Source organism: Abiotrophia defectiva ATCC 49176 (genome assembly GCF_000160075.2).
GTDB lineage: Bacteria > Bacillota > Bacilli > Lactobacillales > Aerococcaceae > Abiotrophia > Abiotrophia defectiva.
On record NZ_KI535340.1, the window covers coordinates 230,686 to 339,119 of the forward strand.

Consider the following 108,434-nt stretch of genomic DNA (forward strand, 5'->3'; position numbering starts at 1 on the left):
TGCTTGAACTTGGCCTAGGTAAGTGAAGTCTGCTAGCTCCCGCGTACTTTCAATGACTAAGGAAGCCACATCAAAGTTGAGCGCATTGGCAGACTCAATCTCAAAGCCCAAACCAGCTCCTAAGGCCATCTTTACCAGCGAAGCTATCAGACTGCCCTCTTCTTGGACATAAGCAGAGACGACACTTCCCTCTTGAATGAGGGCGTGAACTTTCTCATAGTTTGCCATCGTGGCTACCAGGTCTGGATAACCCTGGTCATCGCGAAGGACTTGCACATGATAAAGTTTGTTACCCACTGCCTTGAGTTCTGGCGTGATAACGTCGGCAATTTTGACCGGCGCACAGGCAAAGGAAATCAAGGTTTCCACAACATTCAAGTCATGGAAGGTCCCCGACATGGAGTCCTTACCCCCAATACTTGGGCGTCCGATCGCTTCTTGGGCTACTAGAGAACCTAGCAAGGCTTGCGTCACCTTGCCCCACTTAGCCGGATCTTGGCCTAATTTTTCAAAGTATTCCTGGAAGGAGAAGTAGAGAGATTCCTTGGTCCCGCCAACGGCATAGACCTTGGCAACTGATTCTAGTACAGCATAGATAGCCGATAAGAATGGGGAGTAATGAGAGATTTTAGGAATGAACCCATAGGTCAGGATGGTGGCTGTGTCACTAGTTGAATGTAGAGTTGGCAATGCTTGGACACTGGCTTGAACAGGCGTTAGCTGGTGCTTACCCGCAAATGGCATCAAAACGGTGCTATTACCAATTGAAGCATCAAATTGTTGGGCTAGCCCCTTTTGGCAAGTCACATTCAAACTAGCTAATTCAGCTAAGACCGCTTCCTTGCTTACTTTTTTAGCTAGGAAAGGATTGGCGCCCGCATTATCGACTAGGCGTGCCTTGGCATGTTGGCGAACCCCAGCCGTTGCTAGGAAGTCAGCTCCCATGTCTACGACCTTCTCTTGACCATAGAACATTTCCAGGCGGCGACGGTCTGTAATGGTAGCAACATGGGCATACTCAATATTTTCGGCCCGGCACATGTCAACAAAGGCTTGATAGTCCGCTGGATCAATGGCTACTGCCATACGTTCTTGGGACTCGCTAATGGCTAGTTCAGTTGGATTCAATCCTTGATACTTAGTCAGAACCTTATCCAAATGAATTTCAATACCTTCGGCTAATTCACCAATGGCTACACAGACCCCACCAGCACCAAAGTCGTTACATTTCTTAATTAATCGAGTTAACTCTGGACGTCGGAAGAGGCGTTGTAACTTACGTTCTTCAGGGGCATTCCCTTTTTGAACTTGGCTAGCTGCGGTCTCTAGGGAATCACTGGTATGTTCGACAGAAGAGCCGCTGGCCCCTTGGATGCCGTCACGTCCTGTACGGCCCCCAATCATGACCACAATATCGCCAGGAACTAGGCTTTGGCGTTGGTAATTACCCACCTTAACCGCCCCGACAACAGCCCCTACTTCCATATGTTTAGCTACATAAGAATCATCATAGAGCTCGCGGACAAAGGTAGTAGCTAGGCCGATTTGGTTACCATAAGAGGAATTACCATGGGCAGTCCCGGTCGAAATGGTCACCTGAGGCAGCTTACCTTCTAGAGTCTCTTCCCGTTTTTGCAAGATATTGCCGCTACCGGAGACCCGCATGGCTTGATAGACATAGGAACGCCCAGATAGTGGATCGCGGATAGCGCCCCCAATACAGGTTGAAGCACCCCCGAAAGGCTCAATTTCAGACGGATGGTTGTGAGTTTCGTTCTTAAATTGAACTAGCCATTCTTCTTCCTGCCCTTTATTATTGACGGTTACGAAGAAGGAGCAGGCATTGATTTCTTCACTGACTTCAATGGCTTGGTCTTTAAGAACCCGAACATGGTACTTGCCCATGATGCTAGCCATATCCATTAAGGTCATGGGCTTAGTAATCCCTAACTCGCCGCGAATTTTTACATAGTAGTCAAAGGCTTCCTGCATTTGTACTTGGAACTTATCGGAATTAATGATGACTTGATCTAAGACTGTCTCAAAGGTGGTATGACGGCAGTGGTCGCTCCAGTAGCAGTCCAAGACATAAATTTCCGTCTCAGTTGGATCTCGCTTTTCGCTGACAAAATAGCCCTGAATGAAACGTAAATCCTCCAGGTTCATGGCCAAAGACAAGTCAGCCTTAAGTGCCAGTAATTTTTGGTCGCCAAAGTTGCCAAAGCCGCTTAAATCTTTAAGTGGCTTTGGTTCAGAGTCCAGCGAGAATTCCAATACTGATAAATCCTTGACGCGGGCTTCAATTGGGTTCACCAAGTATTTCTCTACTTGGGCTAAGGCTTGAGTGCTCAAGGCCTTGTCAAAGGTAACCAGTTTACCGCTACGAACCAAGACTTTGGCTTCTTGATTGAGGAGGGCAATCGCCTGCATGGCAGAGTCTGCCCGTTGATCATATTGGGCTGGCAGGACTTCATAAGCTAGGTAGTGGCCAGACACTAAGTCCAAATCTTCATAGACTTGGTCAATCATGACTTCGGAGAAGACGGAAGACTTGGCTTGCTCATAAGTGGCGGAGTCGATGCCGTAAATATCATAGATAACATAGACATGTAAGTCCTCTAAGCCCAAGCCGTACTCACTATTCAGCTTATCCATGAGTTGGCTAGCTTCCTGTCTATACTGCTCACGCTTTTCAACAAAAATTCGCTTATCCAATGAAGGGTTCCTCCAATCTAATATGTCCTGGGAAATTAATATGGCCAATCTTACGGTCCTGACGTGGCTCTTTCTCATAGAGATGTAGGTGGACTGGTCGCTCTTGAATCAGCTTGAGGAAGTAGCTCAAGTCCTGACCTAGGATGTTATAGAGGGTAGTTGCTTGATTGTGAATGGGCCCAACTTCTAGTCCACAAATAGCTTCAATATGGGCTCTAAACTGGGACTTATTGGCAGACTGCATGGTGATGTGGCCCGAATTATGGACCCGTGGCGCCATTTCATTAAAGATAACGCGACCTTGGGAAATGAAGAATTCAACTGTTAAGACGCCATAATAATCAGCCGCTTCTAGAATACGACGAGTGTAATCAATGGCTTGTGCTTCCTGTTCTGGACTTGCTGTCGTCGGGACGATGGACCGGTAGAGAATGTTATTTCGGTGCTCATTTTCAACGACTGCCACGATACCAATACCCGTCCGGTCCTTGTAGGCCACCACAGAGATTTCCTTATCCAGTGGCACCAGACGTTCTAGCAAGGTGTAGGGTTGAACCTGACTGGCCTCTGTAATCCGACTTTGTCCCTTGCCATCGTAGCCAAAACGCACTGTCTTCATGAGATAGGTGCCGTCTACTTGGACGCCAGTCGTGTCTTCATCTACATACTGGTAATCAACCGTCTCAATACCTAGTGAACGGGCAAATTCCTTTTCTAGCAAGCGGTGTTGCGCGGTCTTGAGTAGGCTCGCGCTCTGCACAATATGGTAGTCTTTTTCTAGTTCAGCCAGGAGGTCACTGTCAATATTCTCAAACTCAAAAGTCACGACATCCGAGATATGGCAGAGGCGCTCTAATCCATTACGGTTATCAAAATCCGCATGGATGAAGGTGTCAGCAAAGTGACGGGCACAAGCATCTTTGCTTGGGTCCAGGATGGCGATCTTATAGCCCATTTCCTTGGCGCTCATAGCCAACATGCGCCCAAGCTGACCGCCTCCAATAATGCCAATGGTTTGACCAGGTAAAATTATCTTCATAGTGTCATCTCTTCCAATACTAGGCGTTCTTGTTCTAACTTAAAATCTTGATAAACTTGGGCATAGCTTGGATCCGTCATGCCTAACATAGCCAAGGCACTGACGGCCGCATTTTTTGCCCCGGCCACTCCAATGGCCATGGTGTTGACGGGCACGCCATAGGGCATTTGGACGATGGAATAGAGGGAATCAAGGCCGCTTAGAGTCGAAGATTTAATGGGCACACCAATAACCGGCAAAGTTGTCATAGACGCAACCATCCCCGGTAAATGGGCAGCCCCTCCTGCTGCAGCGATAATCAATGAATAGCCAGCTTGTCTTGCTCCTTTAGCAAAGCTAACCAGCAAATCTGGCGTCCGATGGGCACTTACGACCTTCTTATCATAAGGAATCCCGAATTGATCCAATAGTTGACAGGTTTCGACCATGGTGGCGTAATCTGACTTGGACCCCATAATGACTGCTACTTTTACCACACTAACACCCTTTCTCTAGGCAAAGCTTCTTAAGTCCTATCTACCCTTATTATAGGATTCCTGGCTAGCAAATAAAAGGGATATTCGAACTTTGTTATCACTTGTCAACTTAACGTTCGTGTTTGCTTGTGACAAAGTCATAAGCATACAAAAAAGGCTAGGAAAATCTTCCTAGCCTGAGTGATGATAGTGAATTAGTCTTTAGGTAAGAGGACCTTACGAGACAAGTTGATTCGACCTTGGTTGTCGATTTCAATGACTTTGACCTCTACAACATCGCCAATCTTGAGCACGTCTTCGACTTGTGCCACACGGCGGTGTTCCAATTCAGAAATATGAACCAAACCGTCTTTACCTGGCAAGACTTCTACGAAGGCACCGAATTTCTCAATACGCTTAACTTTACCAGTGTAGACTTGGCCTACTTCAACTTCACGAACTAAGTCTTCAATCATTTGACGAGCCTTGTTAATCATATCTTGGTCGCTAGACGCAATGGAGACATTACCCGTTTGGTCGATATCAATCTTAACGCCAGTTGCGTCAATAATACCGTTAATGGTTTCCCCACCACGACCGATGACCACCTTAATCTTATCTGGGTTAATTTGGATGATATCAATCTTAGGTGCATATGGGCTCAATTCCTTACGAGCTTCAGGTAAGGTAGATACCAATTCATCCAAGATTTCTAAACGGGCCTTCTTAGCTTGCGTCAGAGCTTCGGTTAAGATGGCTTCGGTAATCCCTTGAATCTTGATATCCATTTGCAAGGCCGTAATCCCGGCAGCTGTCCCGGCAACCTTGAAGTCCATATCGCCTAGGTGGTCTTCCAGACCTTGAATATCGGTTAAGACGGTGTAGTCTTCCCCTTCCATGACCAAGCCCATGGCAATCCCTGCAACTGGCGCCTTAATTGGCACACCTGCATCCATGAGGGCCAAAGTACCGGCACAGATACTTGCTTGCGAAGAAGAACCGTTAGATTCCAAGACTTCAGATACCAACCGAATAGTGTATGGGAAATCTTCTGGCGCAGGAATCACTTGTTTGAGGGCGCGTTCACCTAAGGCACCGTGACCAATTTCACGACGACCTGGGCTACCCACACGACCTGTTTCGCCGACAGAGAAGTTAGGGAAGTTGTAGTGGTGGATGAAACGTTTGCCTTCTTCTATGCCTAAACCATCGATTACTTGGTGCTCACCGAGCGGTGCCAAGGTAGCAGCAGTTAAGACTTGGGTTTGTCCCCGAGTAAAGAGACCAGAACCATGAACGCGTGGCAAGAGGGCCACAGAAGAGCTCAATGGACGGATTTCATCGATGCGACGACCGTCTGGACGAACACGTTCCTTAGTGATGAGACGACGAACTTCGTCCTTCTCTAAGTCGTGTAAGGCAGTGGATACGTCCTTCATAAGTTGATCGTAGTCATCACGGTCAGCGTAAACTGCTGCAAAGAATTCAGTTGCTTCTTCCATAACAGCGTCAACAGCTGCTTCACGCGCTTTCTTCTCTTGGGTTTGGATGGCTTGAATCATGCGAGACTTGTAGCGTTCCCCTACTTGAGCCGCCACTTCTGGCGCCACTTCTGCCAAGGTAAACTCGAATTTCTCTTTACCGATTTGAGCGACGATTTCATTTTGGAAGGCTACCAATTCCTTGATGGCTGCATGACCTTTGAGTAAGGCTTCTAACATATCGGCTTCTGACACTTCTTTAGCAGAAGATTCCACCATGTTAATGGCAGTCGCCGTACCGGCAACCGTTAATTCGATATCAGATAATTCTGCTTGGGCAACCGTTGGGTTGATAACAATCTCCCCATTGACGCGCCCTACGTTAACACCGGCAACAGGCCCGTCAAATGGAATGTCTGACACAGCCAAGGCCAGAGATGCCCCTAACATAGCAGCCATTTCTGGGGTGCAGTCTTGGTCAACTGATAAAACGGTGTTGGTAATTTGAATTTCATTACGAACGCCTTCTGGGAACATTGGACGTAAGGGACGGTCGATCAAACGGCTAGTTAAGGTGGCCGCTTCAGATGGACGGCCTTCACGCTTGATGAAGCCCCCTGGGACTTTACCGACTGCATACATCTTCTCGATGTAGTGAACAGTTAAGGGGAAGAAGTCGCCGGTCCCGGCTTTCTTAGAAGCAACGGCTGCAGATAAAACTACGGTGTCGCCGTAGCGAACCAAGACAGCGCCGTTAGCTTGTTTGGCTAATTCGCCAATTTCCACAGATAGCGGACGGCCCGCTAAAGTTGTAGAAAATACATGTTTGTTTGACATGGAATGTCCTCCTTATAAATTGGGATTAGCTCCCTTGATAATGGAACATGACTAATCAAATAAGAACTGGCCAAGCCGCCCTGGTCGGCTCTTATTTGGTTAGCACATATTCCATGGTAAAGCTCTAAAAAAAGAAGGCGGCCGTAGCCGCCCTGCTACCAAAATTAACGACGTAAACCTAAACGTTGGATTAATTCACGGTAACGTTGAATATCTTTCTCACGCAGGTAAGAAAGCAAGTGGCGACGACGCCCAACTTTCTTCATCAAACCGCGGTAGGAATGATAGTCTTTCTTATGAGTACGGATGTGGTCAGTTAAGATATTGATATCTTCAGTTAAAACCGCAACTTGTACTTCTGGAGAACCAGTGTCCCCTTCGTGAGTAGCATAAGCTTTAATGATTTCATTTTTACGCTCTTTTGATAATGCCATCTCAGTTTCACCTCTTTCCGATATAGTATCCCACAAGCTAAGTAAAACGTTGGTGATTCGTTAAACTGAGCCGGGGTGTTATAAGTAGCCGAACATCGATAAAGCAACAAACGACCACGTCTCTAAATATACGATAAAAGCTAGGAAAAATCAAGCCCTAAGCCAGGAAAATAGACTAAATTTTAAGCCCTTGACTAAGCTAGCTTGAGAACTTTGCTATTTCATATATTACAGCTTTGTCCCGCCTAGTCGCCATGTGAAAAAAGAGATTACAAGGAGCCTATGATTGGATTAAGTCCAGATAAAACAGACCACTTTTGTCCATTTCTATGCTATGATGGTCTCATCAACAAGCAAAGGAAGCGTGATTATGAAATTAACACTTAAAAGAACACTGCTCTTAACGTCAGCAGCGGCTTTACTCGCACTCCCCTTGACTCCAGCTCAAGCCCAAGAAGCCTCCCAATGGACGCCTCGGACGGTCAGCCAAATTAAAGAAGATATTTCCAAGCAAGCTGACAAGCTAAGCTATACAGTTCAATATGGTGACACCCTCTCAGCCATCGCAGAAGCCCTTGAAGTCGACCTTCAAGTTTTAGTTTCTATTAATGAAATTGCAGACGCCGATTTAATTTTCCCAGGTACTGTTTTAACGGCTACCTTAGATAGTAACCACAAAGTGACTAGTCTGGAAATTCAAACCCCAGACCAAAATCAAGAAAGTCCTAGTGTTCGGGCTGACTTGACGCAAAATACGGTCACTATTGATGGCCAAACTAGCCAGGTAGACTTTAATCAAAACCAGGCGACTGCCCCAACTAACCCGCAAGCTCAAGCACTTGTCGAGGAAAGCCCTGCCCAAAATCAGGAAGCTGCTAGCCAAGACTTGTCTCCGGTCACCCAAATTCCTGGCCAGCCAGAGGCTGTGACACCTGCTCAACCGACAGCTACTAGCCCTCAAACGCCAAATAACCAAGTCAAGCCAACCAATCTTGACAAACCAGCGACACCTCAAACACCTGCTAAGCCAGAAAAACCAGCCCAAAGTCCAAATCAAACCAATGCTGATCAAGCCCCTGTCATCGGCGACGATGTCAAGGAATCTGGTTTACCAACCGTACAAGAAGAAACTCGTGCTGAGGCGCCTACTCAGGCTAAGCAGCTAGAAAAAGATGCAAGTGACGCTGCGCCTGCCAATCCTACAGGAGTAAATCAAACCAATACGCCAACAGATGGCCAAGAAAGCCAACAAAGTCCTAGTCAGCAAGCTGAGGCCAACCCAACGGCTCAAGAGCAAACGAGTCAGGAGCAAGCAACACAACCAGTTCAAGACCAAGCGACTCAAGAGCAGCCAGCTCAGACCCAGCCTGCTCAAGACCAAACGGCTCAAGATCAGCCAGCTTCAACTGACTATGCTGCCCGGGCGGCTGCCAACCCAGCCAACCAAGGCTTGCAGCCAAAAGTAGCTGAGTACAAGGAAGAAGTCGCGGATAAGTTTGGCGTCACCAACTTCAGCCTCTACCGTCCAGGCTCTAACGATGACCATGGCAAGGGCTTGGCAGTTGACTTCGTAGTCAACGACAATACCGAGCTAGGTGACCAGATTGCCAACTATGCCACTTCCGATATGGAAAGCAATGACATCAACTATGTCATCTGGAAACAACGTTTCTACGCTAACTACGATAGTTACTATGGGCCAGCGAATACCTGGAACCTAATGCCAGACCGTGGTGGAGACACAGCCAACCACTACGACCATGTCCATGTTTCCTTCAACCCTTAAGCCTCTAACGCTTTCGTCCTCCTCCAACCACCTAGCTAAGTAGAGCTAGGTGGTTTTTCTAAGCAGAAAAAAATTCCCATTATATCATATATGATATAATGGGAATTTTTATTATGGGTAAATACGGTTGAGCAAGCGTGGGAATGGTGAGGTTTCACGGATATGTTCAATCCCTGATAACCAAGCCACTGCCCGCTCCAAGCCAAGACCAAAACCAGAGTGTGGCACAGCGCCATACTTACGGAGGTCAAGGTACCAAGCATAAGCCGATGGATCTAAGTTGTAGGCCTTAATATTTTCATCTAAGGTCTCAAAGTCCACAATACGTTCAGAGCCCCCAATGACTTCACCGTAACCTTCTGGTGCAATCATATCCGCACATAGAACAGTGCGTGGGTCTTCTTCATTAATGCGCATATAGAATGGCTTAATAGCCTTAGGATAGTTGACGATGAAGATTGGACGGTCGTATTGGCTAGCAATGAAGGTTTCATGTGGTGAACCAAAGTCATCGCCCCATTGGATATCATCAAAGCCATTGTCGTTCAAGAGCTTGATGGCATCCGTATAGCTAATACGTGGATAAGGCAATTTGGTGTATTGTTCCAAGACTGCCACATCACGGTTCAAGGTCTTAAGAGCTAGACCACAGTGGTCAATCACATTGCGAACCAGGTGAGCCACATAACGTTCTTGGAATTGTAGGTTTTCTTCGTGTTCAACGAAGGCTAATTCTACTTCCATCATCCAGAATTCAATCAAGTGACGACGAGTCTTAGATTTTTCAGCCCGGAAGGTTGGCCCGAAAGAGAAGACCTTACCGAAAGCCATAGCTGCTGCTTCTAGATAGAGCTGACCAGACTGAGAAAGGAAGGCATCTTCATCAAAGTACTTGGTGTGGAAGAGCTCAGTAGTCCCTTCTGGCGCAGAACCCGTCAAAATTGGTGGGTCTACCTTAATCAAGCCTTCTTGGTTCATGAACTCGTAGGTTGCCCGGATAATTTCGTTACGAATTTGCATAATAGCATGTTGCTTAGATGAACGAAGCCAGAGGTGGCGGTGATCCATCAAGAAGTCAGTCCCGTGTTCTTTTGGTGTGATTGGGTAGTCATGACTCTCACCAATCACTTCAATGTCTTGAACCAAGAGCTCATAGCCTAAAGCTGAACGAGTGTCTGCTTGAATCTTACCGACTACCTTCACACTGGTTTCTTGGTTAAGGCCCTTAGCCAAAGCAAAGGTTTCTTCGCTGACATCGGCCTTAACCACAATGGCTTGGAAATAAGCGGAGCCATCACGCAATTGTAAGAAGGCAATCTTCCCACTGCTCCGTTTGTTGGTCACCCATGCCTTGATGATGACCGTTTGATCAATATAATCTGCTGCTTGACGCATGGTAATTGTCTGCATTCTGCCTGCCTCCATAGTCTTGTCTTAAATATTTTCGATTTTTTGTAACCAGGACCCATCCTGCGCATTGAGGTAGTAATAGGTCAAGGTATTATTATCATTCTTGATGGTGATTTCCCAGACGGGCGTGTCTTTAATCATGCCCAAACGCGCCTGCATAATCTTATAATTCTCATTGTCTGCTAAAGCAATGGCCTTGGCATCCTCTTCTGAGATAATTTGACTTGGCGTGTAGTAATTAACGGTCCCACCCTCACGTTTCACAATCGCATAACGTTCTTGGCCACTGTCATCCACAAAATCCAAGGCAAAGTAAGCCTCAGAAATGGTCGTCCAGTAGAATTTTTTGACGTCTTTGACAGTGTAGTCCGTCTCAATCAATCGCACGGCTTCTTGTTGAGCTTGATGCGATTTAGCTTGGCTTGAATAGAAGACCCAAGCAAAGATGAGAAAGATGATGAGGAAAAAGAGCGTCAGTCCTGAGACCACTTTACGGTTTAACATACTTGACTCCTCCTGTCGCCACTTATCTGTACTATCATACCATAATTTCTCCAAAATTGCATGAATTTTTGGCTAGCTGACTAGGCAGGATTAGTGACTGGGCAAGATGGGAACCAGGTCAATGGCGGGCGCCAAGTATTCCTCAACCTTAGGGCTATAATAACGAGTCCAAACACGTTCATCCAGGAGATAGTAGTCCGCCTTGCAACGAGAGCTAGCGACCTGAGCTAGCAATTTCTTAAGACGGAAAATCATCTGCGGTAGGGTCAGTTGATCAAAAGCCTGGTTATCTGATATGCCAAGCACCTGACTTTGGCCTAGGGTCCGCTCATTAGTCAAGGAATCAAACGGCAGACGGTCCAAGACTACTAAGAGCTGATCGACTGACAAGGTAAAAGACTCCTCTAGGAAGAGACGTCTGGGCACAATAACAATGGCCTTGTCATCGGCTTCGGCGCGGCGCTTAATTTTCTTAAGGCTACCATTTTGTCCCTGGCTATAAATCAGATAGCCCTCTTCCAGTAGGGAACTTTCCCATAGGAGACGGTAGTATGTCTGGGCTTGGGCCTTGTTATTAGCTAGGATTAAGACGTGGCTGGTCCCCTTATCCGCTAGCTGGTCCTTGATAAAGGCCAACAATTGCTCGGCCTCTTCATAGCCCTGGCCTGACTGGGCATAAGCCAATGGCACCTGGAGGGTCAGACTGCTGGCCTGCCCCTGCTCAGGTAAGCTTAAGTAAGTGGCCTCCACTTGCCAGAAACGCGACAAGCCATAGCCTAAAGGCTGGTCATACTGACCGTCTGACAAGAAAGCTAGCTGTCGGTATTGGCTTAGCTGAGGCAAGTGCTTGTTTCTCATGATTAAAGGCACCCGGCTAAGGGCCAATTGGTAGATTTGGCCATTGCTGACCTGGCCTTGAAGTCGAACATAGCTCCCCTCTGACTGCTTGGCTAGTAGTCGACAGGTCGTTGCCAGATGGCGGTAGGTCCGTTTTTGTTTGGCTGCTAGTTTGACGGTTTTTAACCAGTCCTGTAGCTGCTGGCCTAAAGTCGCCACTTGAGCCATGACCGTCAAATAGCGGGGGCTGCCCTTGACTAGGCAGGCTGTCCACCAATCATTGCTAGCATTACCTAAATCACTGGCTTCAAACTCTGCCCGCATACTTTCTAGCAGGTCATAGCTAGTGGCTAGACAGGACTCGAGCTGGGCCTCCTCCTGACCTTGATCTAGTAAGGCCTTCAGCTCTACAAAGAGCTGGCTGGCATCCAGGCTAATGCTTTCTTGGTCCACCAGGCCTTGGTAACTGGCCTCTAAATCTAGGACCAGGACCCGAGCCTGACCCAGAAAGGCCAGCGGGCTGTCAGCGACTTGCTTTAAAGACAGCCAGTCTTTTTGGCTCATTAAAACTAAGTCTTTGGCTTTAAGCCCCTCCAGGTAACGGTGATAGCCCACCTTCTTACCCGTCTTCGCCACAAAATCATAGCGCCGCATGATCTGACTAATATCCAGTTCAGAGTTCAATTCATCCAAACAGCCGTACTGGCTGTTCGTCAACCAAACCAAAGCAGCCGCTAGAACGGTAAGCTCTTGTTGGTTGGCCCGGCTTAAATCAAATTCATGGCAGAATTGGTAAACCGAAGCCATATCGATAAACTGATAGGCTGGTCGATAGAGCCCCGCTTGCTGACCCGTAACTTCTTGCCACAAGGTCTGCCAATGACTAATTTGGCCCTCATTTTCTAGAACTAGCAGGGCCTTGTCCCCTTCTTGACGCCAAGCATGGAGTAGAGCCAGTGCCAAGCCTTGGTGATCCTGACGAGCATGCGCTTCTAGGACTAAGGGCGATTTATCCTGACCGGCTTCTTGCCAATAGGCTACCGCGGTTCTTTGCTTGGCGCTAATTAGGCTAGAATGACTAGCTTGAGTTTGACTGATGCCCTGCCCTTCCGGCCAATTTACTTGGCAATAAAAGCTGCTAGCTTGGTTAAGAAACTGACTGGCTTGATAGGGCAAAGCCTTAAAAATCGGCTGCAGGGCCAGCTTAGTCCCATAGTCCAAATCAGCTGCCTGGTGAGCTAAGACATCCAACAAATGGGCCGTCATCCGGGCATCCCCCAGGGCATCATGGGCGTCTTGGAAGTTCAAACCAAAGAACTGGCTCAAATCCTGCAAGTTAAAACCCGGCGCCTGAGGCAGGAAGATTTTCGCCAATTGGACAGTGTCCAAGGCAGGTGGCTGAAAGTCTAAGCCTTGTTCAGCAAACTTGGCCTGCAAAAAAGTCAAGTCAAAACCTAGATTGTGGGCCACAAAGAAGCAGTCTTTAAGTCGCTCATACCAGAGACCTGCCACCTGGCTAAAGGTCGGCGCATCCTGAACCTGGTCTGATTGAATGCCTGTAATGGCCGTAATATGAGTCGGAATGTTACGCTCAGGATTGAGTAACATACTATGTTGAGCTAGGACTTGTCCATCTTCAATTAGGACAGCCCCAATTTGGATAATTTGATCACCCTGATCTAGGTGAGAGCCCGTTGTCTCTAAATCGACAACCGCAATTCTTATTCCTTTAGCTTTCAAGATAATCAGCTCCTAACGCTTGAGCTTGGGCCAAGAGAACGGCTGGCTCATTAGGCAAATCCCCCATGACAACCTGGCGCTCCAGCTCCAAAAGTAGGCGCCCAAGTCCGGCATTACCTCGGCTTAAGCCTAAGGCCTCCATGACCTTTTGCCCATTAATGGCCAAATCTGACCGACTGGCAAGCGGCAATTGGGCCTTAGCCTGGCTCAATTGATTCGATTGGCTCAACCAGCCTTGATGGAAGGCATAGGTCTCATAAATAGCCAAAACATGGGTTGGCATCTGATAAAGTTGCCAAGCATCCAGTGGGCCTGAAGCAAAGGCTTGATCCAGCTCCAGTAAGTCACTGACATCCTTAATAAAGGGATTGCTGTGCTTCCAGTCGCGCAGGAAGGCGCGGGCCTGAGTTGAATCCAAGCCCAAGGCCTTAACTAAAGCCCACCAAACCAAACGTTCATCGCGCGCTAGCCCAGCAGCAATTTGAGCAGCTAGTGTCTCATAAACCTGCTGCCAGACAGATAAGGCATCTACTTGCTCCATGCCCAATAAATAAGCGCAAAGACCAGATTCAGTCAAGGCTTTATAGCTTGTCCCTAGATAGTCACCTTGCATGAGCTTACTGAGTTCAATCCGAATGCGCTCAATGGACACATAGGATAAATTAGGGGCTAGCTGGCCAATGGCTTCAAAGGTCTGGGACTCAATCTCAAACCCTAACTGACTGGCAAAGCGCAGGGCTCGCATCATACGCAGGGCATCTTCATCGAAACGTTCCATGGCAGTCCCGACAGCACGGATAATGCCGGCTTGTAGATCCTGCTCGCCGCCGTGGTAGTCATAGACCCTGCCTAAGCGGTCCAAAGCCAAGGCATTAATGGTGAAGTCCCGTCTCAGCGTATCCTCGCGTAAATTGCGAACAAAGTTCACCTGGTCAGGCCGGCGCCGATCACTATAGGTCCCCTCCGTTCGGAAGGTGGTAATTTCATAGTTTTCTTTCTTGTAGACCACTACAATGGTCCCGTGCTTCTTGCCCACATCAAAAGTGACCGGAAAAATCCCCTGGATTTCATCCGGTGTCGCACTGGTTGCAATGTCAATATCATGAATTTCCTTGCCTAAAAGGGCATCACGCACACACCCACCAACAAAATAAGCCTCATAACCATGAGACTCAATGGCTTCTAGGAGGGGCATGGCCGTCTGAAACAAGGGATTATTGAGATTAATAGTCTTGGTCATGCCCTTCTAGTTCCTCCAGTTGATTTAATAGTTGATTGACGATATCAAAAGCTCCCTGATCTAAAGCTAGGTCGACCTGCTCCTTCAATTGCTTGCGTCTGACTTGGCGGGTAACCTGAGTCAGTCCCATTTCCAATTGATCCAAAAAGGCACTATCTTCAGGTAAATAATCCGGCTGAGTAAAGAGATCATAACGATAGAGGGTCGCAATATAGTCAGGAATATTAAGTTCTATATAAAAAGTGACGGGTTGAGCCCCTTGAGCATTGAGTCTCAGGTCATGGAAAGCCTGCTCACAAGAACTGTAGGATTTGCCTTCCTTATAGTAACGGAAAGGCACTGCCGTCTGCTCCACATAGGAGATATAGACACCGTGACTGGCATACTCGACTTGATCCGAGAACTCAACATATTGAATATAATCAGGCTGAACCATTAAAAACTCTAAAAAATAATTAACCGTTGGGTTGGCATGCCGGTAATGCTGTAAGAGCCAAGCAATAAACTGACGTTTACGTTGATGCTTATTAATCACAGTGTTTCCTCCTTTCTGAGACTTATCTTTACTCTTCTATATCCTGAGATTCATGGTCTGCTTCCGCCAAAATTCGGTCTAAAGTGGCAACTTCTTGGTCTAATCCCCAAGACTCAAAATACTGACGGGCTTGTAACCAAAAATCCTGGTCTCCCGCCATCAGGTCCAAGGCCTCTTGATAGGCTGCTTGAGCCTGCTTCCGCAGGCCTAGGTCCGCATAGAGCGGTGCATAGAGACAAGACAGATACTCCGGATCTGGGAAGTCAGGCGCCAGAGTATCTAAGACCTCTAAGGCTGCCTGGGCGCCCTCATGCTGAGCTAACCAAGCAATCAGATAGGTGGCGATGGCATAGGTCAAGTCTTCATCTTCCTGGAGCAAATAGGCATCCATCAACTTGTCCTTAATGGTTGGTGTCAGATAGTCAATGGCCTGGCATAAGGCCAGATAATCCGCTATTCGTCCATCATCTGCCAGAGTCACTTGAAAGAGCCAGTCAAGATTTTCCCTCAAGCTAGCTTGGTGTCCCAGGCCCAAAGCCAATTCTGCCGCTAAGTAATGAATGTCCACAGAATCTAAGTCCAGGGCAAGAGCTTGTTGAGCAGCCTCATAGGCGAGAGCCAGATGCCCCGCCTTTTGATAGGCCAGGGCCAAGAGATAATAATCTTCCGCACTAACCAGTGGCAGGTCTTTCCAACTTACTAGGGATTGAATCCATTCTAGCTGAATCATCTCATCTTCTAAAGCTAAAGCCAGCAGCCGTTGCCGAATCAAGGCTCGGTCCACCTTATCTGAAAAGTAGTCTAGCAAGACTTGATAGTAGTCCTTGGCCTTGCTATAGTCCCCCTCTTCAATCTTGGCTTGAGCTAACAGTTGATAAGGCTCAAAGCGAGTCGGATAGGTCTGAATTAAGTTCTGTAAGACCTTCTGGCAGGCCTTTACTTGCCCCAGTTCAAAGAGAATCTGAGCCTCTAACCATTGGACAAGAAAGACGGCTTGGTCTGTCTTGGCCCTGCTCAACCATTCATAGGCACTGTGATAATCAGCTAGCTGGAAGCAGGCCTTGGCCAGGTAATAAGCAACCTTTTTCTTATGAGTCAGCTGATAGAGCTGGTCTAAGAGCCAGACTTGCCACTCCCGATAGCCCCGCTTAGCAAAGTAATCCGATAAATCTAGCAGTCCCTGATAGGTTTGGGCATCATCTGGTGCCTCTAGGAGTGCTCCTTCTAAGACACTATTCACTTGGTCCAGGGATTGACATTCCTCACAGGCTTCAATCCAACGGCTTAATTCACTCATAAGACACCTCCGCTCCTATTATACCACGAAGCCTAACGGGAGTCACTCCTAGCTAGGCAAAGAGTGCTTAAGTAAGCAACCCACTAAGGTCGACCAATTTCTAGATAAGCAAAGAGGCTGGGATAATCCCAGCCTCTAAAAAGGTCTTTATTTTACTAAGAAGAAAGTGTTGAAAACAAAGACTGCTAAAATCCCTGCACAAATTGGGGCAAGTACTGGTACCCAAGCGTAAGACCAGTTAGAGTCCCCTTTGTTCTTAAGTGGTAAGAATTGGTGAACCAAACGTGGACCTAAGTCACGAGCTGGGTTGAGGGCTGGACCGGTTGGCCCACCGACTGCGATAACCAAAGCCCATACCAAGAAACCAAGCGCTAAGTGAGCCAAACCTGGGTTGTTAGCGAACATTTGCCCTTTGGTAATCCCTACTGCTGCGAAGAAGAGGATGAAAGAACCAATAAATTCGCCCACAAAACCGTTCAAATGGCTGTTAGCAGCGTTAGCCGTTGAGAAAGTCCCCAAGATGTGAGCTTGGTTGGTTGTTTGATCATAGTAAGGCTTGTACATTGCCACTACTAAGAGTTGACCGAACATAGCCCCTAAGAATTGAGCCACAATGTAAGGCACAACTTCTGCCCATGGGAAGTTACCATTGATAGCCAAACCGAGGGTGAAAGCTGGGTTGATGTGGTTACCGCTGACATGACCGAAGATCATGGCTGGCATCATAACCGCAAAACCATAACCGATCGCAATCAGGTTCCAACCGTGAGCCCCTTCGCCGCTACCCGCTTTAGTGCCTTTTAAGTCAACGTTGGCAACAGCCCCGTTACCTAAGACGATTAACATGGCAGTGGCTAAAAATTCTGCAAATAAACGTACGCCTAATGACATATTACATAACTCCTTTTTATAATGAAAAATCACACCGTCTGGTGCTGATGGATTATTCCTTTGCTAAGTGTACCATATGTCAGGGGGGCTTTCAATTGCCATTTTGTATTTCAAAACGCTTTCTTATCAGGATTTTTACCCATCAAAAAACTGGAAACGATATTGCCGTTTCCAGTTATCAATTCTTAGGCTTCTTCTGCTTGGTTAGCTTGTTGTTCTAAGGCTTCCTTGAACTCCGTAATAACCGTCTCAGCATCTTCTGCTACTTCCTCTTGCTTTGAAGGGAAGGTAGCGTGAACTAATTGGTCCTTGAGTTCTTGGGCTGATTTAGCTAAGCTCACCCGGATTTCTTCCGTCTTGCTGTTAGCCGCATCATAGAAGTTAACCCCTTTTTCGACTGCTAAATCGCGGTACTCCCCTGCCCGTTCTAAGGCGAGGTCGCGATATTCAACAAAACGTTCACCTGCTAAGTCCTTGTATTCATGAGCACGCTCAGTCAAGTCCTCCCGCAATTCTTTCCCTGCCTTTGGGGCATACAAGAGGGCTACGGCAGCCCCTACAAGGCTCCCCCATACTAAACCTGCAAAAAATCCTGATTTTCTTGACATGCTTCATACCTCATTTCTTTAGTGTAATTTCGCCCGCCGTTTGTGACGGTTTCTTCTGGATTAAGTAATCCAACTGTGATCCCGTCGCCTTAGGCTTAGGCTTGTCAGCTGTAGGCGTCGTCGGTTTGACACCCGCTGCTGCTGGCGCCTTAGTTTCTGCTTCTTGCTTACGGTTGCCAAAAGGTGTCACACGTTTTAAGAAGTGGCCTGCCTTGAAGGATTGGGTCACCTTACGAGTAGAAGCCTGTACGCCACTGACTGAAGTCCCCAAATCGCCTACGGCCTTGAAGAGCGGGTCAGTTTGTGCTAACTTGCCATTCAGATCGTCAACCAAGCTATTGGACTTATTAAGAAGTCCTTCCACTTCAATTGAGAGTTGGTCCACATCTTTGGTAATGATTTTGATGGAATCATTGACCTCGACCACCGTTTGCTTAACTTCTTTCATGATTTTGTTGAAACCAATTAAGGTCCAACACAGAAAGAGGACTAATAGCGCAAAGGCTAGCGCCGCAATCAAGGCCGCAATGCTTGTCCATTCCATTCTGCCTCAAATCCTTTCACGTTAAACTTTACTATTCTTATCATACCACGATTCTAAGAGGAGAACAAGGTAAGCACTTAATCCAAGAGATGAATCCCAGCCTGTTGAAGCTGGGTCAAATAGCGGAAATAAAATGCCCCTGTCAACCGCCCCTGAGCACCGTTGGTCACATAGAAGGAAATCTGATAATAAAATTTCCCTGTGGTCGTATCCTTGACCACACCGCTAATGACCGGTTCAGCTGTCAAATCCTCTGCATAGTCCTGGCTCAGCCCCTCCGTTATGACTTGAACCTGATGGGCCAAGTCTTCCAGCTGGGTCTGGTCCGTAATGGGTAAATCAATGACAATTTGGCGGTTCTCCCGACTAAGGTTATTGACAATACTAATATCTCCATTTGGAATATAGTAGCGATTGCCACTGGTTCCCTGGATAATTGTCGTCCGAATTCCCACCGTCTGGACCTTGCCTCGAATGTCCCCGATTTTGACTTCTTCGCCTACTTCGTATTGTCCCTCCAAAATAATGAAGAAGCCATTGACCACATCGGTAATGAAGTCCTTGATCCCTAACCCGACGGCTACCCCGGCAATCCCGGCCCCGGCTACTAAGGTTGAAACTGGAAAACCTAGGATACCTAGAACAGCATAGACATAGAAGAAATAAAAGGCATAGTTAATAGCATTCTTAGTAATGGTCCAAATGGTCTGGAGTCTTTGAGGTGAAGTCTTAGGTGCTACCTGGAAGACCTTGTGGCGCAATCTAGATTCGAAAAAGCGATTGACCAAGCCTCTCCCCAGCCAAAAGATGACCGTTACTAGGAAGAATTGCCAGAGCCGGTTGAGAATTTCCTGCCAGGCTAAATGACTAATTTGGTTAAAGACATCCACCATCTCTGCCTGCCCCCTTTGCTAGACCACTGCCTCAGCAGTCTCGAAAAGTTTAATAAGGCGAGCCACCTCTCCAGGATTGGAAGTCAAATGCAAAAGGTGGGTTAGACGCTGCATAACGTTCTTACGAGTAATAATGCCTAAGAAACGGTTATCCCCATCCACCACGCAGACAAAGTTCTGATCAATTAAGTAGTTGAGCACATCCGCTAAATGACAATTAGCTTGGACACGCACCGGTTGACTCAGCATAACATCACGAACCTTCAGCTCGTCCAGGCGCTCCATTTCAATGGCATCTACCGTCATGACGGCTTTGATGATCATGGACATGGAGATGACCCCCATCAACTTAGACTCGGCTGACAAAACCGGAATCATGGTATAGTTGGACTGGGTTAAGATTAAAAGCCCGGTACTTAGGGTATGTTGGTCAATCACATTGGCAACATTATCCGCTGGAATCATGAAGTCCAGCATCTTGCTAGCAACTAAGGCTTCAATTTTGGGATGTATCATGTCCAGCCTCCTCAAGTAAATTTCGATCAAAAACTTGGGTCAACTGATCCAAGCGATGTTTGTCATCATCGTAGAACTCAACTTTAACAGTTTGAGCTTCAAAAGTTAGGATGGCATAGGTCCGATAAGGTAAGGAGCCCCGTGAGTAGTTAAGGCTACCCGGATTACAGAGCAAGACGCCATCCTCAATCTTGGCATAGGCCACATGGGTATGGCCGTGGAAGGCAAACTGGCAATGATTGTCATGAGCTGCCTTGACCATCCGTTTGCTATTAAAGTAGACATTATGGAAATGGCCATGCGTCAGGAAAATACGCCCTTGGCGCGTGTTGATAATCAGTTCATCCGGATATTCTGGGTCATAGTCATTATTACCGGTTACCACCGCATCTACTTTTTCCCAGACGGGATCATCAGGGGCAAACTCTGAGTCTCCGCAATGCAGAATGAGATCAACTTGTGGCCGGTAATACTCCACTAATTCATGGACTTTAGGCCAACGGCCATGATTGTCACTCATTAATAAAATTTTCATGCTGTCACCTCAAGCCATTCAGGTAGGCTAGCCAAGAGGGCCTTAATGGCATTGGCCCGATGGCTGATTTGGTTCTTACGACTTAGTGGGATTTGGGCAAAGGTAGCCCCTTCTTGGTCCACATAGAAAACTGGATCATAGCCAAAGCCCGAGTCTCCACTAGGCTCCAGGGCAATGGTCCCATAGGCCCGCCCTTCTACGACATAACTGTCGTGGTCAGGCGAGGCCAACACTAGGCAAGTGACGAAGTAGGCCTGACGTTGGTCCCCTCTGGCTTGACTCATTTCCCGCAAGAGCTTGTCAATATTGGCCTTGTCAGACTTAGGTTGGCCGGCATAGCGAGCCGAATAGATGCCGGGTGCACCATTTAGATAAGGTACCACTAGACCCGAATCATCTGCTAAGACTGGTAAATTCAAAAGCTTAGCAATGCTTTCTGCCTTGAGTCGGGCATTGGCTTCGAAACTATCCCCCGTCTCTTCAACCTCTGGTAAATCAGGATAGTCTAAGAGCGAGACAACTTCAATGCCCTTAGGCCCCAAAAGACGTTCAAATTCGGCTACTTTGCCTTTATTCTGCGTTGCGATGACTAACTTCAAGAATCTCATCTCCTTCAATTTGGCACTGACCGATGCTTGGCTCTGCTTGTTCCAACCAAGCAGTCACGAACTGAGCAAATTGCTTTGCATCCCCTGTCGTATAGAAATGCTGGCTTGGTGGCTGAATCTGCGCGTCTTTGGCACTGCGACTCAAACCAAAATAGTCTAAGAGCATGCTGACCTCATTCAAGGTCTCTACCCCTGAATCAATCAAGGTCACTCCTTGCCCCATGACCGCCTGAATCAGTGGCTTGAGGTGGGGATAATGGGTGCAGCCCATGACCAGAGTATCAATCCCTGTCTGGTCAAAGGCACTTAAGCTTTCTCGAACCTGCTGCCAGGCCAGAGGGCTATTGAGTTGGTGATCTTCTACTAATTGGACAAAGCTTGGGCAGGCCACACTCGTAACCTGCAAATAGTCTGCCTTATCCTTCATGACCCGTTCATAAAGGTTACTTGCAATGGTCCCCTGGGTCCCGATAACTCCAATATGGTTATTTTCTGTCCGCTCAATGGCAGCCCGGCTACCAGGATGAATGACCCCGACCACTGGAATGTCCAAGGTCTGGCGAATCTCTTCCAAGGCTGCAGCTGTCCCGGTATTGCAGGCAATGACGAGCATCTTAATGCCTTTTTTAAGCAGGAAGCGGGTTAACTGCCAAATATAGTCCTTGACCTCTTCCATGGACCGTGGCCCATAAGGGCACCGGGCATTGTCCCCCAAGTAAATAATGGATTCATTGGGCAGTTGCTTGAGGCTTTGCTTGACCACTGTCAGGCCCCCATAACCTGAATCGATAAAGCCAATTGGTAAATCTTTCATGACATTCATTCCTTAACTAGACTTTCTAATACGCTTACTTCTATTCTATCACAAATACCCTTCAAACTAAATGGATGACCTCTGGCGATAAGGAAATCTTTAAAAATATGTGTCCAAGTCTACACACGACAAAAGAGGCTGGGAATCCTCCCAGCCTCTTAAGCTTACATATTCTTCACTTTCATCATCCGAATCAGGTTGGCCCGTTCGGCTTCTTCAAGCTTCATTTCGATATAGTAAATGGTCTCTTCTAACTGCGGAATAATCTGATACTCTAAACCATTAACACGGCGACGCGTTTTTTCAATCTCATCTGCCATGAGTTGGCAAGTCTTCTCGATTTCCGCTAACTTCAAGAGGTCGTCTAGGGAGGCCGTAATCGAGCCAATGGCCTGGTCCATTTCGCTGTTGGACCCGACATAAGAGTATGGTACTTCGCTAGCATTGGCTGCTTCCTTGACATCTGCGAAGAGCTTAGGTACCGCCACACTCATGATAGAGTCCAGACGAATTTGCAAGGCCACTTCCTTAGAAGGTACAGCGAAGAGTTCCTGCACCATGGCATCGCTCTCTAGGGACTTAGCCAGCACGAAGTCTTGCATACCTTCAACTAAGTTCCCTTCCACCTTCTGGCGAAGTTGGTTGTTTTGCCGGATCAATTCGATAAACTGTCTCATCAATTCATCCCGCTTATCCTTGAGGAGCTTGTGGCCACGGCTGGCGATTTTCAGACGATCCTTGAGGTTATTGAGTTCCATCCGGGTCGGTTTGACATCTAAGCGCGCCATCTTCCATCCCCCTATTCTGCTGGTTTAAGGAAGGTATCCAACATATCATCCTTAATCCGCTTGAGTTCTGTCCGTGGCAAGATAGAAAGCAATTCCCAACCCAAGTCTAAGGTTTCTTGGATTGAACGGTTGGTATAGAAACCTTGGTTGATATACTCTTCTTCAAAACGGTTGGTGAACTCAATGTATTTACGGTCCACATCGGACAGGGCCGACTCCCCTAAAACGACAGCTAATTCCTTAGCCTGCTTACCAGTCGCATAAGCTGCAAAGAGCTGGTTCATGGTTGGCGCATGGTCGTAACGGGTCTTACCTTCACCTGACCCCTTATCTTTAAGACGGGACAGGGATGGAAGGACATTAATTGGTGGCCGGTAACCACTATTATAGAGGTCCCGTGATAGGATAATTTGACCTTCGGTGATATAACCGGTCAAGTCAGGAATTGGATGGGTAATGTCATCTTCTGGCATGGTCAGGATTGGAATTTGGGTAACTGAACCCTTCTTACCAATAATCCGGCCAGCACGCTCGTAGAGGGTAGACAGGTTGGTATAGAGATAACCTGGATAACCACGACGACCTGGCACTTCCCGACGTGCTGCCGAGACTTCACGCAAGGCTTCGCAGTAGTTGGTCATGTCGGTCATAATAACCAGAACGTGCATATCCTTCTCATAAGCCAAGTATTCTGCTGTCGTCAGGGCAATCCGAGGAGTTGCAATCCGCTCGATAGCTGGGTCGTTGGCCAAGTTGATGAAGAGGACGGAACGGTCCATAGCACCTGTTTCACGCAGGTCATTCATAAAGAATTCCGCTTCTTCAAAGGTAATCCCCATAGCGGCAAAGACCACGGCGAAGTTTTCATCTGAGTTAAGTACGGTTGCTTGACGGGCAATCTGTGCGGCTAATTCCTTATGAGGCAGACCTGAACCTGAGAAGACAGGTAATTTCTGCCCCCGAACCAAGGTATTGAGGTGGTCAATGGCCGAAATCCCAGTCTGAATGAATTCATCCGGATAATCCCGCGCAACCGGGTTAATAGCCTGACCATCAATGTCAAGGTATTGTTCAGGAATGAGGTCTGGGCCACCATCGATGGCTTCCCCCATGCCGTTGAAGACACGGCCGACCATGTCTTCCGAAACCCCCAAATGCAGGGGTTTACCAGTAAACCGTACCTTGGCGCTAGCTAGGTTAATACCAGCCGAACCTTCAAAGAGTTGGACCAAGGCTTTGTCTTCTTGGACTTCCAAGACTTGCCCTTGGCGGAACTCACCATTATGTAGGCGGATTTCCACCAGTTCGTTAAAGCGAACTCCTTGGACGTCTTCAACCAACATTAAGGGGCCTACTACTTCACTAACCGTGCGGTATTCTTTAATGACTGCCATCGAGTTCACCTCCTTGGGCTAAGATTTGATGGATACTTGAGTCAATTTCTTGGGCTAGAGCCTTAATACGATCTAGCTCCGCTTCAGGAATGAACTTGCTCCGGGCAATACGGTCCCGCAAGTCCACGGTTCCAGACATGATTTCATGGAAATAAGCACCTAAAACCAAGGCTTCTTGCGCCACTTCGTGGAAGCGCAGAATGTTGGTCAACATAGCATATTGCTTAGCAAAAGATGTGTAGGTATCGACTTCATCAAAGGCATTCTGTTGCAAGAAGTCTTCCCGAATCATCCGCGCCGTATTGAGGGTCATGCGGTCTTTTGGCGATAGGGAATCTACCCCAACTAAACGCACGATTTCTTCCAATTCACTCTCTTCTTGGAGCAGGTTCATAGCCTTGGTGACCTTAGCAGCCCAATCGACTTGCTGCGTTTGGTCAATATATTGACCCACTTCATCACTATAGAGCGAGTAAGAGTTCAACCAGTTAATCGATGGGAAGTGACGACGTTGCGCCAAACCAGCATCTAAGCCCCAGAAAACTTTAACAATACGTAAGGTGTTTTGGGTAACTGGCTCAGAAATATCCCCACCTGGAGGCGAAACGGCCCCAATAGCGGTGATGGTCCCTTCTAAGCCAGAACCTAAGACCTCCACACGACCTGCTCGTTCATAGTATTCCGCAATTCGGCTCCCTAGGTAAGCTGGATAGCCTTCATCCCCTGGCATTTCTTCCAGACGACCGGACATTTCCCGCAGGGCTTCAGCCCAACGAGAGGTTGAGTCCGCCATAATGGCAACAGAATAACCCATGTCACGGAAGTATTCGGCAATGGTAATCCCTGTATAAATAGAGGCTTCACGCGCCGCCACCGGCATATTGGAGGTATTGGCAATCAGAATGGTCCGTTCCATGATGGACTTACCACTGGCTGGGTCAATCAATTCTGGGAATTCGTTCAAGACGTCCGTCATCTCATTCCCACGTTCACCACAACCAACGTAAACGACGATGTCCACGTTAGCAAACTTAGCGATTTGGTGTTGTACCACGGTTTTACCGGCCCCGAATGGTCCTGGAACAGCCGCTGCTCCCCCTTTGGTTACAGGGAAGAAGGTATCGATTACCCGCTGACCCGTAATCATCGGTTCGACCGGAATCAGCTTACGGGCAAAAGGACGTCCCTTACGAACTGGCCATTTTTGCATCAAGGTACCTTGGAAGACTTGGCCGTCTTTACCCTCAATTTGGTAGACGGTGTCCGTCACCCGATAGTCGCCTTCTTCAATGGCCGTCAAGCGCCCTGAAATGCCATTCGGTACCATGATACGGTGCTGGATTAAATCTGTTTCTTGAACATAGCCTAGAATTTGGCCGGCTTTAACAGCTTCCCCTACTTGAACTTGAGGGATAAAATGCCAGCTGCGTTCACGGTCTAAGACAGGGAGGGCTACCCCACGAATGAGATAGTCACTTTCTGTTTGGCTACGGAAACGTTCTAGGGGCCGTTGAATCCCGTCAAACATCTGAGACATCATACCAGGACCTAGCTCAACAGACAGGGGTAAACCAGTTGAAGCCACTGGCTCACCTGGGCCTAAGCCCGACGTTTCTTCATAGACTTGGATGGAGGCTTGGTCGCCCCGCATCTCGATAATTTCACCAATTAAGCCCAGATGCCCAACACGGCAAATGTCTTGAATATTGGCTTCTTCCATTCCATCAGCGACCACTAAAGGGCCTGATACTTTAATAATTTTTCCTTTTTTCAAGCAAACCCCTCCTTTACAAGATATTTTGGCCGACTGCTTTTTCAACATTGTCTTGAATCTGTTGCTTGCCGATTCCTAGGCTCCCCTTATGGGTTGGAATCAAGATAACAGCCGGTGTTACGAGTCCTTGGTAATGTGCCAGAACTTCTGGAATTTCTTGAGCATAATCTTCTGTCAGGTAAATAATGCCGTAGTTATCCTTAGCTAACTGCGCCAAGAGGCGACCCAGTCCCTCTACTTGACGGACAGGATAAATGTCAAACCCAATCATTTGAAAAGGCAGAATGGCATCATGGTTGCCGACTACGGCAATTTTGTAAGATTTAGTTGTCATGATAACCCAGTCGCATCCTTTCTTCGATGGCTTCTTTGGCGATACCATTGGCTCGACCAAGGAGAATCAAACGCAGATTCACTGCTTCCATCTCACGCCCATTCAGATAACGCAAAATCTGTCCGCCAGACAAGGCATCTAGGGAGGCACTATTGACTAAGTGGGTCAAATAGAGATCTTGCAGTTGTTCCATCTGACTGGCTTGAATCTTGCCTGATTGCATCGCTTGGACGTAGGAATCAAAAACCTTAGTATAAGGCAAGGCATTAAAGGCATTAAACCAACTTGCTAACTGGCCGTCTTTCGCCAAATGCAAGATTTCCTTAGGTCGCTTAGTCCCCTTACGAGACATTAATTGATAGGCAAAACTGTTTGGCTTGTCTTGAGCCAGGGCACGCAAGGCCGTAATGGCATTGAAAAAGTCAATCTTGGCATCCACTAATTCTTGCAGAAGCGGCAAGTCGCTTTGATCAGCAATGACCCGCAAATGACGGAAATAGGCTGAATCCATCCCCATATCAATGGCGACCGTGTTCTCATAGTCCTTATACTCTGACCAAGTCTGAGCCACTTCTTCCACAATCAAGGGATCGCATAGGTCAGACTCTAGGGTCAGGCTCAAATGCTTGAGCGCCTCCAAGGGATAGGGACCAATAGGAATCAGAAGATGTGACAAGTCACGACCAATGGCCCGCATTTTCAGGAAGAGCTTAAGGTTATGGTAGACATACTTGAGCCCAAAAACATTGACCAGATTTGGGTCTGGACATTGTTGGTAAGCAAAATCATAGTCCGCCGCCAGAGCCTTCATAATAGTCTGGTCTAAGACATCGTGTTGCCGAATCTCGGCCAAAGGAACGCTATAAGGTGTGCCTTCTAGATAAAGAGCTAGCTGTTCATCATCGACAGCATTCAGCAGTTGGACTAGGTTAGCCCGACTGAGGAAGCTTTGTTCCTTGACACTAATGGCTGTATTCAGTTGAGAATAGTCATGAACCGTCATGTCCTAGCCTCCTTTTTAGTCAGCAAAAATTTGATTGGCAATTTGATAGCCTTCCTCTTCATAGATAGCGGTTAACAATTCGCGGAAGAGGTAGTTGTATTCAATCCGACCTAGGGTGATGACAAAGCCTGTTTCATGGCGCAAAGGCACCCGAAGAGCCATATCTGGATAACGCACTTGCAGTTGATCCAGTTGGTCTTGGCTGAACTTAGCTTGCGTGTCTTCACCTAGCGCTAATTCAAAGGCTTGGCCACTAAATTGGTTTAGGACAGGTTCCATGAACTGCCAGATTTGTTGGCTGTCCCAGGCTTCCATCCGAGCCAAAGCCTCAGTGAAAAGTTCTGTTAAGACTTTTTGTTTGGCAGTCAATTTAGCTTGACGTTTCTGATAGTCTACTTGTTGTAATTGTTGTTGGTAGCGACTACGCACCTGATTCAAGGCCTGTTGGCGATGGCGATCACGTTCCGCCATTGCTTGTGCTTCAGCTTTTTCTAGCAAGTCATGGTGTTCATGACGCGCCCGTCTGAGCAAGGCCTCTCCTTCTTCTGTCACCTGCGCCAAGATAGCTTGACGCAAGGATTCCATTTCACTCATATTAGGACCTCCTCCCCAGCGTCTATTGAACGTTGGTTAAGAGCATGAAGGATACAACGAAGGCCAAAATCGCGTAGGTTTCTACCATGGCCGCTAAGATGACCCCTTTCATGACATGTTCAGGACGTTTTGCTAAGATTTGGAGACCAGCAGTCGCCACATTCCCTTGATACTTAGCAGAGAAGTAACCCACTACCCCTACTGGCAAGGCTACGAAAACATAGGCCAAACCAGTTGCTAGGCTAACCCCAGCAGACATACGCAAGAGGATGAAGAAGCCGATAACGAAGCCATAAAGACCTTGGGTACCAGGCAAGAGTTGTAAGATTAAGGCTTGGGCGAATTTTTCTGGTTCTTCTTTCAATAAAGCGGCTGCGGCTTGACCGGCAGTCCCGACCCCACGTGAAGAGCCCATCCCACTAAAGATAACAGCGATAGCGATGGCTAAGCCAGCAAAGAAGGCGCCCCCGTATTCTGTAAAGTAAGCAGCTAAATGTTCCATGTAATTATTCCTCCGATTTTACTTTTGTTTGAACGTTTTGATTGACTGGTGCCAGGGGCTGGAATGGCTGACCGCCGCCTTCGTAGAACTTACCGAAGAATTCGACGAACATCAAACGAGCGCCGTGGACATATCCTGACAGCATGGACAGGAAGATGTTAAGGCCGTGCAAGAGCACAAAGAGCAAGAGCCCAATGCTAAAGCGTGCCCATACTGGTAAAAAGGCCACAATGGTGTTAAAGGCTGCCCCGATACTCCCGCCTGACAAGCCCAAGGCCATAAGACGTGTATAAGAGACAAAGTCCCCAATGTAACCAGAAATCCCATAGAGATTGTAGAGACCTGAACCCAGTCCACCTAGGCTCTTAGCCTTGATAACGGAGCTAAGGACAATCCCAATAGCATTGACGATAGCCAGGATTTGACCCACTGTGCCTAACCAAGCTGCACCTGGAATCATTGGTCCCAGAATCATAGCGACTAAGCCTAGCAAGATGAAAATCCAAGCCAAGCCATTGGCATAAGCTTCATGGAAGTCACGTCGTTTAGCTTTCTGATAGGTATTGAGGAAGAGTCCAGTCATGATTTGTAGGAACCCTAACCCGACAGAAATCAGCAAGATGGTCGTAACATCTGTATTGGTATCAATTAATTTAAATGGTAGGTTAAAGCCAAAGGCTGACCCGTAAATAGCCCCCCAGATAGCAGTAGATAACCCTAGAGAGAAGTAGAACTTACAGGTTGTTCTTAGGCGTTCTCGTCCCTTAATCAACCAGAGACCGATTGCGGTTGCTAACATAACCAGCAAACCATAGCCCAAGTCGGCTACCATCATCCCGAAGAAGGTCCAATAGAATGGAGCCAAGAAAGGCGTTGGGTCGACTTCATTATACTTAGGCAAGGCATACATGCGAGTCACCGATTCAAAAGGTGCCACGAGAGGATGGTTTCGTAATTTAATTGGTACTTGGTCTAGCTCTTCATCCTTGGCATCAGCAACTTTCATAACGACTAAGCCTTTGAAAGCTTGCTTGAGCGTCTCTTGTAGATGCGCTGTCGCGCGTGTTTCCGTCCAACCTTCAACCGCCGCTAAATGTTCAGTTAAGCCAGCGTTTTGGCTTGCTGCCTCACGCAAACTATGGTTGGCTAAGTAATCTAATTGAACTTTGAGTTGGTCTACCGTCTCTTGAGACTGGGTCAACTCTTGGCGAATGGCTTGGATGGTTTCTTGTACTGTCTTGAGCCGTTCAGAGGTCAATGGCAGTTGCTCCTGAGGCAGGCGCTCAAAAGGATACTCTAATGCCTGGAAGGAAGCAGGTGCCAAGCTATCCAAGAAGTCTGCTTGACTGGATAATTTCTGACTAAAGACCACAACCCCTACTTCTTGGGGATTACTGAAGACTCGTTTGACCACTAAGTCTGGCAAGGCTGCCAAAGCCTTGTAGTAACGATCAATACTGTCTGCCGGAACGGTCCCTATTGCCACATTGACCACTTGATGGTCTTGGCCTCCTTGAGGTAAGACATCTAGTTTTTGCCATTGGGTCAAGAGGGCCAAGTCCGCTTGCAAGGTCTGAGCTTCTTTTTCTAAATCCTTGAGTCGCTTATTGAGCTGACTTGCTCGGTTAACAGCTAATTGTTCATTGAACTGACGTCCTTGGGCTTCCAATTCTTGGAAGGTCAATTCTGGCAGTCCCTCGGTTAAAGAGGCTACCAGACCCTTCTTAGGCAAATGCTGTTGATAGAGGGTCAGCGCCTTTTGCACCTTTTCCTGACGTTTCTGAAGTTGGGGAAGTAGATTGACGGCTTCAGCCTCGTCTTCCCGCTTAGACGTCCCTCGCTCATTGGCTTCAAGGTCTTGCCAATCGTCCAGAACCTTAAGATTATTGAGATGGACCTGGCCATCCTCCTGAAGGACGGTCAGTAATTCCGGCAGAAGGGCCTTGCTTGTCACCAAGGTAATCTTCTGCATTGGACTAACGGCCATAATTGTCTACCACCTTTGTCAAAATGTGTTGGAGCCAGTGTTCACGCTGGCCAGCCAGGACTTGCTCAACCAAGGCTTGACTTGTCTCTTGGGTTGAGGCTAATTCTACCTGGGCGGCTTGATAGCGTGCCTCTAACTGGGCTTCTTCTTCTGCCACTAGCCCTTGGGTCACTTGGTCGAACTGGGCGATGACACCTGCCAGCTCTTCCTCGCGCACTTGGCCTAAGGCAGCTACTTGTTCTTGATAGTCACGTCTTAAGGCTTCGGCTTCACGCTCGATGGCCTGCATTTCTTTCATGGTTGTATTCACACTTAATTGCACCTCCTATAACTCGGATACGCCTACTATTATACCAAAACAATCCCGTTTTTTATAGCAAAATCCTTCATCCTTCCATACCTTGAAAAAAAGTGCTTGACATTATGAACGTATGTTCGTATACTAGAGATATAGAACAGGTGTTCGCGAGAACATTATTTCGCATAGAAAGGATGACCCCCATGGAACTCTCATTAAATACTAAAGCAATGCCCACCCTCTTCAGCAATGTATCCAAGGCAACGCGCCAATTGTTACAACCCTTCTTCCAAGCTCCGACTTCAGAGGCGAATGTTCAAGCTTTTATTATGCCTATGGACCATGTTCTGGAGCGTCTACATCAGCATTATGTCAGTCAAGAAGCCTTGACGCTCACCTACGAATATTATGATAAAGCCGGCAAAATCCAACTGGGCCAACGCCGTGTTTATGTCACTGGCCTCTTAAGCAATGGCCACTTTCGTTTTATGGCCTGCGACTCCGGCCTGGATTTCCTCTTGGATAGCCAGCAAATTCTCCGTGTAAAATAACCCTTGACCCACCTCAAATCACTGCCATGGTTTTGGGGCTGATGAAGCAGCTACACTCTCTTAGACGTCTCACTCCTGAGTCGTCTTTTTTGTTTTCAAGAATAAGAAAAAGCCTCGTCATAGACGAGGCTTGAAAACTGTTTATTGGCCTGTACCTTGGATTCCCTGGCCGTTACCTGAGCCTTGCGCTGGTGGCGTTACCGGTTGGACCGGTTGCGTCGGTTGCGCTGGAGCGGTAGGTTGCTCGGTATTTTCTGAAGGAGCAACTGGCTGAACTGGATCTGGTTGAACCGGCTGTGGTACTACAGGCTCTTCATAATAATAATCAGTGGCTGGTGCTGCCGGTGTATAGTACTCGTTTTGCCGGAAGTTCTGCGCATTATCTTGCGTTTGGGATACTTGTTGCAGTTCTTCTGCTGTAAAACCAGTCGGATATTGATTGATAATCAATTTAGAAGTCTTGGACACCGTCGCAGTGGTCGTCCCCCCTGTATCCCCTAGAGGATCATGAAGTTGACTGGCGCTAATAGGTGTTAAGCCTGAATTCAAACGCAACTCATTGGCCACCTTAAGGCGGGAAGATAGAGGTGCATAGTAGTAGTAAATCTCATTCAAGATCAAATCTTCCAAATTTTCAAAGCGAATAGCGGTGATATTTTGGAGGGCTGGCGAGTATTTTTGATAGATATTAAGGGCCTGCTTGAGGTCTAAGTTAGTCTGAACATTCTTAGCCACAACTTCCAGTAATTGAGGGTAGTTGGCAATGGCGCCCACATTGGAGAGCTTATCAACCAAGGCCTTAATTACCAATTTTTGCCGGTTCTGACGCCCGGTCTCCCCTTCAGGATCATCATAGCGCATCCGAGCAAAGTTCATCGCATTCCAACCATCAACATGCTTGGTTTCACCTGCTACGAAGCTAGATTCTTGATAGGTAAAGGTAATTGGGCTCGTGACATCAATCCCACCTACAGCATCAATCAACTGTTCCAGACCTTGCATATTGACCACGGCATAGTAGTCAATTGGCACATTGAGGAAGTTTTGAACCGTATCAATGCTTAAGTCGACGCCACCGAAGGCAAAGGCATGGTTAATCTTATCTTGGCCATGACCTTGAATATCAGTATAGACGTCACGCGGGATGCTAAGCATCTTAGTGGTACGAGTCTTTGGATTGAGGGATAAGATAATCATGGAGTCAGAACGGCCCACATAACCCTTGCTAGTGTCACGTCCGCGACCATCATCGTCCGTCCCCAATAAAAGAATATTAATCGGATCGCCGGTCTCAATAGAGGCCTCTTTAGGCCGGATCTTCTTCACTTCTACACTCCCACCCTGACCAATCTCAGTCGAATTCTGACTGACTTGATTAGCAAGGTGGTTAATATCCCATAACATTTTGGTCGCATAGGCAGCACCTGCTAAGAGTACTAAGAAGAAGAAGACCAGAAACCAGCGACCTAGTCCCCATTTTTTCTTCTTAGAACCGTGCAGCTCGCTACGCGATTGTTTTACTTTATTAGTCATTCCATCACATTCCTTAATTATTTTCCAACTTCTCTTGTAACTGTTGGAGCAAGACATGCTGGCTATCAGCGTCTAGGTTGACAATTGACATCTGAGCTTCGGTCATATGACTGAAGTAACCTGCCCGGAATAAGTCCAGAAATTCATCAAAGGTCATATCTGTTCGGATGGCTTCTTGTAAAAGCGCCACTTCCTGATCTAAGCTTGGCACTTTCTGCCAATTAGCTAGTTGATTGATAAGTCCTTCTAAGACGTCCATTTGTCTTTGGCCTTGGCTGAGAGAGGTCTCATCCGTCTGACGAGCCAAATAAACATAGACTTCACGCCCTGTCAATTTCACCTCTTGGCCCTTGGCCAGGTGACGATTCTCCAAGACAAAATCTTGCTTAGGCACTAAGGTGACGCCACCTAATCGATCGATTAGAGGACGAAGCTTAGAAAACCTGACTTCTATTGTATAATCAATCGGCACATTAAGCAACTCATGTGTTGCTTTTTCAATTGATTGTAATGGTTTCATCATGAAAACTTGACCTAATTTACCTACCGGGAGGCTAGCCCCTTCTTTAAGGGCAGATTCACTTGGAATCTGTAGTCGGGTACCCTTTCCTTCGCCAACTTCTAGTAGACTAAGGCTGATCAGGCGCGTCTCCTCTGAGACTAAGCGCCCCGATTCATTATCATCTACCCCTAGCCATAAGAGGGTGAGCGGCTTTCGCTCCCGAATGCGCTCTGGCAAGCTCGATTCAGCATTCACTGGACTGCTTGTCAGTTCGACTAAGGGTTCATAGGCTGAGCCAATATTTCGCAAGACAAAACTTACATAGAAGAAACATGCTACTCCAATAACCATCAAGAAGAAGACAATCAGCACTAGTAGGCGACTCCGCCGATAGTTGCGATCGTCATATTCATAATAGGATGAAGGGATTGACCGTTTTGTACGTCTTTCTTTCAAAACAGTCCTCCACCTTAAGCTTGAGAGGACACATCATAACCCTGCGGATTTTCTTTCTGCCACTTCCAGGAATCTCGGCACATATCGACCAAGTTCCGTTGAGCATACCAACCCAAAAGTTGGTTAGCCCGGCTAGCATCAGAATAGCAGGCTGCCACATCGCCAGGGCGACGATCGACAATTTTATAGTTAACCTTAATGCCATTCGCTTCTTCGAAGGCCTTAACTAAGTCCAAGACACTATAGCCTTCGCCTGTTCCTAGATTATAGGTTTCGACCCCTTTTACCGTTAAGTTGCGGTCTAAGGCCTTGAGGTGACCTAGGGATAAGTCAACGACGTGGATGTAGTCGCGAACCCCAGTCCCATCATGCGTTGGGTAGTCATTCCCAAAGACACTCAAGGCAGGTAATTTCCCTACAGCAACCTGGGTAATATAAGGCATTAAGTTGTTTGGAATCCCTTGTGGGTCTTCCCCAATGCGACCGGAAGCATGGGCACCAATTGGGTTAAAGTAGCGCAAGATGGTAATGGACCAGTCTGGATCCGACACTGCCAAGTCACGGAAGATTTGCTCTTTCATGACCATGGTTGAACCGTATGGGCTGTTAGCCGTATGAGTCGGCATGTCTTCGGTTAAAGGTGATGGGTTATTAAGTCCATAGACAGTTGCCGAACTAGAGAAAACAATATGCTTCACCCCAAATTCATTCATGACTTCCACTAAGGCAATAGCACCTCCTACGTTATTGTGATAGTACTTGATTGGTTCCGCAACGGATTCTCCCACTGCCTTAAAGCCTGAGAAATGAATGACTGCTTGAATATCATTTTCCTTGAAGACTTGGCGCATGGCATCCTTGTCTAAGACATCTACTTGATAAAAAGCAAAGTCCTTACCTGAGATTTGGCGAATACGATTTAATACTTCTGGTTTAGAATTAGAAAAATTATCAACAATTACAACTTCATGGCCAGCAGCTAATAATTCCACGACGGTATGACTACCGATATAACCTGCTCCACCTGTTACGAGAATTGCCATAGGAACACCCCTATTACATATTTTTATTGAACAGTCTCATTATAGCACATTTTAGGGACAAGAGAGAGCCCCAAATCAGAATTTTATAGTTTTTTTAGATTTAGTTACCAGATAGTAACTATCTTATCTTTCAAGCTATGAAAGGGTTTGGAAGCAAGTTTAAAATGTTGTGATAATTATCCAGATATTTTTTTGCATCTCAGAACCTTCCCTTCTTCTTGCCACAGAGCAGACAGATTAAAAGAGGCTGAAAGCAAGCTTTCAACCTCTTGATCTAATTATTCTAAATTCTCAGCAATGTCTAAGAGATAGTCACGCAGACCTTCTTTGATTTCTGGGTGCTTAAGCCCATACTCGATACTCATTTCCAAGAAACCTAACTTATTACCAATGTCGTAGCGCTTGCCGTCAAATCGCTTAGCAAAGACTCTTTGGGTCTTGTTGAGGGTATCAATGGCATCGGTCAACTGAATTTCGCCACCTGCGCCTGGCGCTTGGTTTTCTAAGATGTCAAAAATCTCAGGCGTCAACAAGTAGCGCCCAATAATGGCTAGGTCACTTGGGGCATCCTCTGGTTTAGGCTTTTCTACAAAGTATTCAACATTGTAGATGCCATCTTCTAGCTCGCGCTCAGGTGCAATAATCCCATACTTAGACGTCTCTTCATGAGGTACTTCCATGACTGCAATGTTAGAGGCATGTGTCTTCTCATAGACATCAATCAATTGCTTAGTTAGGGGCTCCTGACCCTGCATAATGTCATCCCCTAGCATGACCACAAAGGGCTCATTGCCTACAAAGGCTTTGGCTTGCAGAATGGCATGCCCCAAGCCCTTAGGATAAGATTGGCGAACGAAGAAAAGGTTGACATTGGTTGGCTTAACCAATTCCAGCAAATCATCCTTACCTTGCTTACGTAGGTGTTCTTCCAATTCAATGTTAGAGTCAAAGTGGTCTTCAATAGGGCGTTTGCTCTTACCAGTGACAATCAGGATATCTTCAATCCCTGCTTCAATGGCTTCTTCCACAATAAATTGAATGGTTGGTTTATCCACAATCGGTAACATTTCCTTAGCCATGGCCTTAGTAGCTGGTAGGAAGCGTGTCCCATAACCTGCAGCAGGAATGACTGCTTTCTTAACTTTTACCATTTCCCTTGCTCCTTTTCATGAAGTTTGATGGCCTATGGCCTATTCTGATGGTACTTCAATGGAGAGGCTAGCCTCTACTTGTTCTAGACGTGACTCCATTTCTTCTATACGACTATTGAGACTTTCAATTTCAGCCGTTTTCTTCTTCATCGGCAATTGAAAGAGTTGATTGAAGGCGTAGATGGCTACAAAGAGGAAAGCCACTAGGCCTAGCATATAGACCCAACCACTACGGGTTAGGCGCCGATTAATCTTACGGCTAAGGTCTTGGCTTGCATCGTGTGTCGGCATCTTCTACATCCTCTCTAGCTTAGTAGGCCCATTCGCCCTTGCGGAAGATAGGAACACGTGTCCCATCTGCCTTGATTCCGTCAATATCCATATGTTCATTCCCAATCATGAAGTCAACATGGACAATCGAACGGTTGAGACCGGCTTGCGCCAACTCTTCTTGGCTCATGTCAGTCCCGCCTTGAACTGAAGTCGCATAGGCTTGCCCAATTGCTAAGTGGTTGGAGGCATTTTCGTCGAAGAGGGTATTGAAGAAGGTAATACCTGATTGAGAAATAGGTGTTTTGTGGGCAACTAGGGCAACTTCCCCTAGGCCACGCGCCCCTTCATTTTCTTCTACTAGGCGTTTGAGGGTTTCTTCGCCTTTTTCAGCTGACACTTCCACAATTTGGCCGTCCTTGAAGGTAAATTTCATGCCTTCGATGACTGTCCCACCGTAAGCCAATGGCTTAGAGCTCGAAACATAGCCTTCAGCGCGACGGAAATCAGGTGCTGTGAAGACTTCTTCAGTTGGCATGTTAGCAATGAAGATTTCACCTTTACGGTTAAGTGAGCCCGCACTTTCCCAGACATGGTTCTTAGGTAAGCCCAAGACTAAGTCAGTCCCTGGCCCAGTATAGTGAAGAGCATCAAATTGTGTATCGTTTAAGAACTTAGCTTTTTGATCTAAAGTTTCAACGTGTTGATCCCAAGCTGCGATTGGATCGTCAGCATAGATACGGTTAGCTTTAAAGATGGCTTCCCATAAGGCATCTACTTGCTCTTGACTTGAGCCCAAGTCAGGAAAGACGACTGCCGCCCAAGCTGGTGCAGCCCCTGCCGCTACCAACCAACTCACTTCATTGGCTTGGATGGCGGTTGACACATGGGCAATAGCTGAACGCAAGGCACGTTGTGACGCACTAATTTTCTGAGCGTCTAAGCCAGATAGGTTGTTAGGGTCAGTTGAGCGTAAGGCAAGGCGCTTAGCACGTTTTTCCAAAAAGTATTCTGCCTTAGCTACAGCATAGTCAGGTACCTCGCACAAGGTTTCTGTGCTTTCATGTTCGTACTTGAGGCGAGTCAAGGTGTCATCTGAGAAGTCTACGGCAACATGGGCTGCCCCTGCTTCATAGGCCTGCTTGACCAAGAGGTGGGTCAATTGGATTTGGTTCACATCGGTATTGATGTGGACATAATCCCCAGTCCCTACGTTCAAGCCCTTTTTAATTAATAGATGGGCATATTTGGCTAATAATTCATCAAAATTCGCTAAAGTCATAAGTTTCTCCTTGTATCTATCTTAATCTTAATTGTCAGCTAAAGCGTCGGCTAAATCCTGTGCCAAACGTTCTAATTCAGTTACGGCCTCGTCTTCTGGGTAGAGGTTGACCTTGACGCTGGCACCAGCTTGGCGAGCCCCTGTCTTCTTGAATTGTTCCTCTAGGGTATCCACTGCCCCACAGAAGACTTCATAGAACTCATCCCCAGAGCCGAAGACCCCAAAGACCTTACCTGATAAATCGAGTTGTCCTAAGTCTTCAGAAAAATCTAACATTTCATCAGGCAAGACACCGTCTACGCCATAGGTATAGGCTCCCGCGATACAGCAGTCATAGTCTTCAAAGTCTGCTGCCTCGGCCTGCATGACATCATGCAGGGTGACCTCAACCCCGTGTCCTTCTAGGGCTTCTGCCAGAATATCTGCACAGGCTTCAGTGTTTCCGGTCAAGCTTGCATAAATAATTAATGCTTGTGGCAACTAACCCGCCTCCTTCATCTCAATACTACTCTTTTATTATAACAAAGTTAGGCACAAAAATATACGCCGGCACTCATTTTTTATAGAGCTTACATAAATAGTTAACAAGTAGACACCTAATTTTGGTCTCTTACGAGTAAACTACTAGTAGCTAAAGTCCAAAAAGGGACTGGAACTTAGGTTCCAGCCCCTCACACTTATGGTTGGTTTGGCTTGTAGCTTTCAATCGTTGAGCGTGTAGCTTCTCTCGTTTCAAAATAAGCATTCATGACATCTCGGGCAATTCGGGTGGAATCACGACCGGTTGCATCTGCTGGGAGATATGGTAAGACCACGCTGACCGCAATCTCAGGCTTATCATAAGGCGCATAACCGATATAAGTGGCGTTAACCACTGGATTATTGGCCGCGTATTGAATTGGTCCAGCATAGAAGGCTTCGGCCGTCCCTGTCTTAGAACCGACTTTAATTGGGTAGTCTAAGAAGAGGTAATGGGCTGTCCCGTCCGTGGTATGAGAAACTTGATACATCCCCTCATGAATCCGATCCATGACTGCTTTTTCCACAGGCACTACGTTCATAACCTTAGGTTCGATTGTCGTTTCGACCCCACCTAAGTGGCCGTTGGCATCTGTATTGCGAATTTCTTTAACCAAACGTGGCGCATAACGGACTCCACCGTTGGCAAGGACACTGGCATATTGAACTAATTGTAGTGGCGTATATAAGTCGAACTGTCCGTAAGACAAGTCCAAGATGTTAACCAATTGTTCTGACTCCGGTAGGTAACCCACAGACTCACTCGGGATATCAATCCCTGTCTTAGTCCCTAAACCAAACTCGGCGAAGTATTCACGCATGGTATCCAAGGTCTTAGGATCAATGTCCAACTTACCGTCCTTAGTATACTCATTTTGCCCCCCCATTTTCATGGCTGTCTTAATCATGTAGATGTTGGAAGACTTTTGCAAGGCTTCAATATCATTAATATTGACTTGTCCATAACGGTTGAAGACAGAACTCTTTTCTGCAGAGGCTTGGAACTTCATGGGTTCATCCAAGATAGTATTATTATTTAGGCTGAGTGCACCTGACATGTAACCCATGGCTACCATGGCTGGCTTAACCGAAGACCCCATCCCGTAGGAAGTATTCAAGGTCCCCAAGGTATCATCTTCGATGGTATCATAATCATAAGAGTCGGTCGCTTGATTATATTTGAAACGTTTACCCACTAGGGCTAAAACATCCCCATTGTTAGGATTCACAACTGCGATGTAGACCCGGTCATTTAAGCCCCGGTTTTCAATTTTCTTAAGCGAGCTTTCGGCAATCTCTTCCAGTTTTTTCTGGAAATCGATGTCCATGGTCATGACCAGGTTATCACCCTTAGATCCTTCATAGACCTTTTGCTTGGCTAAGACATCATCAGAAGAGTCGGTTACAATCTTAGATACCGACTTGGCACCATGTAAGACATCTTCATACTGTTGCTCCAGGTAACTAATCCCTACCCGGTCGTTCATGGCATAACCACGCGCCAAGTACATAGGAGCCAGTTCACTTGGTAAACCTCTTTGTTCAGAGGAGACTTGTCCCAGAATAGAACGCATCATTTCGCCTTGCGGATAGACCCGTTGCCAGTCAGTCCCAACTTGAATGCCTGGTAACTCACCCAAATGTTCACTAACCCGTGCAACCTCATCAGGCGTCACATTTTTATTCTTAACAGTTACGGTTGACAGCGAGAAGGCACTGTTCATACGTTTGAAGAGGGCAATAATTTTAAGTTCAGACTCCGAGTATTGAATATCGTCTTCTGTCACGGCCCCCAATTGCGCTTCATAGGCTTCAGAACCCGCTAATTTTCGTTGTTCAGCCGTCAAACGCCCATTGATTGTATCCGGATTGGTCACTAAGAAGTAATCCTTGCGGTCCCGCTCCGTCACTTCTTGAGTTGGTACATCAACTAAGGAGGCTAGGCGTCGAGCTACCGCAATAATATCCTTGGCTTGAACTTTAGAATCACTGTCACGGGTATAAAGAATAGCCCGTTCAGGCTGGTTACCGACCAGGATTTTCCCATTACTGTCGTAAATCATCCCCCGTGGCACAGAACCTGTCGAGGTTGTCGACTCGGTCCGTTCAACCATTCGTTTAAACATCTGTCCATTATAGAGTTGGATATAGCCCAGTCTTATGAAGAGGGCCGCAAAACATAAAAAGGATATCATTAATAGTAGGTTCAAACGAAAGGGAATATGGGATTTATTCTTTGGTTTCTTTAACTTATAACGTGGCATTTCAGCTCTCCATTCCCTTCTTAACATTTTAAGCTCTTCTATTATACCAAAAGAATCCAGCAAAAGATAATAGTTCATCGTAAATCCATAAAAAAAGCTAAAAATCTAGTTGTTTAGAGGATGCTATTAGGCTTAAAATTTGGTAGAATAAGTGGGAATGCAATAAATCATTGGAGGTATATATGAACCAGCACGTGAACCAGCGCGCGTTGCAACGCTTCGTACGCTACAAACCATATCTATTAAACCTGGGCTTAACCACACTCATTCTACTTGGTTTGGCCCTTTTCAAAGGATTTGCGCCTTTTGGCTCCAATTCCATGCTAACTATCGACTTGGGCCAACAGTACATCGACTTCTTCAGTCTCTTCCGGCAGACTCTGACTCAGACGCCAGAGCAATTCCTCTACAGTTTCCAAAAAGGCTATGGGGGGGAAATGATTGGGGTTTGGGCTTATTATCTTATGAGTCCCTTTAACCTAGTCTTGCTCCTCTTCGATGAGCAACATCTAGCTGTCGGCGTCACCCTCTTGACCTATCTCAAATTAGCCGGAGCCAGCCTGACCTTTTTCTACTTTGCTCGCAAGAAATATCAGACTAATACCGTTATGGGCAGTCTCTTCGCTAATGCCTATGCCTTAATGAGCTATACCTTTACCTATATGCTCAACATCATGTGGTTCGACGTCTTAGTCTTCCTGCCACTGATTGCCCTAGGTCTAGACCGCATCATGACTCAACGTCGCAGCAAGCTCTATGTCATCATGTTGGCCGTCAGTCTAATTTCCAACTACTACATCGGCTTTATGATGTGTATCTTCCTAGCCTTCTATGCCGGCTATGTCATCTTCGAGAAGTTCCCTAAGGTGACCATTAAATCCTTTATCAAACACTATAGTGACTTCGTCATCCAGTCCCTGATGGGGGCTGCCATTAGTGCCATGATGTTGATTCCCACCTTCATGTCCTTGCTCAGCAGTAAAGCAACCCACACCAAGACCGACTGGAACTGGGATGTAGCCCATAATCTAGAGGCTATTGGTTCCAAACTTTTCCTTGGCTCCTTCGTTTTCGACGAGATTAAGAAAGGTTCGCCAAACCTCTATTCTTCTATCTTAGTCAGTCTCTTCGTAGTCTACTACTTCTTCATCCGCAAGATTCGTTGGCAAGAAAAAATCGCGGCCATCGTGGTCTTGATTCCCTTCTATCTAGGTTTCCACTTCAAGATTTTTGACCGTTTATGGCATGGTGGCCAGTTCCCAATCTGGTACCACTTCCGCTTCTCCTTCTTGACCACCTTCTTCCTCATCATTTTGGCCCTCAAAGCCTTCCAAAATCGCCGTCAGACCTTGGCCTACTGGCAAAGTATCCTGATGATTGTCGGTGTCACGGTCTACACCTACTATTATTATGGGCGTATGGCCGATTACAAGTTTCTCAAACTCAGCGCTATCAATATCGACTTTAATAACCTAGGGACAACCAAGATTGAAGCCAACCTACTCTTAAGCTTGATTTTTGCCCTCTTGATTATTCTAGTATTGCACTTCGAATTTCTGATGCCTAAACTCATGCAAGTAGCCTTACTAGCGGTTGTGGCCTGCGAGATTTTCACCAATGGTGCCTTAATTCTACAAGAGCTCAGTTACGTTCAACTTTCTAAGTTTAATGACTATGTTTCGATTTTAGACCAGTCTCTTACAGGCCTGCGAAACCCATCGGATGACTTCTACCGAATTCATACCACCTACCAACGTTCTAAGAATGAGGCCATGTACACCCATTTCAATGGGATGAACCACTTTGGCTCTACCATTGATGCTAATGCTCCTAAACTCTTTGGTTATTTGGGGCTTCCTCAGACATCTGGGGTTGTAGAGTATACTAACGGGACCCTCTTCACTGATGACTTCTTCAATATCCGCTATCTCTTGGACCCTTCCAAAGATACGGCAGCCAATACCTTGCCTGATCAGTATAAACTTTATCAAGTGGCGACTGATTTGGATATTCAAGCCTACCCAACCATTGATAGTCAACCGCGTTATGTGGTGCATGAGAATACTGAACGTCTGGGCTTGGGGATTGAAGTTTCAAAGCAATTGACCTTCCTATCTGATCCTTTGGTTAACCATCAACCTATTCAGAACCAAGAATACCTCCTCAGCCTCGTGGACTATAAGGGTAACGGCAAGCCATACTTTACTGAGCATGAGCTTAAGGAAGAATCGCCTGTCAATGTCACCATCACCAACCGCGGTGACGGGGATTATATGACCTATTCACGTAATAGCGAAGCAAATGACAGTGATCCGACCAAGCCAAAACTACCTCACTACTTCAGCTTCCGCTTCAATACGACTAGCGAAAATCCTTACTACTTCACCCTTCCTAGTCAATACGATGGTGAGAAGACCAAGCTAGACCTTAACAGCGAAGCCTACCACTTCTACGGGACTTTCTCCTTCCGACAAATCACGAACGCATCCTACAAAAAAATTCAGGATAATCAAGAACTCAAGGTTCGTCTTGAAAAGCCAGAATTAAAAGCTAACCTACCAAAACTTTATGAGTTTGATAAGGCCCGCTATGATGCTATGATTGCTAGCAAGCAAGACCATCTCTTCAAAGTAACAAGCTTCAAACACAACAAAATTACCGGTACTATCAATACGGAACAAGAAGAAGGCTATCTGCTCTTCACCATTCCTTATGACAAGCACTGGCGCATTACAGATAATGGCCAACCTGTCCAAGGCATCTCAGTCTTAAATGACACCCTACTGGCTATTCCAATTAAGAAGGGCGACCACACCATTACCCTTCACTACTTCCCAATGCCAGTATGGATTGGCTTAGGGATCAGTCTCTTAGGTATGGCTGCCTTCGTCTTAGACCAGACTTGGCTCAAGAAATACCGTAAGCCATTGGAAAATGCTAGCGCCTAACTAAAAAAAGTCCGCCAGATGGCGGACTTTTTCTTTGTCTTTGAAAAAATGTGGCTGGAAGAATTCCAGCCACATACTTTTTATCTTATTCTTGGAAAAGTCCACCTAAAGCCACTTGATCTTCTTCATTAGTCTCAGGTGCTTCACCAATCTTATAATGAGCCCGAACACGAGCTTCGATTTCTGCTTGTACTTCTGGGTTATCCAAGAGGTATTGTTTGGCAGCTTCACGACCCTGCCCAATACGCGCTTCACCGTAAGAGTACCAAGAGCCAGCCTTATTAACAATATCCAAATCAGCTGCCATATCGACTAGCTCACCCACCTTAGAAATCCCTTTACCGTAGACAATATCTACTAGGGCTTCCTTGAATGGTGGCGCTACCTTGTTCTTAACAACCTTGATTTTTGCACGGCTACCAATCACATCACTACCGTTCTTAATCAACTCAGCCTTACGCACTTCTAAACGAACGGTCGAGTAGAATTTGAGGGCACGTCCACCTGGTGTTGTCTCAGGGTTCCCGAACATAATCCCTACTTTTTCACGCAATTGGTTGATGAAGAAGCAGATGGTTTTGGTCTTGTTGACATTACCGGATAATTTACGAAGCGCTTGGGACATGAGGCGGGCTTGTAAGCCAACATGGGCATCCCCCATCTCCCCATCAATTTCAGCGCGTGGTACCAAGGCTGCAACCGAGTCAATGACAATGATATCAACCGCCCCTGATGTTACCAAGGCATCGGCGATAGCCAAGCCTTGTTCACCTGTATCTGGTTGGGATAAGAGCAACTCATCAATGTTAACCCCTAAAGCGGCAGCATAATCTGGATCCAAGGCATGCTCAGCATCAATGAAGGCAGCCAAGCCCCCTTGTTTTTGTACTTCGGCAATGGCATGGAGAGCCACAGTAGTCTTACCAGAAGACTCTGGACCATAACATTCAATAATTCGACCTCGTGGATAGCCACCTACCCCTAAGGCAATATCTAAAGCCAGGGAACCTGACGGAATGGTCGAAATTTTGGTGTCGACTTTTTCACCCAGACGCATGATGGAACCCTTACCAAAGCTTTTTTCAATATCTTTTAGGGCCTTATCTAGGGCTTTTTTGCGGTCTTCATTCATTCTTTAACATCTCCTCTTTCTGAACTCTTCTATAGTTTACCTAAAATCTCAACAAAAAGCAAGCAAAACAAGAACATTTGTTCTGATTCTTTTATTTTAGCTCAAATGCTTATGTAAGAGGCTTAAAGCTTCATAGACGACAATGCTAGCCTGAACCTGGTAAGGTCGCTGGCCTAGGTAGACTGGTCGCTCTAGGCGTTGGCCTGACGGTGTAACTAAAATCAGCATTGCCTGATCTTGATCTTGCTGATAGTTGACTAAGCAGAAAGTGTCTTGTGCTAAGTCTTGACTTAGAGAGGCTAAGCTAGTTTCTAGGTTTGCTACTGTCACTTCTTGAATATAGCCTCTCTGGTAAACAGCCGCCTCAGAATCTTGTTGGCGTAGGCGACTTGCTAGCTGACCATAGGTAAAGCCTTCTAGACTTACTAATCGCTGACCTCCTTCTGCCATTTTACCTAAGACATAGCCCGCGAAATCAAAGTCTTCCCCCTGCCCCATATAATAATCGCCAGCCAGGGCAATAAGCTCCTGAGCCAAGGCCTGATTAAGGGCATGAGCGCCTTGAGAGGTCGCAGCATTGGCCGTTAAGCGCACTGCGATATGGCGTGGCTTGGCATAGAGACCTAGGGTAGGATTGCTTTGCTCTGCAATTGGTTGGGCCAAAATTTGGGCTAGTTTGGATTCCCCAATACCAAAGAAATTAAGATAGAGCGACTCCATGGCCTCTTGCTTGCCTAGCTGTTTAGCTAAATCTGGTAGGACCTCTTGCTTGAGCATTTGATTCATTTCAAAGGGCGGGCCCGGCAAGAGAATGTAGGTCACCCCTTCATGTTGGTAGACAGAACCACATGCTAAGCCATAGGCATTCCACAAGGCCTTGCCCCCTTTCAAAGTAAGAACCTGCAGCAAGTCAATTGGTGCACATTCCCGCCCCTCATGAGCTAAATGCTGGTTTAACTTAGCCAGTTGGCGCGGATCCTCTTCCAAGGTCGTCCCAACAAAGGCCGCCACTACTTGCTTGGTAATATCATCATGCGTAGGGCCCAGACCACCGGTTAAAATGACCAAGTCTGAACGCGAATGCGCTAGTGCTAAGGCTTGGGTCATACGTTCCCAGTTGTCTCCTACTGTCTGCTGATAGTAGGTACCAATACCAATAGCTAATAATTGCTTAGCAATATCACTCGCATTACTGTTGACCACATAACCCATCAAAAGTTCTGTTCCGACTGAAATAAGTTCTGCCTTCATCATACCCCTCCTTATATATATAGACCAAAAGCCTAGCTGTCGCATTTTTTTTGCAGGCCTTTTTCACTTCTTTTATTATAGCCTATCCCTGAAGCCTTAGGCTAGTAGGATTGCTTAAAGTTTAAGGCTTTATACATATTTTATAAGTCATCCAATCAACCACTTCTAAAGCCATATAAAAAGCACCTAGCTAACTAGGTGCTTGAAACTTAGTTTTCAAGATGAATTTCCTGAGGTCTTAAGGCTTGTTTGGCCTTCCAGTTGGCCACTAAGAAGTCTGCTACAAGTAGGGCCGCAATTAGGACCAGGCTGACTGCCAAATAAATCACCCAGAGTGGGCTACCCGTTATAAAAGGTGGTTCACTGAGCAAGCCATAATTGCCACCTGTCAGTATATTAACCAGAACTAAACCGGCATTAATCGCCAAAGTGATAACTGCCAATTGCCAGCGCTTGAGTAGATTAGGTTGATAATTTTTGAAGAGGTAGATAAGGGCATTGACCCACAAGGCGTAGTGTCCCACTAAGAAAGAAAAGCTGGTAACATGCGGGAAATCATAGGGGTCGAAAACCGGATAGACCAAGGCAAAGAAGGCACCACTAGCCCCGAGTAAAGCGAAATATTGCTTGAAACGCGATTTACCTGGCCATAGAACCAAGGCAAACATGGCCAAACGACAATGATAAAGTGGCAAACTATTTGAGATAGGTAGGGAATAAACCACATACCAGGTGTAGAGAACCGTCAACTGAATAATTTGCATAATGCGGAAGGTCTTAACATAGGCAGGATCGCGATATTTTCGTAAGGTTGTCCAACCGAGTACGACCAAAAGTCCGACAATGATCAAGAACCAACCCAAGGAAATGGCAGGCGGCGCGGACTGAGTAGTTGTCAAAAAATCTTTCATAGGCGAAAGGCCTCCTTATAACATGATATTGCTCATCATATAATGTCACAGGTCTCTGAGCCATGTGTTCCTTTATTATACCCAGTCCACCCTTTTCTCGCAAGAGGAACTTAGGACTAAAAAAATTGCTTGATCTAAGCACCTACATTGTCTAATCTGCGCTTGATAGGTTATAATACAAGTGAATGAATTGGAGGTATCCCATGAAAGAACAACCTATCCTTTTAACCCTCTTTGGGGCAACGGGTGACTTGGCTTTCCGCAAGCTCTACCCTGCTATTTACCAACTCTATCGCAGTGGCCGTCTATCTCAGAATTTTGCTCTGATTGGGACTGCCCGTCGTCCATGGTCTGATGAACATTTTCGTCAAGTCATTGTAGACAGTGTGGGTGCTCAGGCACTTAGCCCTGATCACGTTCAGGAATTCGCCTCCCACTTCTATTACCTCTCCCACGATGTTCAAAATACTGAACACTATGATCAACTCAAAGATTTGGCAGACCGACTTGATGCTACTTACCAAACCCAAGGTAACCGCCTCTTCTATCTGTCCATGTCGCCTACCTTCTTCCCAATTATTGCCGAGCACATTAAATCACAAGGTCTTTTGGGATTAGGCTTTAACCGCCTCATTATCGAAAAACCATTTGGACACGACCTAGCTTCTGCCCAAGAATTGCAAGACAAACTCAATGTGGCCTTCGATGAATCGCAAATCTACCGCATTGACCACTATCTGGGTAAAGAACTAGTCCAAGCCCTCTACCACTTGCGTTTCCACAACCAACTTTTCCGTCATACCTGGAATAAGGATCATATTGCCAGCATCCAAATTTCCCTACCTGAAATGGTGGGGGTGGAAGAACGAGCAGGCTATTACGACCACTCTGGCGCTAGCCGTGACATGGTTCAAAACCACATACTCCAACTGCTCGCCCTGCTGACCATGGCAGAACCTGCCTCCAACAAAACAGCAGATATTCAGTCAGCAAAATATCGTAGCCTAGCCAACCTACATCACTATGCTGACGCCCAAGAATGCCAAGCAAGTGTAGTTCGTGGCCAATACAGCGCTCAAGGCGACCTCAAGGGCTATCTAGAAGAAGAAGGTGTCGATCCTGCTTCACGGACTGAGACCTATTTTGCAGCCAAAGTGACACTAGACTTACCAGAATGGGAAGGCGTTCCTTTCTATCTGCGGACCGGCAAGCGTCTCAATCAGAAGGCAACCATGGTGGATGTCCTCTATCGTCCAACCCAAGAAGGCCTTGAAGGCGACCATCTCCGCATTGAAATTGCCCCTGACCTGGGCTACACGCTCTGGCTCAACACCAAAGCCATCGGCTACAGCCAAGATAGCCACCGCGTACCACTCAGCTTCCGCTACAATTCAGAAGAATTGGCAGAAAGTCCAGATGACTACGCCCGCTTAATTTTCGAAGCTAGCCAAGGCGATCGCGAACATTTTACTCAATGGTGTGAAGTAGCTGCAGCCTGGAAATTCTTAGATAATATTCAAGCCTATTGGACTGCCGATACTGAGACACCACTTGCCCAGTATCTAGCTGGCAGTCATGGCCCTCAAGAAGCCGATGACCTCTTATCCCGTGATGGCTTCGAATGGCTCCTTAAATAAGATAAAAAAGAGTTTAGGACTTGAGCCTAAACTCTTTTTTTTGCTATTTTTGAACCAGTGGTCCACTCTGCCGAGTGGGCCACTAGCTCTGGATATTTGTGACTTTTTGGATTAAGTCCCTATAATTGTGTAAAAAGAAAAAGCCAGGTAATCTCTGGTACAATGTAGTTGTCCGAAAACATTGAAAGAGGAGATTACCATGACTTACCTTAATATTAACCTAAAACTTGAAGAATTAACAGAGGCAGTTTTAAACAGTGACATGAACACACTCATGAAGTCGCTGGCGATTACCGTCTTCAATGCCTACATGGAAGAAGAACGCCACCAGTTTATCCAGGCCGCACCTCATGAACGCTCCGACCAGCGCCAAGACTATCGCAACGGCTACTATGAACGTCAATGGACGCTCTCCATCGGCACCCTCAAATTACAAGTCCCACGCACGCGCTCTGGCGAGTTCAAAACCGAGCTCTTTGAACGCTATCAGCGCAACGAACAGGCCTTCCTGCTCTCCATGATGGAGATGGTGGTCAATGGGGTCTCGACACGCAAAGTCACTAAAATCGTACAAGAACTGTGTGGCGAGACGGTCTCCAAGTCCTTTGTGTCCGATGTAATGAAGCGGTTGGATCCTGAGATTGAAGCCTTCAAAAATCGGACCTTGACCCACAGCCACTTCCGCTATCTCTACCTCGATGCCCTTTACATTAAGGTGCGTGAAGAGGGTCGTGTGGTATCCAAGGCAGTCTACCTTGCCCAAGGCGTTAACGAGGCCAACAAGCGTGAAATCATCGGCTTTTGGGTGTCAGAAGAAGAAAGCAAAGAGGCTTGGCTGACCTTCCTTCAGTCCCTGCGAGCCCGTGGTTTGAGCCAGCCTACCCTGATTATTTCAGACGCTCACTCCGGACTCAGAGCCGCTATCCAGCACTGTTTTGTCGGGGTGCCTTGGCAACGTTGCGTCTTTCATTTCTTGTCCAACATTGTCGAGACCATCCCCAGAAAAGGAAGTCTAGAAGCACGCGCTAAGTTGAAGGCCATATTCCAGGCGCCCACCGCTGAACATGCACGGCGGCTCAAGGAAGCTTTTGAGGCTTCTGTCGCGGATAATCCTCGCTATCAGAAGGCCTTAAAGGTTTTAGATGAGGGCTTTGAAGATGCCGTTCAGTTTATGATGGAGCCTGAGATTTACCATCCCAATTTACGGACTACCAATTCTGTCGAACGTTTGAATCGTGAAATCAGACGGCGGGATAAGGTCATTGGCGTCTATCCTAATGTCGCTTCTGCTGAGCGATTAATTGGCGCCATCCTCATTGATCTAAACGATGCTTGGCAGGCCAATGCGCGCCCCTTCCTGGTCAACTTCACCAAACGCAAATAAGCTATAGGACAGCCTACATATTTTTACACAGGATTTTGGACTTGACTACTTTTTGAGGGAATTCAGCCACTTTCTTGGCGCGCCAGTGGTCCACTCCGCCGAGTGGACCACTGGCTCCGGACATTTGTGGCTTTTTGAGGGAATTCAGCCACTTTCTTGACGCGCCAGTGGTCCACTCTGTCGAGTGGACCACTAGCTCCTACTTTCCAGACACAAAAAACCCATTATATCATATATGATATAATGGGTTTTCTTCACCATGTTAAGCTTCTTGCTCAATCTCTTGGCGATATGCTAGAACGGCTTGCGCTAACTCTTCCACAATAGCTTGACGCTCAGCTAAACTATGGGCATTAGCACCACTAGCCATAGGATGGCCACCTCCATCGTGATTGGCTGCTATGCCGTTAATAACAGGCCCTTTGGAACGAATACGGCAACGATAGTGGTCACCATTGCCTTCTTGTTGAACGAAGATGACCCAAGACAGGACGCCTTCGATACGCCCCGGCAAGGTCACCGCAATCTGGGTTTGCTCTTCACTAATACCAAAAGTCTTAATGTCTTCTTGGCTAATGGTCACCCAAGCGACACCAGCTTCATTAATGGACATGGTCTCAAAGATATGTCCTTGGAATTTGGCTTCTTCAAAACTCAATCGCATAAAGCGGTCACTAATCTCAAAGGATGAAAAGTCATATTGCTTGAGCCATGCGGCAACTTCCAAGGTCCGTGAAGTGGTTGACTCATATAGGAAGCGAGCCGTATCAGACACCATACCAGTATAGAGCAGGCGCGCAGCTTGATCCTGCATAGGTAGCTGGTCCCCTAGATGACGACTGATTTCGGCAATGATTTCGCAGGTGGAACTGGCAATCGGATGGACAATTTGAAGTTGCCCGTAGTCATCAACCGGCGGATGGTGGTCAATTTTAACCAAAGTCGCCCCCTTGTAATAATGATCGCCGTCAATCCGGGGTTGGTTGGCCGTATCACAGACAATAACCAGCGCGCCTTGGTAGTCGGCGGCTGACACCTTGTCCATGGCGCCAATCCACTTGAGCCCTTGGGTCGTCGTGCCCGCCGCTAAGACGCGTTTGTCAGGGAAAGTGGATTCAATCAGAGACTTGAGTCCTAATTGGGAACCGATGGCATCCGGATCAGGTCTCACATGGCGGTGAATGATAATGGTTTGGGTTGCTTGAATTAATTGGAGGAGTGCTTGCGCCTCGTGATGTTCAATATACATAGTAGTTTTCTACTTCCTTACTCGCTAAACTTAATTGCGTTCAATCATTTGGCTGGTAATAATGGCCTTGGCCACCAGGCTATTTTCGTGGAAAACATCCACCTGGGTCAGGGCCGCCCGACGGTTGTGGTTGAAGACATGGCCCTTAAATTGAATTTCATTACCGATTTGAATGAGGTTGAAATAATGAAGGTCGATCTTCTCGATGACACTGTTGAGATGGGTCAACTCAAAGACCTTGCGATCCGTCACTTGGGCAATCAGCTCCGTCAGAACCCCATAGGAAATAGTCCCGAAGTTGCCAATCATTTGAGGTTGTACGAAGGCTTGGAAATCATAGTCCGTCACTTCACTGGCAACTTCTAACTGGGCCGTAATGTCTTCTTCAAAAGTATGCACCATTTGGGGTTGCTGTTGAACCACTTGAATGGCCTTGGAGACTTCTTCGCGCGTCACCACCCCAAGCAGTTGGAGGTTATCTTCTACCACCGGAATCATCTCGATATCCTGCCAGATCATCTTGTGCGAGACACTGGCCACCGACATATGTGTCTTGACAGTCACCGGATTCTTGGTCATGACCCGCTCCAACTGAATGGATTCTTGCTTACCTTGGACATCCTTAGCAGCCACAACCCCAATCAGACGTTGGTTATAGCAGACAGGAAAACGTTCCTGTCCCGTTTCTTCCATCAAGCGATTGAAGTCAGCTACCGAATCACTTGGCGCTAGAAGTGGCACCTGGGATAATGGTGTGTAGATATCCCGAATGGTCATGATTTCCTTCTTAATCATCTGATCCGCCATGGACCGGTTGATGATGGTCGCTACCGTGAAGGTATCGAAGGTAGTGGAAATCACCGGCAAATTGCGTTCATTGGCCAAACTAATGACTTGATCACTCGCCTTGAAGCCCCCGGTAATGAGCACCGCAACGCCCTTTTCCAAGGCAAAGAGTTGGACGTCTTCCCGGTTCCCCACAATAATTAGGGAATCGTCGGTAAAGTAACGCTCCATGGCATCCTTGGTCATGGCCCCGATGATGAATTTAGACAGGTGTTGGGTCAGCCCTTGGCTGCCGCCTTGGACTTCCCCTTCAATAATTTGCACCACTTCACCAAAGGTTAACATTTCCGGCGAATATTTTTGCTTCTTCTCAATGCGAATGGTCCCAACCCGCTCAATGGTCGAGACAATCCCTAGTACTTCGGCGTCCTTAATGGCCCGGTAGGCCGTCCCTTCACTCATCTTGAGATGCTTGGCAATCCCTCGAACCGAGATTTTATCCCCGATGGGGAGGGATTCAATGTATTGGATAATCAAATCATGCTTGGTTGCCATATCGTCACCTTCTCTTTAGACACAAAAATAACTGTTATACTTCATATTATAACAGTTATTTTAAAAAGTAACAGACCTGTTTTACATTTTTTCAAAAGATAATTGCGTATGGACCTTATCCAACTGAATCAGCCCTGCCGTTGAGACACCTAGCAGTCGGACAGACTTATGCAGATGCCCATGAAGCTCCCAGAGCTCCTGCACCGCCTGGCTAATCACCTCCACATCTTGGCTAGGAGAACCCAAGGATAGTTGACGCGTTAAGGTCTCGAAATCGTCATAGCGAATCTTAAGCGTCACAGTCTGGGCATGGAAATTCTTGGCTTTTAAGATTTCCACCACCCGCTTGGTCAGCTGGGTTAAGGCATCTAGAACTCCCTCTTCTTCCGCCAGAAACTGAATGAAGGTAGTTTCCTTACCAATAGACTTGCGCTCACGATGGGGCTGGACCGGCGCATCATGGACCCCGCGCACCTTGTAGTAGAGGGATTTACCCATTTTCCCAAAATGTTCAATCAGGTCTTCTAATTCAATTGCTCGCAAATCCGCCCCTGTCATAATCCCCCTCTGGTGAAAATAAGGTACTGACTGCCGCCCCACCCCATAGAACTTATCAATGGGTAGGTCATCTAAAAATTCCAAGGCTTGGTCAGGTGTCACCACCGTAATGCCAAAGGGCTTGCGGTAGTCAGAGGCGATTTTGGCCAGGAACTTGTTATAGGACACCCCGATTGAACAGGTCAGATTGAGTTCTGCCTTAATCTGAGCTTGAATGCGCTGGGCTAAGTGGGTCGCACTTTGAATGCCTAGCTTATTATGGGTCACATCCAGATAGGCCTCATCTAGGGACATGGGCTCAATCAAATCCGTGTACTGGGCAAAAATCGTCCGAATCTGCTGAGACACTTCCTGATAGTGGGACCAATCGCCTGCAATAAAGACCGCATGGGGACAGCGTTTGAAGGCCTCAGCAGCTGTCATGGCCGAATGAATACCATATTCGCGCGCCTTATAGTTGCAAGTAGAGACGATGCCCCGACCACCGGTTAACTTAGGATGCTTGGCAATCACAATAGGTTTATAAGCAATCGCTGGATTATCCCGCGCCTCGACATTGGCATAGAAGGCATCCATATCCACATGCAGTATCTTACGCGATGTGTCCGGCACCGGATCCTTAAACTCTAAAATCCCATAGCGCATGATGCCCCTCCTCTCCCCTGTCATACTTCTCCTCTAGTATACGAAAATTTGTTCGTGTTTTCAAGTAGTGAGCTTGCCCCAGATAGCAATAAAAGGCAAGTAGCTAGATAGCTTGCTTGCCTTTTTATCATCATTTCACTTGGAAAAGTTCACGGTAGACCTGTTCACTGCCAAACTGGCGAGGCTCCACTCCTATCAGAGTCAATCCCGCTCGTTCCAAACCAACTAAAGCTTGGCTCAGTTGAGAGGCAGATACAAGAAAGCTATGATCCGATAAGCGACGAATCCAATCATCGGCTAACTTTTCTTGAACAGTTACCACATAGTCACTCGTTTCACTTTGGGCCAAAGTGCGTTCAATAATTTGGCCTTCTTTGACGAATAGAATTCGACGAGTCATTCGGTCGATTTCGTCAAGATTATGCGAAGAAATCAATACCGTCATTCCCTCTTCGCGATTAAGTTGCATCACTAACTCACGAATCCGAATCAGGCTAGTAGGATCTAAGCCATTGTAAGGTTCATCCAGAAAGAGTACTTGTGGCCGGTGGAGAATAGCACAGGCAAAGAGCAAGTGTTGTTTCATTCCCAAGGAATAAGTCCCCACCGCTTGATCTAAATACCCTATCATTCCTACTCTTTCAGCCGTTTCAATAATGCTCTCTTTGGAGAATCCCTGGGCTAAGGCTATATACTGAAGGTGGTCGTAGCCCGTTAGCTGTGGATAGAGAACACTATTATCTTGCATGAACCCAATCTTACGATATAGGGCTTTGCCTGCTGGCATGTAAAGCCCAGCTACCTTTACTTGTCCCTCCGAATATGGCAATAAGCCCGTTAAGGCTGACAGTAAAGTCGTTTTACCTGCACCATTAGGTCCCACTAAGCCTACTACTTCCCCTGTCTCAATTTGAAAATTGACTTGCTTCAAAATCGCCTTACTGCCATAGGCAAGGCTCAGATTTTTCACTTCAATCATATACGGTCACGTCCTTTCAGAGTAGAGTGCAAGCACATATTCAAAAACAAACCTGTAAGACCACAGACTACTAGGCCCGTCCAATGAGTCAAAAGACCTTGACCTAAAGAAACAGAGAGGCGTCCGTCCAATACCGGGGCTAAATCCAAATAACGGAAGGGACTCATAGCCTGTGCCAGACTCGGCAATAAGAGAGTTGCCCCATAACCAACACCTAAGATTCCAGCGACTAAACTAATATAGATTGCAGTCGACTTAATCCATCTAGCCACAAAATGGCAAAGGCTATTAATAAAGTAAGTCACTGCAACTAACAGCAAGAAAGCCTCTAGATAGTAATACCAACTAGGCAATATCTCAAAAAATTGATGGGTACTTGGTACACGCAAGCGCTGACCAATCAAACCTCCCCACTGTTGGCCATCTACTAAATATCTGACCTGAGGCAACTGAATATGACCTAAACCTGCAATTAAACTACCAGCCAAGGCAAGTAAGATAACTGACCCTAGCATTAGCAGAAACACCTGTTGAAAGCTTATGCGTCTACGCAACTTAACGAGATACTTCCATGCTAGAGGCAAGGTTGCCTGGAATCGCCAGCGTCCGGTTTCTTTATCTAGCACAGTAGGCGCAACTAAAAAGATTACTAAAATAACCCAGAGTCCTAAATAGAGACGGTCTTCAAATAAGTTACCGACTATTCCTAGTGCAGTATAAGATTTCATAGGCTTGCTTACACGCGCTAGATAGGATTCAAAGACTGCTATATCAATCGAAAGTGGTGGCTGGTCCTCACCACTTCTTGGTGATTGCTCATAATTTGGAATATAGAGCGTCCAATATGGACCACCAGGTAGCTGAAAATCAATCCCATAATTTCGTTTCCACTCAGCTAACTGATAATTGATGTAAGCATTCGGCATAAAAATCCAGTCACGGATTGGTAATAGAGTTCTATCACCTTTACCTTGTAGGAAGTCGACATCCTGCTTCAGTTCATCATATTCCATTTCCGTGGCCAACTTGGTTTTCCCTTGTTTAAGCTCCTCAACAAGAACTTCTTGGCGTTGAAAACTTGCTAGCGCTGACTGATAGAGTTCTTCCGTTGGATAAGCCTGACGATAATCACTCAGATTAATCTTAAGCAACTCAGATTTTTGCGCAATGTTAGCTGCTTGTAATTGGTGGTACTGAATCCCCTGTGAAACCCCATAATAGAGAAAAAAGGCCAAGATACACAAGCAAATTTGCCACCAAAGGTGACCTCTTAATAGCTTCAGCCATTCAAAACTTGTTTGGAAACGGCTAGAAGATAAGTCATAACGGCGACGTGCTCGACCACGTTTAAGTACTGCATAGGATAGGGTTACTATCAGCCGCCAGACACCAAGTAAGAGACCAAAAAGAATAAGCACTGTATACAAAATTTCTAGGCTTGACTGGTGTAATACAAAACCATAAATATCCCAGTAACTAAAAATAGAATAAAAAGGATAGAAATCAAAGAGGCGACTAAACTCAGCTAATAAAGTAACCGACACACCTAGACCTAGCCAAACTAATAAAAGCTCCTGTACCCATCGATTAATAAGTAGCAATATAAGCCAGAAAAGAATTACCAGCCCTAACCAGAATAGAAAGAGAGCCAAGATTCCTTGCCACAGTGGCCAACCAGGTGCCATAGGATAATGAAGTAAAGCAGTAAGGGGAAGTTGGTCAAAAAGAACATGATAGATAGCCCACCCAACTGCTATCGACAAACCATAGCCTAATCCCAGGCACAAGAATACACCTAAGCGTCGGCTTAGCAAGCGACTATAGGGTATAGGTAAGGTTTTAAGAAAAGCCTGCTGATTAGCGAAGAAATCTCTTAGGAGTGGAAGCCCTACCAAATATGAGAACAACAAAAGTAGTGGAATCCCCAATAAATAAGGAGAGAGTTGTGTCATTAGATAACCGGATTCTCGCGTTGTCTTGACATCCAAGCGACCGATTTGGTAATTAACTTGCCATTCGATAACAGGTAATTCCGCTTCTATCTGTTGACGCGAGATACTTAATAATTCCTTACCCTGATTATTGAGGGTCAATAAAGTCCGCCATATAGAGAGCTTGTCCTGGTTCACTCGATCCCATTCTTCATAATAGGCCGCCACACTGTAATCAAAACGTGTCTTTTCTGCTTCCTTCAAGCTAACTAAAAGGGGATTATCCTCTGGTACCCCCTGCCTTTGCATAGTGGAAATGGACCAGTTCAAATCTGAAGCCAAACGATTGGCCTGTTGACGCTCTTGATGTCCTAAGTCATGACTAACCTGTCCACGATATAGTCCTAGTCCTAGCATGGTCACAAGTGGCAAGATTAAGAGTAAGTAGACAAAGCGATGATTCTTGATAAAGTGCCTAAGCTCTAGTTTGAACATTTTGCGACCTCCTCAATGCTAAAATAGGTCTAGATTAAAAAAACATTAAATATTAGTTAGATTGTACTCTATTCCTTCCATACTTTCAAGGTAATTTTATCCCAATTGAATAAAATCTATTGCCTACTAAGCCAATGTTCGTAATTGAAGTATTTATTAGAATAGCTCATACCCCAAATGCTTCTATTTTTGAATACCTCTACTTATTCTCCTTAAGCCAGTCTTTAATCCTATTGCACACTTGATTCCTTATTAGCTAATCTACAGTTTTCTATAAAATAGATTAATTGCTTTTCCTAGTCATCTTTACTTTAGCAACGACCATCACTGTAAAGTGACCTCTTAATACAAAAAAGCTGAGACCTAAGTCTCAGCTTCTCTATGCGCTAGTCGAATATTAGCCCAAACGTGATGCTACCTTATCCCAGTTGACTACTGAGAAGAAGGCTTGGATGTAGTCTGGACGACGGTTTTGATAGTGGAGGTAGTAAGCATGTTCCCACACATCTAAACCTAAAAGTGGCTTAAGCCCTAATTCTAAAGGTGTGTCTTGGTTAGCAGTAGATAAGACTTCTAAGTGACCGTCACGGTCTACGAGCCAAGCCCAACCAGAACCAAAGCGAGTCGCAGCTGCCTTAGCAAAAGCTTCTTTGAAGGCTTCAACAGAACCAAAGTCTGCTTCTAAGCGAGACTTGAGGCCAGCAGGAATAGCTGCTTCTGCACTTGGCGCTTGTAGGCTTTCCCAGAAGAAGCTATGGTTGAAGTGACCCCCACCATTGTTACGGACAGCTGTTTGAATGCTTTCAGGTAAATCCTTAAGGTTAGCGACTAAGTCTTCGATAGACTTAGCTGCCAAGTCTGCGTGACCTTCTAAGGCGGCATTCAAGTTGTTAACGTAGGTTTGGTGGTGCTTGGTGTGGTGAATTTCCATGGTGCGCGCGTCAAAAGCTGGTTCAAGCGCATCATAGGCGTATGGCAAGGCTGGTAATGTAAATGACATGGTCATTCCTCCTCGGTTATAGTATACCTAAATTATATCATGCTCAGTAGAATAGACAATTATTTTGCACTTGGTAGCGTTTATTTCACAAACTCAAAGCATGAAAAAAGCCCCTTATTCGCTAAGAATAAAGGACTTTAACAAGTCTGACTTTCAAAGTCGTAAGGACTGATTCCCTCCATGCCAATCATGGGATCAATTTGGTCGATCGAATCCTGAGTTAGGCGGAAGGACTCTTCTTGCTTAGGTGCCCAGTCTCTTGATTGCACCGCAACCGAAACACTTGCCACAGGACTAGCTTGAGGCGAGGCCTGAGCTGTTTCACTGGCCAAAGCTTTTTCGGCCTCAGAGCTTGGAACTTGATCCGGCTCTATAGCCGGCTCCTGCTCTACCTTCTCTCCCTGCGTCAGCCCCGCTAATTTAACTTCTAGCAGGTCTTTAAGATTGGTACGGCGTAGGTCACGATCCTGACTAACCGCTTGGACATAAGCGTCCGGGTCCCCCACCAAGACTAAACTAGACTGCGCTCGGGTGACTGCAGTGTAAAGCAAGTCCTGGCGCAACATGCGATAGTAGGCATCAACCAGAGGCAGGATAACCAAGGGATATTCGCTCCCCTGGGATTTGTGGACCGAACAACAGTAGGCCAGAGTCAACTGGTCAAAATCTGATCGACGATAAGTCAGTTCCTTATCGTCATCAAAAGCCACCACGACCTCTTCGCTCCCGCTGTTAGACGCTTGTGCTGAGAAGACACCGACGATTTTCCCGATGTCCCCATTATAGACGCCTTCTTCCGCATTGTTCACCAACTGAAGCACCTTGTCTCCCAGACGAAAAATTTGGTCAAAATACTCCAGTTGTGGTTTCTTGCGACTAGGCGGATTGAAGAGTCCTTGCAAGAGTTGGTTGAGGGCCGTAATACCAGCAGGTCCCTTATACATAGGCGCCAAAACCTGCAGGGTATTGGCATCAAAGCCCCTAGTCAAGGCGTGGCCTACCACCTGTTCCACTACTTGAGCTACCTGCTGGGTTTTACATGGAATAAAGGAACGGTCAGGTTGTCTTTCCATAAGGTTCTGAGGCAGGCGACCCTGGCGAATCTGATGGGCCAGTTGAATGATGGAACTATCTTGGGCTTGGCGATAGATTTTAGTCAGACTAATAGTAGGAAGCACCCCAGACTCAATCAAGTCTGAAAAGACTTTACCTGGCCCTACCGAAGGCAATTGATGCTTATCCCCTACCAGAATGACTTGAATTCGGTAGCCAATAGCCATCCAGAGCCAATTCATCAACCAGGTATCCACCATGGACATTTCATCCACTACCAGTAGCTGACCTTCCAGTGGCGTCGGATCAAAGCCCTCCACGGTGGTCTCACGATTGAAACCAATCAGTCGGTGAATGGTAGAAGCCGGGATATCCGTCATTTCCTGCATACGTTTAGCTGCCCGACCTGTTGGGGCTGCTAACAAGACGGGGCCAGTCTGATAAGGATTGGTCAAATCGCCCTGATGATAGCCATGCAAGAGCCGGTGGAGCGTCAAAATTCCACGTATCAGAGTTGTCTTCCCCGTCCCTGGACCACCCGTAATCACCGAAAGTGGCGATTGCATGGCTAGAATCATGGCCTGGCGTTGGGTTTCATCATAGTTGATTCCCGTCTCGCGGGCTACTTGATCCAGCTTGTCTTCAATTTCTGTCTTGCTGAAAGTCTCCACTTCTTCATACTGGAAGAAGTCACTGATACGTCGGACGATGCCCATTTCCGCGTGGTAGAGACTTGGCAACATAATGCCTTGGTCCAAGGAATAAAGCGTCCCTTCCAAGATAGCCAAGTCCAAGGCTTCTGCTAGGCGCTCTTCCTCAATCAGATAAGCCCGACTACGTTCTAGAATCTTGGTAGCAAGCGCCAGCAAGCGTGGTCGCTGGACATAGGTGTCCCCTGACCGCAAGCAAACTTCGGATACGGCCGTATAGAGTCCCGCCACCAAACGTGTGACAGCGTCAGCCTCAATACCTAGTTGCTCAGCCAAGGCATCAGCCTTATTGAAGCCAACCCCTTCTACCTTGGCTACCAAGGCGTAGGGATTGTTCTCAATCGTGGCCAGCGTCTGGTCCTTAAAGGTCTGATAAATTTTATCCGCCAGCTTAGGTCCAAAACCCCACTCTGTTAACTGCAAGAAGATGCGTTCAGTCCCCTGGTGTTGGCGCAGAGTTTCGGCCAGCACTTGGCGTTTGTCTGGTGTTAGGCCTTTGACCGATTTGAGGCAGTCAGGATCTTGCAAGATTAAATCAATGGCTTCCAATCCCAGCTGATCCACAATCCTTTGGGCTAGAGTTTTACCAATCCCCGTGAAGCGAGCACTAGAAAGAAATTCTACGAGACCAGCCTCAGAGGTCGGCGCTACTTGTTGATAGCGACTAACCGCAAATTGCTCTCCATAACGCGGATGCACGGTCACTTGGCCATAGAATTCATAGGCCGTATCGAGATGCAAGGCGGCAAATTGACCCGTACAGGTAACATAGTCCTCGCTTACTAGGTCGCTGTCAGACTCTAACACCTTGACCCTTAGCACCTTATAAAGATTCTGTGGGTTTTCGAAGAAGACCGACTCAACTTCGCCAATCAAACGTATTTGCTCAGCCATAAGCGGCCTCCTTTCTTAACGCTATGTAATGAGACTTAGGGCTTAATCCACCGCATCCCAATATTGCCTGGAATAGCTTGGAAACCAAACTGCTGATAGAGTTGGTCGGCCGGTTCCTTGGCCATCAAGCACACATAAGCAGACGCATCCGCATTAGCTATGAGCCAGTCCGAGACAGCTTGCATCAGGGCCTTACCCAGTCCTTGACCTTGGAATTCAGGTGCCACCATGACCGAATTGATGATATAAGATAAGGCACCGTCCCCAGCAATCCGGGCAAAACAAACGAGCCGCTGACCCTGATAGGCACATATCATATAGAGGGAATTAGCTAGCGCACGTTCAGCCACTTCTTGAGGGGGTATAGCCCCCAAGCCTGTAGCAATGCGCAAATCTAGATAGTCTTGGACAGTCGGAATAGTCTCAGTCCAACGAAGTTGCTCCTTAGACATATTGGCGTTGCACCCCCTCTTTGTAGGCCGCATCAATCAGACCGCCACCCAGACACTCTTGGCCATCATAGAAAACCACTGCCTGACCCGGTGTAATGGCCCGAACTGGTTCATCGAACATAACGGTCGCCTGAGTCTTGTCTTGACTAAGTTTAACCGTCACTCCAATATCTTGTTGACGGTAACGGAACTTGGCTGTGCAACGGAATTCTTCTGGCACATCCGACAAATTAGGTGCTGTAAAGGATACTTCACTGGCTGTCAAATAGTCTGAATAGAGATTTGGATGATGGAAGCCCTGACCGACATAAAGAGTTTGCGTCGTCTGATCCTTACCAATGACAAACCAAGGTTCATTGCTAGTGCCCCCACCCCCAATTCCCAGACCTTGACGTTGGCCAATGGTATAGTACATGAGTCCCATGTGCTCGCCCTTGACTTGACCATCTAGGGTCACCATTTTACCTGGCTTATTGGGTAGGTAGTTGGAAAGAAATTCATTAAAATTCCGTTCTCCAATGAAGCAGACACCGGTTGAGTCCTTCTTCTTGGCAGTCGCCAGGCCGGCCTCTTCTGCTAGGGCACGAACTTCAGACTTCTGCAAATGGCCCAAAGGGAAGAGCGCCTTCTGGAGTTGGGCTTGGGAGAGTTGACTAAGGAAGTAGGTTTGGTCCTTATTATTATCTAGGCCACGCAAGAGGTGGACTACCCCATTTTCATCTCGCTCCGAACGAGCATAGTGCCCCATGGCAATATAGTCTGCCCCTAATTCCATAGCATAATCTAGGAAGGCCTTGAATTTTACTTCCTTGTTACACATCACATCTGGGTTAGGCGTACGCCCCGCCCGATATTCGCGTAAGAAATATTCAAAGACCCGATCCCAATATTCTTTCTCGAAGTTAACAGAATAATAGGGAATACCAATTTTCTCCGCGACTTTGACTACATCTTGGTAGTCTTCAGTCGCTGTGCAGTGACCATTTTCGTCAGTATCGTCCCAGTTTTTCATGAAGAGGCCGATAACTTCATAGCCCTGCTCCTTGAGTAGCAAGGCAGCGACAGAAGAATCTACGCCTCCGCTCATACCCAAAACGACACGTTTTCCATTTGTTGACATTGTTCTTTTCCTTTCTTTCTCTCTATGGATAACTCCGTGGAAGGCAGAGCATCCTGACATGTGTGCTTAATTGATAACAGAAGAAGAGAACGAAAGCACTCTCCCGTTCTCCCCACTTAGGCTAGACTTCAGTTAAAACGTTACGCTCAACAAAGCCGTCAAAGATAAAGTTAATCTTCTCTACAACCATTTCATTATGAGCTAACTTGGTTACATCGACTGCAGTTAAGCCCTTGTTATTAACGGTTGAGATTTTGAGGGTCTTCAAGTCCTTGTTTACCAAGACCTTAAGCACCAAGCCATCACGGTGATGGCTATCTAGAGGACGTTTGTATTGGAAGTTACCGCCAGTTGACTCGGTAAAGCCATTGTCCCGCAAAGTATAAGGTTTGCAGGCTGGGTTGATTTCGAAGGTACGGTTAAAACCTTTTAAGGTTGCTTGTTTGGTGAATGCCATAATTCATCGCCTTTCTTGTTTACTTTTGTTGTCTTGCTTTTAAGAGGCCAAGTTGTTTGACCACTTGGTCTAAGTCTGCTTGCGTTAGGCCCAAGCCCATGGTCAGACGAATACTTTCACGCTGCCGGTCTTCCTGGTCAGGATAGTAACCCTTAAGAACACGACTCGGTTCTAGACTACCTGCCGAACAGGCTGACCCAGCCGAAACATAGATCTGTGCCAAATCCAAATGGATTAAGACCTGACTAGCCTTGAGGCCTTTGAGCCAGAGGTTAAGGAAGCCTGGCAAATGATGAGCCTGAGGACGGTTGACTTGATAATCAATTCCTGCTCGAGTTAGCTCCTCCAAGAAGTAAGCTTCCAAGTTTGCCAAATGCGCTTGTCGCTGTTCCGCTTCCGCTAGAGATAGATGGATAGCTTGAGCCAAGCCCTGAATATAGGCTAGATTCTCAGTTCCAGCTCGCATGCCAGCTTCCTGCCCACCCCCTACCAAGTAAGGTTGCAAGCCTGCTTGATCCTGCCATGCTTGGAAGTAGAGTAAGCCAATCCCCTTAGGGCCACCTAGTTTATGGCCTGATAGACTCCAAGATGTAGCTATCTGGTCTAGTTGCCAAGGTAGTTTAGTAATCCCTTGAACCAAGTCAACATGGAAAAAGTAACCACGCAGACGAGCTTCTTGCGCCAATCCAAGAATGGGATAAATGGCGCCTACTTCATTGTTGACCGCCATGGCTACCCAGCCACTGGTATCTTCCTGACTAGCCGCTAGAAATTGGTCAATCAGGTCTTGGTCACTGCCCCCATCTTGGGGTTGAATCCAGGAAATAACCCAGCCTTCTTCCTCTAATCGCTTGAGCGCTAAATCCACTGAAGGATGTTCTACTGCTAAGGCCACGATGTGGCGGGCTTTACCAGCTGCTAGGGCGCTTTGAGCCTGGGACCAGATAGCCCAGTTATTGGCTTCCGTTGCCCCTGACGTGAAGTAGAGGCAAGAAGCTGAGGCTAAGCCCAAATCCTGAGCAATGGCCTCACGGGCCTGATTGAGCGCATACTTGGCAGACTTGCCCAATTGATAAGTGCTAGAGGGATTCCCATAAAGTTGGGATAAGGAGCTTGTGATTGTTTCGACAACTTCTGGACGTACAGGTGTTGTCGCTGCATAATCAAGATAAATCGCCATCTTGGCCTCCTCCTCTCAGACTAGACTTTCCTTCTTATTATAGCACACTCCCAGCCTTTCGCCTATCCATAAGTTTGGTCAGAAGATTTGTCTCCTCAGGCCTTTTGCGGTATGATGAATAGGCAGATAATTGATTGAAAGGAGGCCTCTCATGCTTCAACCACTTGCCTATCGCATGCGCCCTCGTCAACTGGAAGATATTCTTGGCCAGGAGCACCTTGTTGGCCCTGGTAAGATTATCCACCGCATGGTGCAAGCCAAACGCCTGACTTCCATGATTCTATACGGACCGCCCGGCATCGGCAAAACTTCCATTGCCAGCGCTATTGCAGGTTCGACTCGTTATGCCTTCCGAACCCTGAATGCAGCCACGGATGGTAAGAAAGAACTGGAACAAGTAGTAGAAGAAGCCAAATTTTCCGGCACCCTTATCTTACTCTTGGATGAAATTCACCGATTAAACACCACCAAACAGGATTTCCTACTACCGCATCTGGAGAGTGGTCGGATTATTCTGATTGGGGCGACTACCGAGAACCCCTATATCGCCATCAACCCCGCCATTAGAAGTCGGGTGCAAATTTTTGAACTCAAGCCCCTCAGTCCTGAGCAGGTTTGCCTTGGCTTGACTCGGGCCTTAGCCGATCAAGAACATGGGCTCGGTAAGTACCCTGTACAAGTCCAGGATGGCGTTCTGGAACATTTTGCCCAAGTTTCGGGCGGTGACATTCGGACAAGCCTTAATGCCTTAGAGCTAGCAGTTCTCTCAACTGAACCAGACCAAGACGGGCAAATTATCATCGACATGGCAGTGGCCAGTGATTGCTTGCGACGTCGCCGACTTCAACATGATAAGAATGGTGACGCCCACTATGATGTCATTTCCGCCCTACAAAAATCCATCCGCGGTAGCGATGTCGACGCTGCCCTTTATTACCTGGCCATATTACTGACTGCCGGCGAGCTAACGGTTGCCTGCCGGCGCCTGCTAGTGATTGCCTATGAGGATATTGGTCTAGGCCACCCAGCTGCCACGCAACGAACGGTTGCTGCCATTCAAGCCGCTGAAAAACTAGGTCTACCAGAAGCCAGCATTCCCTTAGGTTTTGCAGTCATTGACCTAGCTTTGAGCCCAAAATCCAATACTAGCTATCGCGCTATCAAGGCTGCCATGGCGGCGGTTGACCAAGGACAAGTCGCCCCAGTCCCAGACCATTTGCGGGACAGTCACTATCAAGGCGCTGACAAATTGGGCCGAGGACTTGACTACCGCTATCCCCACGACTATCCTGGCCATATCGTGGCTCAAGAATATTTGCCTAAGGAATTAGCTCACAGCCAATTCTTCCAACCAGACCCTAGCGGCAAGTATGAAGAAGCCTTGGCTCACTACTATCAAAAAGTTAAAGAAATCCTCAAAAAATAAGAGCGCTTACTTGCAAATTCAGCAAGTCGTGCTATAATAAAAGTATAGAAGATCTGTGGTGTACGTGACATATACACTGTGTTGACCGAACATTTTTCTTTAGATATAGGGAACCAATTCGGCTGACTTATGACAGGCCTTTTCACTTGGTAGTCAGCGGTTAGTCGTTAGGTGCCCACCTGCTTAGATTGCGGGTTCAAAACATCTATATGACCAAACGGCACTAACGGATTTGGGTAGGAACTAGGGTTCCTGCCCTCTTTTTTTATATAAAAAAGAGCTTGGCAAGCCAAGCTCTTTCACTTATGTTATTACGATGCTTTTCGTCTCACTTGCCAATGTGCAATAGCCAAACCCAACAAACTAGGCACAATCCAACCTAGGCTTTGGCCACTCAGGGGCAAATAAGTAGCGAATGTAGAGGCTAATACTTTCAATGGCAAGAGCCAAGCTAGTTCAGGCATGGCTTGAATGCCATCGATTAGCGCCACTATCCCTGTCAGTGCCATAGCCCACTGATAATAAAGTCTATCGATTGCCCGACCTCGGCACAGTAAGGTGACCATAACTAGGACAATGGCTAGAGGATAAAGAAACATGAGCATCGGCACTGCCCAAGCAATAATCTGAGTCAAGCCGGCATTAGCAATCAGGGTAGCCAAGAGACTAACCGCTAGCAAGTATTGCTTGTAGCCCAGTCTAGGAAATAATTCTACCATAGCCTCTGAAAAAGCGGTCAGGAGCCCTACCCCCGTCTTAAGGCAAGCCAGAATCACAATTAAGGCTAAAAGGATACTGCCTGCTGAACCAAGATAGTGATTAGCAATCTGAGCTAATGCAATCCCACCATTAGCACTTATGGAGAATTGTCCCAAGGAAGTCGCCCCAGCATAGGCCAAAAGCCCATAAATTAAGCCCATTAAGACGATACTAATGGCTCCCGATTTGACCATGCCTCGTGCCAGTTCTCCTGGTTCCTCAATCCCTAAACGATTCATAGCCTGAATCATGACAATCCCAAAGGCCAAGGCCGCTAGCACATCCAAGGTCTGATAGCCCTCCAAAAAGCCAGTCGCCATTGCTTGTTGAGCATAGCGCCCCTGGGCCATCATTTGCCCGACTTGCCCCATTGGATTGAGGACTGTCAGGGTTAAAAGTAGCCCTAAAACCAGTAGGAAAGCTGGGTTGAGAATTTTACCAATGTAATCTAGAATCTTACCCGGATTCAGAGACAGAAAGCCCGCTACTAGGAAAAAGATGACAGAATAGATTAGAAGCCCATGTCCCTGGTGACTCGACTCGATAAAAGGTGCTAGCCCAATGGTATAAGATGTACTTGCCAAGCGTGGCACCGCAAATAAGGGACCAATTACCAAATAGAGTAAGACCGTAAAAACGGCCCCAAATTTCTTGCTGACCCGATTGGCTAGTTCGGTGACGCTCTTACTTTTGGACATTCCCATAGCGAGAATGGTCAGGAAAGGCAGACCAATGGCTGAAATCAAGAGCCCCACCACGGCTAGGCCTACCAGAGCGCCACTTTCTTGTCCTAGGTGAACCGGGAAAATCAAGTTGCCAGCCCCAAATAACATACCGAAAAGCATGGACCCCAAATATAGGGCATCTTTAGACTGAAGCTTTTTGCTCATTTATCATACTCCATTTCAAGCAAAAGCAACATCCGAAAGGAATGTTGCTCTTACTTACTATATTATTATTCTGCTTCAAAGTAAGCAGGGTAATGCGTTTTGACAATTTGGTGGCAACGGTGGCAAAGGGTTGGTGCCTCCGCAATGGTTCCCACTTCTGGACGAACTGCCCGGCAGCGTTCACAGACATGCCCTTGAGCGCGGCTAACAGAAACAGCATAATCGTCTAAGACTAAGGCGTGATCTGGTGCCGGCGTGGTCACTAAGTCTAGATGAGAGACAATGAGTAATTGATCTAAATCTTGACTCAAGGCCTTCAAAGCCTTGGCTTGTTCTTCATTGACATAGAGGGTTACAGCTGCTTCAAAAGATTTCTTGATTGGATCTTGCTCCGCATTTTTCGCTTCCTCTAAGGCCTTTTGCACCCCTTGTTGGATGTGGAAGAAGAGCTTCCATTGATCCACAAGGGCTTGATAAGCAACCCCATCAACTGCTTGAGGGAATTCTGCTAACTGAACAAAACCTTCAACCCCTGGCAATTCCTTCCAAGCTTCTTCCATGGTATGTAAGAGGACTGGAGTTAAGAGTGGCAAGAGGTCACGTAAGATGCCGTAGATAACAGTTTGCATTTGACGACGTGGCAAGCTATCTGGTGCCTCGATGTAAAGCACGTCCTTAGCGAAGTCTAGGTAGAAAGCAGATAAGTCAACCGTCATGAAGTTGATGACTTTCTTATAGATGCTAGCAAATTCAAACTTATCGTAGGCACTTAAAAGATCGTTAACAAAAAGCTTGAACTTAGCCGTCATGTATTGATCAACTGGACGTAAGTCTTCAAATGCCACACTATCCTTGCTTGGGTCGAAGTCTGACACATGGCTTAACATAAAGCGGATGGTATTCCGGATTTTACGGTAAGCTTCAGCAATTTGCTTAAGGATGTCCTTAGAAATACGTACATCTGATTCTGAGTCGACACTGAGAACCCAAAGACGGATAATGTCAGCCCCAAGTTCATTCATGACTTCTTCCGGCACAATAACGTTGCCTAATGATTTACTCATCTTGTTGCCCTTACCGTCTAAGACGAAACCTTGAGACAGTACTGCCTTATAAGGTGGTACGCCCTTAGCAGCAACAGAAGTGGTAAAGCTTGAGTTGAACCAACCACGGTATTGGTCAGACCCTTCTAAGTAGAGATCTGCTGGGAAAGTCAGATAATCTCTGGCTTCTAAAACTCCTGCATATGAGGTCCCAGAGTCGAACCATACGTCCATGATGTCAGTTTCCTTGGTGAATTTACCATTTGGACTTGCAGGATGCGTGAAGCCTTCAGGCAAGAGATCCTTAGCCTCACGTTCAAACCAGACATTAGAACCATGTGTTTCAAATAAAGTTGCCACATGCTCAATGGTTTCAGCTGTTAGGATCGCTTCCCCATTTTCAGCATAGAAGATTGGAAGTGGCACACCCCATGCCCGTTGACGAGAGATGACCCAGTCGCCCCGGTCACGAATCATGTTGTAGATACGTGGTTGGCCTGATGGATGGTACCATTTAACTTGCGTTTCAACCGCATTAAGCAATTCTTCACGGAATTTATCAATAGAAGCAAACCACTGTGGTGTTGCCCGATAGATAACAGGTTTCTTAGTCCGCCAGTCATGTGGGTAGCTGTGGACAAATTCTGAGTAAGACAAGAGTGCGCCCTTTTCCTTGAGCAATTCCACTACTAGTTTGTTCCCTTTGGCATAGAAGACACCTTCGAGGCCAGGAGCTTCATGAGTATAGTGGCCTTGGTTATCTAGCGGAGACAATACATCTAAGCCGTAGGCTTTCCCAACATAATAGTCGTCTTCCCCGTGGCCAGGAGCGGTATGAACCAGGCCGGTCCCGGCATCTAAGGTAACGTGATCTCCCACCATGAGTAGCGACTCTCGTTCATAGAAAGGATGCCAAGCAGTGAGTCGGTCAAAATCTTGACCTTGATAGTGAGCCTCTACTTGATAATCTTCCCAGTTGAGGGTTTTAGCCAGTGACTCGAGCAAGTCTTGGGCTACAATGAAATGACGGTCTCCCACTTTAACTTGAACATAGCTAGCTACAGGGCTCACTGAAATCCCTAAGTTAGCTGGCAAGGTCCAAGGCGTGGTAGTCCAGATTACGAACTCAGCATTTTCAGGCACAATGCCTTTGCCGTCTTTGACCTTGAAAGCTACATAGATAGAAGGAGAGGTTACATCTGCATATTCAACTTCGGCTTCCGCCAAGGACGATTCACTCGATGGTGACCAATAGATTGGCTTCAGGCCTTTGTAGATGTAGCCTTTTGCTGCCATTTGGCCGAAAATACGGATTTGTGCTGCTTCATATTCAGGGGCTAGGGTCAAGTAAGGATTGTCCCACTCACCTGTTACACCTAGGCGTTTGAAGTCAGCTTTTTGGCCTTCTACTTGACGCAGGGCATATTCTTGACAGAGTTTGCGGAATTCAACCACAGACATGGACTTGCGATCAACCCCTTCTTGCTTGGTCAGGGCTGATTCGATTGGTAGACCATGTGTGTCCCAACCTGGTACATAAGGTGACCGGAAGCCAGACATAGATTTAGAGCGGATGATAATATCTTTACTAATCTTGTTGAGGGCATGGCCCATGTGGATTTTCCCGTTGGCATATGGAGGCCCATCGTGGAGCACATAAGTCGGCTTGTCAGCATTCTTAGCTTGGATTTGTTGATAAAGATTCGCATCTTCCCACTCTTTTTGTAGGATAACTTCTTTTGTTGGCAAATTCGCCCGCATGGCGAAATCGGTTTTACCGAGGTTGAGGGTCTCTTTTAGTTTCATATTGGCAATATTCCTTTCTTGACAGTATTAACTACAAAAAAATATAAAAAGACGCCCCTCAACGGGACGTCGCAACGTGGTACCACCCAATTTTATTTGTAGTCATACAAATTCTCTTACATGATAACGCTCTTTAAGCGGCACCGGCTACTTAGGTTCACCGGGCATTATAAGTAAGCTGATTATCTACTCTACAGGGAACTCTAGGCTTGCACCCTTCCTAGATCGCTGGGGATGTGTAGTGAAGATAGTGGTCTTACATCATTTCTGGTAATTCAATTTTAATAGTTTGGCCCAAGATACTTTCAACAGAAGCTTGGTCATCCTTGTCAGGTGCTGCCTTAGCTTCTACATCACCTTGAGTTTCATGGACGAATTCTTCAACGTCAGATGTAACTTGTGTCTCCACTTCTTGTTCTAAGGCAGCCACGCGCTCAGAACTACGTTCTTCAGCTTGACTATCTTCTGTCGTAGGTGTTGCAAAAGCAATTTCCTGTTCAAATGTTTGAGACTTAATTAAATCCAATTGTTGAGTCAACATGCGTTGCATTTCGAATTGGAGGTTGCGTCCATTATGACGTAAGAGTTCTACTTCATTAGCCAAGTGGTTGACGGTATCATGTGCATTAGCAATGATGCGATCAGACTCACGTTCTGCCTCATAAATAATGAGTTCAGCTTCCTTGCGGGCATTTTGTTTGAGGCGTTCAGCGGCTTCGTTAGCAATCAAGATTGAGCTATTCAAGGATTCTTGCAATTTCTCAAAATTCTTGATTTTCTCATCGGCTTCCGCTAACTGGCGTTTAAGGGCAGTCACTTGATCCAAAGCACGTTCGTAATCAACGACAACTTCATCTAGAAATTCATTGACTTCCTCTCTGGCGTAACCTCTGAATTCGCGATCAAAGTCTTTGGTTAAAATATCATTTGGTGTAATTGGCATGTCACACACTCCTTTGTTCTTGCTCTCTTCTTTAGACGACTAGGACTTTGACCTTAAGACGAATATTGTCTTTACGAGTCAAACCCTCTTCGGCATCAATTTGAAAACGTCCAAACTTCCTAAGCGAGACAAAGTCGCCTGCCTCTAGCTCAAAATCCGGTCGATTAATTTCTAAATAATTGACCTTGACCAAGCCCCCTAAGACGGCTTCTTTTGCACGCTGTCTAGAAAAATTATAGACTTTACTCAGCATAGTGTCAAGCCTTAATGATGTGGTAATGACCGTCTGGTCTTCCCAGAGAACTTGTGGCGTCAGAACCTGATCAGGCTCAATATATTCAAGTCTTACTCCGACATTTCCCATTTTGGTCACATTTTGACAAACATAGGGCGCAATTTTTGCATCCACTAGCACTTGCCAGTCTTGACCATCAGTGATGATATCACCAATTCGATTGCGTTCTAGCCCAGCCCCTAGGAGGGAACCAAGGATAGACCCATGTCGTATATTGGCAAATTTCTGCGGAAAGTGAATCTTCAGGGCCTGAATCTGAAAGTCGCTAGTTTCTAAATCATAATACTGAGGATAAAAAACCAGTCTTTGACGTTCAGCTCCTGGCAAGCCACCTTGACAGGCTAATTGGACTTCATCTTGTCCATTAGCCAATTGCTGGGCAATCAGGGCTTCACGCGGAGTCACAAAGTAACTAGTGACCGGACAATAGCGACTAGCCGCATAGGCCATCTGTTCTAGCACATAATCAATGAAGGCCTGTTCTTCTTTACGATAATGTTGATAAATGCCCTCTTTCATGGGACTACACCCCAATCAAGAGACGAAAGAGAAAATTACGCACTAAATGGAGAACCGCAAGTGCCGCAAAGGCCGAAAGACTGACACTCCCTATTGGAGGGATAAAGCGATCGAATAGCTCAACATAAGGCTCAACTAGTCTCCCAACCCAACGTCCCAAATCACTATAACGGGCATCAGGGAACCAGGACATGATAGCCCAGATAAGAATGAGGGTCTCATAAGCCGTAAAGGCCCAAGAAATATATTGTATCAGCATAATAGCTCTACCTCTTTACTTGATTTCTTCTTCAATAACGACCATAGGCACGCTAGCTAGCGCCCAGAAGCGTAGACTTGCGTGCCCATGGTGCTTGCCCAGAACTAGTTAATCAAACTAGCCACGGTGGCGTTTGCGGAAGAATGGTGGTGTATCAAGTTCGTTATCTTCCGTTGTGTCAACTTGACGGTTACGGCTAACGTCACTTGACCGTTGGAAAGTCCGCTGTGGCATCTCATGAGCAGACTCACGAGTGCTTTGTTCACGACGGATATCCCAGTCACTGAATAAGTCACGTTCGCTCTCGCGACCGCGTGGTGCTAATTCAATGTCATTACTTGGTGACACTGCTGGTTGGCTTGGTTCTGGTGCATTGCTAGCAGGCGCTGCATTGTAATTGTTGCGCGCTGGGCGTTGAGCCATCTTGCTAGGTGCGTTCTTTTCAGTGTCAATCCCAGTTGCGATAACCGTAACTACTACCTCATCGCCTAAGTTTTCGTTGATAGAAGTACCGAAGATGATGTTTACGTCGCTAGTTGAAGCATTCGCCACGATTTCGCTAGCATCTTGTGCTTCAAAGAGGGTTAAGTCAGAACCACCGGTAATGTTCAAGAGGATTTGTTCTGCCCCATCGATTGAAACTTCCAAGAGTGGAGAAGAAATAGCCTTCTTAGTTGCTTCAGCTGTACGGTTTTCACCAGAAGCCACCCCAATACCCATGAGGGCAGTCCCTTGGTCTTTCATGACTGTCTTCACGTCAGCAAAGTCCAAGTTAACGTAACCTGGCGCAGTGATCAAGTCAGAAATCCCTTGAACCCCTTGACGTAAAACGTTATCCGCTTCAGAGAAAGCTTCTAACATTGGTGTCTTGCGGTCAACAATTTCTAAGAGACGGTTGTTAGAGATGGTCACCAAGGTGTCCACGTTTTCCTTCAAGTTCTTAAGACCTTCAGCAGCGTAACGACCACGTTTAGGACCTTCAAAGGTGAATGGACGTGTCACAACACCCACTGTTAAGGCGCCTAATTCTTTAGCAATGCGCGCTACGATTGGGGCAGCACCCGTACCGGTCCCCCCACCCATACCAGCTGTTACGAAGACTAAGTCTGCGCCTTCAAGTACTGTACGGATTTGTTCTTCGCTTTCTTCAGCAGCCTTAAGACCTACTTCAGGGACTGAACCTGCCCCTAATCCCTTGGTTACCTTAGGACCTAATTGAATCTTAGTTTCTGCTTGTGAGCCTTTGAGAGCTTGAGTATCTGTATTGGCTACAATAAACTCTACCCCTTGGACGCCTTCAGCAATCATACGGTTAACGGCATTACCGCCGGCCCCACCGACCCCGATGACTTTGATAACGGCGCCGTCACGGCCGCTAATTGAATCAAATGCTAATTCCATAAATCGTTCCTCCTGAATCTCAATCGAAAAATGTTCTGAAAAATGCTTGGATTTTACTGATAATGCCATTTCCTACAACAGGGACTGGGTTATCATAATTAACGCCTGCCTCTGGTTCTGGAACATAGTTGCTTTCTTCAGCAGCATAGCCTCCAAGGTTGGAGTACGCATCATAATCTGATACTGGCTCTGCTACCGGCCGTTGACGTTCTGGTCTTGCCGGACGGCGAGGTGCTTGCTGACGAGGTGGCATCATTGGCTGGTTTGTTACATCCTGGGATGCAGTCTCTTGATAAGGCCGCTCAAACCCACGATCTTGACGTGGTGCACTTGCTGCTTGATAAGTTCCTTGCGCAATACGATGCACAACATCTAGGCCTGCTGCATATTCTACCATGCCAATAGCCGTTGTAAAGACTGGGTTTCGCATCCCCATTTGCTCTGGAATATAGAGGCGAACCTTAGGACCAAAATACTCTTGGGCTAGTTCTAAGACGCCTGGCAAGGAAGCTGCTCCACCAGTCAGAACGAAACCGCCTGGTAAGTCGAGGGCATCGACCCCTTCTAAGTCATCTCGAACTGTCTCGAAGATTTGTGCCAAACGGGCTTCAATAATTTCAGATAAGTAGCGTTCATCTACGCGGACAGGTTCCTTACGTCCAACTGTCTCCACTGGGAAGTATTCCTCTTCAGAAGTCTGACGAGAGACTGCGTAACCAAATTCACGCTTAATCCGCTCCGCATTCTCTAAGGATGTATTGAGGATTAAGGAGATATCCTTGGTGACGAAGTCGCCACCTTCTTGGTCAACGAAGGAATACTTCAATTGGTTATCATAGATGATTGAGGCACTGGTTTGGCCCCCACCCATATCTACGATGATGGTCCCAAATTCACGTTCATCAGGCGTTAGGGCTACTTCTGCAATAGCTTGAGGTTGTACCACTAATTCCGTAATGTTGAGTCCAGCCTTCTCCACACAACGACGAATGTTGTGGATGATGGTCTTAGGACCTGTAATCAGGCGTGCGTAGAGTTCTAGGCGAACCCCAATCATGCCTTGAGGATCGCGAATACCGGTAAAACCATCCACAATAAATTCTTCTGGAATGATGGAAATAATTTCCCGTTCAGGTGGGACAGACCGCACTTTAGCAGCCATAATAACATTATTAACATCTTTTTCGGTAATCTCACGGGTATCACTGGAAACAGCAATCATACCGTGACAGTTATCAATCATCAGCTTGTTACTTGGTACGCCGACAATGACATCATTAATTTTAACTTGTGCTTTTTGCTCTGCTTGCGCAATGGCCTGTTGAATGGAATAGACCGTTTCATCAATATCAACAATCACGCCACGGCTTAAGCCACGTGACTTTTCATTACCTACACCGATAATATTGACTTGGCCATTCATGTGCTCAGCTACAACCACTTTAATTGAGGTAGTCCCAATATCTAAACTAACAAAAATTTCTGGGGTTCTCACAAGCGTTAGCCCTCCTTTGTCCTCTCACAGGGGAGTTTGGTCTCCCTGGATGAGATATAATCTCTCCCTATAATTCTATCACATACTGGCCTTGATATGAAGCGAAATAATGCCTGTCACAAAGAATTAATATAGATTTTTTCCTTATTTGTCTCCGTAAGTTCTTATTCACATAATCAGGCCATCCCAATCCTGCTCTTAAGGCATTATGAAGACGGACCTATAGTAAAAGCGAGGACTAAGTCCTCGCTTCTATTTATCTATTAAGGTTGTTGTCCAGACTGGACCCTTACTGGCCGTTGTTGGCCTGTAAATGGCGTAAAGTAGGCTCCTACTTCCAGATTAAGTGTTCCCTTCTTGTCACCTAATTCTTTAAGCATTTGATTGTAAAAGGTCATCTTATGATTGAAGGTTGGTAGAACTGCCTTGACCAGGTTGCCATCCCGCATCTTAGCTTCAAAGGCACTATTCTTGCTGGCCTCTTGACCTAGCTTGAGACTTTCAATTTGGCTGAGAATATCGGGTGGGGTTTGTTTCAACATGGTGGTCAACTCCGTTACTCGCCCTGATGGGGCCTGAACCAAGAGTTCTGGCAATTGGTCTAGGTTGACAGCTTCTTTAGCTGCCACACTGGCACTAAAATCACCCCAAGTTCCATTATCTAAGACAGCAATCCATTGGTCTCCTGATTTAATCTTGGCTACAATGGCATGCTCTTCTATTTCTAGTTGGAGACTCTGCATATTAGGACGACGTAAGGTCACCTTGCTGACAAGAGGATTCTCCTTCATAATGGCTTGTTCAATCGACTTGCGCTTAGCCATGATGTCTTTGACGCGGTCAAAATCGCGAATACCTGAGGCGGCGACAATAGCTTCACCATCCACTCGCTGATTACCAACAATCTGAACAGCATTGACATAATGTGTTGGCAAGAGTCGATAACCCACCACTGCCAGACTTAAAACTAAGACAACGAAGACGGAAAAGAGCTTCATCTTGCCCTTAGGCCAACGTGCTTGTCCAAATTCCTTACTTAATTTTTCTTGATTAGGGAGGGAAGTGTGATGAGGTGTTTGACGATAGTTACCAGCTCGTGGCTTAGTTACAACGCGTGTCTCATAGTCCTGTTCATAATCGGTCCAGGCCGGACTTGGCTGAGTACCGTAGGTCTTAATCCGATGATTGCCCTGGCGTCTACTTGAAATATCAGTCTGATTGGGACTTCTATGCTCATCTTCATAGTCATAGCGCGCTTCCTGATAAGGGCGAGGACGCTGTCGATCCTGATTAGGTCGCATAACAGGTTGTCCATTTGCATCTAAGCGGTAATTGCCCTGACTTCTTTGCCGGCTAGGTTGGCGGCGTTGGTTGAGCGTTTGTCGGTTCTCTTGATAATCTTCTTGGTAGCGACTACGCTGATCCAGACGATAATTAGCCATTACTTCCCTCCTCTCTCTAGATTTTATTTTTCTTACTTAATGATTTCTTCCAGAACTTTGACTAAGCGATCTGAGGCGTCACGAATTCCTAATTCATAGGCTGAGCGAGCCATTTTCTCTAGGTTTTCTGGGTCAGCCATCAGTTCCTGGATGGTCTCCACTAGGCTAGCCCCAGTCAAATCCGCTTGCTTAATCATACGAGCGGCTCCATGGTCTACAAGAGCCATGGCATTGTGTTCCTGGTGGTTGTTAGTAACATAAGGACTTGGCACCAGAATACTTGGCAAGCCTAATGCCGTTAATTCCGTTAAGCTAGTTGCCCCACTTCTACCAACTACCAACTTAATCTGACGCAAGAGGCTTGGCATATTGTCGATATAAGGCACTAGACGGACGTTAGACGGTAGCTCTTCCTTAAGGCTTTGGCGCAATTCATCATAATGCACTCGCCCTGTGGCCACAATCACTTGGTAGTCTTTTCCAGCAAAGGACGGAATGGCTTCAACGGCCGCCTGGTTGATAGCTGGCGCACCACGGCTCCCCCCAAATACTAAGACAGTTGGCACTTGATCATCCAACTGGAATTGCTCTGAAAGGATGGTGTCCATTTTAGGTGTAGCTACTACTTCTTGGCCTCGCGGATTGCCAGTTAAAATAATCTTGGCTTCTTGCCCCTTAAAGTCACTTTTCACTTCTTCAAAGCAAGTTGCAATGCGATTGACAAAACGGCTAAGGAATTTATTGGTAACACCTGCTACACTATTTTGTTCATGAATTAAACTTGGAATACCTAGACGGCTAGCTGCATAGAGGACTGGTGCACAAACATAACCTCCTGTCCCAATCACCACATCTGGCTTAAAGTCCCGTAAGATCTTTTTTGCCTTGTGGACACTGGTTAACATAAGCCAAGCTGTCTTAAGGTTTTCAAGGGATAAAGAACGTTTTAAACCCTGAATCTCAACTGATTGGAAGGCGAGCCCTTCTTTAGCAACGATATCTGCCTCCAAGCCCTTCTTACTACCAACATAGAGGCACTCTACATCCGGATATTTGGCTTTAATGACTTGATAGAGGGCGAGAGCTGGATAGATATGACCACCTGTTCCGCCACCTGAAAGTACGATACGTTTAATCTCAGTCATGCTAGACTACCTCCCTTTTAGTCCTTATAAGGTTTTTCAGCCAGATAAGACTGAATCAAGTCCACAAAATGCTGACCTCGCACCTCAAAGTTAGCGAATTGATCCCAACTTGCGCATGAAGGTGAGAATAAGACCACTTCTCCTGCTTGAGCAGCCTCATAGGCAGCCAGACTCGCTTGGTCTAAGTTTTCATAAAGATGGATGGCTGGCACCCCAGCTTGTTGGAAAGCTCTAGCCATTTTTTCTTTACTTTCCCCATAGAGAAAGGCCTCTACAACATGCTCCAAGTGGGGGATTAAATCATCGAATTCATTGCCTCGATCTAGGCCACCACCGATATAACGGATTGGTTGGGTAAAGCTCTTAAGAGCAGTAGTAGCTGCTACCATGTTGGTTGACTTAGAGTCATTGTAGAAGATACGACCCGCTGATTTAGCAATAGGTTGCAAACGGTGAGGCATGCCAGCATAGGCACTCAACTCCGCTTGAATAGCTTGGTTGGAGACGCCTAATAACTTGGCCACTGCAATTGCTGCCAGGGCATTTTGAACGTTATGATCACCTGGCACGCCAATTTGTGACACTTTGGCTACTTCCTCACCGCGGAAATATAGAGCATCCCCTTGGCGATAGGCACCCTGGGCCTGCACTTCAGGGCTGGCTGGCAAATGGCTAAATGGCACCTGCTGGGCTTTAACCTGATTGGCATGCGCACGAAGGGTTGGATCTGTCACATTATAGACCCAAAAATCGGCCGCCGTCTGATTAGCCACTAGCTTGAATTTAGCCGCCTCGTAACCTTCCTGACTCCCATGGTAATCCAAATGGGCTGAGGTCAGATTGGTCATAACTGCAATACTTGGTCGGAACTTCTCGGTTCCCATCAATTGGAAGCTGGATACTTCCATGACAATTACATCATCAGGACTCGCTTGGTTAGCCGTTACAAGTGATGGCACCCCAATATTTCCTGCTAAACGCGCCTGACCTTGTGGTCGGTGTGCTAGCATTTGGTGAATCCAACTCGTCGTGGTGGTCTTGCCATTACTTCCTGTCACAGCCACAATAGGACATGGTGCAATCCAAGAGGCTAGCTCAATGTCTGTATAGATTGGTAAACCTCGTTTTTGAGCTTCTTCAATTAGAGGCACATGATAAGGTATCCCTGGGTTTTTGACCATAAAATCAAAGTCCTGGTCTAAAAGTTCTAGCGGATGTCCACCATCCACCACCTTGACACCTCTGTCCATAAGCAAATGGACCGACGAATCTTCTAGAAGATTTCCCCGGTCATTTAAGGTTACTTGTGCTCCCTGGGTTAAGAGGTATTCAACGACTGATCGTCCTGTCATAGCATAACCCATTACTAGCACTTTTTTATTTTTTAAATCTTGACCTGTTTGTCCCATTAAACTCCACACCTTATCTGATTAGAATATGAAATAATAGCCTAACCCTGCTAAGAGGCCAACGAGCCAAAATACGGTCACAACTTTTTGTTCACTCCAACCACTCATTTCAAAGTGATGGTGAATTGGGCTCATCTTGAAAATTCGTTTACCAGTTAGCTTGAAGGACGCTACTTGTAACATGACGCTGGCAGTTTCTACTACAAAGACGATGCCGACTAAGAGTAAACTCCAAGGATTGTTTACTAAGAGCGAAATCACCGCTAAACCAGCGCCTAATGCCAAGGACCCGACGTCCCCCATGAAAATCTTGGCCGGCTTTTTATTATAATACAAAAAGCCAATTAATGCACCTACTACCACCAAACAAATCAGGGCTAAGGAGGTTTGTTTGCTCTTAAGTGCCATGGCCCCATAAACACCATAAGCAAAAATATTTAAGCCTGTTGCTAAACCATCCAAACCATCTGTCAAGTTGACAGCGTTGGAGAAACCTGTAATCCAGATAAAGGCGAAAATACCAATCACAACAGCGTTACTGATAAGAATTGGGCCTAGGTTGAAGGCTAATTCAACCTTGTTCAAAAGGCCAATTAGAACGATAATTCCAGAAAAAATCAATTGAGTTAAGAATTTTTGGCGCGGTGTTAAGCCTTCATTTTGATGGCGGAAAATACTGATAAAGTCATCGATAAAGCCAATCCCGCCGAATAACAAGAAAGTTAATAGGAGCATCCAGACACCACCGTCTAAGAGTCGCAAGAGTGCAGCAGCTCCTAGAAGTGTTACTAAAATGGCCATGATAAAGACCGTCCCACCCATGGTAGGTGTCCCTGTCTTGACTTCATGCCACTTAGGGCCTTCTTCACGGGTTGTCTGTCCAATCTTTCGATAGTTAAAGTAGCCGATAAAGAACGGCATAACGATTACCGTGATTGCAAAACTCACGGCCATTGGCAATAGTAATTCCATCTCTCTCTTCCTCTCTGCTTACTATTTCTTCGGCCTTCCTAGCCAAAGTGGCGGGTAAAAGCCGCTTCAATTTCTGTTACTTCATCATAAGGTAGCTTGTCATCACCAATAATCTGGTAGGGCTCACTCCCCTTGCCGGCAAAGACCAATAAATCCCCTGCTTGCGCCTGAGAAATGACATAGTCAATAGCCGCCTTACGGTCTTCAATGACCTGATAAGGCACTTCATCGTGATTTCCAATTAACTCAGCACAAATCTTTGCCACAGGTTCATGCCTTGGATTATCAGCTGTGAATATAATCCAATCCGAATATTCAAAGACCTTATCGCCAATTTCTGGGCGCGCCCCGCTATCACGGTTGCCCCCACTATGGCCAATAATTGTCACTAGACGTTTTGGAGATTGGGCCTTTAATTCTTGTAGTACACGTTCAATGGCATCTGGGGTGTGAGCAAAGTCGACTACAACTTGGAATTCTTGCCCTAAATCTAGTCTTTGCATCCGGCCCTCAACCCCACCAAAGCTGAGCATTAGATCAACTACTGTTTGAGGTTGGACATGGTAATAGTCTACCAAACAAAGGAAGGCCGCCATAAAGTTAGCTACGTTGTAGGCGCCAAGCATAGGGCTCACAACTTGATAGGTCTGATTGCGGTAATGCAGTCTGAAGGTTTGGTTACCATCCTGTACTGCTAGTTGGTCAGCATAGGCACTAGCTTTAGGATCTTCAAGACTATAAGTCAAAACATCCGCTGAAGTTGCTTGCATCATAATGGAAGCATAAGGATCATCCGCATTGATAATAGCCAGTCTTGGCCCCTCTCCCGCAAACTTTTGTCCTAGTTGGGCAAAAAGCAAGGACTTAGCATAGGCATAACCTTCCATGGTTTTATGAAAATCCAAGTGTTCCCGAGTTAAGTTGGTGAAGATGGCACAGTCAATATCTGTTGCCCAAAGACGCCCCAAGGCTAAAGCATGAGACGAAGCCTCGATTAGGGCATCCTGACAGCCTACTGATACCATCTCAGCAAATAATTGCTGGAGGGCTAAGGCATTTGGCGTTGTGTTGATAGACGGATAGTAGGTCTGGTCGACCTTATAATGTAAGGTCCCAATTAGACCTGTCTTATGCCCTAATCGCATGAGCAAATCACTGATGAGACTAGAAATGGTTGTTTTACCATTGGTGCCCGTGACTGCCACCACATTCAATTGTTCCGTAGGTCGGCCGAAAAATTGATTGGCTAATAAAGCTTGTGCTCGGAAAGTTGAAGGAACCAAGAAAAAGCTTAATGGGTAGTCTTGCCAATTTTCAGGCAGGACTTCTACCACCATAAGTTTAGCCCCAGCTGCTGCTACTTGATCCACAGCAGTGTGACCGTCAAATTGTAGGCCCTTAATAGCAACAAAGGCACAACCAGGCACTAAGTTACGTGTATCGTTAACTAGTTGCGTGATTTCCCCCTTGATTTCTGGGCCATACAATTGACCACTAGGAACTGCTCTTAGTAAGTCTTCTACTTGCATCCTATGTCCTTCTTTCTTCTTATGGTTTCACCATAATATATTCAATATAGTCATTAAAGAGTTTCCCTAAAATCTGCGAACCAAGAAGCCCGTGATCTTGTTGTGGTCGCTTCATGGCCATATAGAGCATGTATTTAGGATTATCTGCCGGGAAGAAGGTTACCACTGAGTGGTAGTAATCATTGGCTCCCGTTAGATAGCCTGAACCATTGGGATCGGCAATTTGAGCGGTCCCTGTCTTGGCCGCAACCTTAACGTAAGGATTACGGAAGGAAACGGCAGTCCCATAGGGCTTCTCAACCGTGTCCACCATAAGTTGGAGTACATGGTTAGCTGCTTCTTTAGAAATAGGCTTCCCTAAGACACGAGCTTGGAATTCACCTGCTGAATCCAATCCTTGAACCACTTGGACTTTCAGCATTTGGCCCTGATTACCTATACTACTATAGGCTTGTAAGAGTTGAATAGGGGTCGCGGAGAATCCCTGACCAAAGCCACTCATAATTCGTGAAACCGGGTTGTCAAATTGGAAGTTACCTGTTGTTTCATTTTCAAGACCGAAGTCAGTTCCCTTGCCGAAGCCAAAGTCACCTAACTTCTTGACCCATTCTTGGTCCCCCATGCGGTTAACCAGATTGACCATGGCCACGTTACTGGAACGTGCCAAGCCTTCTTCAAAACTAATCTGACCCCAACCTACTTTGTTATAGTCCTTAACCACTTGGTCGTAGACTTGGATGGAGCCTGATTGATAGAGTTCACCTGGTTTATAGAGTTGGCGGTCATAGGCCACCGACATGGTCAGAATCTTAATAGTTGAACCTGGTTCATAGGCTTCTTCTACCATTAAGTTTTTCCATTCTGCCTCAATGCCTTCACGAGTATTGAGGTTAAAACTTGGTCGTTGGGAAGCTGCTACTAGCTTCCCAGTCTTAGCCTCCACCAAATAAGCTTGCAATGCTTCCGGCTGGTATGTCGCTTGGTACTGGCTCATTAATTCTTCCAGTTTGTTTTGTAGACGTGAGTCTAAAGTCAGATGTAAATCCTTACCAATTAATTGGCGGCTTGATGACTGGTTGCTATCCTGACCACTAAGGCTAACATTGTAAGCAGCCTCTAGGCCAAGTTTGCCATCCAAGACTTGAGCACTTAAGGGTTGATCTTCTTCTTTAGCCGCCGCCGTCGCGTAGCCAATTAAGTGAGAGGCATAGACGTCATTAACATATTTACGTGTTGTTTCACTGACAAAAACTAAACCCGGTAGATTTTCAGCCTCAATGGCCTTTTTAGTTTCAGATGATAAATGTTGTCCTGCGTTCCCAAACTCTACTTGGTAAACATTATTTTGAGTAAGCTGAGCTAAAATTTTGTCACGGTCTAATCCTAAATGCTTAGCCAAGGCTTTGGCCGTCACGTCTGGATCTTTGACAAGGTTCGTGTCGCCCCAATCACTGCGAAGCACCGCAAAAAGAGAATAAGAAGTAGTATCCATTGCAATAGGGTTCCCTTGTTGGTCAAAGATACTCCCCCGCCTTGCCTCGGTAATACTACTTCTCTTGGTCCCTGTTTCATGATAGGCAGTTAAATCCTGCCCATTACTTGTTTTGAAAAGGCTAATTTGGGTGAAACGGAAAATCGCGATACTTGCTAATCCAGCAAGGAGGATTGCCAAGAATCTGAGATTACGTTGAATCATTTGATTGTTTGGTTGACTCATGGCTTGGTCAAATCCTTCACACTATCTTGGCGGACTTTCATTCCTTGCTTTTCAGCCGCTTGCTTAATGCTATCGTATTTATATTGTTCCGTCATTTGGTCACGCATGACATCTGTCTGTTTCTGCAACTCTAAAGTTTGTTGCATCAACTCCTGACTAGAACGTTGAATAGATTGAGTCTTGGACTGCATGATGAGATTAATAAAGACACTCCCCACCACAACCAAAAAGGTTAGCATGAGCATCAGAATCTCATAACGACTGAGTCTCAAAGAACCCACTCTGCTTTTAGTTTGACTATTTGCTTTCGGACGACTGACTAAATCAGGTGCATCTAATACTGGGCTGTCGTCAATTGCCGCACTGGTCGCTATAGGCGGCTCTGGGCTTGCCACTTGGCGGTAACGAGCCTGAGAACTGCGCTTAAAGTATTGTTCGCTTGTTACAGTTTCAGCCAATGGTATCCCTTCTTTCTTTCTCTAATTCTTACTTTTTCTATGAATTCTTGCGGAGGATGCGCAACTTTGCGCTCCGCGAACGATTGTTAGCCTCTAGTTCTTCTGGACTGGCTACAATCGGTTTGCGATTAACCAAGGTAAAAGGCGCCTGCATCTGGCCAGGCAAAACGGGTAAGCCACGAGGCACTTCTGGCTCTTGACTTACTTCTTTGAATAATTGCTTAACTAACCGATCTTCCAGGGAATGGAAGGTAATGACGCTAACACGCCCCTCTGGTTTCAAAAGGGTTAGCGCCTGCTCCAATGAATCTTCGACCGCCCCCAACTCATCGTTGACAGCAATTCGAATGGCCTGGAAACTACGTTTTGCTGGATGCCCACCCGTACGACGGGTAGCAGCAGGAATGGCCATTTTGACAATTTCTGCTAATTCAGTCGTTGTCTCGATAGGTCGCTGAGCACGTCTTTCTTCAATAGCACGTGCAATACGCTTGGCAAACTTCTCTTCCCCATAACGATAGAGAATATGCACCAAGTCTTCATAAGGCCACTCGTTGACGACCTCATAGGCACTTAAGGCCTGTTCTTGGTTCATCCGCATATCTAGACGGGCCTCTTGACCGTAACTAAAGCCACGTTCGGCCACATCAAGTTGTGGCGAAGACACTCCAAGGTCATAGTAAATCCCATCCACTTGGCTAATCCCAAGTTCTTCTAAAGCTTGCTTCAAATGACGGAAATTTTGGTGAATAAAGGTGACTTGGCCTTTTTCAACATAGTCAGCCAATTTAAGTTTGGCATTGTTAATGGCCGTCATATCCTGGTCGAAGGCATAGAGATGCCCTTGAGGTCCTAGTTGGCCCAGTAAATACTGGGCATGACCAGCACCCCCTAAGGTGCAATCAACATAGACGCCGTCTGGCTTGATATCCAAACCATCAACGGTTTCATGCAAGAGCACCGTCTCATGTTTAAATTCCATTATCTTCACTCCATCACAGGTCAAAATCCATCATACCTTCAGCAATTGCTTCATAATTTTCTTCGGCGTCACCGACAAATTCATCCCAACGTTCGCTGCTCCAAATTTCGATACGATCTGAAACACCGATGACACGGCATTCCTTATCAATCTTAGCGTAGTCAAGAAGCGTTTGTGGCAAGTTAATCCGACCCTGCTTGTCAATTTCTACTTCAGTGGCAGCTGAATAGAAGAAGCGGGCGAATTGCCGAGCATCTTTTTTCATTAGGTTGAGTTTCTTTAATTTTTCTTCTTGAAGGGCCCAATTTTCCATAGGGTATCCGAACAAGCAGCCATCCAAGCCCCGGGTCACCACGAATTGGCCACCTAATTCAGGCCTAAATTTAGCAGGCATAGTCAATCGCCCTTTGGCATCAATATTATGTTGAAATTCTCCAATTAACACGATTGCATACACCTCCCATGATAGCTTACCCATATTCTACCACAATCCACCACTTTTCACCACTCATTCTTTTAAATTTCATAAAAAAAAGCCCACTAGAAAACTAGCGGAGCTTAAAAAGCTTATTATATCAAGGTTTTACCAGGTGGGTGGGCGTGGTGGAGAGGTGGGGGATTTTCCCTAAAGGATCCAGAGGCTAGCAATGCGAAGGAGCATGAGCCCTAATAACATACTAGAAAAGGATAGGAAGACGACTCGACTAGCTTGGTGAAGGTAGCGTCGGTAACTAAAAACTTCAATCCGCCGAATGTAGTCGTAGAGGTGGACTACTAGAATAATCAAGGTCAGATAGAGGGTTAAGAGTCCTAGGCTGAAGCCAAAGATAAAACTACTGAAGCCATGAATCAAGACCCACCACATGGGGAGGAGCATTTCAGCTAGAGAAAACTTGTAGAAGGCAAACGAAGCCATCGCTTCGCGGAAAAAGCGATCAAATAAAATGACATATACAATTGGTAATAAATATAATAGCACTTCCCGCCAATCAAATGGATACACGACTTCACCCCCTCATTCCCCTTATTATAGCACGTAATCCCGCCCTTGCCTATCCCTAGTCACAAGCCTCAGAACTTGAAAAATAGTCTCGCCAATATATAAAAAAGCGCCTACTCCAATGGAGTAGACGCTTGTTCTATTTCATGACTAAATCAATAATATGACGCCAAGTATCTTGGCTCAGCACTTCCCAGAAGTTGCCTTTGCCAATTATGGCATAGCCGATAATCAGCCCGATGACAAAAAACAAGAAAAGTAAGAGTAGGTACATAATGACCCGTAACAAAGTCTTGCCCACAGTGGCCCAGACGGATTTTTTCATAAGTTTTTCTGCCATAAGGACTCCTTTCTACCCTAAAATACGACGTTTGATACGTTGTAAGCGGCGCTTCAATCGTTGGCGCCATGTCGGGTTGGTACGTTCTAATTTGCCTGAGAGAATTAAATCCAACATCAAACCTGAGCCAATGGCCACACAGTTCATAGGCTGCTCAGCCTTAAGGACGCTGACTTTAAGGAAATCTGTCAGGAAGGTATCCATGTGATAGATTAAGGCGCCTCCCCCTGTTAAGAGGATGCCCTTCTCCATAACATCAGCTGCCATCTCAGGTGGGATTGTTTCTAAGACTCGCTTAGCGACACGAGCAATCTCAATCAAGATTGGTCGAATAGCCTGACAAATCATATTAGAGTCGACATTCACTGACTTAGGCAAGCCAGTCAAGAGGTCGCGTCCCTTCACATCATAGGTTTCTACTTCTTCTTCCGGTAAGAGAACTGCAGACGCTACCGCCTTCTTCAGACTTTCGGCTGAACGTTCACCAACCAGAATATGGAAGTTGTCTTTGAGATATTGAATAATGGCTAGATCTAAGTCATCGCCAGCCAATTTAATGGATTCACTGGCAATTACTTCACCTGCAGAGATGACAGCAAAGTCACTTGTTCCACCACCAATATCAATGACCATGCTACCCGATGAGCTTAGTGGGTCAATCCCAGCACCTACACCGGCTACCTTTGGTTCTTCCTCTAAGTAGATACGGCCTCCACCTGCACGTTCAACAGTTTCAATTAAGGCTAGGCGTTCAATCTCACTCACCTTAGATGGGGCACAAATTAAAACATTGGGTTTAGCAAACCAAGAGGTTAAATTCAAACGTTGCATGAAGAGCATAAGCATGGCCTCTGCGATATCAAAATCGGCAATGACGCCACCCTTTAGCGGTTGAATGACCTGAATAGATTCAGGTGTTCGGCCCATCATCTCATAGGCTTCATGGCCAATAGCAATGACTTCTTGGCTGCGTGTATCAATGGCTACGACAGAAGGCTCATTCAGGATAATCCCTTTACCGTATAAATTCACTAAAACATTTGTTGTTCCTAAGTCGATTCCGACGTTTTTAGCCATTTAAGACCCTCCTCTATGCAAGAGTCGTAGTCTTTTGAGGCGTTGCTACTTGCGCACTATTCACCCGGTCAATATTAGCACCTAAGGCTTTGAGTTTCTCATGGAATCGGAAATAGCCACGATCTAGATACTTCAATTCAGAAACGCGGGTCACCCCTTCAGCCGTCAAGCCGGCAATAATCAAGGCTGCAGCCGCGCGTAAATCGGTGGCCTTAACACTAGCACCATAGAATTGGGTAGGACCTTCCATGACCACATTTTGGCGATCAATAGTGAAGTGGGCATTCATCCGGCGCAACTCTTCAAAATGCATAAAGCGGTTCTCGAAGACCGTTTCGGTCAAGGAACTTGAGCCTTCAGCTAAGAGTTGAGCAATTGACATTTGTGCCTGCATATCGGTTGGAAAACCAGGATATGGCAAGGTCTTAACATCTGTCGGTTGCAAGGTCTTAGGCCCAATAACCCGCAGACCATTTTGGTACTCATGGAATACAACACCCATTTCACGTAATTTACTAATCAATGGCATGTTGTGTTCTGACACAGCCCCTTCAACCAAGACATCGCCTTGGGTAACAGCAGCTGCCACCATAAAGGTACCTGCTTCAATTCGGTCTGGAATCACATCATGGGAGGTGCCATGTAGGGCTTTGACCCCATGAATCTTAATCGTTTCCGTCCCAGCACCGACAATATCGGCCCCCATACGGTTTAAGAAGTTAGCTAAATCCACAATTTCCGGCTCACGCGCTACGTTTTCTAAAATGGTAGTACCTTCTGCCAAGACAGCCGCCATCATGATATTTTCAGTCGCGCCCACACTTGGGAAGTCCAAGTAGATACGCGCACCCACTAACTTATCAGCCTGCGCTTCAACATAGCCTGCTGCGCGTGTAATTTTTGCCCCCAGAGCTTCAAAGCCCTTGAGATGGAGGTCAATAGGACGAGTCCCGATGGCACAGCCACCTGGCATGGCCACTCGTGCATGACCAAAGCGAGCCAAGAGTGGCCCCATCACAACAATCGATGCCCGCATCTTGCTGACAAAGTCATAATCAGCTGTGGTTGACACAGGACCGGTTGCGTCTAAAGTCATTTCATTGTTTTCTTGATCAAATTCATTGCTTACGTTAATTGCAGTCAGTAAGTTGTTAAGGGTAAAGACATCTGATAAAACAGGCACATTAGACAAATGAACCTTGCCTGTTTCTGCTAAAATAGCCGCAGCCAAAATTGGCAAGACCGCATTTTTAGCTCCTTCTACTTTGACTACCCCTTCTAATCGATTACCACCTTGAACAATAATCTCTTCCATCAAAAATTCTCCTATTCTTACGCCTATTCGTTTTGGAGCGAACAAATAGGGATACACTCTCTTATTTAAGGAAACCTAACAATAAGTTCTGTAAGGATTCCGTCATTTCAATCATAAACGACCCGACTAAGTGCCCCACTGCAAGGCTAACCATGACATAAACTGCGTAGGCTCCTTGCTTAGCATTCTGGCGCATGAGCTGATTCCAGTTCACACCCCGGAAAATGAGGAGACTCATCCCTAGGATGATGAGACGGAGACATAGTACTGCCATACCATATACACTCGTCTGCATGTCTATCACTCCTTCAAGTCCAAGACTATGATAACATAAGTTCGAGGGAAAAAGAAATAGTTAATCTCCTTATCTTGAATTTGTCATGATTCTGACCCATTTCTTAAAGGCTATTTTTGCCTGATAAAGGCTAGACTGACAAGGTTTCTATTAGCTTACAATCCGATTTTATGACATAGAGATAAAAATCACAGCCTGGAAGTCAAAACCTCCAGGCTGCAATCAAACAATCTATAATAAGTGACTAAAATCTGGGTTACTTACCTTACCGTAATCCGCGCCAATAACTTCAGTTTGGGTAGCGGTAACCGCGCGCTCAACTAAACCTTCCACATCTAGGAGAGCTTCTAACTCCATTACAGACGTCAATTTGGGCTTGGTCCGTGGTGATTTAGGCGCAAAAACTGTACAGCAGTCTTCAAATGGCTCATTGGAGATTTCATAGGTCCCGATTGCTTCAGCCTGCACGATAATATCGTTCTTGTCTACCGCAATTAAAGGCCGCAAAATTGGCACGGAAGTCACTTGGTTGATAGCCCGCATGCTCTTCAGTGTCTGAGAAGCGACTTGACCTAAGGATTCACCCGTCACAATGGCATCAGCTTGTTGCCGATCGAGTAGCGCCTCCATGACCCGAAGCATCATACGCCGCATAATGGTCATGGAAAAATCATCGTGGACCTTGTCCTTGATTTCTTCTTGAATTTCAGTAAAAGGCACGCAATGATAAGTCAAGCTTCGACCATATTGAGCCAATTGAGCAGTTAATTTTTTGGTCTTTTCAATAGCTTGTGGGCTCGTATAAGGTGGGCTAGCAAAATGAACTGCTTCAATTTCCAAACCACGCTTCATCATCTGATAGCCTGCCACAGGAGAGTCAATCCCCCCAGACAGCATGAGCAAGGCGCGACCACTAGCACCATAAGGTAATCCCCCTACCCCTTTGTAGGACAAGAGGCTTAGATAGGCGCCTGCCTTTTGGATACTAATGGTTAATTTATAATCTGGGGTCTTAAAGTCCACCTCCAAGTCAGGATAGGCTAAACCTAGGCTGGTCCCTACTTCTCTTTGTAGGTCCATGGTGTCGTAGGCAAAGGTCTTGTCAGAACGTTTGGCCAAAACCCTAAAAGAACTACCCGCAGCTGGCTTCACTTCTTCAAATAAGGCCAGCGCTTGCGCCTTGATTGCGTCCAAATCCTTGTCCACCCGATAGACTGGCTCGAAACGCGAAATACCCGGCACTGTCTCAAGCCGTTCAATCACTGCTTGGTAAGGCGTTTCCTGCCAAATCAAATGCATAAAGTCATATTCAGGTACAATCTTAATACGTTCTAAATCCTGGGTACGGTAGCGGATATGCTCAGCTAATTTATTAATAAACATTTTTTTATTACGACCCTTAGTAGAGAGTTCGCCGTAATGAATAAGAATTTGTTTTTGACTCATGATTTTCCTCGTGTTTTCTCAAATTGTTGACTAATTTTCGCAATAGCAACTAGACAGTTCTCAATATCTTGGTCACTGGTATCCGCCGCTAGGCTGAAGCGCAAGGCGGACTGGGCTAAGTTTTGAGCTACCCCCATGGCAGCCAAACTATGATGGTCAGATTTAACTCGACTGGAACAAGCACTTGTAGTTGAGACATAGATATCCTGGGCCTCGAAGGCATTGAGTAAGACCTCACCAGGAATACCCGGAAGAGCGGCACAAAGAATGTGGGATGCGGCTGATTCTTGGGCAAAGACAACCCACCCTTGCGCCTCTAAGGCTTGTGCTAGTTGTTGGCGATAGGCCTTAAGTCGCGAACGCGTCTGAGCTTGTTCACTTTGGGCTAGACGTAGGGCCTTGGCAGTCGCTACAATGGCGGCTAGGTTCTCAGTCCCGGACCTTTGTCCCTGCTCCTGACCGCCTCCAGTTATAAGCGGAACTAAATCCACTCGCTGGCGACAAGCCAAAATTCCTACACCGCGCGACGCATGAAACTTGTGACTGGACAAGCTTAAACAATCAATTCGAGCCTCTTGAATTCGAGACAATTCAGTCGTAACTGCCTGAACCCCATCGACGTGCCAGATAATATATGGATAGTCAGCCAAGATTTGCGCCATCTGATCCAAAGGCTGGCAGGCGCCCATCTCATTATTGACAGCCATGGTGGAAACCAACAAAACTTCTGGGCCTAACTTAGCCTGGAAAGCCTCCAAATCTACTTGACCTTGGGCTGATACTGGCAAAGTTACCCAAGTCAAGCCCTGGCTTTCGATGTAGTCTCGTTGTCTTAAGACCGCAGGATGCTCAATGGGACTGACCAAAACAAGTTTAGCCTCTGGTCGGCGTTTGTGAGCTTGGGTCACAATCCGTTGGAAGACCCAGTTATTCGCTTCAGTCCCTGAGCTAGTAAAGTAGATTTCTTGAGGATGGTAACCTAAAAGTTGACCCACTTGAGTGCGGGCTTGTTCTAAGAGTTGTCGGCTCTTGCGACCCAAGCCGTGAGCACTTGACGGGTTAGCAAAAAATTCTTGAGCCACCTGACTATAGCTAGCTAAGACCTGGGGATGAATCCGGGTGGTTGCGGCATTATCCAAATAAATCATCGCTTTCCTCCTCTTACAAAAAGGCCCGACAGCAAGTGTCTTGGGCCTTTTGTCTCTAAACTATTTCACCTAGTAAACTTAAAATTGGCTGCTCCGCTTTTCTTGGTGGTACATACGACGCACTTGGGTTGGCGCTTCTTGATCCACCCGCCGTAGGGATTTCTCAATAACAGCCAAGGCTTCTTGGTACTTAAACTCTCGATGGAAGAGGTACTGAGCCTCTTTGATTGCTGCATCCACTTCAGGGTAGTCATAGCGGAATCGATTGCTCTGTTGAATCATGTATTCGGTCAACATAGCACTGTCTACTACTGATTCCGTCATTTCTTCTAAAGCAGCAAGGTGACGCTCCAGTTCATCTTCTAAGCTTTCAATTTCATCCATATCAATACGAACTCGGTTGAGTTGCTTAGCCAAGTGTTCAATTTGGTCTGTTACACGATAGAACTGGTCATAGAAGGAATCACTGAGACCAGGCAAATGACTTTTCTCAATCCGACGCTTAATATTGCGTAGAGCTAATTCATAGTCATCCAAGTTAGTCTTGGCGTCCTTCTCCCGAGTATTGAGTTGAGCAATTTTGTTGGTGATTGCCAATACTTGCTCATCAATTTCTTCGATACGTTTGCGAATTTTCTTAATGCGGCCTTCAGCTTGGGTGTAAACCACTGCAGAGCCTTCTGTCTCAGCCACCAAGTCTTTGAATCGGTTATATTCATGACGAATTTGGTCGCTTAAATCAGCAATTTGATCCACTTCGTTCTCATGGAGAATATAGCTTTGCGCGATGCGGTCTACTTCGATGCCAGCATAACGGCCATTTTCAGCTACTTCATCGATTTTACGGCGAAGGCTTTGGATGTTCTTATTGACGTAATCCTTAGCTTCGATTTCAGTCTCCATTAAGTCATAAAGTGACTTGATATCACGTTCTGCCTTATCCATCAAAGTCTTAGCCTCTGATAAATCGGCATTTTTAATTTCATTCTTGGCGTCGTTCAATTTTTCTTGAATCTCGTCCACTTTTTCTAGAATAGCTACACCATCAAAGTCAAAGCGGCTATCTACCATTTTTTGGTAGCCTTCACGCAAATCATCTAAGGAGTCTTCGTATTCATTCTTAATCTTGTCGTACATTGACGGAATACGTTCCAGGATATCTTCAAGGCTAGTCATGTCAGCATCAATGGTCTTGAGCATGTCACGAGCTTCAAGATGGTCACCATTTTCAGTGTACTCATTGTATTTGGTGAAGTTGAGTTCCAAATACTGGAGGTTCTTCTCCAGGGTTTCAATGGCAGGACCATAATCAAAGCTGTGGTTCATGACATTCTTACGGGCTGCATTATAACGCTCATGTAAAGCCGCATTCAACTCATTGTTATCAACTTCAACCTGCAGAAGATCGGACAAGTCTTGATGGAGGTCTTGCACCTTAACCATGGTTTCATCAATCAACTGACGTGCTTGAGCAATAGTCCGGCCAGTCCGCATAAAATTCAATTGATCGGCATATTGTTGTGCGCCAACCAAGGCAGATTCAATCTCTACAAACTGGAAGTTGGTAATGGATTGCCACTGATTAACCAGGCTCTCGTACTTGCGTTTTGTTTGACCCGATAGGCTCATATTCTTAAGGAGGAAGAGTTGATTGGCAATCGGTATCGCCATCATCTCCTCTTTTCTTGCTTCAAGTTCTCGGATGCTTTGCGTATTTTTATTTCGGTAGAAGTAATAGGCAAAGTAACCAAGCACACAAACCAAAATAATTAATAGTAATATACCTGTAAATTGCAATGTGTTCGCTCCTCCTTATGTCCATTTTTAGGCCTTAACGAGAAAAATGCCTAAATAATCATTTTCGATTATACCACTAATAGCGGGGATTTTAAAGCAGAAAGTTAGATTTGAGCGTTAAATGTAACAATTGAAATATCTAAACGAATTAAAGACCCTCGGCACTGCCTTTCTGGCGTACCGAGGGGGCTCTTTATTATGCTAACCCTTATGGGTTTTGACCGTTATTTGCAGGTTGGCCTGCTTCACTGGATTCAGTACCAGGTTGAGCTGGTGCAGGTTGGTTTTGATCTTGATTAGCAGGAGAGGTTGACGCTTCAGCTGGATTTTGCCCAGAAGCTTGGGATTCTTGGCTATTGGAGCTGCTTGCTTGATTTTCCCCATTATAACCCGGAATCTTAAAGTCTTTTGGTAAGTTGATCGTTAAATCAGCGCTTGGCTTCACGTCAACACCGTAAGCATTTTGGAAGCTAAAGAGTCCATTGGCTACAGGCGTTACATTTGGCTCAATCCCTACACTAACTTGACCAGTCGCTGTATCATAGAAGAGGTGATCAGCTGTTGATACATGGGTTACTAAGTCCACACGAGGGAAGGCAGTAATCTTGCTACCATCTTGAACGAATTCGTAGGCATACACTTCATTAGCATAACCTGTCGCCAAAGCAAACTTGTCTGTTAGGCTCTTAAGCTCTGCTTGGTTCCCCACCGCTTCAGCAGCATTGAGTTGAGCAGTCCAACGTTGTTTAACACTGGTGTAGTCGCTACCCAAAGCTTCCTTACGATCCTTGTCTAAAGTGTTGGTGTATTGATAGAGGTATACCCGCAATTGGTTGAGGGCTTGTTTTTCCTCTGGCTTCATGTCTGGTAAGAATTTTTCCAGGATGAAGGTATGAGAGTAAATGTCATAAACAGGCTCGCCATTTTGCACACGTTCATAGAATTTCTTGAACATTGCCGGCAGAATTGGGTTGTAAACAGCTTGATCAGAGTAGTCTTTGCGTTCCGCATTTAAGATTTCTTCTTTGCTTGGCGCGCTAGCTTCATCTAAGCTGTTGAGGACTTCCTTCCAAGGTGCATTGAGGCTATTGTCTACAGATTTTTCTAATTGTTGGATAGTATCTTTAGACTTAGCTGCCTCAGTCTTAGCATATTCTTCCGCTAATTTTACTAACTCTTCCTTAGTTGAATCAGAAATATTAACGGTCGTGTTATTGTTAGTAGTGTTGTTATTAATGGTCGTATTGTTGTTAACAGTGGTGTTGTTGATTACTTGGTTAACAATGGTTTGTGCCACTTGGGTATCCACGTTTACCCCTTGGTTGGCTTGTTGGTTGGTGACCTCTTTTTTGATTTCAGAAATAATTTGGTTAGCCTTGGTGTCGTCTAGTTTATCTTCTTTCTTAACAACTTCGACTACCTTGATTTCTTTCTCAGCTACCTTAACAGCTTTCTCGTCTACTTTAACCCCTGACTTAGCAAGTAAGGCATAGACCCCTGCCAATGCCCCCTCACCCGTTACAGGACTAACGGTGGCAATACGAATCAGCACATCCTTAGCACCAGACGTAATGGCTGCGTTCTGATAAGTCGTCGCACTAACTAAAGTGATGTTTTGAGGTGTCACAATTTGAACTTGTACCCCATAACCAGCCGCTTGTTGTTCAATATAAGCACTGGAATAAACAGTAGTACTTGCGTTAGATCCATCATGTAGATATTGGTTGATGGTATTACCATCTACCATGAGCGTATTGGCTGAGCTAAAGTCCTTAGCACCTAAGAGGTTCTTGGTTTGTTCTTGTTGCTGTGGGTTTAACGAAGCTCCCAGAGACAATAGTTTTTGTTGTTGAGCTTGTTCTACCGCAGAAACTAGTTCTGATGTTGGTTGGCTTAAATAGGCCACGTTAGGTGCCACAGCAAGAGCTGCCATTAAAGCAACGAGGCATTTAGTTGATTTCTTCATAGTTTCCTCACTCCTAAATCTAGAGAATTTGGTCTAAGTATATTGTAACACACTGACTCCCTGAGTACGATGAATTACCACATTTGTCTTTCAAATTTCAAGGTTTCTTAACATTTAGACCTAAACCTTCACAAATCATTCGGGGCTAATGTAAAGCCTAAAAGCACACAAATACACCCCAGTCACCTTTCAATATGCTGCTAAAACCTTATCTTTAGCTTTTTTCTGAAACTAGCCTTTCTTGAATGCCCCTAGTAGAAGTGCTATACTATCCATATAGGTGGCAAGCCTACAAACTTGTCCCCTAAGTTAAGAGGCTTTCCCTCTGGCAATGAAAGGATGATTTTCATGAATAAAAAACTCAGTCGGCTTGTAGCCTTAGGACTGCTGGCCACTACCCTCTGGCAGCCTGTCGCCATTCTCGCTGAGTCTAACGCTAGCACAGCTAGTCAAACTTCAAGCGCAGCAACGGCTGGCACACAAGTTGTCGGCAACGATACGGTTGGCTACTTAACCCTTCCCGAGGGCTACGAAGCGAACGAAACTGGTGACCAAAACACTGGCGGTCTGTCATTCGTCAATAAATCCACCAACACATCGATTAGCTTAATGAGACTGAATGCGACAGATTATATTCAAAGTAAGCCTCAGTCCTTGGCTAAGTTAACTCTTCCAGCTTGGATTATCATGAAAGAAGTTGTTTATCGCCTACCTGATAAAGAACTTACCTTTCAATCCGGACCTGCAGGTTTCGACAATCTACCTGATGGCTACTACCTAGTTAGCTATAAGGATTCCAGTGCTATTGGCAGTGTCTATTTCACCGATAAAAATGATAGCAACTATGTCTACCTAATTGGCATGGACGGCCCTAATTCAGAGAGCCTTTCCTCATTCGGTGACATTGCTAAAACCTGGTCTAGTAAGAAACCTTAAGAAGGAGGAGCCACACAATGAAACGATTTTTAACCTTTTTATGTCTTTTGGCTAGTTTGGTCGTGCTTGCACCTCAAACTGTCTTGGCCGAAGAATCCTCTAGTAGTCAAGCTGGCACTAAACTTGATCTAAGTCAGAAAGTCGGTAGCGACACACTCGGCTATCTCATGATTCCTTCAGACTTTGTTAAATTCAATGAACTTGGAGAACACTCATCTAGCCAGCTTCAATGGTCTTCTAAAGACGCTTTTACGGTGGTCACATTGGATAAGATGCAACCTTATCAAGGGGTTGAAAACCACCCTGTCTTCAGCAAATTACCTAAACCTTATGTATTTGCGACTGACCGCATGGCTACCTATGCCACCATGCCCGACCATGAAAAACTCACCTTAGGTGCAGTCAAGGGCTATCCATCTAGCTATAAAGACGTAGTCGGTGTTGAGGCACAATTTAAGGATAAAACCTTGCGTCTCATTTTCTTCACCCCTGAGTCTGACCCTGATTCAGTCTACTACTTAGCGGTCGAAGGGGCACCAAAAGACATGGATGCCTTAGAAGAAATTCTTAAAACTTGGACACCAAAATAATTCATTTAAAAATCCTCATTGCTAGTGTCACACTGGCCAATGAGGATTTTTATTTATCAGACACCCCGTGACTTGGCATCATCCTAAGTCACGGGGTGTCTTTAACTTATCTTGATAGCCCCTGTCTAGCCAACAGAGCCTTCCATTTCATAACTAATGAGGCGGTTGAGCTCAACCGCATATTCCATTGGTAATTCCTTAGTAAAAGGCTCAACAAAGCCCATGATAATCATTTCCGTCGCTTCTGACTCGGACAGGCCTCGACTCATCAAGTAGAAGAGTTGTTCCTCCGAAATCTTAGAGACTTTGGCTTCGTGCTCCAAGGAGACTTGCCCATTATGAATCTCGTTAAAAGGAATAGTATCAGACTTAGAGGCCTGGTCCATAATAATGGTGTCGCATTCAATATGGGAAATTGAGCGCTTAGAGTTCTTAGCGAAGGTTACTTGCCCCCGGTAGTTAACCTCTCCCCCATCCTTGGCGATGGATTTGGACACAATGGAACTAGAGGTGTTAGGCGCATTATGAATCATCTTAGCACCTGTATCCTGTTTCTGGTTTTTACCCGCAAAGGCAATGGAAAGCATGGTGCCTCGCGCCCCTTCTCCTTGAAGGTAGACACTTGGATACTTCATGGTGGTATGAGCGCCTAGGTTACCATCAATCCACTCCATGGTCGCTCCCGCATGGGCATGGGCCCGCTTAGTCACCAGGTTATAGACATTATTTGACCAGTTTTGAATGGTGGTATAACGACAATAGGCGTCTTTTTTGACAATAATTTCCACAATGGCGGCATGGAGCGACGCGGTCGAGTAAGTTGGTGCCGTACAGCCTTCCACATAGTGGATGCTGGCGCCCTCGTCTACAATAATCAGGGTCCGCTCAAACTGCCCAGTCCCCTCATTATTAATGCGGAAATAGGTTTGAAGTGGAATATCACATTTGACCCCTTTGGGAACATAGATAAAGGTTCCCCCACTCCAAGCAGCACTATTGAGAGCAGCCTCGAAGTTATCGGTTGGTGGTACCACTGTCCCAAAATGTTCCTTGAAAATCTCAGGATATTCTCGTAAGCCAGAGTCCGTATCAGTAAAGACAATGCCTAATTTTTCAAACTCTGCCTTCATATTGTGGTAAACTGCTTCCGATTCATATTGAACCGCAGCACCCGCTAGATACTCTCGTTCAGCCTGGGGAATCCCAATCCGTTCAAAAGTCTCCTTAATTTCATCAGGCACATCATCCCAAGAACGGGCCGGACGATCCATAGCCTTCTGATAATAAATAATATCGTCAAAATCTAGTTCTGACAGGTCTGGTCCCCAGTCAGGCAACTTACTATCACGGAAGACCTTAAGTGAACGCAGACGGTAGTCTAACATCCATTCAGGCTCCCCTTTTTCCTTGGAAATAGTCCGAATAACCTCTTCACTCAGACCCTTACCCGTGGAAAAGATAATTTCGGCATCGTCGTGGAAGCCATAGGCATAGTCGTTAACAACAGGTACGTCACTCATTATCTTCACTCACTTTCTTGCACTTGGTTCTGACGGCTTAAACCTTCATCCAAGCTTGTATCTTGATCTAATCCCAGTCCTAGGGCTTTCCAGGCTAGGATGGCACACTTATATCGGGCCGGAAAAGCCTTAACGCCTTCTAGGAGAGCCGCATCACCTAGCGCTTGCTCCCAAGAATCGTCCACTTGTCCAGGCCCACCTACTAGGGCTTGAAAAGTCGCAATCATGGCTAGGGCTTGATCCTTGGTTTTGCCCAACAAAGCCTCGCACATCATACTGGCAGAAGCCATGCTAATAGTACAACCCTGGCCACTAAAGGCCAAATCAACAATATAATCATCTTCAATTTTAAGAGACAAGACAATTGCATCGCCACAAGTAGGATTGAATAGCTCCACTTCCTGACTGGCATGGTCCAACTTACCAAAATGACGGGGATGTTGCCCATGGTCCAAAATAACTTGGCGATAGAGTTGATTTAATTGATTTAAACTCATGGACAGAAAAACTCCTTCACTGCTTTGGTAACCTCGATAAAACGTGCGACTTCTTGTGCATCATTATAGAGCGCCATACTTGCCCGCAAAGTCGCTGCCTGACCTAAGCGGCGCATTAAAGGCTGGGCACAATGGTGGCCTGCTCGTAGGGCAATGCCTTCTAAATCATAGGCCGTCGCCGCATCATGGGGATGGACACCCGAAATATTGAAGGTCACAATGCCGTGGCCGTGTCCATAGACTTCCACACCGGGAATAGCCTGTAGGCCTCTTGCAAGTTCTAGCGTCAGATGACTTTCATGGGCTTCCATCTCCTGCCATCCGATAGCGGACAGCCATTCAATGGCGGCTGCCAAGCCAATGGCCTGAGCAATAGGCGGCGTCCCCCCTTCGAATTTCTGTGGAGCGACCGCATAGTCTGTTTGGTAATCTCCTACTTGATGAACCATTTCACCACCGTAGAAAAATGGTTGGCAAGTGGCATGATGTTCTTGCTTGAGATAACAAACCCCAATGCCAGTCGGACCGTAGAGCTTATGACCACTCCAACAGTAGGCATCGACTCCCAGACTTCCTACATCTACTGGCAAATGGGCGACCGCCTGAGCACCATCCACAATGACCTTAATGCCTCGTGGTTTAGCCCAGGCTGTTAAAGCAGCTATATCCTGAGAGATACCCAAGACATTGGAGACATGATGGATGGTAATGACCTTAAGTTTGGCCCAATCGCTGTCTTCCAAGGCCACTAAATCCAAGTGATGATCCTCCGTCAAGGGGAGATACCGGAGTTTGGCACCCTTCTCTTGAGCTAGGACTTGCCAAGGCACTAGATTGGAATGATGTTCTAGGTAGGTCACTCCAATTTGGTCTCCTGGCTGTAAACTAGGTCCTATCCAACGGTCCGCCAGAAAATTCAAACCCGCAGTAGTCCCACTGGTAAAAATAATTTCTTGCGGCTGGGCACCCATGAAGTCAGCTACTCTCTGGCGGGCTGCTTCATAGTCTTGAGTGGCTCGGTTGGCCAGACTATGAACCCCACGATGGATATTGGCATTGTCTTGGAGATAGTAATCAGCCAAGCAATCCAAGACAAGCTGTGGCTTCTGACTAGTCGCCGCATTATCAAAATAAATCAAGTCTTGGCCATGGACCTTTTGCTTGAGTATGGGAAAGTCCTTAGCCCATGGTGATGGGCTAGTAATCTCTGCTGGCATGTACTGTCTCCTTTCGTTTTTAATAGGCTTAATCTTCCTGGCTACCTTCTAAACCACTTAATTTACGGTCTATAATTTCTACTAACTGTCGTCTGATTTCTGCCGAAGGCATTTGCACAATAACTGGGCCTAGGAAACCACGTACTACTAAATACTCAGCAGCTTCACGGCTTAAGCCTCGGCTCATCAGGTAGTAGAGTTGCTCTTCATCTACTTGCCCTACAGAAGCCGCGTGTCCTGCAGTCACTTCAAATTCTTCAATTAAAAGGATAGGGTTGGCATCGCCTCGAGCCTTCTCAGATAACATGAGTACTCGGCTTTCCTGCTGAGCATCGGCGCCCTTGGCGTATTTTTCAATCAGCCCAATCCCGTTGAAGGTCAAGGTTGCCCGGTCCAAGATAACCCCATGCTGCAGAATGTTCCCGACAGAATGATTACCTCGGTTAACTACCTTAGAATCAATGCCTTGGATTTGCTTACCGGTTGAAATACCGACAATCTGCACTTGTGATTCAGAACCATCACCATTGAGGTAGGTGTCTAAGTCTAAGATGACATTACCGTCATTAAGTTCACCGATAGCCCAATCAATTTTAGCATCGCGCGCCGTTTGGGCATAACGCTTAATGTAGGCGTGGCTTTTGGCCCCTAGGGTATCGACTGCTGAATACTTAATCTGTGCGCCAGCCTTAACGACCACTTCAACGAAATAGGTAGCAGAGTTTGGCTTATCACCATAAGTTTCTAAACGCTCCACATAATCTAAACTCGCCCCTTGTTCAAGCACAATCAGGACATGCTTGTTGAAGGCTTGACCATAGCGACTGTCTTGAACCAAGAGGGCTTCTAGCGGCAAAGTCACAGCCACATTTCTTGGAACATAGATGAAGAGCCCCCCATTCATAAAAGCCGTATGATAGGCTTCTATTTGGTCTTCATGGGCACCAATCACCGAAAAGAGATGTTCCTTAACCAAGTCAGGATAGTCAGCAAGAGCTTGGAACAAATCCGTCACAATTACCCCTTGATCGACTAAGTCTTGGTCCAAACTTTCTACTAGGGTATGATTGCCCACATGCACAATCTGCCCACTCAGATGGTCTTGCTCAGCCAAAGCTGCATCCAGACCATAGAGTAAAGGCTCCTCTAGCGTTTGTGGCGCTACTACTTCTTGGGACAAGAGGGGCCAACGGTGATACTTAACCCGCTCAATCACTGGCAACTGCAAATCCTGCCAGACTGAATGAGCTTGATTTTGAATAGCGCGGAACCAGTCTGGCAGACCGGCAAAAGTAGCCAAAGCCTGCATCTGGTCTAAATAGTGTTTGCTAGTCATGCTATCACCTAGGCTTTCTCATCATAGTGAAGACCTAATTCTTCACTGATACCCTTATAACCTTCCGCCTCCAAGCGTTTAGCTAATTCGGCATCGCCTGTCATTACCACGCGCCCTTCCATCATAATGTGGACCACATCGGGCGTGATGTAATTGAGTAATCTTTGATAGTGGGTGATAATCAGGGAACCAAAACCTTCCCCCCGCATGGCATTTACGCCCTTGGATACCACTTTAAGGGCATCAATATCGAGACCAGAGTCGATTTCATCCAAAATAGCAAAGCTAGGCTCAATCATGAGGCATTGTAGGATTTCATTACGCTTCTTCTCCCCACCTGAAAAACCTTCATTGAGATAGCGTTCGGCCATTTCTTCTGGCATATCTAGTAGCGCCATCTTCTCATCCAATTTCTTGATGAATTCGCGGACGCCCATCTTGTTGTCGTCATCCCGTCGAGAGTTAATGGCTGCGCGCATAAACTCAGCGTTGGTGACGCCTGGAATCTCACTTGGATATTGCACCGCCAAGAAAAGACCAGCACGGGCGCGTTCATCTACTTCCATCTCTAAGACATCTTCACCATCTAAGAGAATCTCACCTTGGGTTACTTGATAGGCAGGGTTACCCATAATGGCCGCTGCTAGCGTGGACTTCCCGGTCCCGTTTGGTCCCATGACCGCATGAATTTCTCCTGTTTTGAGGGTTAAGTTAACCCCTTTAAGGATTTCCTTACCTTCAATGGCCACATGCAAATCCTTGATTTCTAATACTGGCATATCGTCACCTATTCCTTCCTTATAGTCTCTTTTATTCTACCGTTATTTGGCTTGAGACGCAATTCATGCGCTTTCTTTTGAGATTTTTGTGCATTTCTTTAAACATGAAAAAAGAAGCTGGTTAAACCAGCTTCAACATCATCACTATTGGCCAATTGGATGGAAACGTTCGATTGCACGCTTCATTGGATAGTAGAGAATCCCTACTAAGATGGCTGTTACGATAGCCGTGAAGAAGGTGGCCGGCATCTTCTCGACTACTTTTGCCATGGCTGCATTCCAGCTAGAACCTAAAACTAATTGTTGCGCCACAATGGAGACTGGCCGGCTGACAATCTTGACTAAACCAGCCACAATGGAAACCGCAACAAGGTTAAAGCGCGTGTCACGTTTCTTAAATACATAGGTGTAGACTGCATTAACCGTGACCAAAACCAGAGCTGCTTCCAAAAGCGTAAAGGCGACAGAAGCCGCAAAGCCATTGAGCACATCGAAGATGAAAAGACCCAAAAAGGAAGCAATAGAACCACGCTTGAAGCCTAGCAGTAAGACGGATAAAACAACCAAGGCATTGCCGGCATGAACCATGGTTCTACCCGGCATCTGAATTTTTAAATAAGTAATCGCAAAATAGATAAGTGCTGCGAATAAGCCAATTTCAATATAGCCGACTAAGCGACGGTGAAAGGCTGTTTTTGTTTGATTCATAATGAGTCCTCTTTTCTTAAGGTTTTACTGATAAAAGGTAAATAAGGCTGATAATAAAGTTCCTGGCGAGCTATAGCTTGGTTTAACTCCTGGTTTTCTACTGCACGACCAACCAGGTCAACACACCATTGGCATGTCGCTTCTAGAGATAGACCACTTACCTGGCAAGCTAGGAAGCAAGAAGTGAAGAAGTCTCCAGTGCCAAACAAATGACAATCTTGGCGCTGAGTCCAAGCCTCTTGATTAGAACCAAAAGCCACCCCAATCTGATCATCCGCTTCAATTCCTGTGATGACCCAAGAATTATGAGCAGATTCAAGATTAGCCAAAGTCTCAAGAGCTTGCTTATCTTCCTGAGTCTTAACTAACTCGGCATCTAGGCCAGCCAAGAGATAGGCCTCCGTCAAATTCGGCAGGGCATAATCGGCTAGGGCAACCAGTTCTTGCATAGCTGTAACATAATCGTGATCCAATCCGGTATAAAGCTGACCACAATCTCCCATGATAGGGTCCACCACCAAAAAGGTATCGGACTGGTAATGTTTATACCAGTTTACAAATTGGTGAATCTGGCTGGCATTGCCAAAATATCCGGTCACGATAGCCTGAAACTTGACCTGCCGCCAAGCCATTAAAGAGGCCGAAAAGGCTGCGTCCAAACTCTCGCGGTAGACTGGCCAACGTCCGGTATGGTGAGTTAAGTAAACTGTAGGCAGGAGGGTCACCTCGTAACCAGCTGCATTCAATACAGCTAAATTCGTTAAACCAGCCACCTGGCCTGTGCCAGGAATATCATTCACTACCAAAATACTTGCCATTCAATTCCCTCCCTCTGCTTGTTATCATACCCTATTTCTGGTACCATTAATAGTGCCAGTTTCTTATAAATGACTAGTACCAGTTGGAGGACTCTATGCTTATTCATCTCGACCCAAACAAGAAAGAAGCGCTCTACAGTCAACTTTATCAGGCTATTAAAAATCAAATCCATTCCGGCCACTTAGCTGCCCATCAAAAGCTCCCAAGCAAACGCCAATTGGCCAAGGATTTAGGCATCAGCCTCAATACCGTCATTAACGCCTATGACCAATTAAGCCTCGAAGGCTACCTAGAAACCAAACCACGCCAAGGATACTTCGTGGCCGATGTGCGTTTCCAAGTCCAACTGGCTTCGGAAGAAGCCAGCCTCACCACTAGTCCTAGCCCAAGTTGGCGTCACGACTTAACTAAGGCCGAAACCGACCCAAGTCTCTTTCCCTATGAAATTTTCCGTAGGCTTTATACTCAGCGATTTGACTCCCAGTCCCCTGACTTGCTTGAGCCTAGTTCTGTTCAGGGCTTAGCGCCACTTAGAAGTAGTTTGGCCAGCTATTTAGCCAACGAACGTGGTGTTCCATGTCAACCAGACCAACTAATCCTCGGCCCTAATGCTCAGGCCCTCTATCAAGTTTTAGTCCAGCTCCTTCCTCCTAAGCGTCGAATTGGGATTGAAGATCCCGGCTACCACGCTCAGCTACCATTTCTGAAAGAAATGGGTTGGCAGGTTCAAGCCTGCCCACTTGATCAACTAGGCTTAGCTATTGAAGAAGCGCCGCTGGACCAGTTAGATATTCTCAGCGTTACTCCTACCCATCAATTTCCGACTGGATCCCTTATGCCCCTAACCCGTCGCCAAGCCATCTTAGACTGGGCTAGACAGAGTCCTAATCGTTGGATTATTGAAGATGACTACGATAGCCAATTTAAATACTCGGGACGCCCTATCCCCTCTCTAGCACAATTAGACCAAGGAAATCAAGTAATCTATATGGGTAGCCTGTCCCGCATTCTCAGTCCTGGCCTCCGCATCAGCTATATGGTATTACCAACAAGCCTTCTATCTCTTTTCTATCAGAAGGAAAAGCAATTCGCAGTCAACCTCAATACCATCTCTCAGTATGCTATTCACGATTTTATCCAGCAAGGTCACTTAGAACGCCATCTCAATCGAGCCCGGAGCTTCTACAAACGCAAGCGTGATAGGCTGATTAACGCCATTGAAGCGCAAGATCCTCAAGCCCAACTCATTGGCCTTGATGCAGGTCTCCACCTATTAATTCAACCGAGTTTCGCTTTCCATAGCCAGCCTTTCCTAGCCCAGCTAGCTCAGGAGGGCATTCGGCTCAAGACGCTAGCCGACTTCTCTATCCAAGCCCAGACTGGCTTCGACCAGCAAATCTTCCTGAGTTTTTCTGGCCTTCCTATGGATGAGGTGGACACGCTCATTAACGACCTCTACCAAGCTCTGAGACAACATAAAAAGACCACCAAATCTTAGTTTGGTGGTCTTTTTATGTTTAGTTCTTAAGGTCTTTTAGAAGACCTGCCAGTACACCATTAATGAATTGCTTTGATTTGTCATCACTAAAGGTCTTGGCTAGCTCTACTGCTTCATTGACCGCTACCTTGCTTGGCACTTCGTCCTCACTCACATAGAGCAGTTCGTAGAAAGCGACACGTAGAATTGCTAGGTCAATCCGCGCCAAGCGATCCAAGGTCCAGTCTTCAGCTAGATAATGACTAATACGTTGGTCTAACTCTTCGGCTGTTTGATTGACACCCTGAACCAGGCGGTCTAAGTAGGCATCAGAGCCTTCAAATCCAGCTTCAGGGTCGTTACCTGCTTCAAGAGCGAAGGCACAAGCTTGGTCTAGGCTGACAGGTACTTGAGGTCGTATGAGTTGGAAGATGGTCTGAACAGCCTTCTCCCGAACTTGGTGTCGATTGCTCATCTTGGTCACACTACTCACCATCAGTTTCATCTAAATGGAGATAATCCACTGCCTGACTAGCTTCTGTTTGGATGCTAGCAACATGGACATTGACTTCTTGAACAACTAAATCCGTCATGAAGAAGATTTGTTCCTTAACTTTTTGTTGAACCTTCATGGCTACTTCAGGTACAGAATAACCGTATTTAAGGTCGATTTTAACATCAATGGCAATTTCTGAATCGTCGCGGCGAACACGAGCGCCAACCCGATCAGGATTCATACCAAAGAATCCACCTACTTCTGTTTGGAAGGATTTGTGGAGTTGGTAGACACCTTCTACTTCACTTACAGCTTTAGCTGCAATGGCTTCAAGGACACCAGTAGTGATGTTAATTTCCCCTAAGGGTGCCACCGTTTGTGGTTCAAAATGACTGTTTTCTTGGGTCATCTGGGCTTCCTCCTTTTTAGGTTTAAACTTCTAAAATAATCAATTCTTTTGGACTGCGGTTGAGCAATTCTACATGGTCTGGATGAACTACTAAGTCGTCTTCAATCCGCACACCACCTAAGCCTTCGATATAAATACCGGGCTCATTGGTAATGACCATACCAACTTCCACTGGTTGGTCATTCTTGGCATTAACGCCTGGCGCTTCATGAATGTCCAAACCAACACCGTGACCCAAACTATGGCCGAAGTATTGGCCATAACCTTTTTCACTGATGTAGTCACGCGCGATAGCGTCTAGTTCCGCCCCTGTCATACCAGCTTTCGCTTTTTGGTTGACCAAGTTATGGGCATCAAGCACGACATGGTAGATTTCTTCCAGTTTTGGATCAATCGATCCGACCGCAATAGTCCGGGTCATATCGGAAGAATAACCTTGGTAGTAGCAACCGAAGTCTAAGGTCACTACATCGCCTTCTTCAATCACCTTGTCAGAGGCTACCCCATGAGGCATAGCAGAACGTAAGCCACTAGCGATAATGGTATCAAAGGACATGGCACTAGCTCCTAAGGTTTTGAGGTAACGTTCTAACTCGTTAGCCACCTCAATCTCAGTGACACCAGGCTTAATGAAGGTCAGAATATGACTGAAGGCTTGGTCCGTAATTTCGCAGGCCTTCTTCATGGTTGCCAATTCGTCTGCGTCCTTAATTTCGCGGATTTTCTCAATTAAGCCCTGAGTTGGTACCACTTCTGGGCCAAAGAAGTCCTTAATGCGAAGATAAGTAGAAACGTTCATTTCGTCCGCTTCAATCCCGACTTTTTGAATCTTATGAGCAACTAAGAAGTCATTAATTTCAGCAAAGATTTCCTTTTTGTTTTGTAACAAGGTAAAATCTGGTGCTTGCTTACTTGCTTGCTGCACATAACGGAAATCGGTCACGAAAATGGCTTGATCTGACGTAATAATCAAGGCCGCAGTCGTCCCTGTAAAATTAGCTAAATAGCGAATATTCTTTAAGTTGGTCACTACCAAGGCATCTAATCCTTGTGCAGCGAGCTGAGCTCTTACTTTTTCAATACGTGACATAAACATTCCTCTTTTCTAATAAGCTTGCCTATTTTGATTCTGCTTACTCTTGTTCGGTTCGTTGTTTGCGACGGCGGACACCCTTATTGATGTCCAGCAAGACTGGCATAATCATTGGAGAACGTTCGGTCCGTTCATAAATTAGAGGCACGATGGTGTCCATAATCATATCGCGAATCAAGCGTTCGCTCACGTTATTGCCATTTTCGTTGAGGCCACGGTTAATGGCTGACTTGAGGCTAGACTGTAAGGAGTGAATTAGGTCGCTAGACTCTCGCATATAGATGAAGCCACGCGACATAATATCAGGTCCGCTAACCAACTGCTTGTTTTCATAGTCTAAAGTAGCAGAAATCACTACCAAGCCATCTTCTGATAGGTTACGACGGTCGCGAATCACGACATGGCCAATATCGCCAATGCCACTACCATCCACATAGATACTGTTTGCCGTAAACTTGCCCGCAATCCGAGCACTATCAGCAGTTACCGCTAGCATCTGCCCATTCTCCATAACAAAGCAGTTTTCCTTAGGAATCCCAGTTTGTTGGGCTAGGCCAGCTTGAATGCTCTGCATACGGAATTCCCCGTGAACTGGCATGAAGTACTTAGGTTTCATAAGGCGCATCATCAACAGCTGCTCTTGTTGACCACCGTGACCAGATGTGTGAATGTTGTTAACCTTACCATGAATCACATGGGCACCGACTTCACAGAGTTGGTTGATTACTCGGTTAACACTCATAGTGTTACCAGGAATTGGTGAACTTGAGAAGATGACTGTATCGTTAGGTTGAACTTGAATTTGACGGTGAGTCCCGTTGGCAATACGACTTAGGGCCGCCATCGGTTCCCCTTGCGAACCCGTACAGAGAATAATGAGTTGCTCAGCCGGTACCCGGTTAAGGTCACGTTGCTCTACAAAGAGTTCATCATCATCTTTGATATAGCCCAGTTCCCGCCCTGTCTTAATGGCCGATTCCATACTACGACCGAAAACAGCAATCTTACGTCCTGTTTCTTGAGCCGTTTCAACCACCTGTTGGAGACGCGAAACGTTGGAGGCGAAGGTTGCAAAGATAACTCGGCCTTCTACCTTTTGGATGATATTCTTAATGGACTGCCCCACCACTTGTTCCGACTTGGTAAAGGTTGGAATTTCTGAGTTGGTAGAATCTCCTAAAAGGACTAAGACGCCCTCTTCCCCAATTTTAGCCATGCGGTGTAAGTCCGCTGGCTTACCTACGGGAGTGAAGTCGAACTTATAGTCACCTGTAAAGACAATGTTGCCTGGAGGCGTCTTAACAACCACCCCGTAGGCTTCTGGAATACTGTGGGTAGTCAAATAGAAACTGACTGTGGTCTTGCGGAAACGAATGACCGCATCTTCATCAATTTCGTGAATTTCAGCTTGGCGCAGAAGGCCACGTTCTTGCAACTTATTGCGAATCAGTGAAGCCGCTAGTTTGCCGGCATAGATAGGCACATTGATTTGCTGCAAGAGGAAGGGAATCCCCCCAATGTGGTCTTCGTGACCGTGACTAATAATCAAGGCCTTAACCTTACTCTGGTTTTGCATAATGTAGGAAAAATCAGGAATTACGTAATCAATCCCTAGCAAATCATCTTCCGGGAACATAACCCCGCAGTCTAATAAGATGATTTCATCTTGGAACTGTACACCATACATGTTCTTCCCGATTTCGCCTAAGCCCCCTAGGGCGAAGACGCCGGTTTCGTTGTTCTTTAAATTAACTGCCATACTAGAACACCGACACTTCGAAGTCCGGGTTGGACTCTTGCTCATAAGCTAAATGAGCAGGTGATAATTCTTGGACGAACTCCACATTGTATGGTGTATACTTAGCAATCAATTCCCGTGCTTCCCCTTTGCTAGCAGCTTCTACATAAAGGGTTTGGGTATTTTCCCGAGTAGGAACTTGTTGGGTATTGGGTTGATATGTTACTTTAAAAATCATTGATTAATAACTTCCTTTCTCTATCTAGTTGCCTCCTGAGCGAGGCAGACTCTATCAATCTTATTCTACCACAATCCCCTCTTAATAGGAAAGTATGGTAACCATTTTTTTACATAAAAGCTTATCGACCTAGCCCATTTCAAGACAATGGGCACAATCAAAACCGCCCGTGACAACGGGCGGTTTGCTCTGCGGCTGGAAGCCTATGCTACCGGCCACGGCCTAAAGGCCTACTGAATCGGTTTCCCTCCTGCACCACTTTCCCTCGCTAGCTCTCAAAGAGCTCCACTTACTTTCTCCGATACTTTTCTCCCGTGAAAGGATCTGTCACTTCGAACAAACTCAGTTGTTCTGCTACCTGGTCCTCACGAACTTGATTCCGAATGTATTCTTCTATCTTCTCCTTGTTTCGGCCT

Annotated in this window: 96 protein-coding genes, 1 other RNA gene and 1 pseudogene (1 of these 98 running past the window's edge); 10 read left to right on the forward strand and 88 right to left on the reverse strand. The window is 46.2% G+C overall.

Features of this window, described 5'->3' with window-relative positions; all coding sequences use genetic code 11:
- The 5 genes from GCWU000182_RS01065 to rpsO all read right to left on the reverse strand — a co-directional run.
- Nucleotides 1-2,715: the 5' portion of a phosphoribosylformylglycinamidine synthase gene (locus GCWU000182_RS01065; protein WP_023390877.1), read on the reverse strand. The gene continues 963 nt to the left of window position 1, outside the view; only the first 2,715 of its 3,678 coding nucleotides appear in the window; it begins with the start codon at nucleotides 2,713-2,715; the stop codon falls past the left edge of the window.
- The gene (locus GCWU000182_RS01070; RefSeq protein ID WP_023390878.1) at nucleotides 2,708-3,754 is read right to left on the reverse strand and encodes a 5-(carboxyamino)imidazole ribonucleotide synthase; all 1,047 of its coding nucleotides are present in this window, start codon (nucleotides 3,752-3,754) and stop codon (nucleotides 2,708-2,710) included. Before GCWU000182_RS01070 ends, GCWU000182_RS01065 begins: the two co-directional genes overlap by 8 nt.
- The gene (gene purE / locus GCWU000182_RS01075; protein WP_257244464.1) at nucleotides 3,751-4,230 is read right to left on the reverse strand and encodes a 5-(carboxyamino)imidazole ribonucleotide mutase; all 480 of its coding nucleotides are present in this window, start codon (nucleotides 4,228-4,230) and stop codon (nucleotides 3,751-3,753) included. Before purE ends, GCWU000182_RS01070 begins: the two co-directional genes overlap by 4 nt.
- A gap of 194 nt (nucleotides 4,231-4,424) precedes the next feature.
- On the reverse strand, nucleotides 4,425-6,527 hold the full coding sequence (pnp, locus tag GCWU000182_RS01080; protein ID WP_023390880.1) for a polyribonucleotide nucleotidyltransferase: 2,103 nt from the start codon (nucleotides 6,525-6,527) through the stop codon (nucleotides 4,425-4,427).
- Nucleotides 6,528-6,691: 164 nt separating this feature from the next.
- Nucleotides 6,692-6,961, reverse strand: coding sequence for a 30S ribosomal protein S15 (gene rpsO, locus GCWU000182_RS01085; RefSeq protein WP_023390881.1), 270 nt, complete (start codon nucleotides 6,959-6,961; stop codon nucleotides 6,692-6,694).
- A 370-nt stretch (nucleotides 6,962-7,331) separates the two neighbouring features.
- On the opposite strand from rpsO, the gene GCWU000182_RS01090 reads away from it, so the two are divergent.
- Nucleotides 7,332-8,747, forward strand: a complete 1,416-nt coding sequence (locus GCWU000182_RS01090) for a LysM peptidoglycan-binding domain-containing protein (protein WP_035363844.1) — start codon at nucleotides 7,332-7,334, stop codon at nucleotides 8,745-8,747.
- 111 nt (nucleotides 8,748-8,858) lie between these two features.
- On the opposite strand, the gene asnS is transcribed toward GCWU000182_RS01090, so the two are convergent.
- The 23 genes from asnS to GCWU000182_RS01205 all read right to left on the reverse strand — a co-directional run bounded on the left by asnS (nucleotide 8,859) and on the right by GCWU000182_RS01205 (nucleotide 30,405).
- Nucleotides 8,859-10,157, reverse strand: a complete 1,299-nt coding sequence (gene asnS / locus GCWU000182_RS01095; protein WP_035363846.1) for an asparagine--tRNA ligase — start codon at nucleotides 10,155-10,157, stop codon at nucleotides 8,859-8,861.
- A gap of 24 nt (nucleotides 10,158-10,181) precedes the next feature.
- A complete protein-coding gene (locus GCWU000182_RS01100; protein ID WP_035363848.1) occupies nucleotides 10,182-10,661 on the reverse strand; it encodes a PepSY domain-containing protein in 480 nt (159 codons plus the stop codon).
- A 90-nt stretch (nucleotides 10,662-10,751) separates the two neighbouring features.
- Nucleotides 10,752-13,238, reverse strand: a complete 2,487-nt coding sequence (locus GCWU000182_RS01105; protein ID WP_023390885.1) for an exonuclease domain-containing protein — start codon at nucleotides 13,236-13,238, stop codon at nucleotides 10,752-10,754.
- Nucleotides 13,228-14,478: a CCA tRNA nucleotidyltransferase gene (locus tag GCWU000182_RS01110; RefSeq protein WP_023390886.1), complete on the reverse strand. Its 1,251-nt coding sequence runs from the start codon at nucleotides 14,476-14,478 to the stop codon at nucleotides 13,228-13,230. Before GCWU000182_RS01110 ends, GCWU000182_RS01105 begins: the two co-directional genes overlap by 11 nt.
- Complete coding sequence (locus GCWU000182_RS01115; RefSeq protein WP_023390887.1) at nucleotides 14,462-15,013, reverse strand: YpiB family protein; 552 nt, start codon at nucleotides 15,011-15,013, stop codon at nucleotides 14,462-14,464. The genes GCWU000182_RS01110 and GCWU000182_RS01115 overlap by 17 nt, the downstream gene beginning before the upstream one ends.
- Before the next feature lie 28 nt (nucleotides 15,014-15,041).
- Nucleotides 15,042-16,310: a tetratricopeptide repeat protein gene (locus GCWU000182_RS01120; protein ID WP_023390888.1), complete on the reverse strand. Its 1,269-nt coding sequence runs from the start codon at nucleotides 16,308-16,310 to the stop codon at nucleotides 15,042-15,044.
- 147 nt (nucleotides 16,311-16,457) lie between these two features.
- Complete coding sequence (locus GCWU000182_RS01125) at nucleotides 16,458-17,201, reverse strand: MIP/aquaporin family protein (RefSeq protein WP_023390889.1); 744 nt, start codon at nucleotides 17,199-17,201, stop codon at nucleotides 16,458-16,460.
- Between the two features lie 185 nt (nucleotides 17,202-17,386).
- On the reverse strand, nucleotides 17,387-17,809 hold the full coding sequence (locus tag GCWU000182_RS01130) for a YtxH domain-containing protein (RefSeq protein WP_023390890.1): 423 nt from the start codon (nucleotides 17,807-17,809) through the stop codon (nucleotides 17,387-17,389).
- Nucleotides 17,810-17,819: 10 nt separating this feature from the next.
- Nucleotides 17,820-18,353 carry a DUF948 domain-containing protein gene (locus GCWU000182_RS01135; protein ID WP_023390891.1) on the reverse strand — a complete coding sequence of 178 codons (534 nt, stop codon included), beginning with the start codon at nucleotides 18,351-18,353 and terminating at the stop codon, nucleotides 17,820-17,822.
- 77 nt (nucleotides 18,354-18,430) lie between these two features.
- A complete protein-coding gene (locus GCWU000182_RS01140; protein WP_023390892.1) occupies nucleotides 18,431-19,246 on the reverse strand; it encodes a mechanosensitive ion channel family protein in 816 nt (271 codons plus the stop codon).
- A gap of 18 nt (nucleotides 19,247-19,264) precedes the next feature.
- Nucleotides 19,265-19,762 (reverse strand): cyclic-di-AMP-binding protein CbpB, encoded by a 498-nt coding sequence (cbpB, locus tag GCWU000182_RS01145; protein WP_023390893.1) that lies wholly within the window; start codon nucleotides 19,760-19,762, stop codon nucleotides 19,265-19,267.
- Nucleotides 19,743-20,297, reverse strand: coding sequence for a metallophosphoesterase family protein (locus GCWU000182_RS01150; protein WP_023390894.1), 555 nt, complete (start codon nucleotides 20,295-20,297; stop codon nucleotides 19,743-19,745). Before GCWU000182_RS01150 ends, cbpB begins: the two co-directional genes overlap by 20 nt.
- Nucleotides 20,294-20,896 carry an XTP/dITP diphosphatase gene (locus GCWU000182_RS01155; protein WP_035363850.1) on the reverse strand — a complete coding sequence of 201 codons (603 nt, stop codon included), beginning with the start codon at nucleotides 20,894-20,896 and terminating at the stop codon, nucleotides 20,294-20,296. The genes GCWU000182_RS01150 and GCWU000182_RS01155 overlap by 4 nt, the downstream gene beginning before the upstream one ends.
- A complete protein-coding gene (racE, locus tag GCWU000182_RS01160; protein ID WP_035363852.1) occupies nucleotides 20,868-21,719 on the reverse strand; it encodes a glutamate racemase in 852 nt (283 codons plus the stop codon). Before racE ends, GCWU000182_RS01155 begins: the two co-directional genes overlap by 29 nt.
- 164 nt (nucleotides 21,720-21,883) lie before the next feature.
- Complete coding sequence (locus tag GCWU000182_RS01165; protein ID WP_023390897.1) at nucleotides 21,884-22,507, reverse strand: V-type ATP synthase subunit D; 624 nt, start codon at nucleotides 22,505-22,507, stop codon at nucleotides 21,884-21,886.
- 11 nt (nucleotides 22,508-22,518) lie between these two features.
- On the reverse strand, nucleotides 22,519-23,901 hold the full coding sequence (locus tag GCWU000182_RS01170; RefSeq protein ID WP_023390898.1) for a V-type ATP synthase subunit B: 1,383 nt from the start codon (nucleotides 23,899-23,901) through the stop codon (nucleotides 22,519-22,521).
- Entirely contained in the window at nucleotides 23,888-25,675 is a 1,788-nt protein-coding gene (locus tag GCWU000182_RS01175; RefSeq protein WP_035363854.1) for a V-type ATP synthase subunit A, read from the reverse strand. Before GCWU000182_RS01175 ends, GCWU000182_RS01170 begins: the two co-directional genes overlap by 14 nt.
- Nucleotides 25,676-25,688: 13 nt before the next feature.
- A complete protein-coding gene (locus tag GCWU000182_RS01180; RefSeq protein WP_023390900.1) occupies nucleotides 25,689-26,009 on the reverse strand; it encodes a V-type ATP synthase subunit F in 321 nt (106 codons plus the stop codon).
- Nucleotides 25,999-27,012, reverse strand: coding sequence for a V-type ATPase subunit (locus tag GCWU000182_RS01185; protein WP_023390901.1), 1,014 nt, complete (start codon nucleotides 27,010-27,012; stop codon nucleotides 25,999-26,001). The genes GCWU000182_RS01180 and GCWU000182_RS01185 overlap by 11 nt, the downstream gene beginning before the upstream one ends.
- Before the next feature lie 15 nt (nucleotides 27,013-27,027).
- Nucleotides 27,028-27,606 carry a hypothetical protein gene (locus GCWU000182_RS01190; RefSeq protein WP_023390902.1) on the reverse strand — a complete coding sequence of 193 codons (579 nt, stop codon included), beginning with the start codon at nucleotides 27,604-27,606 and terminating at the stop codon, nucleotides 27,028-27,030.
- A 22-nt stretch (nucleotides 27,607-27,628) separates the two neighbouring features.
- Complete coding sequence (locus tag GCWU000182_RS01195; RefSeq protein ID WP_023390903.1) at nucleotides 27,629-28,108, reverse strand: V-type ATP synthase subunit K; 480 nt, start codon at nucleotides 28,106-28,108, stop codon at nucleotides 27,629-27,631.
- A 4-nt stretch (nucleotides 28,109-28,112) separates the two neighbouring features.
- Complete coding sequence (locus GCWU000182_RS01200; protein WP_023390904.1) at nucleotides 28,113-30,095, reverse strand: V-type ATP synthase subunit I; 1,983 nt, start codon at nucleotides 30,093-30,095, stop codon at nucleotides 28,113-28,115.
- Nucleotides 30,085-30,405 (reverse strand): hypothetical protein, encoded by a 321-nt coding sequence (locus GCWU000182_RS01205; RefSeq protein WP_156905280.1) that lies wholly within the window; start codon nucleotides 30,403-30,405, stop codon nucleotides 30,085-30,087. Before GCWU000182_RS01205 ends, GCWU000182_RS01200 begins: the two co-directional genes overlap by 11 nt.
- Nucleotides 30,406-30,596: 191 nt before the next feature.
- On the opposite strand from GCWU000182_RS01205, the gene GCWU000182_RS01210 reads away from it, so the two are divergent.
- Nucleotides 30,597-30,944, forward strand: coding sequence for a hypothetical protein (locus GCWU000182_RS01210; protein ID WP_035363856.1), 348 nt, complete (start codon nucleotides 30,597-30,599; stop codon nucleotides 30,942-30,944).
- A 141-nt stretch (nucleotides 30,945-31,085) separates the two neighbouring features.
- Here GCWU000182_RS01210 and GCWU000182_RS01215 read toward each other — a convergent pair whose 3' ends face one another.
- From GCWU000182_RS01215 to GCWU000182_RS01250, 8 genes are all read right to left on the reverse strand, one after another.
- Nucleotides 31,086-32,477, reverse strand: a complete 1,392-nt coding sequence (locus GCWU000182_RS01215; protein WP_023390907.1) for an LCP family glycopolymer transferase — start codon at nucleotides 32,475-32,477, stop codon at nucleotides 31,086-31,088.
- A gap of 13 nt (nucleotides 32,478-32,490) precedes the next feature.
- On the reverse strand, nucleotides 32,491-33,435 hold the full coding sequence (locus GCWU000182_RS01220) for an LCP family protein (RefSeq protein WP_035363858.1): 945 nt from the start codon (nucleotides 33,433-33,435) through the stop codon (nucleotides 32,491-32,493).
- Between the two features lie 14 nt (nucleotides 33,436-33,449).
- Entirely contained in the window at nucleotides 33,450-34,478 is a 1,029-nt protein-coding gene (gene galE, locus GCWU000182_RS01225; protein ID WP_023390909.1) for a UDP-glucose 4-epimerase GalE, read from the reverse strand.
- A 278-nt stretch (nucleotides 34,479-34,756) separates the two neighbouring features.
- Nucleotides 34,757-35,629: a UTP--glucose-1-phosphate uridylyltransferase GalU gene (gene galU, locus GCWU000182_RS01230; RefSeq protein WP_023390910.1), complete on the reverse strand. Its 873-nt coding sequence runs from the start codon at nucleotides 35,627-35,629 to the stop codon at nucleotides 34,757-34,759.
- A gap of 39 nt (nucleotides 35,630-35,668) precedes the next feature.
- Nucleotides 35,669-35,920 carry a hypothetical protein gene (locus tag GCWU000182_RS01235; protein ID WP_023390911.1) on the reverse strand — a complete coding sequence of 84 codons (252 nt, stop codon included), beginning with the start codon at nucleotides 35,918-35,920 and terminating at the stop codon, nucleotides 35,669-35,671.
- A 19-nt stretch (nucleotides 35,921-35,939) separates the two neighbouring features.
- Complete coding sequence (locus GCWU000182_RS01240) at nucleotides 35,940-37,181, reverse strand: aminopeptidase (protein ID WP_023390912.1); 1,242 nt, start codon at nucleotides 37,179-37,181, stop codon at nucleotides 35,940-35,942.
- 27 nt (nucleotides 37,182-37,208) lie between these two features.
- A complete protein-coding gene (locus GCWU000182_RS01245) occupies nucleotides 37,209-37,661 on the reverse strand; it encodes a flavodoxin (RefSeq protein WP_023390913.1) in 453 nt (150 codons plus the stop codon).
- A gap of 197 nt (nucleotides 37,662-37,858) precedes the next feature.
- The gene (locus tag GCWU000182_RS01250) at nucleotides 37,859-39,964 is read right to left on the reverse strand and encodes a peptidoglycan D,D-transpeptidase FtsI family protein (RefSeq protein ID WP_035363862.1); all 2,106 of its coding nucleotides are present in this window, start codon (nucleotides 39,962-39,964) and stop codon (nucleotides 37,859-37,861) included.
- Between the two features lie 182 nt (nucleotides 39,965-40,146).
- On the opposite strand from GCWU000182_RS01250, the gene GCWU000182_RS01255 reads away from it, so the two are divergent.
- The gene (locus tag GCWU000182_RS01255) at nucleotides 40,147-42,912 is read left to right on the forward strand and encodes a YfhO family protein (protein ID WP_023390915.1); all 2,766 of its coding nucleotides are present in this window, start codon (nucleotides 40,147-40,149) and stop codon (nucleotides 42,910-42,912) included.
- Nucleotides 42,913-42,997: 85 nt separating this feature from the next.
- Here GCWU000182_RS01255 and recA read toward each other — a convergent pair whose 3' ends face one another.
- The 3 genes from recA to GCWU000182_RS01270 form a co-directional block, all read right to left on the reverse strand.
- Nucleotides 42,998-44,044: a recombinase RecA gene (gene recA / locus GCWU000182_RS01260; RefSeq protein ID WP_023390916.1), complete on the reverse strand. Its 1,047-nt coding sequence runs from the start codon at nucleotides 44,042-44,044 to the stop codon at nucleotides 42,998-43,000.
- A gap of 96 nt (nucleotides 44,045-44,140) precedes the next feature.
- Nucleotides 44,141-45,295 carry a molybdopterin-binding protein gene (locus tag GCWU000182_RS01265; RefSeq protein ID WP_051372909.1) on the reverse strand — a complete coding sequence of 385 codons (1,155 nt, stop codon included), beginning with the start codon at nucleotides 45,293-45,295 and terminating at the stop codon, nucleotides 44,141-44,143.
- 209 nt (nucleotides 45,296-45,504) lie between these two features.
- Nucleotides 45,505-46,206 carry a YwaF family protein gene (locus tag GCWU000182_RS01270; RefSeq protein ID WP_023390918.1) on the reverse strand — a complete coding sequence of 234 codons (702 nt, stop codon included), beginning with the start codon at nucleotides 46,204-46,206 and terminating at the stop codon, nucleotides 45,505-45,507.
- Between the two features lie 203 nt (nucleotides 46,207-46,409).
- Here GCWU000182_RS01270 and zwf point away from each other — a divergent pair, with 203 nt between their 5' ends.
- Nucleotides 46,410-47,843, forward strand: a complete 1,434-nt coding sequence (gene zwf / locus GCWU000182_RS01275; protein WP_035363864.1) for a glucose-6-phosphate dehydrogenase — start codon at nucleotides 46,410-46,412, stop codon at nucleotides 47,841-47,843.
- Between the two features lie 199 nt (nucleotides 47,844-48,042).
- Complete coding sequence (locus tag GCWU000182_RS01280) at nucleotides 48,043-49,227, forward strand: IS256 family transposase (protein ID WP_023390920.1); 1,185 nt, start codon at nucleotides 48,043-48,045, stop codon at nucleotides 49,225-49,227.
- 262 nt (nucleotides 49,228-49,489) lie between these two features.
- Here GCWU000182_RS01280 and GCWU000182_RS01285 read toward each other — a convergent pair whose 3' ends face one another.
- The 11 genes from GCWU000182_RS01285 to GCWU000182_RS01335 all read right to left on the reverse strand — a co-directional run bounded on the left by GCWU000182_RS01285 (nucleotide 49,490) and on the right by GCWU000182_RS01335 (nucleotide 63,291).
- A complete protein-coding gene (locus GCWU000182_RS01285; RefSeq protein WP_023390922.1) occupies nucleotides 49,490-50,476 on the reverse strand; it encodes a DHH family phosphoesterase in 987 nt (328 codons plus the stop codon).
- Nucleotides 50,477-50,506: 30 nt separating this feature from the next.
- Nucleotides 50,507-51,817, reverse strand: a complete 1,311-nt coding sequence (locus GCWU000182_RS01290; protein WP_023390923.1) for a DRTGG domain-containing protein — start codon at nucleotides 51,815-51,817, stop codon at nucleotides 50,507-50,509.
- 81 nt (nucleotides 51,818-51,898) lie between these two features.
- Nucleotides 51,899-53,020, reverse strand: coding sequence for a DNA polymerase IV (gene dinB / locus GCWU000182_RS01295; RefSeq protein ID WP_084796471.1), 1,122 nt, complete (start codon nucleotides 53,018-53,020; stop codon nucleotides 51,899-51,901).
- 130 nt (nucleotides 53,021-53,150) lie between these two features.
- A complete protein-coding gene (locus tag GCWU000182_RS01300) occupies nucleotides 53,151-53,999 on the reverse strand; it encodes an ABC transporter ATP-binding protein (protein ID WP_023390925.1) in 849 nt (282 codons plus the stop codon).
- On the reverse strand, nucleotides 53,996-56,425 hold the full coding sequence (locus tag GCWU000182_RS01305) for a hypothetical protein (RefSeq protein ID WP_023390926.1): 2,430 nt from the start codon (nucleotides 56,423-56,425) through the stop codon (nucleotides 53,996-53,998). The genes GCWU000182_RS01300 and GCWU000182_RS01305 overlap by 4 nt, the downstream gene beginning before the upstream one ends.
- Nucleotides 56,426-56,822: 397 nt before the next feature.
- Nucleotides 56,823-57,425, reverse strand: coding sequence for a superoxide dismutase (locus GCWU000182_RS01310; protein ID WP_035363867.1), 603 nt, complete (start codon nucleotides 57,423-57,425; stop codon nucleotides 56,823-56,825).
- Between the two features lie 137 nt (nucleotides 57,426-57,562).
- Nucleotides 57,563-60,082 carry an SF1B family DNA helicase RecD2 gene (gene recD2 / locus GCWU000182_RS01315; RefSeq protein WP_023390928.1) on the reverse strand — a complete coding sequence of 840 codons (2,520 nt, stop codon included), beginning with the start codon at nucleotides 60,080-60,082 and terminating at the stop codon, nucleotides 57,563-57,565.
- A gap of 35 nt (nucleotides 60,083-60,117) precedes the next feature.
- Nucleotides 60,118-60,534 carry a GNAT family N-acetyltransferase gene (locus GCWU000182_RS01320; RefSeq protein ID WP_023390929.1) on the reverse strand — a complete coding sequence of 139 codons (417 nt, stop codon included), beginning with the start codon at nucleotides 60,532-60,534 and terminating at the stop codon, nucleotides 60,118-60,120.
- The gene (gene mnmA / locus GCWU000182_RS01325) at nucleotides 60,527-61,654 is read right to left on the reverse strand and encodes a tRNA 2-thiouridine(34) synthase MnmA (RefSeq protein ID WP_023390930.1); all 1,128 of its coding nucleotides are present in this window, start codon (nucleotides 61,652-61,654) and stop codon (nucleotides 60,527-60,529) included. Before mnmA ends, GCWU000182_RS01320 begins: the two co-directional genes overlap by 8 nt.
- A gap of 121 nt (nucleotides 61,655-61,775) precedes the next feature.
- Nucleotides 61,776-62,111: a hypothetical protein gene (locus GCWU000182_RS01330; RefSeq protein WP_023390931.1), complete on the reverse strand. Its 336-nt coding sequence runs from the start codon at nucleotides 62,109-62,111 to the stop codon at nucleotides 61,776-61,778.
- 19 nt (nucleotides 62,112-62,130) lie between these two features.
- The gene (locus GCWU000182_RS01335; protein WP_023390932.1) at nucleotides 62,131-63,291 is read right to left on the reverse strand and encodes a cysteine desulfurase family protein; all 1,161 of its coding nucleotides are present in this window, start codon (nucleotides 63,289-63,291) and stop codon (nucleotides 62,131-62,133) included.
- A gap of 151 nt (nucleotides 63,292-63,442) precedes the next feature.
- Here GCWU000182_RS01335 and GCWU000182_RS01340 point away from each other — a divergent pair, with 151 nt between their 5' ends.
- Nucleotides 63,443-64,717 (forward strand): replication-associated recombination protein A, encoded by a 1,275-nt coding sequence (locus tag GCWU000182_RS01340; protein WP_023390933.1) that lies wholly within the window; start codon nucleotides 63,443-63,445, stop codon nucleotides 64,715-64,717.
- Nucleotides 64,718-64,764: 47 nt separating this feature from the next.
- Nucleotides 64,765-64,954: non-coding RNA, 6S RNA (ssrS, locus tag GCWU000182_RS09745), on the forward strand.
- Between the two features lie 74 nt (nucleotides 64,955-65,028).
- Here ssrS and brnQ read toward each other — a convergent pair.
- From brnQ to GCWU000182_RS01465, 25 genes are all read right to left on the reverse strand, one after another.
- Nucleotides 65,029-66,366: a branched-chain amino acid transport system II carrier protein gene (gene brnQ / locus GCWU000182_RS01345; protein WP_023390934.1), complete on the reverse strand. Its 1,338-nt coding sequence runs from the start codon at nucleotides 66,364-66,366 to the stop codon at nucleotides 65,029-65,031.
- A 65-nt stretch (nucleotides 66,367-66,431) separates the two neighbouring features.
- Entirely contained in the window at nucleotides 66,432-69,215 is a 2,784-nt protein-coding gene (gene ileS / locus GCWU000182_RS01350) for an isoleucine--tRNA ligase (RefSeq protein ID WP_023390935.1), read from the reverse strand.
- A gap of 256 nt (nucleotides 69,216-69,471) precedes the next feature.
- A complete protein-coding gene (locus GCWU000182_RS01355; protein WP_023390936.1) occupies nucleotides 69,472-70,158 on the reverse strand; it encodes a DivIVA domain-containing protein in 687 nt (228 codons plus the stop codon).
- Between the two features lie 31 nt (nucleotides 70,159-70,189).
- Nucleotides 70,190-70,972 carry a YlmH family RNA-binding protein gene (locus tag GCWU000182_RS01360; protein WP_023390937.1) on the reverse strand — a complete coding sequence of 261 codons (783 nt, stop codon included), beginning with the start codon at nucleotides 70,970-70,972 and terminating at the stop codon, nucleotides 70,190-70,192.
- Nucleotides 70,973-70,976: 4 nt separating this feature from the next.
- Entirely contained in the window at nucleotides 70,977-71,231 is a 255-nt protein-coding gene (locus GCWU000182_RS01365) for a YggT family protein (protein WP_023390938.1), read from the reverse strand.
- Nucleotides 71,232-71,348: 117 nt separating this feature from the next.
- Nucleotides 71,349-72,632 carry a cell division protein FtsZ gene (gene ftsZ / locus GCWU000182_RS01370; RefSeq protein WP_035363871.1) on the reverse strand — a complete coding sequence of 428 codons (1,284 nt, stop codon included), beginning with the start codon at nucleotides 72,630-72,632 and terminating at the stop codon, nucleotides 71,349-71,351.
- A gap of 19 nt (nucleotides 72,633-72,651) precedes the next feature.
- Nucleotides 72,652-74,127 carry a cell division protein FtsA gene (ftsA, locus tag GCWU000182_RS01375; RefSeq protein ID WP_023390940.1) on the reverse strand — a complete coding sequence of 492 codons (1,476 nt, stop codon included), beginning with the start codon at nucleotides 74,125-74,127 and terminating at the stop codon, nucleotides 72,652-72,654.
- 263 nt (nucleotides 74,128-74,390) lie between these two features.
- Entirely contained in the window at nucleotides 74,391-75,569 is a 1,179-nt protein-coding gene (locus GCWU000182_RS01380) for a cell division protein FtsQ/DivIB (RefSeq protein WP_023390941.1), read from the reverse strand.
- Nucleotides 75,570-75,601: 32 nt separating this feature from the next.
- Nucleotides 75,602-76,714, reverse strand: a complete 1,113-nt coding sequence (murG, locus tag GCWU000182_RS01385; RefSeq protein WP_023390942.1) for an undecaprenyldiphospho-muramoylpentapeptide beta-N-acetylglucosaminyltransferase — start codon at nucleotides 76,712-76,714, stop codon at nucleotides 75,602-75,604.
- A gap of 17 nt (nucleotides 76,715-76,731) precedes the next feature.
- Nucleotides 76,732-78,123, reverse strand: coding sequence for a UDP-N-acetylmuramoyl-L-alanine--D-glutamate ligase (gene murD / locus GCWU000182_RS01390; RefSeq protein WP_023390943.1), 1,392 nt, complete (start codon nucleotides 78,121-78,123; stop codon nucleotides 76,732-76,734).
- Nucleotides 78,124-78,144: 21 nt separating this feature from the next.
- Nucleotides 78,145-79,095, reverse strand: a complete 951-nt coding sequence (gene mraY / locus GCWU000182_RS01395) for a phospho-N-acetylmuramoyl-pentapeptide-transferase (RefSeq protein ID WP_023390944.1) — start codon at nucleotides 79,093-79,095, stop codon at nucleotides 78,145-78,147.
- Nucleotides 79,096-79,133: 38 nt separating this feature from the next.
- A complete protein-coding gene (locus tag GCWU000182_RS01400) occupies nucleotides 79,134-80,624 on the reverse strand; it encodes a UDP-N-acetylmuramoyl-L-alanyl-D-glutamate--2,6-diaminopimelate ligase (protein ID WP_023390945.1) in 1,491 nt (496 codons plus the stop codon).
- A 19-nt stretch (nucleotides 80,625-80,643) separates the two neighbouring features.
- Nucleotides 80,644-82,341, reverse strand: coding sequence for a peptidoglycan D,D-transpeptidase FtsI family protein (locus GCWU000182_RS01405; RefSeq protein WP_023390946.1), 1,698 nt, complete (start codon nucleotides 82,339-82,341; stop codon nucleotides 80,644-80,646).
- Nucleotides 82,338-82,799, reverse strand: a complete 462-nt coding sequence (locus tag GCWU000182_RS01410; protein WP_035363874.1) for a hypothetical protein — start codon at nucleotides 82,797-82,799, stop codon at nucleotides 82,338-82,340. The genes GCWU000182_RS01405 and GCWU000182_RS01410 overlap by 4 nt, the downstream gene beginning before the upstream one ends.
- A 37-nt stretch (nucleotides 82,800-82,836) precedes the next feature.
- On the reverse strand, nucleotides 82,837-83,784 hold the full coding sequence (rsmH, locus tag GCWU000182_RS01415) for a 16S rRNA (cytosine(1402)-N(4))-methyltransferase RsmH (RefSeq protein ID WP_035364380.1): 948 nt from the start codon (nucleotides 83,782-83,784) through the stop codon (nucleotides 82,837-82,839).
- A 10-nt stretch (nucleotides 83,785-83,794) separates the two neighbouring features.
- Nucleotides 83,795-84,226 (reverse strand): division/cell wall cluster transcriptional repressor MraZ, encoded by a 432-nt coding sequence (mraZ, locus tag GCWU000182_RS01420; RefSeq protein WP_035363876.1) that lies wholly within the window; start codon nucleotides 84,224-84,226, stop codon nucleotides 83,795-83,797.
- Nucleotides 84,227-84,406: 180 nt separating this feature from the next.
- A complete protein-coding gene (locus GCWU000182_RS01425) occupies nucleotides 84,407-84,784 on the reverse strand; it encodes a hypothetical protein (protein ID WP_035363878.1) in 378 nt (125 codons plus the stop codon).
- Between the two features lie 136 nt (nucleotides 84,785-84,920).
- Nucleotides 84,921-85,121 carry a DNA-directed RNA polymerase subunit beta gene (locus GCWU000182_RS01430; protein WP_023390951.1) on the reverse strand — a complete coding sequence of 67 codons (201 nt, stop codon included), beginning with the start codon at nucleotides 85,119-85,121 and terminating at the stop codon, nucleotides 84,921-84,923.
- Nucleotides 85,122-85,133: 12 nt separating this feature from the next.
- Entirely contained in the window at nucleotides 85,134-86,198 is a 1,065-nt protein-coding gene (gene mreB / locus GCWU000182_RS01435) for a rod shape-determining protein (RefSeq protein ID WP_023390952.1), read from the reverse strand.
- A gap of 13 nt (nucleotides 86,199-86,211) precedes the next feature.
- Entirely contained in the window at nucleotides 86,212-87,513 is a 1,302-nt protein-coding gene (gene murA / locus GCWU000182_RS01440) for a UDP-N-acetylglucosamine 1-carboxyvinyltransferase (RefSeq protein ID WP_023390953.1), read from the reverse strand.
- Nucleotides 87,514-87,574: 61 nt separating this feature from the next.
- Nucleotides 87,575-87,808, reverse strand: a complete 234-nt coding sequence (locus tag GCWU000182_RS01445; RefSeq protein WP_023390954.1) for a DUF1146 family protein — start codon at nucleotides 87,806-87,808, stop codon at nucleotides 87,575-87,577.
- Nucleotides 87,809-88,039: 231 nt separating this feature from the next.
- A complete protein-coding gene (thiI, locus tag GCWU000182_RS01450; RefSeq protein ID WP_023390955.1) occupies nucleotides 88,040-89,254 on the reverse strand; it encodes a tRNA uracil 4-sulfurtransferase ThiI in 1,215 nt (404 codons plus the stop codon).
- Entirely contained in the window at nucleotides 89,251-90,402 is a 1,152-nt protein-coding gene (locus GCWU000182_RS01455) for a cysteine desulfurase family protein (RefSeq protein WP_023390956.1), read from the reverse strand. The genes thiI and GCWU000182_RS01455 overlap by 4 nt, the downstream gene beginning before the upstream one ends.
- Nucleotides 90,403-90,480: 78 nt before the next feature.
- Nucleotides 90,481-92,199, reverse strand: coding sequence for a septation ring formation regulator EzrA (locus GCWU000182_RS01460; RefSeq protein WP_035363880.1), 1,719 nt, complete (start codon nucleotides 92,197-92,199; stop codon nucleotides 90,481-90,483).
- Between the two features lie 208 nt (nucleotides 92,200-92,407).
- Nucleotides 92,408-94,165 (reverse strand): DUF1002 domain-containing protein, encoded by a 1,758-nt coding sequence (locus GCWU000182_RS01465; RefSeq protein WP_023390958.1) that lies wholly within the window; start codon nucleotides 94,163-94,165, stop codon nucleotides 92,408-92,410.
- 348 nt (nucleotides 94,166-94,513) lie between these two features.
- On the opposite strand from GCWU000182_RS01465, the gene GCWU000182_RS01470 reads away from it, so the two are divergent.
- Nucleotides 94,514-95,101 (forward strand): hypothetical protein, encoded by a 588-nt coding sequence (locus tag GCWU000182_RS01470; RefSeq protein WP_035363881.1) that lies wholly within the window; start codon nucleotides 94,514-94,516, stop codon nucleotides 95,099-95,101.
- A 17-nt stretch (nucleotides 95,102-95,118) separates the two neighbouring features.
- On the forward strand, nucleotides 95,119-95,691 hold the full coding sequence (locus GCWU000182_RS01475; RefSeq protein ID WP_023390960.1) for a hypothetical protein: 573 nt from the start codon (nucleotides 95,119-95,121) through the stop codon (nucleotides 95,689-95,691).
- Between the two features lie 125 nt (nucleotides 95,692-95,816).
- Here the strand turns inward: GCWU000182_RS01475 and sufB are convergent, their stop codons facing one another.
- From sufB to GCWU000182_RS01510, 7 genes are all read right to left on the reverse strand, one after another.
- Entirely contained in the window at nucleotides 95,817-97,211 is a 1,395-nt protein-coding gene (gene sufB / locus GCWU000182_RS01480; protein WP_035363883.1) for a Fe-S cluster assembly protein SufB, read from the reverse strand.
- Between the two features lie 5 nt (nucleotides 97,212-97,216).
- Nucleotides 97,217-97,708, reverse strand: coding sequence for a Fe-S cluster assembly sulfur transfer protein SufU (gene sufU / locus GCWU000182_RS01485; protein ID WP_023390962.1), 492 nt, complete (start codon nucleotides 97,706-97,708; stop codon nucleotides 97,217-97,219).
- Nucleotides 97,705-98,925, reverse strand: coding sequence for an aminotransferase class V-fold PLP-dependent enzyme (locus GCWU000182_RS01490; protein WP_023390963.1), 1,221 nt, complete (start codon nucleotides 98,923-98,925; stop codon nucleotides 97,705-97,707). Before GCWU000182_RS01490 ends, sufU begins: the two co-directional genes overlap by 4 nt.
- Nucleotides 98,926-98,953: 28 nt before the next feature.
- Nucleotides 98,954-100,261, reverse strand: coding sequence for a Fe-S cluster assembly protein SufD (sufD, locus tag GCWU000182_RS01495; RefSeq protein WP_023390964.1), 1,308 nt, complete (start codon nucleotides 100,259-100,261; stop codon nucleotides 98,954-98,956).
- An 8-nt stretch (nucleotides 100,262-100,269) separates the two neighbouring features.
- A complete protein-coding gene (sufC, locus tag GCWU000182_RS01500; protein ID WP_023390965.1) occupies nucleotides 100,270-101,040 on the reverse strand; it encodes a Fe-S cluster assembly ATPase SufC in 771 nt (256 codons plus the stop codon).
- 144 nt (nucleotides 101,041-101,184) lie between these two features.
- Nucleotides 101,185-101,748 carry an ECF transporter S component gene (locus tag GCWU000182_RS01505; protein WP_023390966.1) on the reverse strand — a complete coding sequence of 188 codons (564 nt, stop codon included), beginning with the start codon at nucleotides 101,746-101,748 and terminating at the stop codon, nucleotides 101,185-101,187.
- Entirely contained in the window at nucleotides 101,745-102,566 is an 822-nt protein-coding gene (locus GCWU000182_RS01510; RefSeq protein ID WP_023390967.1) for a bifunctional hydroxymethylpyrimidine kinase/phosphomethylpyrimidine kinase, read from the reverse strand. The genes GCWU000182_RS01505 and GCWU000182_RS01510 overlap by 4 nt, the downstream gene beginning before the upstream one ends.
- Nucleotides 102,567-102,661: 95 nt before the next feature.
- Between GCWU000182_RS01510 and pdxR the strand changes: the two genes are divergently transcribed.
- Nucleotides 102,662-104,065: a MocR-like pyridoxine biosynthesis transcription factor PdxR gene (gene pdxR / locus GCWU000182_RS01515; RefSeq protein ID WP_023390968.1), complete on the forward strand. Its 1,404-nt coding sequence runs from the start codon at nucleotides 102,662-102,664 to the stop codon at nucleotides 104,063-104,065.
- A gap of 19 nt (nucleotides 104,066-104,084) precedes the next feature.
- Here pdxR and nusB read toward each other — a convergent pair whose 3' ends face one another.
- From nusB to GCWU000182_RS10305, 6 genes and pseudogenes are all read right to left on the reverse strand, one after another.
- Nucleotides 104,085-104,519, reverse strand: a complete 435-nt coding sequence (gene nusB, locus GCWU000182_RS01520) for a transcription antitermination factor NusB (RefSeq protein WP_246269776.1) — start codon at nucleotides 104,517-104,519, stop codon at nucleotides 104,085-104,087.
- 10 nt (nucleotides 104,520-104,529) lie between these two features.
- Nucleotides 104,530-104,949, reverse strand: a complete 420-nt coding sequence (locus GCWU000182_RS01525) for an Asp23/Gls24 family envelope stress response protein (protein WP_023390970.1) — start codon at nucleotides 104,947-104,949, stop codon at nucleotides 104,530-104,532.
- A 22-nt stretch (nucleotides 104,950-104,971) separates the two neighbouring features.
- Entirely contained in the window at nucleotides 104,972-106,039 is a 1,068-nt protein-coding gene (locus GCWU000182_RS01530) for a M24 family metallopeptidase (RefSeq protein WP_035363885.1), read from the reverse strand.
- Nucleotides 106,040-106,082: 43 nt separating this feature from the next.
- Nucleotides 106,083-107,801: a ribonuclease J1 gene (rnjA, locus tag GCWU000182_RS01535; RefSeq protein ID WP_023390972.1), complete on the reverse strand. Its 1,719-nt coding sequence runs from the start codon at nucleotides 107,799-107,801 to the stop codon at nucleotides 106,083-106,085.
- Nucleotide 107,802: 1 nt separating this feature from the next.
- A complete protein-coding gene (locus GCWU000182_RS01540; RefSeq protein ID WP_023390973.1) occupies nucleotides 107,803-108,018 on the reverse strand; it encodes a DNA-directed RNA polymerase subunit epsilon in 216 nt (71 codons plus the stop codon).
- Nucleotides 108,019-108,307: 289 nt separating this feature from the next.
- Nucleotides 108,308-108,434, reverse strand: a pseudogene (locus tag GCWU000182_RS10305) (IS200/IS605 family transposase); the annotation flags it as partial.

Excerpts from the sequence above, each read along its gene's own strand:
- GCWU000182_RS01070 (WP_023390878.1), bottom strand. The coding sequence starts at position 3,754 with ATGAAGATAATTTTACCTGGTCAAACCATTGGCATTATTGGAGGCGGT.
- pnp (WP_023390880.1), bottom strand. The coding sequence starts at position 6,527 with ATGTCAAACAAACATGTATTTTCTACAACTTTAGCGGGCCGTCCGCTA.
- rpsO (WP_023390881.1), bottom strand. The coding sequence starts at position 6,961 with ATGGCATTATCAAAAGAGCGTAAAAATGAAATCATTAAAGCTTATGCT.
- GCWU000182_RS01090 (WP_035363844.1), top strand. The coding sequence starts at position 7,332 with ATGAAATTAACACTTAAAAGAACACTGCTCTTAACGTCAGCAGCGGCT.
- asnS (WP_035363846.1), bottom strand. The coding sequence starts at position 10,157 with ATGCAGACAATTACCATGCGTCAAGCAGCAGATTATATTGATCAAACG.
- GCWU000182_RS01100 (WP_035363848.1), bottom strand. The coding sequence starts at position 10,661 with ATGTTAAACCGTAAAGTGGTCTCAGGACTGACGCTCTTTTTCCTCATC.
- GCWU000182_RS01110 (WP_023390886.1), bottom strand. The coding sequence starts at position 14,478 with ATGACCAAGACTATTAATCTCAATAATCCCTTGTTTCAGACGGCCATG.
- GCWU000182_RS01120 (WP_023390888.1), bottom strand. The coding sequence starts at position 16,310 with ATGAGTGAATTAAGCCGTTGGATTGAAGCCTGTGAGGAATGTCAATCC.
- GCWU000182_RS01125 (WP_023390889.1), bottom strand. The coding sequence starts at position 17,201 with ATGTCATTAGGCGTACGTTTATTTGCAGAATTTTTAGCCACTGCCATG.
- GCWU000182_RS01130 (WP_023390890.1), bottom strand. The coding sequence starts at position 17,809 with ATGTCAAGAAAATCAGGATTTTTTGCAGGTTTAGTATGGGGGAGCCTT.
- GCWU000182_RS01135 (WP_023390891.1), bottom strand. The coding sequence starts at position 18,353 with ATGGAATGGACAAGCATTGCGGCCTTGATTGCGGCGCTAGCCTTTGCG.
- GCWU000182_RS01140 (WP_023390892.1), bottom strand. The coding sequence starts at position 19,246 with ATGGTGGATGTCTTTAACCAAATTAGTCATTTAGCCTGGCAGGAAATT.
- cbpB (WP_023390893.1), bottom strand. The coding sequence starts at position 19,762 with ATGATACATCCCAAAATTGAAGCCTTAGTTGCTAGCAAGATGCTGGAC.
- GCWU000182_RS01150 (WP_023390894.1), bottom strand. The coding sequence starts at position 20,297 with ATGAAAATTTTATTAATGAGTGACAATCATGGCCGTTGGCCTAAAGTC.
- racE (WP_035363852.1), bottom strand. The coding sequence starts at position 21,719 with ATGAAAGATTTACCAATTGGCTTTATCGATTCAGGTTATGGGGGCCTG.
- GCWU000182_RS01165 (WP_023390897.1), bottom strand. The coding sequence starts at position 22,507 with ATGGCGCGCTTAGATGTCAAACCGACCCGGATGGAACTCAATAACCTC.
- GCWU000182_RS01170 (WP_023390898.1), bottom strand. The coding sequence starts at position 23,901 with ATGGCAGTCATTAAAGAATACCGCACGGTTAGTGAAGTAGTAGGCCCC.
- GCWU000182_RS01180 (WP_023390900.1), bottom strand. The coding sequence starts at position 26,009 with ATGACAACTAAATCTTACAAAATTGCCGTAGTCGGCAACCATGATGCC.
- GCWU000182_RS01185 (WP_023390901.1), bottom strand. The coding sequence starts at position 27,012 with ATGACGGTTCATGACTATTCTCAACTGAATACAGCCATTAGTGTCAAG.
- GCWU000182_RS01190 (WP_023390902.1), bottom strand. The coding sequence starts at position 27,606 with ATGAGTGAAATGGAATCCTTGCGTCAAGCTATCTTGGCGCAGGTGACA.
- GCWU000182_RS01195 (WP_023390903.1), bottom strand. The coding sequence starts at position 28,108 with ATGGAACATTTAGCTGCTTACTTTACAGAATACGGGGGCGCCTTCTTT.
- GCWU000182_RS01200 (WP_023390904.1), bottom strand. The coding sequence starts at position 30,095 with ATGGCCGTTAGTCCAATGCAGAAGATTACCTTGGTGACAAGCAAGGCC.
- GCWU000182_RS01210 (WP_035363856.1), top strand. The coding sequence starts at position 30,597 with ATGGAACTCTCATTAAATACTAAAGCAATGCCCACCCTCTTCAGCAAT.
- GCWU000182_RS01215 (WP_023390907.1), bottom strand. The coding sequence starts at position 32,477 with ATGACTAATAAAGTAAAACAATCGCGTAGCGAGCTGCACGGTTCTAAG.
- galE (WP_023390909.1), bottom strand. The coding sequence starts at position 34,478 with ATGGCAATTCTCGTAACAGGTGGAGCAGGTTATATCGGTAGTCATACC.
- galU (WP_023390910.1), bottom strand. The coding sequence starts at position 35,629 with ATGGTAAAAGTTAAGAAAGCAGTCATTCCTGCTGCAGGTTATGGGACA.
- GCWU000182_RS01235 (WP_023390911.1), bottom strand. The coding sequence starts at position 35,920 with ATGCCGACACACGATGCAAGCCAAGACCTTAGCCGTAAGATTAATCGG.
- GCWU000182_RS01240 (WP_023390912.1), bottom strand. The coding sequence starts at position 37,181 with ATGACTTTAGCGAATTTTGATGAATTATTAGCCAAATATGCCCATCTA.
- GCWU000182_RS01250 (WP_035363862.1), bottom strand. The coding sequence starts at position 39,964 with ATGCCACGTTATAAGTTAAAGAAACCAAAGAATAAATCCCATATTCCC.
- GCWU000182_RS01255 (WP_023390915.1), top strand. The coding sequence starts at position 40,147 with ATGAACCAGCACGTGAACCAGCGCGCGTTGCAACGCTTCGTACGCTAC.
- recA (WP_023390916.1), bottom strand. The coding sequence starts at position 44,044 with ATGAATGAAGACCGCAAAAAAGCCCTAGATAAGGCCCTAAAAGATATT.
- GCWU000182_RS01265 (WP_051372909.1), bottom strand. The coding sequence starts at position 45,295 with ATGAAGGCAGAACTTATTTCAGTCGGAACAGAACTTTTGATGGGTTAT.
- GCWU000182_RS01270 (WP_023390918.1), bottom strand. The coding sequence starts at position 46,206 with ATGAAAGATTTTTTGACAACTACTCAGTCCGCGCCGCCTGCCATTTCC.
- zwf (WP_035363864.1), top strand. The coding sequence starts at position 46,410 with ATGAAAGAACAACCTATCCTTTTAACCCTCTTTGGGGCAACGGGTGAC.
- GCWU000182_RS01280 (WP_023390920.1), top strand. The coding sequence starts at position 48,043 with ATGACTTACCTTAATATTAACCTAAAACTTGAAGAATTAACAGAGGCA.
- GCWU000182_RS01285 (WP_023390922.1), bottom strand. The coding sequence starts at position 50,476 with ATGTATATTGAACATCACGAGGCGCAAGCACTCCTCCAATTAATTCAA.
- GCWU000182_RS01290 (WP_023390923.1), bottom strand. The coding sequence starts at position 51,817 with ATGGCAACCAAGCATGATTTGATTATCCAATACATTGAATCCCTCCCC.
- dinB (WP_084796471.1), bottom strand. The coding sequence starts at position 53,020 with ATGCGCTATGGGATTTTAGAGTTTAAGGATCCGGTGCCGGACACATCG.
- GCWU000182_RS01300 (WP_023390925.1), bottom strand. The coding sequence starts at position 53,999 with ATGATTGAAGTGAAAAATCTGAGCCTTGCCTATGGCAGTAAGGCGATT.
- GCWU000182_RS01305 (WP_023390926.1), bottom strand. The coding sequence starts at position 56,425 with ATGTTCAAACTAGAGCTTAGGCACTTTATCAAGAATCATCGCTTTGTC.
- GCWU000182_RS01310 (WP_035363867.1), bottom strand. The coding sequence starts at position 57,425 with ATGTCATTTACATTACCAGCCTTGCCATACGCCTATGATGCGCTTGAA.
- recD2 (WP_023390928.1), bottom strand. The coding sequence starts at position 60,082 with ATGGCTGAGCAAATACGTTTGATTGGCGAAGTTGAGTCGGTCTTCTTC.
- GCWU000182_RS01320 (WP_023390929.1), bottom strand. The coding sequence starts at position 60,534 with ATGTCTAAGGAGCAACTTCGTTGGACTGAGACTATTCCGACTGTCCAA.
- mnmA (WP_023390930.1), bottom strand. The coding sequence starts at position 61,654 with ATGTCAACAAATGGAAAACGTGTCGTTTTGGGTATGAGCGGAGGCGTA.
- GCWU000182_RS01330 (WP_023390931.1), bottom strand. The coding sequence starts at position 62,111 with ATGGCATTCACCAAACAAGCAACCTTAAAAGGTTTTAACCGTACCTTC.
- GCWU000182_RS01335 (WP_023390932.1), bottom strand. The coding sequence starts at position 63,291 with ATGGCGATTTATCTTGATTATGCAGCGACAACACCTGTACGTCCAGAA.
- GCWU000182_RS01340 (WP_023390933.1), top strand. The coding sequence starts at position 63,443 with ATGCTTCAACCACTTGCCTATCGCATGCGCCCTCGTCAACTGGAAGAT.
- brnQ (WP_023390934.1), bottom strand. The coding sequence starts at position 66,366 with ATGAGCAAAAAGCTTCAGTCTAAAGATGCCCTATATTTGGGGTCCATG.
- ileS (WP_023390935.1), bottom strand. The coding sequence starts at position 69,215 with ATGAAACTAAAAGAGACCCTCAACCTCGGTAAAACCGATTTCGCCATG.
- GCWU000182_RS01355 (WP_023390936.1), bottom strand. The coding sequence starts at position 70,158 with ATGCCAATTACACCAAATGATATTTTAACCAAAGACTTTGATCGCGAA.
- GCWU000182_RS01360 (WP_023390937.1), bottom strand. The coding sequence starts at position 70,972 with ATGAAAGAGGGCATTTATCAACATTATCGTAAAGAAGAACAGGCCTTC.
- GCWU000182_RS01365 (WP_023390938.1), bottom strand. The coding sequence starts at position 71,231 with ATGCTGATACAATATATTTCTTGGGCCTTTACGGCTTATGAGACCCTC.
- ftsZ (WP_035363871.1), bottom strand. The coding sequence starts at position 72,632 with ATGGAATTAGCATTTGATTCAATTAGCGGCCGTGACGGCGCCGTTATC.
- GCWU000182_RS01380 (WP_023390941.1), bottom strand. The coding sequence starts at position 75,569 with ATGGCTAATTATCGTCTGGATCAGCGTAGTCGCTACCAAGAAGATTAT.
- murG (WP_023390942.1), bottom strand. The coding sequence starts at position 76,714 with ATGACTGAGATTAAACGTATCGTACTTTCAGGTGGCGGAACAGGTGGT.
- murD (WP_023390943.1), bottom strand. The coding sequence starts at position 78,123 with ATGGGACAAACAGGTCAAGATTTAAAAAATAAAAAAGTGCTAGTAATG.
- mraY (WP_023390944.1), bottom strand. The coding sequence starts at position 79,095 with ATGGAATTACTATTGCCAATGGCCGTGAGTTTTGCAATCACGGTAATC.
- GCWU000182_RS01400 (WP_023390945.1), bottom strand. The coding sequence starts at position 80,624 with ATGCAAGTAGAAGACTTACTAAGAGCAGTTCCTAGTGGTCAATTGTAT.
- GCWU000182_RS01405 (WP_023390946.1), bottom strand. The coding sequence starts at position 82,341 with ATGAGTCAACCAAACAATCAAATGATTCAACGTAATCTCAGATTCTTG.
- GCWU000182_RS01430 (WP_023390951.1), bottom strand. The coding sequence starts at position 85,121 with ATGGCAGAAAAACTTATGAAAAAATCCGTCTGGGCCACTGTGGGCAAG.
- mreB (WP_023390952.1), bottom strand. The coding sequence starts at position 86,198 with ATGGCTAAAAACGTCGGAATCGACTTAGGAACAACAAATGTTTTAGTG.
- murA (WP_023390953.1), bottom strand. The coding sequence starts at position 87,513 with ATGGAAGAGATTATTGTTCAAGGTGGTAATCGATTAGAAGGGGTAGTC.
- GCWU000182_RS01445 (WP_023390954.1), bottom strand. The coding sequence starts at position 87,808 with ATGCAGACGAGTGTATATGGTATGGCAGTACTATGTCTCCGTCTCATC.
- thiI (WP_023390955.1), bottom strand. The coding sequence starts at position 89,254 with ATGAGTCAAAAACAAATTCTTATTCATTACGGCGAACTCTCTACTAAG.
- GCWU000182_RS01455 (WP_023390956.1), bottom strand. The coding sequence starts at position 90,402 with ATGATTTATTTGGATAATGCCGCAACCACCCGGATTCATCCCCAGGTC.
- GCWU000182_RS01465 (WP_023390958.1), bottom strand. The coding sequence starts at position 94,165 with ATGAAGAAATCAACTAAATGCCTCGTTGCTTTAATGGCAGCTCTTGCT.
- GCWU000182_RS01470 (WP_035363881.1), top strand. The coding sequence starts at position 94,514 with ATGAATAAAAAACTCAGTCGGCTTGTAGCCTTAGGACTGCTGGCCACT.
- GCWU000182_RS01475 (WP_023390960.1), top strand. The coding sequence starts at position 95,119 with ATGAAACGATTTTTAACCTTTTTATGTCTTTTGGCTAGTTTGGTCGTG.
- sufB (WP_035363883.1), bottom strand. The coding sequence starts at position 97,211 with ATGAGTGACGTACCTGTTGTTAACGACTATGCCTATGGCTTCCACGAC.
- sufU (WP_023390962.1), bottom strand. The coding sequence starts at position 97,708 with ATGAGTTTAAATCAATTAAATCAACTCTATCGCCAAGTTATTTTGGAC.
- GCWU000182_RS01490 (WP_023390963.1), bottom strand. The coding sequence starts at position 98,925 with ATGCCAGCAGAGATTACTAGCCCATCACCATGGGCTAAGGACTTTCCC.
- sufD (WP_023390964.1), bottom strand. The coding sequence starts at position 100,261 with ATGACTAGCAAACACTATTTAGACCAGATGCAGGCTTTGGCTACTTTT.
- sufC (WP_023390965.1), bottom strand. The coding sequence starts at position 101,040 with ATGCCAGTATTAGAAATCAAGGATTTGCATGTGGCCATTGAAGGTAAG.
- GCWU000182_RS01505 (WP_023390966.1), bottom strand. The coding sequence starts at position 101,748 with ATGAATCAAACAAAAACAGCCTTTCACCGTCGCTTAGTCGGCTATATT.
- GCWU000182_RS01510 (WP_023390967.1), bottom strand. The coding sequence starts at position 102,566 with ATGGCAAGTATTTTGGTAGTGAATGATATTCCTGGCACAGGCCAGGTG.
- pdxR (WP_023390968.1), top strand. The coding sequence starts at position 102,662 with ATGCTTATTCATCTCGACCCAAACAAGAAAGAAGCGCTCTACAGTCAA.
- nusB (WP_246269776.1), bottom strand. The coding sequence starts at position 104,519 with ATGAGCAATCGACACCAAGTTCGGGAGAAGGCTGTTCAGACCATCTTC.
- GCWU000182_RS01525 (WP_023390970.1), bottom strand. The coding sequence starts at position 104,949 with ATGACCCAAGAAAACAGTCATTTTGAACCACAAACGGTGGCACCCTTA.
- GCWU000182_RS01530 (WP_035363885.1), bottom strand. The coding sequence starts at position 106,039 with ATGTCACGTATTGAAAAAGTAAGAGCTCAGCTCGCTGCACAAGGATTA.
- rnjA (WP_023390972.1), bottom strand. The coding sequence starts at position 107,801 with ATGGCAGTTAATTTAAAGAACAACGAAACCGGCGTCTTCGCCCTAGGG.
- GCWU000182_RS01540 (WP_023390973.1), bottom strand. The coding sequence starts at position 108,018 with ATGATTTTTAAAGTAACATATCAACCCAATACCCAACAAGTTCCTACT.